This window comes from Achromobacter sp. ACM04, assembly GCF_014851465.1.
In the GTDB taxonomy this organism is placed as follows: domain Bacteria; phylum Pseudomonadota; class Gammaproteobacteria; order Burkholderiales; family Burkholderiaceae_B; genus Achromobacter; species Achromobacter aegrifaciens.
Map to the genome: position 1 here is coordinate 114,051 of NZ_JACUZS010000003.1, position 112,106 is coordinate 226,156.

The 112,106-nt window shown below is 67.1% G+C and carries 99 protein-coding genes (2 of these 99 cut by a window edge); 40 read left to right on the forward strand and 59 right to left on the reverse strand.

Features of this window, described 5'->3' with window-relative positions; genetic code table 11:
- Both glyS and glyQ read right to left on the reverse strand, forming a co-directional pair.
- On the reverse strand, positions 1 to 892 hold the start of the coding sequence (glyS, locus tag IB259_RS16865) for a glycine--tRNA ligase subunit beta (protein WP_054457518.1). The gene continues 1,247 nt to the left of window position 1, outside the view; the window shows 892 of its 2,139 coding nt (coding positions 1-892); it begins with the start codon at positions 890 to 892; its stop codon lies off the left edge, out of view.
- Positions 893 to 1,804 carry a glycine--tRNA ligase subunit alpha gene (glyQ, locus tag IB259_RS16870; protein ID WP_025136700.1) on the reverse strand — a complete coding sequence of 304 codons (912 nt, stop codon included), beginning with the start codon at positions 1,802 to 1,804 and terminating at the stop codon, positions 893 to 895. It lies immediately after the preceding gene.
- A gap of 276 nt (positions 1,805 to 2,080) precedes the next feature.
- Between glyQ and IB259_RS16875 the strand changes: the two genes are divergently transcribed.
- Both IB259_RS16875 and IB259_RS16880 read left to right on the forward strand, forming a co-directional pair.
- Entirely contained in the window at positions 2,081 to 2,848 is a 768-nt protein-coding gene (locus IB259_RS16875) for a crotonase/enoyl-CoA hydratase family protein (protein ID WP_054457517.1), read from the forward strand.
- 159 nt (positions 2,849 to 3,007) lie between these two features.
- Complete coding sequence (locus IB259_RS16880) at positions 3,008 to 4,531, forward strand: fumarate hydratase (RefSeq protein WP_054457515.1); 1,524 nt, start codon at positions 3,008 to 3,010, stop codon at positions 4,529 to 4,531.
- A gap of 452 nt (positions 4,532 to 4,983) precedes the next feature.
- Here IB259_RS16880 and IB259_RS16885 read toward each other — a convergent pair whose 3' ends face one another.
- Genes IB259_RS16885 through IB259_RS16895 form a run of 3 tightly spaced genes read right to left on the reverse strand, consistent with a single transcriptional unit; the run spans position 4,984 to position 7,998 of the window.
- Positions 4,984 to 6,219 carry a CaiB/BaiF CoA-transferase family protein gene (locus IB259_RS16885; RefSeq protein ID WP_192329722.1) on the reverse strand — a complete coding sequence of 412 codons (1,236 nt, stop codon included), beginning with the start codon at positions 6,217 to 6,219 and terminating at the stop codon, positions 4,984 to 4,986.
- On the reverse strand, positions 6,216 to 7,076 hold the full coding sequence (locus IB259_RS16890; protein WP_054457511.1) for a MaoC family dehydratase: 861 nt from the start codon (positions 7,074 to 7,076) through the stop codon (positions 6,216 to 6,218). Before IB259_RS16890 ends, IB259_RS16885 begins: the two co-directional genes overlap by 4 nt.
- Before the next feature lie 7 nt (positions 7,077 to 7,083).
- Positions 7,084 to 7,998, reverse strand: a complete 915-nt coding sequence (locus tag IB259_RS16895) for an SDR family NAD(P)-dependent oxidoreductase (RefSeq protein ID WP_192329724.1) — start codon at positions 7,996 to 7,998, stop codon at positions 7,084 to 7,086.
- 149 nt (positions 7,999 to 8,147) lie between these two features.
- Here IB259_RS16895 and IB259_RS16900 point away from each other — a divergent pair, with 149 nt between their 5' ends.
- On the forward strand, positions 8,148 to 9,047 hold the full coding sequence (locus IB259_RS16900; RefSeq protein WP_192329726.1) for a LysR family transcriptional regulator: 900 nt from the start codon (positions 8,148 to 8,150) through the stop codon (positions 9,045 to 9,047).
- A gap of 128 nt (positions 9,048 to 9,175) precedes the next feature.
- Positions 9,176 to 10,171, forward strand: coding sequence for a tripartite tricarboxylate transporter substrate binding protein (locus IB259_RS16905; RefSeq protein WP_054457501.1), 996 nt, complete (start codon positions 9,176 to 9,178; stop codon positions 10,169 to 10,171).
- On the opposite strand, the gene IB259_RS16910 is transcribed toward IB259_RS16905, so the two are convergent.
- Genes IB259_RS16910 through IB259_RS16930 form a run of 5 tightly spaced genes read right to left on the reverse strand, consistent with a single transcriptional unit; the run spans position 10,168 to position 15,286 of the window.
- Positions 10,168 to 11,130 carry a nitronate monooxygenase family protein gene (locus IB259_RS16910; RefSeq protein WP_125473202.1) on the reverse strand — a complete coding sequence of 321 codons (963 nt, stop codon included), beginning with the start codon at positions 11,128 to 11,130 and terminating at the stop codon, positions 10,168 to 10,170. The genes IB259_RS16905 and IB259_RS16910 overlap by 4 nt on opposite strands.
- A 19-nt stretch (positions 11,131 to 11,149) precedes the next feature.
- A complete protein-coding gene (locus tag IB259_RS16915) occupies positions 11,150 to 12,124 on the reverse strand; it encodes a tripartite tricarboxylate transporter substrate binding protein (protein WP_192329729.1) in 975 nt (324 codons plus the stop codon).
- Positions 12,125 to 12,180: 56 nt separating this feature from the next.
- The gene (locus IB259_RS16920) at positions 12,181 to 13,701 is read right to left on the reverse strand and encodes a class I adenylate-forming enzyme family protein (protein ID WP_192329731.1); all 1,521 of its coding nucleotides are present in this window, start codon (positions 13,699 to 13,701) and stop codon (positions 12,181 to 12,183) included.
- An 11-nt stretch (positions 13,702 to 13,712) separates the two neighbouring features.
- The gene (locus tag IB259_RS16925; protein ID WP_054457495.1) at positions 13,713 to 14,885 is read right to left on the reverse strand and encodes a thiolase; all 1,173 of its coding nucleotides are present in this window, start codon (positions 14,883 to 14,885) and stop codon (positions 13,713 to 13,715) included.
- Complete coding sequence (locus IB259_RS16930) at positions 14,882 to 15,286, reverse strand: Zn-ribbon domain-containing OB-fold protein (protein ID WP_192329733.1); 405 nt, start codon at positions 15,284 to 15,286, stop codon at positions 14,882 to 14,884. Before IB259_RS16930 ends, IB259_RS16925 begins: the two co-directional genes overlap by 4 nt.
- 197 nt (positions 15,287 to 15,483) lie before the next feature.
- Here IB259_RS16930 and IB259_RS16935 point away from each other — a divergent pair, with 197 nt between their 5' ends.
- The 3 genes from IB259_RS16935 to paaG are packed head-to-tail and all read left to right on the forward strand — an operon-like array spanning position 15,484 to position 18,640.
- The gene (locus IB259_RS16935; RefSeq protein WP_192329735.1) at positions 15,484 to 16,674 is read left to right on the forward strand and encodes an acyl-CoA dehydrogenase family protein; all 1,191 of its coding nucleotides are present in this window, start codon (positions 15,484 to 15,486) and stop codon (positions 16,672 to 16,674) included.
- A 35-nt stretch (positions 16,675 to 16,709) separates the two neighbouring features.
- Positions 16,710 to 17,822: an acyl-CoA dehydrogenase family protein gene (locus tag IB259_RS16940; RefSeq protein ID WP_054457490.1), complete on the forward strand. Its 1,113-nt coding sequence runs from the start codon at positions 16,710 to 16,712 to the stop codon at positions 17,820 to 17,822.
- Positions 17,819 to 18,640 (forward strand): 2-(1,2-epoxy-1,2-dihydrophenyl)acetyl-CoA isomerase PaaG, encoded by an 822-nt coding sequence (paaG, locus tag IB259_RS16945; protein ID WP_119451450.1) that lies wholly within the window; start codon positions 17,819 to 17,821, stop codon positions 18,638 to 18,640. The genes IB259_RS16940 and paaG overlap by 4 nt, the downstream gene beginning before the upstream one ends.
- A 16-nt stretch (positions 18,641 to 18,656) precedes the next feature.
- Here paaG and IB259_RS16950 read toward each other — a convergent pair whose 3' ends face one another.
- Complete coding sequence (locus IB259_RS16950) at positions 18,657 to 19,550, reverse strand: LysR family transcriptional regulator (protein ID WP_125473195.1); 894 nt, start codon at positions 19,548 to 19,550, stop codon at positions 18,657 to 18,659.
- A gap of 150 nt (positions 19,551 to 19,700) precedes the next feature.
- On the opposite strand from IB259_RS16950, the gene IB259_RS16955 reads away from it, so the two are divergent.
- From IB259_RS16955 to IB259_RS16970, 4 genes are read left to right on the forward strand one after another with little or no spacing between them, the layout of a single operon-like run.
- Positions 19,701 to 20,531, forward strand: a complete 831-nt coding sequence (locus IB259_RS16955) for a MaoC family dehydratase N-terminal domain-containing protein (RefSeq protein ID WP_054457484.1) — start codon at positions 19,701 to 19,703, stop codon at positions 20,529 to 20,531.
- Complete coding sequence (locus IB259_RS16960; protein ID WP_054457482.1) at positions 20,528 to 21,721, forward strand: CaiB/BaiF CoA-transferase family protein; 1,194 nt, start codon at positions 20,528 to 20,530, stop codon at positions 21,719 to 21,721. Before IB259_RS16955 ends, IB259_RS16960 begins: the two co-directional genes overlap by 4 nt.
- On the forward strand, positions 21,718 to 22,551 hold the full coding sequence (locus IB259_RS16965) for a CoA ester lyase (RefSeq protein ID WP_054457480.1): 834 nt from the start codon (positions 21,718 to 21,720) through the stop codon (positions 22,549 to 22,551). The genes IB259_RS16960 and IB259_RS16965 overlap by 4 nt, the downstream gene beginning before the upstream one ends.
- A 32-nt stretch (positions 22,552 to 22,583) precedes the next feature.
- Complete coding sequence (locus tag IB259_RS16970; RefSeq protein WP_054457478.1) at positions 22,584 to 23,480, forward strand: sugar kinase; 897 nt, start codon at positions 22,584 to 22,586, stop codon at positions 23,478 to 23,480.
- 23 nt (positions 23,481 to 23,503) lie between these two features.
- Here IB259_RS16970 and IB259_RS16975 read toward each other — a convergent pair whose 3' ends face one another.
- The 4 genes from IB259_RS16975 to hda are packed head-to-tail and all read right to left on the reverse strand — an operon-like array spanning position 23,504 to position 26,754.
- Positions 23,504 to 23,989: a 2-amino-4-hydroxy-6-hydroxymethyldihydropteridine diphosphokinase gene (locus IB259_RS16975; protein WP_054457477.1), complete on the reverse strand. Its 486-nt coding sequence runs from the start codon at positions 23,987 to 23,989 to the stop codon at positions 23,504 to 23,506.
- A gap of 3 nt (positions 23,990 to 23,992) precedes the next feature.
- Positions 23,993 to 25,357, reverse strand: a complete 1,365-nt coding sequence (gene pcnB, locus IB259_RS16980; RefSeq protein ID WP_054457475.1) for a polynucleotide adenylyltransferase PcnB — start codon at positions 25,355 to 25,357, stop codon at positions 23,993 to 23,995.
- Positions 25,358 to 26,056, reverse strand: coding sequence for an HAD family phosphatase (locus IB259_RS16985; RefSeq protein WP_013391641.1), 699 nt, complete (start codon positions 26,054 to 26,056; stop codon positions 25,358 to 25,360).
- A complete protein-coding gene (hda, locus tag IB259_RS16990) occupies positions 26,053 to 26,754 on the reverse strand; it encodes a DnaA regulatory inactivator Hda (protein ID WP_054457473.1) in 702 nt (233 codons plus the stop codon). Before hda ends, IB259_RS16985 begins: the two co-directional genes overlap by 4 nt.
- Positions 26,755 to 27,123: 369 nt before the next feature.
- Here hda and purM point away from each other — a divergent pair, with 369 nt between their 5' ends.
- Positions 27,124 to 28,173, forward strand: a complete 1,050-nt coding sequence (gene purM, locus IB259_RS16995; RefSeq protein WP_054457472.1) for a phosphoribosylformylglycinamidine cyclo-ligase — start codon at positions 27,124 to 27,126, stop codon at positions 28,171 to 28,173.
- A gap of 61 nt (positions 28,174 to 28,234) precedes the next feature.
- On the opposite strand, the gene miaA is transcribed toward purM, so the two are convergent.
- Both miaA and mutL read right to left on the reverse strand, forming a co-directional pair.
- Entirely contained in the window at positions 28,235 to 29,203 is a 969-nt protein-coding gene (gene miaA, locus IB259_RS17000; protein ID WP_054457470.1) for a tRNA (adenosine(37)-N6)-dimethylallyltransferase MiaA, read from the reverse strand.
- 2 nt (positions 29,204 to 29,205) lie between these two features.
- Positions 29,206 to 31,170, reverse strand: coding sequence for a DNA mismatch repair endonuclease MutL (mutL, locus tag IB259_RS17005; RefSeq protein WP_192329737.1), 1,965 nt, complete (start codon positions 31,168 to 31,170; stop codon positions 29,206 to 29,208).
- Positions 31,171 to 31,272: 102 nt separating this feature from the next.
- Between mutL and IB259_RS17010 the strand changes: the two genes are divergently transcribed.
- Positions 31,273 to 31,911 carry a VTT domain-containing protein gene (locus IB259_RS17010; RefSeq protein WP_082401223.1) on the forward strand — a complete coding sequence of 213 codons (639 nt, stop codon included), beginning with the start codon at positions 31,273 to 31,275 and terminating at the stop codon, positions 31,909 to 31,911.
- A gap of 97 nt (positions 31,912 to 32,008) precedes the next feature.
- On the opposite strand, the gene IB259_RS17015 is transcribed toward IB259_RS17010, so the two are convergent.
- Positions 32,009 to 33,394 (reverse strand): N-acetylmuramoyl-L-alanine amidase, encoded by a 1,386-nt coding sequence (locus tag IB259_RS17015; protein WP_054457465.1) that lies wholly within the window; start codon positions 33,392 to 33,394, stop codon positions 32,009 to 32,011.
- Complete coding sequence (gene tsaE / locus IB259_RS17020) at positions 33,322 to 33,861, reverse strand: tRNA (adenosine(37)-N6)-threonylcarbamoyltransferase complex ATPase subunit type 1 TsaE (RefSeq protein ID WP_192329739.1); 540 nt, start codon at positions 33,859 to 33,861, stop codon at positions 33,322 to 33,324. Before tsaE ends, IB259_RS17015 begins: the two co-directional genes overlap by 73 nt.
- Positions 33,862 to 34,024: 163 nt before the next feature.
- On the opposite strand from tsaE, the gene fumC reads away from it, so the two are divergent.
- On the forward strand, positions 34,025 to 35,419 hold the full coding sequence (fumC, locus tag IB259_RS17025) for a class II fumarate hydratase (RefSeq protein ID WP_054457461.1): 1,395 nt from the start codon (positions 34,025 to 34,027) through the stop codon (positions 35,417 to 35,419).
- Positions 35,420 to 35,488: 69 nt separating this feature from the next.
- Here fumC and IB259_RS17030 read toward each other — a convergent pair whose 3' ends face one another.
- Positions 35,489 to 36,388 carry an AEC family transporter gene (locus IB259_RS17030; RefSeq protein WP_054457459.1) on the reverse strand — a complete coding sequence of 300 codons (900 nt, stop codon included), beginning with the start codon at positions 36,386 to 36,388 and terminating at the stop codon, positions 35,489 to 35,491.
- A gap of 241 nt (positions 36,389 to 36,629) precedes the next feature.
- Between IB259_RS17030 and IB259_RS17035 the strand changes: the two genes are divergently transcribed.
- Entirely contained in the window at positions 36,630 to 37,622 is a 993-nt protein-coding gene (locus IB259_RS17035) for a tripartite tricarboxylate transporter substrate binding protein BugE (RefSeq protein WP_054457457.1), read from the forward strand.
- 87 nt (positions 37,623 to 37,709) lie between these two features.
- Here IB259_RS17035 and IB259_RS17040 read toward each other — a convergent pair whose 3' ends face one another.
- Entirely contained in the window at positions 37,710 to 38,615 is a 906-nt protein-coding gene (locus IB259_RS17040; protein WP_192329741.1) for a LysR family transcriptional regulator, read from the reverse strand.
- A 125-nt stretch (positions 38,616 to 38,740) separates the two neighbouring features.
- Between IB259_RS17040 and ggt the strand changes: the two genes are divergently transcribed.
- Positions 38,741 to 40,498, forward strand: coding sequence for a gamma-glutamyltransferase (gene ggt, locus IB259_RS17045; RefSeq protein WP_119452125.1), 1,758 nt, complete (start codon positions 38,741 to 38,743; stop codon positions 40,496 to 40,498).
- 12 nt (positions 40,499 to 40,510) lie between these two features.
- Here ggt and IB259_RS17050 read toward each other — a convergent pair whose 3' ends face one another.
- Genes IB259_RS17050 through IB259_RS17060 form a run of 3 tightly spaced genes read right to left on the reverse strand, consistent with a single transcriptional unit; the run spans position 40,511 to position 44,381 of the window.
- Complete coding sequence (locus IB259_RS17050; RefSeq protein WP_054457452.1) at positions 40,511 to 41,638, reverse strand: CaiB/BaiF CoA-transferase family protein; 1,128 nt, start codon at positions 41,636 to 41,638, stop codon at positions 40,511 to 40,513.
- A gap of 11 nt (positions 41,639 to 41,649) precedes the next feature.
- Complete coding sequence (locus IB259_RS17055) at positions 41,650 to 42,633, reverse strand: tripartite tricarboxylate transporter substrate binding protein (protein ID WP_054457449.1); 984 nt, start codon at positions 42,631 to 42,633, stop codon at positions 41,650 to 41,652.
- A 47-nt stretch (positions 42,634 to 42,680) separates the two neighbouring features.
- A complete protein-coding gene (locus tag IB259_RS17060; protein ID WP_192329743.1) occupies positions 42,681 to 44,381 on the reverse strand; it encodes an acyl-CoA dehydrogenase family protein in 1,701 nt (566 codons plus the stop codon).
- Positions 44,382 to 44,506: 125 nt separating this feature from the next.
- Between IB259_RS17060 and IB259_RS17065 the strand changes: the two genes are divergently transcribed.
- Complete coding sequence (locus IB259_RS17065; protein WP_054457446.1) at positions 44,507 to 45,454, forward strand: LysR family transcriptional regulator; 948 nt, start codon at positions 44,507 to 44,509, stop codon at positions 45,452 to 45,454.
- Between the two features lie 3 nt (positions 45,455 to 45,457).
- On the opposite strand, the gene purU is transcribed toward IB259_RS17065, so the two are convergent.
- From purU to IB259_RS17095, 6 genes are all read right to left on the reverse strand, one after another.
- Positions 45,458 to 46,312 carry a formyltetrahydrofolate deformylase gene (gene purU / locus IB259_RS17070; RefSeq protein ID WP_119452128.1) on the reverse strand — a complete coding sequence of 285 codons (855 nt, stop codon included), beginning with the start codon at positions 46,310 to 46,312 and terminating at the stop codon, positions 45,458 to 45,460.
- A 79-nt stretch (positions 46,313 to 46,391) separates the two neighbouring features.
- Complete coding sequence (locus IB259_RS17075) at positions 46,392 to 47,501, reverse strand: NAD(P)/FAD-dependent oxidoreductase (protein ID WP_175159396.1); 1,110 nt, start codon at positions 47,499 to 47,501, stop codon at positions 46,392 to 46,394.
- Positions 47,498 to 48,022, reverse strand: coding sequence for a flavin reductase family protein (locus IB259_RS17080; protein WP_059371570.1), 525 nt, complete (start codon positions 48,020 to 48,022; stop codon positions 47,498 to 47,500). The genes IB259_RS17075 and IB259_RS17080 overlap by 4 nt, the downstream gene beginning before the upstream one ends.
- Positions 48,023 to 48,060: 38 nt before the next feature.
- Positions 48,061 to 48,690 (reverse strand): pyridoxamine 5'-phosphate oxidase, encoded by a 630-nt coding sequence (pdxH, locus tag IB259_RS17085; protein ID WP_054457438.1) that lies wholly within the window; start codon positions 48,688 to 48,690, stop codon positions 48,061 to 48,063.
- Between the two features lie 105 nt (positions 48,691 to 48,795).
- Positions 48,796 to 49,458, reverse strand: a complete 663-nt coding sequence (locus IB259_RS17090; RefSeq protein ID WP_054457436.1) for a gamma-glutamylcyclotransferase — start codon at positions 49,456 to 49,458, stop codon at positions 48,796 to 48,798.
- A gap of 2 nt (positions 49,459 to 49,460) precedes the next feature.
- Complete coding sequence (locus IB259_RS17095; RefSeq protein ID WP_054457615.1) at positions 49,461 to 50,588, reverse strand: MFS transporter; 1,128 nt, start codon at positions 50,586 to 50,588, stop codon at positions 49,461 to 49,463.
- 492 nt (positions 50,589 to 51,080) lie between these two features.
- Here IB259_RS17095 and IB259_RS17100 point away from each other — a divergent pair, with 492 nt between their 5' ends.
- The 4 genes from IB259_RS17100 to IB259_RS17115 all read left to right on the forward strand — a co-directional run bounded on the left by IB259_RS17100 (position 51,081) and on the right by IB259_RS17115 (position 57,302).
- A complete protein-coding gene (locus tag IB259_RS17100; RefSeq protein WP_175181113.1) occupies positions 51,081 to 52,268 on the forward strand; it encodes an efflux RND transporter periplasmic adaptor subunit in 1,188 nt (395 codons plus the stop codon).
- 1 nt (position 52,269) lies between these two features.
- Complete coding sequence (locus IB259_RS17105) at positions 52,270 to 54,228, forward strand: MacB family efflux pump subunit (protein ID WP_054457614.1); 1,959 nt, start codon at positions 52,270 to 52,272, stop codon at positions 54,226 to 54,228.
- 5 nt (positions 54,229 to 54,233) lie between these two features.
- A complete protein-coding gene (locus tag IB259_RS17110) occupies positions 54,234 to 55,673 on the forward strand; it encodes an efflux transporter outer membrane subunit (protein ID WP_175159402.1) in 1,440 nt (479 codons plus the stop codon).
- Positions 55,674 to 56,471: 798 nt separating this feature from the next.
- A complete protein-coding gene (locus tag IB259_RS17115; RefSeq protein ID WP_192329745.1) occupies positions 56,472 to 57,302 on the forward strand; it encodes a ThiF family adenylyltransferase in 831 nt (276 codons plus the stop codon).
- Positions 57,303 to 57,310: 8 nt separating this feature from the next.
- Here IB259_RS17115 and IB259_RS17120 read toward each other — a convergent pair whose 3' ends face one another.
- The 3 genes from IB259_RS17120 to IB259_RS17130 are packed head-to-tail and all read right to left on the reverse strand — an operon-like array spanning position 57,311 to position 59,375.
- On the reverse strand, positions 57,311 to 57,622 hold the full coding sequence (locus tag IB259_RS17120; protein WP_054457428.1) for a non-heme iron oxygenase ferredoxin subunit: 312 nt from the start codon (positions 57,620 to 57,622) through the stop codon (positions 57,311 to 57,313).
- Between the two features lie 17 nt (positions 57,623 to 57,639).
- Positions 57,640 to 58,113: a nuclear transport factor 2 family protein gene (locus IB259_RS17125; protein ID WP_054457426.1), complete on the reverse strand. Its 474-nt coding sequence runs from the start codon at positions 58,111 to 58,113 to the stop codon at positions 57,640 to 57,642.
- 2 nt (positions 58,114 to 58,115) lie between these two features.
- On the reverse strand, positions 58,116 to 59,375 hold the full coding sequence (locus IB259_RS17130; RefSeq protein WP_054457613.1) for an aromatic ring-hydroxylating dioxygenase subunit alpha: 1,260 nt from the start codon (positions 59,373 to 59,375) through the stop codon (positions 58,116 to 58,118).
- 210 nt (positions 59,376 to 59,585) lie between these two features.
- Here IB259_RS17130 and IB259_RS17135 point away from each other — a divergent pair, with 210 nt between their 5' ends.
- The gene (locus IB259_RS17135; RefSeq protein WP_054457424.1) at positions 59,586 to 60,488 is read left to right on the forward strand and encodes a LysR family transcriptional regulator; all 903 of its coding nucleotides are present in this window, start codon (positions 59,586 to 59,588) and stop codon (positions 60,486 to 60,488) included.
- Here the strand turns inward: IB259_RS17135 and IB259_RS17140 are convergent.
- From IB259_RS17140 to uvrA, 3 genes are all read right to left on the reverse strand, one after another.
- On the reverse strand, positions 60,485 to 61,117 hold the full coding sequence (locus IB259_RS17140; RefSeq protein ID WP_192329747.1) for an aminotransferase class IV family protein: 633 nt from the start codon (positions 61,115 to 61,117) through the stop codon (positions 60,485 to 60,487). The two genes, IB259_RS17135 and IB259_RS17140, sit on opposite strands and share 4 nt — an antisense overlap.
- Before the next feature lie 96 nt (positions 61,118 to 61,213).
- A complete protein-coding gene (locus IB259_RS17145) occupies positions 61,214 to 62,350 on the reverse strand; it encodes an aminodeoxychorismate synthase component I (protein ID WP_192329749.1) in 1,137 nt (378 codons plus the stop codon).
- Positions 62,351 to 62,355: 5 nt separating this feature from the next.
- A complete protein-coding gene (gene uvrA, locus IB259_RS17150; RefSeq protein WP_192329751.1) occupies positions 62,356 to 68,115 on the reverse strand; it encodes an excinuclease ABC subunit UvrA in 5,760 nt (1,919 codons plus the stop codon).
- A 242-nt stretch (positions 68,116 to 68,357) separates the two neighbouring features.
- Between uvrA and IB259_RS17155 the strand changes: the two genes are divergently transcribed.
- The 4 genes from IB259_RS17155 (at position 68,358) to IB259_RS31105 (ending at position 71,097) form a co-directional block, all read left to right on the forward strand.
- Entirely contained in the window at positions 68,358 to 69,143 is a 786-nt protein-coding gene (locus IB259_RS17155; protein WP_175213826.1) for an IclR family transcriptional regulator, read from the forward strand.
- 22 nt (positions 69,144 to 69,165) lie between these two features.
- Positions 69,166 to 69,816 carry a bifunctional 4-hydroxy-2-oxoglutarate aldolase/2-dehydro-3-deoxy-phosphogluconate aldolase gene (locus IB259_RS17160; protein ID WP_054457415.1) on the forward strand — a complete coding sequence of 217 codons (651 nt, stop codon included), beginning with the start codon at positions 69,166 to 69,168 and terminating at the stop codon, positions 69,814 to 69,816.
- Positions 69,809 to 70,741: a sugar kinase gene (locus tag IB259_RS17165; RefSeq protein WP_192329753.1), complete on the forward strand. Its 933-nt coding sequence runs from the start codon at positions 69,809 to 69,811 to the stop codon at positions 70,739 to 70,741. The genes IB259_RS17160 and IB259_RS17165 overlap by 8 nt, the downstream gene beginning before the upstream one ends.
- Positions 70,742 to 70,968: 227 nt before the next feature.
- A complete protein-coding gene (locus tag IB259_RS31105) occupies positions 70,969 to 71,097 on the forward strand; it encodes a hypothetical protein (protein WP_255423380.1) in 129 nt (42 codons plus the stop codon).
- A gap of 90 nt (positions 71,098 to 71,187) precedes the next feature.
- Here IB259_RS31105 and IB259_RS17170 read toward each other — a convergent pair whose 3' ends face one another.
- Positions 71,188 to 72,156, reverse strand: a complete 969-nt coding sequence (locus IB259_RS17170) for a LysR family transcriptional regulator (RefSeq protein WP_119449706.1) — start codon at positions 72,154 to 72,156, stop codon at positions 71,188 to 71,190.
- A 224-nt stretch (positions 72,157 to 72,380) separates the two neighbouring features.
- Here IB259_RS17170 and IB259_RS17175 point away from each other — a divergent pair, with 224 nt between their 5' ends.
- Positions 72,381 to 73,316: a glycosyltransferase family A protein gene (locus IB259_RS17175; protein ID WP_054457409.1), complete on the forward strand. Its 936-nt coding sequence runs from the start codon at positions 72,381 to 72,383 to the stop codon at positions 73,314 to 73,316.
- A gap of 44 nt (positions 73,317 to 73,360) precedes the next feature.
- On the opposite strand, the gene IB259_RS17180 is transcribed toward IB259_RS17175, so the two are convergent.
- From IB259_RS17180 to IB259_RS17245, 14 genes are all read right to left on the reverse strand, one after another.
- Positions 73,361 to 74,110, reverse strand: a complete 750-nt coding sequence (locus IB259_RS17180; RefSeq protein WP_054457408.1) for an ABC transporter ATP-binding protein — start codon at positions 74,108 to 74,110, stop codon at positions 73,361 to 73,363.
- Positions 74,110 to 75,903 (reverse strand): ATP-binding cassette domain-containing protein, encoded by a 1,794-nt coding sequence (locus IB259_RS17185; protein ID WP_175159411.1) that lies wholly within the window; start codon positions 75,901 to 75,903, stop codon positions 74,110 to 74,112. The genes IB259_RS17180 and IB259_RS17185 overlap by 1 nt, the downstream gene beginning before the upstream one ends.
- Complete coding sequence (locus IB259_RS17190; RefSeq protein WP_119449705.1) at positions 75,900 to 76,940, reverse strand: branched-chain amino acid ABC transporter permease; 1,041 nt, start codon at positions 76,938 to 76,940, stop codon at positions 75,900 to 75,902. The genes IB259_RS17185 and IB259_RS17190 overlap by 4 nt, the downstream gene beginning before the upstream one ends.
- Positions 76,941 to 77,175: 235 nt before the next feature.
- Entirely contained in the window at positions 77,176 to 78,327 is a 1,152-nt protein-coding gene (locus IB259_RS17195) for an ABC transporter substrate-binding protein (protein ID WP_054457402.1), read from the reverse strand.
- Between the two features lie 190 nt (positions 78,328 to 78,517).
- Entirely contained in the window at positions 78,518 to 79,246 is a 729-nt protein-coding gene (locus tag IB259_RS17200) for an SDR family NAD(P)-dependent oxidoreductase (RefSeq protein ID WP_059371593.1), read from the reverse strand.
- Between the two features lie 50 nt (positions 79,247 to 79,296).
- Entirely contained in the window at positions 79,297 to 80,082 is a 786-nt protein-coding gene (locus tag IB259_RS17205; protein WP_054457398.1) for a cyclase family protein, read from the reverse strand.
- A 43-nt stretch (positions 80,083 to 80,125) separates the two neighbouring features.
- Positions 80,126 to 81,367 carry an SDR family NAD(P)-dependent oxidoreductase gene (locus IB259_RS17210; RefSeq protein ID WP_192329755.1) on the reverse strand — a complete coding sequence of 414 codons (1,242 nt, stop codon included), beginning with the start codon at positions 81,365 to 81,367 and terminating at the stop codon, positions 80,126 to 80,128.
- On the reverse strand, positions 81,364 to 82,530 hold the full coding sequence (locus IB259_RS17215) for a thiolase family protein (protein WP_125472489.1): 1,167 nt from the start codon (positions 82,528 to 82,530) through the stop codon (positions 81,364 to 81,366). Before IB259_RS17215 ends, IB259_RS17210 begins: the two co-directional genes overlap by 4 nt.
- Complete coding sequence (locus IB259_RS17220) at positions 82,527 to 84,161, reverse strand: AMP-binding protein (RefSeq protein WP_192329758.1); 1,635 nt, start codon at positions 84,159 to 84,161, stop codon at positions 82,527 to 82,529. Before IB259_RS17220 ends, IB259_RS17215 begins: the two co-directional genes overlap by 4 nt.
- A 9-nt stretch (positions 84,162 to 84,170) precedes the next feature.
- Entirely contained in the window at positions 84,171 to 84,662 is a 492-nt protein-coding gene (locus IB259_RS17225) for an aromatic-ring-hydroxylating dioxygenase subunit beta (RefSeq protein ID WP_054457391.1), read from the reverse strand.
- Positions 84,659 to 85,978: an aromatic ring-hydroxylating dioxygenase subunit alpha gene (locus IB259_RS17230; RefSeq protein WP_054457389.1), complete on the reverse strand. Its 1,320-nt coding sequence runs from the start codon at positions 85,976 to 85,978 to the stop codon at positions 84,659 to 84,661. Before IB259_RS17230 ends, IB259_RS17225 begins: the two co-directional genes overlap by 4 nt.
- A 23-nt stretch (positions 85,979 to 86,001) precedes the next feature.
- The gene (locus IB259_RS17235) at positions 86,002 to 86,979 is read right to left on the reverse strand and encodes a PDR/VanB family oxidoreductase (RefSeq protein ID WP_054457387.1); all 978 of its coding nucleotides are present in this window, start codon (positions 86,977 to 86,979) and stop codon (positions 86,002 to 86,004) included.
- A 26-nt stretch (positions 86,980 to 87,005) separates the two neighbouring features.
- A complete protein-coding gene (locus IB259_RS17240) occupies positions 87,006 to 88,550 on the reverse strand; it encodes an indolepyruvate oxidoreductase subunit beta family protein (protein ID WP_192329760.1) in 1,545 nt (514 codons plus the stop codon).
- 13 nt (positions 88,551 to 88,563) lie between these two features.
- Entirely contained in the window at positions 88,564 to 90,786 is a 2,223-nt protein-coding gene (locus IB259_RS17245; RefSeq protein WP_175181123.1) for an indolepyruvate ferredoxin oxidoreductase subunit alpha, read from the reverse strand.
- On the opposite strand from IB259_RS17245, the gene IB259_RS17250 reads away from it, so the two are divergent.
- The 7 genes from IB259_RS17250 to IB259_RS17280 all read left to right on the forward strand — a co-directional run bounded on the left by IB259_RS17250 (position 90,767) and on the right by IB259_RS17280 (position 97,382).
- Complete coding sequence (locus tag IB259_RS17250; protein WP_125472485.1) at positions 90,767 to 90,955, forward strand: hypothetical protein; 189 nt, start codon at positions 90,767 to 90,769, stop codon at positions 90,953 to 90,955. The two genes, IB259_RS17245 and IB259_RS17250, sit on opposite strands and share 20 nt — an antisense overlap.
- Before the next feature lie 201 nt (positions 90,956 to 91,156).
- Complete coding sequence (locus tag IB259_RS17255; RefSeq protein ID WP_054457381.1) at positions 91,157 to 91,654, forward strand: MarR family winged helix-turn-helix transcriptional regulator; 498 nt, start codon at positions 91,157 to 91,159, stop codon at positions 91,652 to 91,654.
- 188 nt (positions 91,655 to 91,842) lie between these two features.
- Positions 91,843 to 93,414 (forward strand): ABC transporter substrate-binding protein, encoded by a 1,572-nt coding sequence (locus IB259_RS17260; protein ID WP_054457379.1) that lies wholly within the window; start codon positions 91,843 to 91,845, stop codon positions 93,412 to 93,414.
- Positions 93,415 to 93,498: 84 nt separating this feature from the next.
- Entirely contained in the window at positions 93,499 to 94,488 is a 990-nt protein-coding gene (locus IB259_RS17265; protein ID WP_054457377.1) for an ABC transporter permease, read from the forward strand.
- On the forward strand, positions 94,488 to 95,402 hold the full coding sequence (locus IB259_RS17270) for an ABC transporter permease (RefSeq protein ID WP_054457374.1): 915 nt from the start codon (positions 94,488 to 94,490) through the stop codon (positions 95,400 to 95,402). The genes IB259_RS17265 and IB259_RS17270 overlap by 1 nt, the downstream gene beginning before the upstream one ends.
- A 7-nt stretch (positions 95,403 to 95,409) precedes the next feature.
- Positions 95,410 to 96,390 (forward strand): ABC transporter ATP-binding protein, encoded by a 981-nt coding sequence (locus IB259_RS17275; protein ID WP_054457372.1) that lies wholly within the window; start codon positions 95,410 to 95,412, stop codon positions 96,388 to 96,390.
- Complete coding sequence (locus IB259_RS17280; RefSeq protein WP_192329762.1) at positions 96,387 to 97,382, forward strand: ABC transporter ATP-binding protein; 996 nt, start codon at positions 96,387 to 96,389, stop codon at positions 97,380 to 97,382. The genes IB259_RS17275 and IB259_RS17280 overlap by 4 nt, the downstream gene beginning before the upstream one ends.
- A gap of 58 nt (positions 97,383 to 97,440) precedes the next feature.
- Here the strand turns inward: IB259_RS17280 and IB259_RS17285 are convergent, their stop codons facing one another.
- Together IB259_RS17285 and IB259_RS17290 are read right to left on the reverse strand one after the other, a co-directional pair.
- Positions 97,441 to 97,974, reverse strand: coding sequence for a hypothetical protein (locus IB259_RS17285; RefSeq protein ID WP_054457367.1), 534 nt, complete (start codon positions 97,972 to 97,974; stop codon positions 97,441 to 97,443).
- Positions 97,975 to 98,111: 137 nt separating this feature from the next.
- Complete coding sequence (locus IB259_RS17290) at positions 98,112 to 98,909, reverse strand: helix-turn-helix transcriptional regulator (protein WP_054457365.1); 798 nt, start codon at positions 98,907 to 98,909, stop codon at positions 98,112 to 98,114.
- Positions 98,910 to 99,009: 100 nt separating this feature from the next.
- On the opposite strand from IB259_RS17290, the gene IB259_RS17295 reads away from it, so the two are divergent.
- From IB259_RS17295 to IB259_RS17310, 4 genes are all read left to right on the forward strand, one after another.
- Positions 99,010 to 99,930: a DMT family transporter gene (locus IB259_RS17295; protein WP_119449699.1), complete on the forward strand. Its 921-nt coding sequence runs from the start codon at positions 99,010 to 99,012 to the stop codon at positions 99,928 to 99,930.
- Between the two features lie 106 nt (positions 99,931 to 100,036).
- Positions 100,037 to 101,710 (forward strand): energy-dependent translational throttle protein EttA, encoded by a 1,674-nt coding sequence (gene ettA / locus IB259_RS17300; RefSeq protein WP_054457363.1) that lies wholly within the window; start codon positions 100,037 to 100,039, stop codon positions 101,708 to 101,710.
- Positions 101,711 to 101,834: 124 nt separating this feature from the next.
- Positions 101,835 to 102,368, forward strand: a complete 534-nt coding sequence (locus tag IB259_RS17305) for an isochorismatase family protein (protein WP_119449698.1) — start codon at positions 101,835 to 101,837, stop codon at positions 102,366 to 102,368.
- Between the two features lie 191 nt (positions 102,369 to 102,559).
- Positions 102,560 to 102,784, forward strand: a complete 225-nt coding sequence (locus IB259_RS17310) for a glycine zipper 2TM domain-containing protein (RefSeq protein WP_042796532.1) — start codon at positions 102,560 to 102,562, stop codon at positions 102,782 to 102,784.
- A gap of 84 nt (positions 102,785 to 102,868) precedes the next feature.
- Here IB259_RS17310 and minE read toward each other — a convergent pair whose 3' ends face one another.
- The 4 genes from minE to IB259_RS17330 form a co-directional block, all read right to left on the reverse strand.
- Positions 102,869 to 103,126, reverse strand: coding sequence for a cell division topological specificity factor MinE (gene minE, locus IB259_RS17315; protein ID WP_006217654.1), 258 nt, complete (start codon positions 103,124 to 103,126; stop codon positions 102,869 to 102,871).
- A 3-nt stretch (positions 103,127 to 103,129) separates the two neighbouring features.
- The gene (gene minD, locus IB259_RS17320; protein ID WP_041652327.1) at positions 103,130 to 103,945 is read right to left on the reverse strand and encodes a septum site-determining protein MinD; all 816 of its coding nucleotides are present in this window, start codon (positions 103,943 to 103,945) and stop codon (positions 103,130 to 103,132) included.
- 141 nt (positions 103,946 to 104,086) lie between these two features.
- The gene (gene minC, locus IB259_RS17325) at positions 104,087 to 104,953 is read right to left on the reverse strand and encodes a septum site-determining protein MinC (protein ID WP_054457360.1); all 867 of its coding nucleotides are present in this window, start codon (positions 104,951 to 104,953) and stop codon (positions 104,087 to 104,089) included.
- Positions 104,954 to 105,113: 160 nt separating this feature from the next.
- Entirely contained in the window at positions 105,114 to 106,880 is a 1,767-nt protein-coding gene (locus tag IB259_RS17330; protein WP_054457358.1) for a glutamine--tRNA ligase/YqeY domain fusion protein, read from the reverse strand.
- Between the two features lie 136 nt (positions 106,881 to 107,016).
- Here IB259_RS17330 and IB259_RS17335 point away from each other — a divergent pair, with 136 nt between their 5' ends.
- The gene (locus IB259_RS17335) at positions 107,017 to 108,360 is read left to right on the forward strand and encodes a cytochrome ubiquinol oxidase subunit I (RefSeq protein WP_054457356.1); all 1,344 of its coding nucleotides are present in this window, start codon (positions 107,017 to 107,019) and stop codon (positions 108,358 to 108,360) included.
- A complete protein-coding gene (locus tag IB259_RS17340; RefSeq protein ID WP_059371616.1) occupies positions 108,357 to 109,409 on the forward strand; it encodes a cytochrome d ubiquinol oxidase subunit II in 1,053 nt (350 codons plus the stop codon). The genes IB259_RS17335 and IB259_RS17340 overlap by 4 nt, the downstream gene beginning before the upstream one ends.
- Before the next feature lie 30 nt (positions 109,410 to 109,439).
- Here the strand turns inward: IB259_RS17340 and recQ are convergent, their stop codons facing one another.
- Together recQ and IB259_RS17350 are read right to left on the reverse strand one after the other, a co-directional pair.
- A complete protein-coding gene (gene recQ / locus IB259_RS17345) occupies positions 109,440 to 111,269 on the reverse strand; it encodes a DNA helicase RecQ (RefSeq protein WP_054457350.1) in 1,830 nt (609 codons plus the stop codon).
- Positions 111,270 to 111,363: 94 nt separating this feature from the next.
- Positions 111,364 to 112,106: the 3' portion of a hypothetical protein gene (locus tag IB259_RS17350; protein ID WP_054457347.1), read on the reverse strand. It continues 562 nt past the right edge of the window; 743 of the gene's 1,305 nt are visible here — the last part of the coding sequence; its start codon lies beyond the right edge, outside the window; it ends in the stop codon at positions 111,364 to 111,366.

The following is a 112,106-nucleotide window of genomic DNA, read 5'->3' on the forward strand; positions in this document are numbered from 1 at the left end:
TCAGCCGCATGGTCAGGATCAGGCATTCCTGCGGCACTTGCAGGAACTGCTCTTCGAACTGGCCCACGTAGACGGTTGGGTGTTCGACCAGGGCCGTGACTTCGTCCAGCAGCGCGGCCACTTCGGGATCGTCGCCCAGGGTGGCGTTCAGGCGGCCGGCATGGTCCAGCAACTGGCGCTGGATCTCGTCGCGGCGACCTTCGAACGAGGCCACCACGCGGCCCTTTTCGGCCAGGGTGGCGGCGTAGGCGTCGGCGTCGGCGAAGGACACGGGGCCCGCGCTCATGAAGCGGTGGCCCAGCGTGTCGCGGCCGGCGGCCAGGCCCAGCGCGGACACCGGCACCACGTCGGCGCCGAACAGCGCGACCAGGCCGTGCGCCGGACGCACGAACTTGACGGTGGTGACGCCGTCGGCCAATTGGTAGCGCATGACCTTGGGAATGGGCAGGCCGTTGATGGCGGCGTCGATGCCTTCCTGCAGGCCGGCGGCCAGCTGGGCGCCGGGAGCGGTGCCGCGCGCGACCAGGTAGTCCTGCTTGCCGTCGGATTCACGTTCCAGGGTCGACAGGTCGATATTCTCAAGGCCCTTGGCGGCCAGCTTCTTCTGCAGCGCGGGCGTGGCCTGGCCGTCTTCGGTCAGGCCGATCTTCACCGGCATCAGCTTTTCGGCATAGGGCTGGTCGGGCGCCTGAGCCAGCACGGCGGACAGGTGCACGGCCAGTCGGCGCGGCGTGGAATACGCGGTGGCGGCGCAGCCGGCGGCCAGCAGGCCGTGGCGCTCCAGCGTGGCGCGCACGCCTTCGGCAAAGGCCTGGCCCAGCTTCTGCAGGGCCTTGGGCGGGAGTTCTTCTGTCAGCAGTTCGACCAGCAGCGGGCGGATGTTCGTCGTCATTTATGCAGCCTCCCCGGCGGCCTTGTCGCGGCCCAGCATGGGAAAGCCCAGTCGTTCGCGGGAATCGTAGTAGGCCTGCGCGACGGCGCGCGACAGGTTGCGGATGCGGCCGATGTAGGCGGCGCGCTCGGTGACGCTGATCGCGCCGCGCGCGTCCAGCATGTTGAACGTGTGCGCGGCCTTCAGCGCGGCCTCGTAGGCGGGCAGCGCCAGCGGCACGTCCATCAGGCGCTTGGCCTCGGCTTCGTAGTCATTGAAGTGCGAGAACAGCATCTCGGCCGACGAATGCTCGAAGTTGTAGGTGGACTGTTCCACTTCGTTCTGGTGGAACACGTCGCGATACAGCACGCGGTTGCCGTTGGCGCCTTCGGTCCAGACCAGGTCGTACACGCTTTGCACGTCCTGCAGGTACATGGCCAGGCGTTCCAGGCCGTAGGTGATTTCGCCGGTGGTCGGCGTGCAGTCCAGGCCGCCCACTTGCTGGAAGTAGGTGAACTGGGTGACTTCCATGCCGTTCAGCCAGACTTCCCAGCCCAGGCCCCAGGCGCCGAGGGTGGGGTTCTCCCAGTCGTCCTCTACGAAGCGGATGTCGTGCTGGGTGGGATCGATGCCCAGCGCCTTGAGCGAACCGATGTACAGGTCCAGGATTTCCGGAGGCGCGGGCTTCAACACGACCTGGTACTGATAATAGTGTTGCAGGCGGTTGGGGTTTTCGCCGTAGCGGCCGTCCTTGGGGCGGCGCGAGGGCTGCACGTAGGCGGCGCGCCAGGGCTCCGGGCCGATCGCGCGCAGGAACGTGGCGGTATGCGAGGTGCCGGCGCCGACTTCCATGTCGTAGGGTTGCAGCAGGGCGCAACCCTGCTTGTCCCAGTATTCCTGGAGCGTAAGGATGATTTGCTGAAAGGTGAGCATAGGATTCTTGGAATTCGGCCGCCGGGCAAGGCTTGCCCTGGGCGTGGGAAACCCGACATTTTAACTGGCCTGGGGCGGTCCGGTTCCCGAATGCCGGGCGGACGGTTACATCTGGGCCTTCGGGGCGGTTCGCAGGGGGACAGTGTGCCGCTGGTGGACGCCCCGCGGGCCTGTCGCTGCGCCTGGAAACCAATGATCGTATGATTCCAGGTTGCGTACCAAGTCTTATATAAAACCCGGAACCTGATTCCGAGAATTCCCGGAAGGAGCAGTCCCATGTCAGACCTGATCAAGGTAGAAGTCACCGACGGCATCCAGATCATCACGATCAACCGTCCCGAGGCCAAGAACGCCATCAACCTGGAGACCGCGCAGGCCATGGCCGCGGCGCTGGACCAGTTGGACAGCCGCGACGACATCCGCATCGGCATCCTGACGGGCGGCGGCGGCACGTTCTCGTCGGGCATGGACCTGAAGGCTTTCGCCAAGTCGGGGCAGCGTCCCTACGTGGAAGGCCGCGGCTTCGCGGGCCTGAACGAGCGGCCGCCCAAGAAGCCGCTGATCGCGGCGGTGGAAGGCTATGCGCTGGCCGGCGGCTGCGAAATGGCGCTGGCTTCCGACCTGATCGTGGCCGCCAGCAACGCCAAGTTCGGCCTGCCTGAAGTCAAGCGCGGCCTGGTGGCGGGCGCCGGCGGCATGCTGCGCCTGCCGCGCCGCCTGCCGTACCACATTGCTATGGAAGTGATCCTGACCGGCGAAATGTTGACGGCCGAGCGCGCCCACTCCTTCGGGCTGGTCAACCGCATCACCGAGCCGGGCGCCGCCCTGGCGGGCGCTCTGGAACTGGCCCGCGCCATCGTCGAGAACGGCCCGCTGGCGGTGCAGACCGCCAAGAGCATCGTGGCGCAGTCGGGCGACTGGGACCAGGCCAGCATGTTCGACCAGCAGCGTCCGCTGATTGCGCACATCTTTTCGTCCGCCGACGCCAAGGAAGGCGCGACCGCCTTCGCCGAGAAGCGCAAACCGGTCTGGCAAGGCAAATAGGAAATGCCCCCACGCCGCGCCCCTGCGGGGCTAGCTGCCCCCCGAGGGGGCGCTGTTTGCCTTGGGGCGGCCCGGCGGCAAAAATAGTTCTTTCTCCATCGCGGCGGGCTAGTCACGCCGGCCGCGTTTTCACGTTTTTCATCTAGACCCGATATCGCCATGTCAGTCATCATCAAAGAAGAAGACTTCATCCAGTCGATAGCCGATGGCATCCAGTTCATCAGCTACTACCACCCGGTCGACTACATCCGTCACCTGGCCCGCGCCTACGAGCGCGAGGAAAGCCCCGCCGCGCGCGACGCGATGGCCCAGATCCTGACCAACTCGCGCATGTGCGCCGAGGGCAAGCGTCCGCTGTGCCAGGACACGGGCATCGTCAACGTGTTCCTGAAGGTCGGCATGGGCGTGCGTTTCGAGACCAAGCGCACGCTGCAGGAACTCTGTGACGAAGGCGTGCGCCGCGGCTATCTGAACCCGGACAATCCTTTGCGCGCCTCGGTGCTGGACGATCCGCTGTTTGCGCGCAAGAACACGCGCGACAACACGCCCTGTATCCTGCACGTCGAGCTTGTCCCGGGCGACAAGGTCGACGTGCAAGTCGCTTCGAAGGGCGGCGGTTCGGAAAACAAGTCGAAGTTCGCGATGCTGAATCCGAGCGATTCGCTGGTGGACTGGGTGCTGAAGACGGTGCCGACGATGGGCGCGGGCTGGTGCCCGCCGGGCATGCTGGGCATCGGCGTCGGCGGCACGGCCGAGAAGGCCATGCTGATGGCGAAGCAGTCGTTGATGGAAGACATCGACATGTACGAGCTGCTGGCCCGCGGTCCGCAGAACAAGCTGGAAGAGCTGCGTATCGAGCTGTATGAGAAGGTCAACGCGCTGGGTATCGGCGCGCAGGGCCTGGGCGGTTTGACGACGGTGCTGGACGTCAAGATCAGCACGTTCCCGACGCACGCGGCGTCCAAGCCCGTGGCGATGATCCCGAACTGTGCGGCGACGCGCCACGCGCACTTCGAACTGGACGGCTCGGGCCCCGCTCGCCTGGATCCGCCGTCGCTGTCGGAGTGGCCGGAAGTGCACTGGGCGCCGGACTACAACAAGTCCAAGCAGGTGGACCTGAATACGCTGACCAAGGAAGAAGTGGCCAGCTGGAAGCCGGGCCAGACGCTGCTGCTGTCGGGCAAGATGTTGACGGGCCGCGATGCGGCGCACAAGCGTATCCAGGACATGCTGGCCAAGGGCGAGCCGCTGCCGGTGGATTTCAAGAATCGCGTCATTTACTACGTGGGTCCGGTGGATCCGGTGCGCGACGAAGTGGTTGGCCCGGCGGGCCCCACTACCGCTACGCGCATGGATAAGTTCACGGACATGATGCTGGAGCAGACGGGCCTGATCGCGATGATCGGCAAGTCGGAGCGCGGTCCGGTGGCTATCGAATCCATCAAGAAGCACAACTCGGCTTATCTGATGGCGGTGGGTGGCGCGGCTTACCTGGTGTCGAAGGCTATCCGTGGCGCGAAGGTGCTGGGTTTTGCGGACCTGGGCATGGAAGCCATCTACGAGTTCGACGTGAAGGACATGCCGGTGACTGTGGCGGTTGACGCTCAGGGTACCTCTGTCCATACCACGGGGCCCAAGGAATGGCAGGCCAAGATTGGGAAGATTCCTGTCGCTGTGGCTTGATTCCGTAGGCTGTGAGAAAAACGGCTGCCAGGGGACTGGTGGCCGTTTTTTTTGGCTTTAGTGCCTAGTGCTTCGTAGGCCGCCCGTCGGCGCGGGCGTCTGGGTGGCGAGCGCCCACGATTGCGGTCCGGAGCGTTCGCTCCGGACTGCCCCGTTGTCATCCTCGTCCTCGCCTTCGGCGACTCCTACGGATTCCCTCGGGCGCATCGAGGTTGCTCGCCACCCAGACGCCCGCGCCGACGGGCTACGTTTGTCTTGGCCTGGCGCGCTACTGGAGCCGTGGTCGGGGGAGAGGCTTGATTTGCCCGTCATTATCGGCCGCGCGGGCGGCCGATAATGACATACGTGATTTATTTAATTGCTGTGGTGGCCGCTAGCGCGCATGCGGTGAGTGGCGTGTGGGGCTCATCGTCGTCCTGTGACTGGAGTCTTCGCTGTAGGCGCGGCCCTCGTCAGTTCGTCGTCTTTAATCCCTCGCGAAACACGGCGATCTCTTCTTGCGTCTTCCCCAGCACCTCCCGCAGCACTTCCTCCGTATGTTCCCCCAGCAGCGGCGGCGCGCGACGGTATTCCACCGGCGAGGCCGATAGCCGCAACGGGCTGGCTGTCACCGCCGCCATGCCGCCCGCCGGATGCGGCATATCGCGGCGCAGCTGACGTGCCAGCGCTTGCGGATGTGCCTGGGCCTGGGCGATATCGTTGATCGGTCCGCAGGGCACGCCCACGGCCTCGAGCTTGGCGATCCAGTCGTCGCGCTGGCCCTGGCGCATGATCTCGGTCAGCATGCCGACCAGCAGCTCGCGGTTGGCCAGGCGCATGCGGTTGGTGGCGAAGCGCGGGTCGTCGCCCAGTTCGGGTGCGCCGATGGCGCGGCAGTATGCGCGGTACTGCGATTCATTGCCCGTGGCCACGATCAGGTGGCCGTCGCTGGCGGCGAACACCTGGTAGGGCACGACGTTCTGGTGGGCGTTGCCGGCGCGCTGGGGCGCCACGCCGGAGTTGAAGTAGTTCGAGTTCTGGTTGGCCAGCAGGGCGACGTGGCTGTCCAGCAGGGCGATGTCCAGGTGCTGGCCCAGGCCGCTGTTGTGGCGTTCCTGCAGGGCGGCCAGGATGGCCACGGTGGCGTACATGCCGGTGACGATGTCGGTGACCGCCACGCCGGCTTTTTGCGGACCGCCGCCGGGCAGGTCGTCGCGTTCGCCGGTGATGCTCATCAGGCCGCCCATGCCCTGGATCATGAAGTCGTAGCCGGGGCGTTGCGCGTAGGGGCCGTCCTGGCCGAAGCCTGTGACGGAGCAATAGATCAGGCGCGGGTTGATCTGCTTCAGGCTGTCGTAGTCCAGGCCGTACTTGGCGAGGCCGCCCACCTTGAAGTTCTCGACCAGGATGTCGCTGGCGGCCGCCAGTTCGCGGATCAGCGCGGCGCCTGCGGGCGTGGCCATGTCGGCTTCGACGGAACGCTTGTTGCGGTTGGCGCTGAGGTAGTAGGCGGATTCCTCGGTGTCTTGGCCCGCGCCGTCCTTGAGGAACGGCGGGCCCCAGGCGCGGGTGTCGTCGCCGACGCGCGGGCGTTCGATCTTGATGACGTCGGCGCCCAGGTCGGCGAGGTTCTGCGTGCACCAGGGGCCGGCCAGGATGCGCGACAGGTCCAGTACGCGGATGCCGGTCAATGCGGGCGGGCGGTTCATGGCTTCAGCTCCGCGGTGCCGTGGCTCATGACCACCACGCCGCGTTCCTGCGCGCGGGCCTGGAAGCGGAGCTGGCCGTCGGGCAGGCGCCAGATGTCGCACTGCAGGGTTTCGCCGGGATAGACCGGCGCCGAGAAGCGCGTGTTCAGGCTGACCAGGCGCGAGGCGTCGTAGCCGCAGCAGCTTTTGACGATGGCGTGCGCGACTACGCCGTAGGAGCACAGTCCGTGCAGGATGGGTTTGGGGTAGCCGGCCGCGCGTGCGACCTCGGGGTCTGCGTGCAGCGGATTGCGGTCGGCGTTCAGCCGATACAGCAGGGCGGCGCTGGCGGGGATGCGGATTTCGCAGCTCAGGTCTGGGGCGCCGTCGGGCGCTGCGGGCAGGGCGGCGGGGCTGTCGTCTCCCTGTCCGAAGCCGCCGTCGCCGCGGCAGAAGGTGCTTTGGCGCAGGGTGGCGAGGCAGGCGCCGTCTTCGCCGTGCAAGGTGCGTTCGGTGATGATGATGGCGCCCTTGTCGGCGCCCTTGTCGATCACGTGCGTGTTGCGGCTTCTGCCGGTGACCACGCCCGCCGCCGGCAGGGGCGCATGCATGGTCAGCCGTTGTTCTCCGTGGACCACGCGTACCCAGTCGATGCCGGCGCGCGGATCCTGGACCCAGAAGCCCGGATAGCCCAGCACCACGCTCATGGTGGGGAAGGATTGCAAGCCTTTTTCGTACACGTAGCGCAACTGGCCGGCGTCTTCGGGGTCTTGCCCCAGGCCTATGCCCAGGGCGTACAGCATGGTGTCTTTTTCGTCGTAGCGCTGGCGGACTTCGTCGAAGCGCCAGTTCTTCACGGTTGCGTAGTCCAGGGGCATGGCGGCCTCAGATGGGATCCCAGTCGATGACGTCAGGCGAACGCTCCAACGCGTAGAAGTGCTTGCGCATGGCGGGCACGGCGATCTCGGCGATGCGCTCGGGCGTCCAGCCTTCGCCGTGGTGCACGGTGCGCAGCGGGCGCGGCTGGCTCATCAGCATGATCTCGTTGGCGCGCACCGCGAAGATCTGCGCGGTGACCTCGCTGGCCGCGTCGCTGGCCAGATACACGGCCATGGGCGCGACCTTGCCGGCTTCCATTTTCTTCAGCTTCCCGACGCGGGCTTTTTCTTCGTCGGTTTCGGCGGGAATGGAGCTGGTCATGCGGCTCCATGCGAACGGCGCGATGCAGTTGGAGCGCACGTTGTAGCGCGCCATGTCCAGCGCGATGGATTTCGACAGGGCCACGATGCCCAGCTTGGCCGCCGCGTAGTTGGCCTGGCCAAAGTTTCCGATCAGTCCGGACGTGGAGGTCATGTGCACGAACGCGCCGGACTCCTGTTCGCGAAAGTAGGGCGCCGCCGCGCGACTCATGAAGAAGGAGCCGTTCAGGTGCACGCCCAGCACCTGACTCCATTCCTCTTCGCTCATCTTGTGGAAAACCCGGTCGCGCAGATTGCCGGCATTGTTGACCACGGCATCGATGCGGCCGAAGGCGTCGATTGCCGTCTGCACGCAGCGGCTGGCGCTGTCGTACGCGGCCACGCTGTCGGTGTTGGCGACGGCCTGGCCGCCCGCCGCGACGATCTCCTTGACGACCGCTTGCGCGGGGCCGTCCGCGCCGCCTTCGCCGGTGAGCGATACGCCGATGTCGTTCACCACCACCTTGGCGCCGGCCTGCGCCATGGCCAGTGCAATGCTGCGGCCGATGCCGCCGCCCGCGCCAGTCACGATCACCACTTTTCCGGAAACTATGCCGCTCATTGAAGCTGACTCCTGTGCTGCGGCGCGCGCGCCGTGTGGAAAACAGTTCCGCATCGAACGCTCTGGTTCGAGGGGATGCACCATGGTAGATTCGACGAGGCATGCGAAGAATTCAAAATTAGATATGCCCCCCTTCTGCGTGGTGGAACATGAGACACGATCTGACGGACCTGCGTTTGTTTCTGAACGTGGGGGAAACACTCAATCTGACCCGGGCTGCGGAACGCACCTTCCTGTCCCTGCCGGCGGCAAGCGCGCGGGTGAAGAACATGGAAGAGGCCTTCAAGGCCCGGCTACTGGTGCGCATGGCCACGGGCGTGGCGCTGACGCCGGCGGGCGAGGTGCTGCTCAAGCATGCGAACGCCGTGTTCCGCCAGCTGGAATGCCTGAACGCGGACCTGCAGCCCTATGCCAGCGGCCTGAAGGGACGCCTGCGCCTGCTGGCCAACACCACGGCCACCAATTCGTTCCTGGCCGACGCCTTGTCCACGTTTCTTGCGGAAAACCCTGACGTGGACGTGGAACTGGAAGAAAAAATATCTGGCGATATCGTCATCGCCATACGCGCAGGCCAGGGAGACCTGGGGCTGGTGGCGGGCAATATCGACGTGTCGGGCCTGGACGTCACGCCGCTGTTCCGCGATGAACTCACCGTGGTCACGTCGCTCGACCACCCGCTGGCGGCCACGGAGTCCGCGCATTTCGCCGACTTGGTCGATGCCTACCAGTTCGTCGGCATCCACCCCGATAGCGCCATCCAGACCTTCCTGGAAGATATCGCCAGCGGCCTGGGCAAGCGCATCTGCCAGCGCGTGCACGTGGGCAGCTTCGAAGCCGTGTGCCGCATGGTGGAGGCGGGCGCGGGGATCGCGGTGGTGCCACGCGCCTGCGCCGCGCGCTACAGCCGTCCGGCTGCGCTGCACGTGCTCAAGCTGGATGACCCCTGGGCGTTGCGCGACCGTCTGCTGTGCCGCCAGCGCGGCCGCGACCTGCCCAGTTTCGCGGAATGCTTCATCGAACATGTGCAGCGTGCGGCGCGCGGCCTGTAGCGCGTTCCGAAGAGGGGCTTTTGCAAATATGTAGCGGTGGCTCCGCAGGTTCGGCAAATAATAAAAAAGGCGTCAGGCAGCAGTCCTAGAGCTTGGCCGCCCATAAAACCGAGAACCAGGAGACTGCCGTGACCGATCTACTACGTCGCCGCGCCGTTGCGCGGCTGGGCGCCGCGTGCGCCGCCGCCGCGCTGCCCGCGCTGTTCCCCAAGATGGCCCGCGCCGCCGCCTGGCCGGCGCATGCCGTGAACTTCATCGTGCCGTTTCCTGCGGGCGGCCCCGTGGACACGACCGCGCGCTTCACCACGCAGCCGCTGGGACAGCTGTGGTCGGTGCCCACGGTGGTCGACAACAAGTCGGGCGCTGGCGGCATCGTGGGCGCGCAGTTCGCGGCCAAGTCCGAGCCCGACGGCTACAACTATTTTTTTGCCTCCATCCACCATGCGGTGCTGCCCAGCCTGCGCGGCAATCTGAGCTACGACATTACGCGGGACTTCGTGCCGGTCGGCATGGCGGCGGTGTTTCCCATCGTGCTGGTGGTGAACGCGACGCTGCCCGTGAATTCGGTCAGCGAGCTGATCGCCTATGCCAAGGCCAATCCGGGCAAGCTGTCGTTCAGCTCGTCAGGCACGGGCGGCGGCACGCACCTGGCCGGCGAGTTGTTCAACGCCATGGCCGGCGTGCGCATCCAGCACGTGCCCTACCGCGGCAGCGCGCCCGCCATGCAAGACCTGCTGGGCGGACAGGTGCAGGTGATGTTCGCCGACGGTCCATCCGCCGTGCCGCATCTGAAGGGCGGCAAGGTGCGTGCGCTGGGGGTAGGCAATCCCACGCGTTCCAGCATGCTGCCCGACGTGCCTACCATCGCCGAGTCCGGTCTGCCAGGCTACGAGGCATACTCGTGGAGCGGCGTGATGGCGCCCAAAGGCACCCCGCCCGACATCGTGAAACGCGTGAATGCGGATCTCGTGAAGGTTCTGTCTGACCAGGCCACCGCGCAGGGCATGATCGCCGCAGGCGCCGAGCCCAAGCCCGGCACCCCAGAACAGTTTGGCGAGTTCGTCCGCGATGAAATCGCGAAATGGCGCGACGTCATCAAGACCGCCAACATCAAGCTGGACTAAAGCCGGCGCAGGGCTTCGCGCGCGGCGAGATATTCGGATTCCAGCTGATCCACCAGCATCGCGGCAGGCAGGATTTCCTGCGCCGCGCCCACGCCCTGGCCCGCGCTCCACACATCCTTCCAGGCCTTGGGCCGCGAACTCTTGTCCATGTTCGCGGGCGGGGCTACGCCGTTCCTGGCAAGCTCCAGGGGATCCAGGCCGGCTGCCCGGATGCTGGCCGACAGGTAGTTCGCGGGCACGCCCGAGAAGTAGGGCGTGTAGGTCACGTCTGCCGCCTGCGCCTGCAGCACCATTTCGCGATAGGCGTCGCCGGCCAGCGATTCCTGCGTCGCGATGAAGCGTGTACCCATGTAGGCGAAGTCGCAGCCCAGCACCTGCGCGGCCAGAATGTCCTTGCCGTGGCTGATGCAGCCGGACAGCGCCAGCGGGCCGTCGTAGAAGGCGCGGATCTCGTTGACCAGCGCGAATGGGCTGATCTGCCCTGCATGGCCGCCTGCGCCCGCCGCCACCAGGATCAGACCGTCGACCCCGGCGTCCAGCGCGCGCTTGGCGTGCCGCACATTGGTGACGTCATGGAATACCAGCCCGCCATAGCCGTGCGCGGCGGCCACCACGGCTTCGGGGGCATGCAGCGAGGTGATGATGAGCGGCACGCGGCGCTCGGCGCAGATGGCCAGATCGCCCTGCCAACGCGGATTGCTGGGGTGGACGATCAGGTTGACGCCATAGGGCGCGATTTGCGCGTCGGGTGCGGCCTGGCGCTTCGCGGCCAGGCCGTTCTCGATGCGCGTGAGCCAGTCGTGCAGCTGCTCCTGCGGACGGGCGTTGAGCGACGGAAAGGTGCCGATGATCCCCGCCGCGCATTGCGCCACCACCAGGTCCGGTCCGGAGACCAGGAACATGGGGGCGCCGATGACGGGGAGGCGGGTGTGGGCGTGCAGCGCGAGCGGGGGATTCATCTGGATGCTCCGGTGGTACTCAATTGGCCTGGATGTTGGCGCTTTGGATGACGTCGGACCACAAGGCGTATTCACGGTCGATGCGCGATTGCAGCGCCTTGGAGTCGCCGGTGTTGATGGTGTAGCCGCCATCGGTCATGGCCTGGCGGAAGGCCGGATCGCTGGAGACTTCGTTCAGCGCGCGGGTCAGGCGGGCCGCGACGGCGTCGGGCAGTTTCTTCGGCCCAACCAGCGCGTACCAGCCGACCACTTCGTAGTCCTTCATGCCGGCTTCGACCATGGTGGGCACGTCGGGCAGTTCGGGGTTGCGGGTCTTGGACGTGACCGCCAGGGCGCGCGCTTTGCCGCTCTTGACGAAGGGGATGGCGGTGCTGGTGATGTCGAACATGAAGGTGATCTTGCCGCTGATCACATCGACCATGGCAGGCGAGTTGCCGCGGTAGGGCACGTGCAGCATGGGCGCGCCCGCCTGCTTCTTCAGCAGCTCGGCCGACAGGTGGTTGGACGCGCCGATGCCGGCGGAACCGAACGACACGGCATCTGGATGGGCGCGGGCGTAGGTGACCAATTCGCTGACGTTCTTGGCTGGGATCTGCGGGCCGATCAGCAGAACGTTGGCGTAGTCCACCACCAGCCCGATCAACGAGAAGTCCTTGCGCGGATCGAACAGCGTGCTGCGCTGTACCAGCGGCGACATGGTGAGGGTGGGGCTGGCGGCGAAGCCCAGCATGTAGCCGTCGGGCGCGGCCTTGGCGGTGGCGTCGGAGGCGATCATGCCGCTGGCGCCGGCGCGGTTTTCCACCACCACGGACTGGCCCAGCTTGTCGCCCAGGTACTTGGCGAAGACGCGGGCGGTGGTGTCCACGGGGCCGCCTGGGGCATAGCCCACCAGCAGCCGGATGGGGCGTTCGGGATAGGCGTCGGCCCAGGCGTTTGGGGCCGTGGCCAGCGCCGCCGTGGCGGCGGCCGCGGCGAGCAGGGTCTTGATGTTCACGCTGTAGTCTCCTTGTGGGTAAGTGGCGGGTCGTGCAGCGGAACAGCTAGCCGCGGCTACGCCAGCCTTTCTTTCAGCGGCTGCTTGAGGATCTTGCCGCTGACGGTGGTGGGAATGGTGTCGATGGGGATGATGCGGGCGGGCCGCTTGTACGGCGCCAGCTGTGCGCGCAGATGCAGCATCAGCAGGTTGGTGTCCACGGTGGCGCCGGGCAAGGGCTCGACGAAGGCGATGACTTCTTCGTTCTGGTCAGCGGTGGGGCGCCCGACCACGGCCGACAGGCGCACGCCGGGGAACGCGTTGATGACGGATTCGACTTCCAGCGGATAGACATTGAAGCCGGAGCGGATGATCAAGTCCTTGGAGCGTCCTGCGATGTACAGCGCGCCCTGTTCGTCGACGTAGCCGATGTCGCCGGTGTTGAGCCAGCCGCCGGGCAGCAGCGCCTGCGCGGTTTGTTCGGGACTGCGGTAGTAGCCCAGCATGACGCCCGGGCCGCGGATCAGGATGTCGCCGCGCTCTCCGGGTGCGGGCGCGCCGTTGTCGGGGTTGCCGATCCGCATTTCCACGCCTTCGACCGCATGGCCGGCCGAGCAGTCGCTGCGCGGCGCATCGATGCGGGTGACAAACATGGAGCCCGCGTATTCGGTGATGCCGTAGCCGTGGTGCATGGCGACGCCGAAATAGCGCTCGGCGTCGCGCTTTAGCGTGGGATCCAGCGCGGCGCCGCCCGTGTACAGGTAGCGCAGGGCAGGGGCGCGCAGCTCCGCGCGCGGCGGCGCCACGGCCATCATGCGGCTGAACATGGTGGGCACGCCCTGCAGGATGCTGACGCCGGGATGGGCCAGGGCCTTGAGGGCGTCGGCGGCGTCGAAGCGGCTGCGCAGCACCAGGCTGGCGCCGGCGTGCACCGTGGCCATCAGCACGGTGGCGATGCCGAAGATGTGCGACATGGGCAGTGCGGCGTAGCCGATGTCCTGCGGCGTCAGGCGGCGCGAGGCGGCGGACACGCGGGCGAAATGCAGCAGGCCGCGGTGCGGCACGAGGACGCCCTTGGGCGCGCCCGTGGTGCCGGACGTGTAGATCACCGTGGCCACTTCCGCGGCCGTGTCGCCAGTTTCGGCCTGCGTGGGCGCATCCGCTCTTGCGGTCTGCATGCCTGGGCCCCAGACGTCCGGGTCGGCGTCGGCGGCGCCGGCGTGCTCGGCATGGGCTGCGGCGGCGGGCGAGACGCCGCTGGTGTAGAGCAGCAGTTCGGGCTGCGCGTGAACGCGGATGGCGTCGATCTCGCGCGCGGACAGGCGCGCGTTCACGCCCACCGGCCAGGCGCCCGCCACGCTGCAGGCAAACAACGCGGCGACCATGGCCGCGCAGTTTTCACCGGCGATCAGCACGCGGTGCCCGGGACGTACGCCCTGTTCTTCGAGCCATGCGGCCGCGGCCTGCACGCGCCGCCAGAACTGCGCGTAGCTCAGTTTGCCGCCGCCTTCCTCGTACAGAAAGGTGGCGTCGGGCCGCTGGCCGGCTTGCTGCGCCAGCAATTGATGGATGCGGGTAAGAGGGGCTGCCGGGGACATGGTTGCGTCGCTCAAAGCGTGGCCTGGGTGCCCAGGATGGCGGTGGATTGGCTGGACAGGGTGCCGCCGTTGCCGTGCACCAAGGCCAGATGCGCATCGGCGACCTGGCGCGCGCCGCATTCGCGGCGCAGCTGGCGGACGGCCTCGATCATGATGAAGACGCCGTACATGCCGGGATGCACGCAGCACAGCCCGCCGCCGTTGGTGTTGACCGGCAGCGCGCCGCCAGGGGCGATGGCGCCGCCCGCGATGAAGTCCTTGCTTTCGCCCTTGGCGCAGAAGCCCAGGTCTTCCAGGAACAGCAGGGTGTTGATGGTGAAGGCGTCGTACAGTTCCACCACGTCGATGTCCCGGGGCGCAACGCCTGCCATCTCGAAGGCCCGCTTGCCGGACTCGGCCGCGGCGGTCACGGTCAGGTCTTCCATGGACGAGATCTGGCGGTTCCAGACCGCGGTGGCGTTGCCCAGCACGTAGACCGGCGGACGCGGCAGGTCGCGGGCGCGCTCGGCGCGCACCAGCACGTAGGCGCCGGCGCCGTCGGTGACCAGGCAGCAATCGCGCACGCTCAAGGGATCGGACACCATGCGGGCCGAGAGGATCTGGTCCAGCGTGGCGGGTTCGCGCAATTGCGCTTCGGGATTCAGCTGGGCCCATTGGTTGGCGGCCAGCGCCACCTGCGCCAGGTGCTCGCGACGCGTACCGTATTGATGCATGTGGCGCGCGGCCGCCAGTGCGTAGGAGGACAGGGGACTCAGCGGCTCGTAGGGCGTTTCGTACGGCTGTGGATCGAACTGCTTGCGGACCCGGCCGATCTCGGCGCGGCTCAAGGTGGAAGTGCGCTGCGTGCTGCCATAGCAGACCAGCACCGCGTTGCACTGGCCGGATGCCAGCGCGTGCAGCGCGGGCAGCAGGTGCGCGACGAAACTGGAGCCGCCCAGCATGGTGCTGTCGATGAAGCTGGGGCGGATGCCCAGGTGTTCGATGACCGGCATGGCCCACATGGGCGCGGCCACGCTGGCGGTGCAGATGCCGTCGATGTCGCGCATGGTGAGGCCGGCGTCTGCCACCGCGCGCTGCGCGGCCTGCACCAGGATTTCCATTTCGGTGTAGCCCGCGGCCTGGCCCAGGCCCGCGTGGCCCACGCCGGCCACCGCCACGGCGCCGCGCAGATCGTTCAGCGTCATTGCGCCTCCTGGTTGGGTCGGAAGATCAGGAGGCCGCGGCCGTCCTGCTGCGCCACCTGCGCGCGCACCGCCATGCCGATATGCACGGCGTCCGGCGCCACGCCTTCGACGCGGCTCATCAGCCTGACGCCTTCCTGCAGGTCTATCAGCGCCACGTTGTAGTCGCCGCCCGCCTCGGGCTTGCGGCGCACCACGGTGGTGGAATAGACCTCGCCGCGCCCGTTGGGCTCGGTCCAGGCGAGTTTGTCCGCGCCGCAATGCGGGCAGATCATGCGGGGGTAGAACACGGCGCGGTCGCAGCCCGCGCAATGCTGGATGAGGAAGCGGCCTTGGTCCAGCGCCTGGCGGTATTGCGCCTCGACGCCTTGCGGCGCGACGGCCTGCTGATCGGGAACGGTCATGATGCCTACAGGTTCCAGTGGATGACGCTTGCAAGTGTCGGCACTGGCGGCGGGTTCGGCCATTCTTCATTGCTGAAGCTGGCCTTCTGCCGGCCCGTAGTGGGGCGCCCTATGTCCTGCGCGAAGCCCGTCTTCGGAAGAGGCAGATTGTCCGGCGTGCCCCCCGCGTGGCTAGATATCGGAAAAGGAGCCCGACCATGAATCTGACCTGGACGCCGCAGGAGCGGCTATTCCGCGAAGAAGTGCGCGCCTTCGCCACGGACAAGCTGCCGCAGGACATACGCGACAAGGTGCTGCGCCACCAGCGGCTGGAGCGCGAGGACTACGTGCGCTGGCATAACATCCTGGCCGACCAGGGCTGGGGCGCGCCGAACTGGCCGGTCGAGCATGGCGGCACCGGCTGGAATGCCTTGCAGCGGCTGATCTTCGAGGTCGAATGTTTCAAGGCCGGCGCGCCGCGCCTGTTGCCATTCGGCCTGTCCATGATCGGCCCGGTCCTGATGAAGTACGGCAGCGCCGAGCAGCAGGCGCGCCTCTTGCCTCGCATCATCCGCGTGGAGGACTGGTGGTGCCAGGGCTATTCCGAACCGGGGTCGGGGTCCGATCTGGCCTCGCTCTCGACCCGCGCCGTGCGCGACGGCGACGAATACGTCGTCAACGGCCAGAAGACCTGGACCACCCTGGCTCAGTACGCCGATTGGATGTTCTGCCTGGTCCGCACCGACCCCGAGGCCCGCGCGCAGCGCGGCATCTCCATGCTGCTGCTGGACATGCGTAAGCCGGGCGTGACCGTGCGCCCCATCCGCACGCTGGATGGGGGGCACGACGTGAACGAGGTCTGGCTGGAGAACGTGCGCGTGCCCGTGGCCAACCTGGTGGGCGTGGAGAACCAGGGCTGGACCTATGCCAAGTACCTGCTGGGCCACGAGCGCACCGGCATCGCAGGCCTGGGCCATTGCCACCGCGAACTGGGCGTGCTCAAGCACATGGCGGTGCAGGCGCAGTCCCGGGGCAAGCCCCTGCTGGCCGACAGCCGGTTCCGCGACCGCATCTCGCGCATCGAGGTGGACATCATGGCGCTGGAAATGCTGCTGCTGCGCGTGGCCTCCAGCAACGACGGCACGCCGGGGCCGGAAGCGTCGGTGCTGAAGATCCGCGGCTCCGAGATCCAGCAGGACCTGGCCATGCTGCAGATGGAGGTGGCGGGGCCGGACGCCTGGCCCTATGACCCCGATTGGCTGCAGGCAGACCATGGATACAGCGGTCCTGGGCCGGAACTGGCGGCTGCGGCGGGCGCCGGCTATGCCGACATGCGCAAGACCTCGATCTACGGCGGCACCACCGAAGTGCAGAAGGGCATCATCGCCCGCCTGGTGCTGGGCCTGTAGGCCCGGCCTCGCGCAACCCGACAGGAAGACGACGCATGGATTTCATCTATACCGAAGAACAACGCATGCTGGCCGACAGCCTGCGGCGACTGGTGGACCAGGAATGGACGCACGCGCGCCGCCGGGCCCGGCAGGCGGCGGGCAAGCTGGATGCCGACGCCTGGGCCGCGCTGGCTGAACTGGGCGTTCTGGGCCTGACCATCCCGCAGGATTTCGGCGGCTTCGGCGAAGTGCCCGCCAGCCTGCTGCCCGTGCACGTGGAACTGGGACGCGGATTGGTGTCCGAGCCGGTCATTCCCAGCGCGGTCATGGGCGCGGCGCTGATCGAAGCCTGCGGCGGCGAAGCGCGCGGCTTGTGGCTGCCGGCCATCGCCTCGGGCGACGCCGTGGTCAGCGTGGCGTACCAGGAGCCCGGCCGCCGCTACGACACCGATCCGCGCGATTGCCGCGCCAGCAAGACTGCCGATGGCTGGCGGCTGGACGGCGCCAAGCATCTGGTCTGGCACGGCGCGGCGGCCACCGCGTGGCTGGTCAGCGCGCGCGGCGACGGGGGCGAGACCCTGTTGCTGGCGGTGCCGGCGGATACGGCAGGCGTGAGGATCACCGATACGCCCACGCTGGACGGCGCGCGCTGCGCCCGGCTGGATCTGAACGCGGTCAATCTGGCGCCCGAGGCCTTGCTGGCGCAAGGGACCGCCGCCGACCAGGCGCTGGCGCAGTCCTTGCAATGGGGCACGGCCGCGCTATGCGCGCACGCCGCGGGCGCAATGGAGCGGCTGCTGGAAATCACCGTCGACTACCTGAAGGCGCGCAAGCAGTTCGGCCAACCGCTGGCCTCGTTCCAGGCCTTGCAGCATCGCCTGGCGGAAATGCTGGTGGCCAAGGAACTGGCTTTGTCCATGGCTTATGTGGCGGTGGCGGCGCTGACCGAAACCGACGCTGCGCAGCGCCGCCGCATGATCGCCTCCGCGAAGTTGGAAGCCGCGCGCGCCGGACGCCTGGTGGCGCAACTGGCGGTGCAGCTGCATGGCGGCATGGGCATGACCGACGAGCTGGACGTGGGCGATTACTTCAAACGGCTGACCGTCGTGGACCAGCTGCTGGGCGATACGGCCGAGCAACTGGCGGTGCTGGAGGAACTGGCATGAGCGCAGCGGCGACGACACAGGTCGAAGGCGGCTACACCCAGATCCGCTTCACGCTGGAGCGGGGCGTGGGCGTCATCACACTGAACCGGCCCGACCGGTTGAACAGTTTCACGGAAGTCATGCATGCCGAGCTGGCGCGGGCGCTGGATGCCATGGAGGCGGACAGCGGCCTGCGCGGACTGATCATCACGGGCGCGGGCCGGGGCTTTTGCGCTGGGCAGGACCTGGGCGAGCGCAAGCCGGCTGAGGACGGAGCGCGTCGCGACCTGAGCCTGATTCTTGAGCAGTGCTACCGACCGCTGATCACCCGGCTGCGTAACTTGCCGGTGCCGGTGGTGTGCGTGATAAACGGCGTCGCGGCCGGCGCAGGCGCCAGCCTGGCGCTGGCTTGCGACGTGGTGTTCGCAGTGGAGTCGGCGCGCTTCATTCAGGCCTTCAGCAAGATCGGCCTGCTGCCGGATGCCGGCGGCACCTGGTTCCTGCCGCGTTTGGTGGGCTCTGCGCGGGCCATGGGCGCCGCGCTGTTCGGCGAAGCGCTCAGCGCCAGGCAGGCGGAAGCCTGGGGCCTGATCTGGCGTGTGGTGCCAGACGCCGCGCTGGCGGACACGCTGGCCGAAGTCGCCGATACGCTGGCGGCCGGACCTACGCGCGCCTATGCGGCTACCAAGGCGGCGCTGCACGCGTCCAGCGGCAACACGCTGGCGCAGCAGTTCGATCTGGAATGCCGCTTGCAGCGCGAACTGGGCTACACCGACGACTACCTGGAAGGCATGCGGGCGTTCGCGCAGAAGCGCCCGCCGGCGTTCACCGGCACCTGAGCTTTGCAGACGGCCGTCAGGGCGTCCGCGCCACCTGGATCTGTTCTATGAGTTCGCGCGCGCAACCCGGCAGAGCGTCGATGTCGCGCACCAGCAGCTTGCGTTCGCGCACCACCCAGGGCTCGTCCAATTCGACCACGCGCAGCTTCATGTCGGCGCCATAGCGCCGCGCGGCGGAGTCGGGGATGACGCCGATGCCCACGCCCGCCTGCACCATCCGGCAGATGGAATCGAAGCTGTAGAGCTGGATGCGCTGGGGCAGGCGCTGGCCCACCTGTTCCAGCTGGTCGCGCAGGAAGGCGACCAGGGTGGAACCTTCGTGCATGGTGATGAAGGGGTAGCGCACCGCCTCGGCCAGCTTGATCTTTTCCTGATCCTGCAGCGGGTGGCCATTGGGCACCACCAGCACCAGCTTGTCGGTGCTGAAGTGGATGGTCTGCAATTCGGGCGCATCCACCGGGCCGGCCACGATGCCCAGGTCGGTGGTGCCGTCCAGCACGCCGCGCACGATGTCGCGGGTCAGGCGTTCCTGCAGGTCCACGGTGACGCCAGGGTGGCCGGACAGGAATTGCGCCAGGATGTCCGGCATGAATTCCGTGACCGCCGTGGTGTTGGCGAAGATGCGGATGTGGCCGGCGTCGCCGTCGGCCTGCTCCTGGAAGTCATGTTTCAGGTGGTCCACCTGGCGCATGATGACGCGCGCGTGCTGCAGCAGCTTCTGGCCCGCAGGCGTGATCTCCACTCCGCGGCTGTCGCGGTACAGGAGGCGGGTATTGAGCTGGTTCTCCAGCGCCTTGATGCGCACGCTGACGGCTGCCAGGGACAGGTGCGCCCGCTTGGCAGCCTGGGTCAGGCTGGGGGATTCGGCGATGTGGATGAACAGGCGTAGGTCGGCGAGGTCGAAGTGCATGGGCCATATATTACGGCGCGAGGCGTCGGGCCGGGAGGCAGGGGTGCGATTCAGGCAGCGCAAACCCCGCCTTGAGCAAAAACGAATTCACAAGCGGGACGGCTTGCGGGCATGCTTCAGTCTGTAAAAACCCCAGCAGAGGATATCGGCATGACATCTACAGATCCGGCCGCCTGGATCGGCAGCGGCGAACGCAGGGCGGACGCCATGGATCCGGGCCACGCCGCGCGCATTGCGGCAACCCTGGGCGGTCCGGCGCCGGTCCAGGGCGATGCCTTGCCGCCGCTGTGGCAATGGGCGTTCTTCATTTCCACGGTGGACATGGGCGGGCTGGGGACGGATGGCCATCCGGCGCGCGGCGGCTTTTTGCCGCCGGCCCAGGACCGCAACCGCATGTGGGCGGGCGGCCGGGTCGAGTTCCGCCGGCCGCTGTTGGTCGGCGTGCCCGCGGAGCGCGAATCCACGGTGATCGATGTCAAGGAAAAGGCAGGGCGCACTGGCGCGCTGCTGTTCGTGACCGTGCGCCACGAGTTCCGCCAGGAAGGCGAGGTCGCCATCCATGAGGAGCAGGACATCGTCTATCGGCAGCCGACGCCGCCCAAGCTCACGGGCAGCGAGCCCGCGCCGCAGGCGCAGTGGCGCGATACGGTCGAGCCGTCGCCGGTGCTGCTGTTCCGCTACTCGGCGGTGACCTTCAACGGCCATCGCATCCACTACGACCATCCCTACGTGACGGGCACCGAGGGCTATCCCGGGCTGGTGGTGCACGGCCCGCTCATCGCCACCGAGATGGTTGCCGCCTTCTCCCGCGCCCATCCGCAGGCGCGCCTGACCCATCTGTCGTATCGCGGCCTGCGTCCGCTGATTGCGCCCGCACCCTTCCAGGTGGCCGGCCGCTTGACCGAGCCGGGCGTGGCCCAGCTCTGGGCTGAGCAGGACGGCACGCTGGCCCACCAAGCTGAACTGAGGTTTACAGAATGAGCATAGAGGCCCCCCGTCCCCTGGACGGCATCACCGTCGTCAGCCTGGAGCACGCGATCGCCGCGCCGTTCTGCACCCGCCAGCTCGCGGACATGGGCGCGCGCGTCATCAAGATCGAACGTCCCGGCGGCGGGGACTTCGCCCGCGGCTACGACGAGCGCGTGCGCGGCCTGTCCTCGCATTTCGTCTGGACCAACCGGTCCAAGGAAAGCCTGACGCTGGACCTCAAGCGCGAAGAGGCGGGTGGCGTCATGGAGCGCCTGCTGGAGACGGCCGACGTGCTGGTGCAGAACCTGGCGCCCGGCGCCGCTGCGCGTCTGGGACTGTCTTTTGACGCCCTGCACAAGAAGTATCCGCGCCTGATCGTCTGCGATATCTCGGGCTATGGCGAAGGCGGGCCCTATCAGGACAAGAAGGCCTACGACCTGCTGATCCAGAGCGAAAGCGGTTTCCTGTCCGTGACGGGTACCAGGGACGATCCGGTCAAGGCCGGTTGCTCCATCGCCGACATCGCGGCCGGCATGTACGCCTATTCCGCGATCCTGAACGCATTGCTGCTGCGGCAGAAAACGGGCCTGGGCAGCCGCCTGGACGTCTCCATGCTGGAGAGCATGGTGGAGTGGATGGGGTTTCCCATGTACTACGCCTTCGACGGCGCCACGCCGCCCGTGCGCGCGGGCGCGGCCCACGCCTCCATCTATCCCTACGGGCCGTTCCCGGTGGGCGACGGCGCCACCATCATGCTGGGCCTGCAGAACGAGCGCGAATGGCGCGTGTTCTGCGCCCAGGTGCTGCGCCAGGCGGAACTCGCGGAAGACCCGCGCTTCATCTCCAATTCGCTGCGCACCGCCAACCGCGACGACCTGCGCGCGCTGATCGTGGCCGCCTTCGCCGACCTGTCCATCGAACAGGTGACGCAGCGGCTGGAGGACGCGCAGATCGCCAATGCGCGCGTCAACGACATGGCCGGCGTCTGGGCCCATCCGCAATTGCAGGCCCGAGGCCGCTGGAGCCAGGTGGACAGCCCCGCCGGCGAGCTGCCCGCGCTGCTGCCTCCGGCCAGCAGCAACGCCTTCGCGCCGCGCATGGCCGCGGTGCCCGCGGTGGGCCAAAACACCGATGCGGTGCTAGCATCATTGGGATACGCGCCCGATCAGGTGGCGCAGTTCCATGCATCGGAGGTCGTGTGACGCATCCCGTTGTCCGTAGCGCGCTGTTCGTGCCGGCGTCGCGCCCCGAGCGCATCCCCAAGGCGCTGGCCGCCGGTGCCGACGCCGTCATCGTCGATCTGGAAGACGCGGTGGAGCATCTGGCCAAGGCGGCCGCCCGGGAAGCGCTGTGCGATTTCCTGGGGACGAATCCGCGCGCCCGGCTGTGGGTGCGGATCAACGACGCCTCCACTTCCTGGCACGACGACGATCTCAAGGCCTGCCGCGGCAAGCCCGGGGTGGCCGGCGTGCTGCTGCCCAAGGCCGAGAGCCTGGCGCAGGTGCGCCATGTGGTCCAGGCGGGCCTGCGGGTGATTCCCATCCTGGAAACCGCCCAGGGCATCCTCAACGTTGCGGAAGTCGCCGCCACGCCCGGCGTGGAGCGCCTGGCCTTCGGCAGTCTGGACTACGGCCTGGACCTGGGACTGACGCCCGATACGCCGGGGGCGCAAACCGTGCTGGACCAGGCGCGCGTGCAGGTGCTGCTGCACAGCCGCGCAGCCGGACTGGCGCCCGCGCTGGATGGCGTGTTTCCCGGCATCCAGGACCAGGCCGGGCTGGCGCATGCCGCCGGCCGCGCGCAGCAAATGGGCTTTGGCGGCATGCTGTGCATCCACCCCACGCAAGTGCCGGTGATCCACGCGGCCTTCGTGCCCGCGGCGCAGGAACTGGCCTGGGCGCGCCGCGTCATCGCCACGCATCGCGACACTTCGGCCGGCACCTTCATGCTGGACGGCAAGATGGTCGACGCTCCAGTCATCGCACGCGCGCGACTGGTGCTGGCGCAGGCGGGCGAAACCACCGGCATCTAGGCCGGTTCCGATCACTTCTTTCCGGCAGCTCCATGGGCGAAGCGCTCTTCATCGGACACACTTATATCGACGTCACCGTGCTGGCGGACGAATGGCCTACGGGCGATGAAAAAAGCGTGGCGCGCGACTACGCGGTGTCCTTCGGCGGCAACGCGGTGACGGCCGCGTTCGCCTGCGCGCGGCTGGGCACGCCGCCGGACCTGATCTGCTCGCTGGCATCGGACTGGCTGGGCCACATGTACACGGACATGGCGGCGGCGCACGGGGTGTCGCTGCATGCGCGCAAAGTGAGCCGTTCGTCCCTGTCCTTCATCATGCCCAATCACGGCAAGCGCGCCATCGTGCGTGCGCGCGACGTGGACTACCTGAACGACTTTCCGCGGCTGGACATCGGCGGCTACCGTGCCCTGCACCTGGACGGGCATCAGCCCGACGCCGCCCTGCATTACGCGCAGGCGTGTCGGCAGGCGGGCGTGCTGACCTCGCTGGATGGCGGCGGCGTGCGCGAGAACACCGACGAGCTGCTGCGCCACGTCGACGTGGCGGTCTGCGCGGAGCGCATGTGCGAACAATTGGGGCTTGCGCCGTCAGGCCTGCTGGAACTGCTGAAGGCGCGCGGCTGCCGCATCGGCGCGGTCACCATGGGCGAGCGCGGCATGCTCTGGTACGACGAGACGGGAACGGTGGATGTCCTGCCCGCGCTGGACGTGCCGGCCGCCAGCATTGTCGATACCTCGGGGGCCGGGGACGTGTTCCACGGCGCCTACGTCTGGTCCTATCTGAACCGGCCGGAACTGCCGTGGGCGGAGCACTTCACCTTTGCGCGCGCGGCTTCGGCCCACAAGATCCAGCATCTGGGCAATGAAGCGGGCCTGCCGCAGGTCGAGGACGTGGAGCGCGTGCTGATGGCCTACGCGCCGAAGGAATAGCGGGCGGGCTTGGCCGCCGGCGTTCAGTCCGCGATGCGCGTTATCGGCTGGTCGTGGATCGCGGCGATCCAGTCGCCGATGGGCTTGCCTTGCAGCGCCAGGCCGGGAGCCAGGTCGCGTAGGGGCAGCAGCACGAAGGCGCGCAGGTGCATGCGAGGGTGGGGCAGCGTCAGCCGCTCATGGTCCAGCACGGTGTCGCCGTACAGCAGCAGGTCCAGATCCAGCGTGCGCGGCGCATTCTTGTAGGGGCGCTCGCGGCCGTGCCGGTTTTCCAGCGCCTGCAGCGCATCCAGCAGGGCCAGCGGGGTCAGATGCGTGTCCAGCGCCGCCACTGCGTTGACGAAGTCGGGGCCGGTGGCTTCGACCGGCGCGCTGCGGTAGAACGGCGATGCCGCCACCGCGGCGATGCCGCCGGTTTCCTGCAATTCAGCCAGGACACTGCGCAGCGTGGCTGCGCCGTCGCCCAGATTGGCGCCCAGCGCGACGTAGGCGCGCACAGGAGCGGTCATGACTTAACCCGCTGCGGGCGGCGTGCCGCGCGAGGGCGAACGGCGCGGACGGCGGCGCTTGCGCGGGGCGGAGGGGGCGTCGCCGGCATCGCGCGGTTGGCGGGACACCTCTTCGATCATCTCGCTGCGGGTGACGTCGTCGGCGTTGGCCAGGTCCATCCACCATTGCGCCAGCACGCTGTCGAACTCGCCGGCGGCGGCGCGCAGTTGCAGGAAGTCGCAGGCGGCGCGGAAGCGCGGCTGTTCGATCATGCGGTAGATGGTCTTGCCCATGCGGCGCTCGAAACGTGGCTGCATGAACCAGATCTCGCGCATGTCGGACGAGAAGCGGCGCTGGATGGCGAGCTTTTCGGTCTGTTCGTCCAGCACCGAATCGGCGGCTTGCGACAGGGCGGGGATGGTGTGCTCGCCCTGCGCGCGCAGCTGCTTCCAGCGCGCTTCCACCTGTTGCCACAGCAGCGCGGCGAACAGGAAGCTGGGGCTGATGGTCTTGCCCGAGCGCACGCGCGCGTCGGTGCGTTCCAGCGCAAGCTCCACGAAATGCTCGCCGCCGGGTTGCTCGAGCACCACGTCCAGCAGGGGCAAGAGGCCCTTGTGCAGGCCGTCGGCGCGCAGCTGGCGCAGGCAGTCCATGGCATGGCCGCAGGTCAGCAGCTTGAGCATTTCGTCGAACAGGCGCGAGGCCGGTACGTTCTCGATGAGCTCGGCCATGGTGCTGATGGGCTGGCGCGTGGCCGGGTCGATGGTGCCGTTCAGCTTGGCGGCGAAGCGCACGGCGCGCAGCATGCGGACCGGGTCTTCGCGGTAGCGCTTGGTCGGGTCGCCGATGATGCGGACCTGGCGCTTTTTCAGGTCGGCCACGCCGTTGTGGAAGTCAATGACTTCCTCATTGTGCGGGTCGTAGTAGAGCGCGTTCATGGTGAAGTCGCGGCGCGCCGCGTCTTCTTCGTGCGAACCGAACACGTTGTCGCGCAGGATGCGGCCGTGTTCGTCGGTCTCCTGGTCTTCCGAGGCGGGGGCGCGGAAGGTGGAGGTTTCGATGATTTCCTGGCCGAAGACCACGTGCACCAGCTGGAAGCGGCGGCCGATGATGCGGGCGCGGCGGAACAGCGGACGGATCTGCTCGGGCGTGGCGTTGGTGGCCACGTCGAAGTCCTTGGGCTCCAGGCCCACGATCAGGTCGCGCACGGCGCCGCCGACGATGTAGGCGTCATAGCCGTGCTGGCGCAGCACCTCGCAGACCTTGATCGCGTGGCGCGAGACGTTGCGGCGGTCGATGCCGTGCTTGTCGCGCGCGATGCGCAACGGCCCCCGGGCTGCCGGCGCGAATAGTCGGCCGACGAATTTTTTTATGGTTTCAGTGATCATTTAGGACTTCGAATCTTCCATGTGGTCGAACAAGTCGATCACCTGCCAGCCGCGCTCCTGGGCGATGCCGCGCAGGGTGGGGCTGGGGTTGGCTGCGATCGGACGGGTCACTTTCTCCAGCAGGGGTACATCGTTGACCGAATCGCTATAGAAAAACGATTCCGAAAAATCCGCAAGCCCCAAACCCATGCCGGCCAGCCAGTCGTTGACGCGCACCACCTTGCCTTCCTTGAAACTGGGCGTGCCCAGGATGCGGCCGGTGTAGCGCCCGCGCAGGTATTCCGCGTCGGTGGCCACGAGGTGGGGCACGCCGAAGGCGCGCGCGATGGGAGCGGTGACGAAGCTGTTGGTGGCCGTGACCACCGCGCACAGGTCGCCGGCTTCCAGGTGCGATTGCACCAGGTCGCGCGCGGCGGGCGTCATGGACGGGCGGATCACTTCTTCCATGAAGGCTTCATGCCAGGCCGCCAGGTCGTAAGGCGTGTGCGCGGCCAGCAGGCCGAGCATGAACTCGGCCGCCTGCTCGGCGGTGAGCTCGCCGCGGTTGTAGCGATCCATCAGATCGTCGTTCTGGCGGCGGGCTTCGGCGGGGTCCCCGGCGCGGCCCGTGCGTGCCAGATAGTCGGCCCATTGGTAGTCGCTATCCAGCGGCAACAGGGTGTGATCCAGGTCGAACAGGGCGAGACGTCGGGAGGTCATGTGCGTTGTGAATCAGGATCTGCGAGCATGGCCCGCAGCAGAGGTAGGGTGATGGGACGGCCGGTGGCCAGGGAATAGCGGTCCAGCGCGTCGATCAGCTCCGCCAGCTTGCGGATGTCGCGCTCGTGGTGCGTGAGCATCCAATTGATGATTTCGGGCGCCAGGTGCATGCCGCGGGCAGCCGCCTGGGCCGACAGGGCGGCCAGCTTGTCGGCGTCGGACAGCGGGTCCAGGCGGAAAACCAGGTCCCAGCCCAGGCGCGTGCGCAAGTCCTCGCGCAGCGGCATCGACAGCGGAGCGCGGTCGCCCGCCAGCGCCAGCGCGAAGGCGCGGCCGGTGGCGGCGGATTCGCGCCAGCGGTTGTAGAGCGCGAACAGGGCGGCCTGGCGGCTGTCGTTCATGCGGTGCACGTCGTCGACCGCCACGAACTTGGGCATGGGCGACTTGGAATCGGCTTCGGCCAGGCGGCGCAGCATGTTTTCGCCAGTTTCGGCGTCGATATAGACGGCGTCGGGGCGGGCGGTCAGCGCGCGCAGCAGATGGCTGCGGCCGCAGCCCGCGGCGCCCCAGATGTACAGGGCGCGGCCAGGAAGCAGCGCGCGCACTGCCGCCAGCGCTTCCCCGTTGGGGCCGGCGATATAGTTGTTCAGCGATGGCGCTGGCGCGGGAAGAACGTCAAGCAGCAGCTGGCGGTTCATGGGAGCTTACAGGGTGCCGAAACGAGGCGGGTAGTACGGGTCAATACGGCTACAGGTCAGTACAACGGGTCAAAACGTCGCCGGCCGGGCGCGAAACTCCGGGGTTTGCACCACGGAACCGACAAAATCAATACCGGCCAACCCTACACTTTAAACCACCTGGGGCCAGGGTGTCGCGTCGATGGGCCTGGGCTGGCTTGGGTTTGCGCCGATCCGGCCCCTCTTGCCCGCCCTGGCCGGGCGAGCCGGCGCGGCCGCCGTCCGGACCGCTTTGGCGGCGCCGATCCCTGCTAGTCCCCGCAACATCGTAAAATGCAGGGGCGTTCCACCAAAATCCCAGCAATTGTTACATACCCCACGGCATTTCTCATGACGAATCAACCTACCGCCCCTATGACCTACCGCGATGCCGGTGTCGACATCGACGCAGGCGACGCCCTGGTCGACCGTATCAAACCGCTTGCGGCGCGCACCATGCGTCCCGGGGTGCTGGCCGGTATCGGCGGCTTTGGCGGCCTGTTTGAAGTGCCGAAGTCGTACAAGGAACCCGTGCTGGTCTCGGGCACCGACGGCGTGGGCACCAAGCTGCGCCTGGCGTTTGACTGGAACCGCCACGACACCGTGGGTATCGACCTGGTCGCCATGAGCGTCAACGACATCCTGGTGCAGGGCGCGGAGCCGCTGTTCTTCCTGGACTATTTCGGCTGCGGCAAGCTTTCGGTGGATACGGCGGCGGCCGTGGTGGGCGGCATCGCCAAGGGTTGCGAGCTGTCGGGCTGCGCGCTGATCGGCGGTGAAACCGCCGAAATGCCGGGCATGTATCCGGACGGCGAGTACGACCTGGCCGGCTTCGCGGTGGGAGCGGTGGAAAAGTCCGCCATCATCACCGGCCAGTCGATCAAGACCGGCGACGTGGTGCTGGGCCTGGCTTCCAGCGGCGCGCACTCCAACGGCTATTCGCTGTTGCGCAAGATCCTGGAACGCGCCAACGCCAAGCCCGACGACGATTTCCACGGCCAGCCGATGGTCGACGTGGTCATGGCGCCGACGCGCATCTACGTGAAGCAGGTGCTGGCCGCCCTGGCCAAGCACGGCACCAGCATCAAGGGCCTGGCCCACATCACGGGCGGCGGCTTGCTGGACAACGTGCCGCGCATCCTGCAGCCCGGCCTGTCGGCCAAGCTGCACCGCGCCAACTGGGAAATGCCCAAGCTGTTCCAGTGGCTGCAAGAGCAGGGCCAGGTCGAAGACACCGAGATGTACCGCGTTTTCAACTGCGGCATCGGCATGGTGCTGGTGGTGGATCCGGCGCAGGCCGAAGCCATCGCCGCCACGCTGCGCGAGCAGGGCGAGACCGTCAGCACGCTGGGCGAGATCGTTGAGCAGAAGGAAGGCATGGCGCAGACCTTCGTGGTGTAAGCCACGCTATCTGCAACGAAGAACCGCGCCACGGCGCGGTTTTTTTGTGTCTGGCGCCTGGCTAGGCGCGTCCCGCCAGCGCGACGGCCATCGCGTCTATGGTTTGCGCCACGGCATCCGCCGCCAGGCAGTCGACGATGACGCGCTCGGGCTGCGCGCGCAGCCAGGTGATCTGGCGCTTGGCCAGCTGGCGCGTGGCGGCGATGCCCTGTTCGCGGGCGGTGGCGAGGTCGACCTCGCCGTCCAGGTGCGCCCACATCTGCCGGTAGCCCACGCAACGGACCGAGGGCAAACCGGTATGCAGGTCGCCCCTGGCGCGCAGGGCGCGGACTTCGTCGAGCAGGCCGCGGTCCAGCATGGCGTCGAAGCGTTGCTCGATGCGGGCATGCAGCGCGGCGCGGTCGGAAGGCTCCAGGCTGATGGTGAGGTACTGGTTGCCCGTCGCGTCGCGCGGACGCTGGCTGCGCAGCAGCAGGGCCGACATGGGCTGGCCGGACAGCATGCAGATCTCCAGCGCGCGCTGGATGCGCTGGCTGTCGTTGGGCGCCAGGCGTGCGGCAGTGACGGGATCCAGCTGCGCCAGTTCGGCGTGCAGCGCGGGCCAGCCCTGGACGGCGGCGCGCGCTTCCAGCTCGGCGCGCAGCGCCGGATCGGCCTGCGGCAGATCGTCCAGGCCGTCGCGCAGCGCCTTGTAGTACATCATGGTGCCGCCCGCCAGCAGCGGGATGCGTCCGCGTGCGCGGATCTCGTCTATCAGGCGCAGTGCATCGGCGACGAAGTCGGCTGCGGAGTACGACTGGATGGGGTCGAGGATGTCCAGCAGATGCTGCGGCACCTGCGCCTGTTCCTCGGGCGAGGGCTTGGCCGTGCCGATGTCCATGCCGCGATAGATCGTGGCGGAATCGACGTTGACGATTTCCAGCGGCCAGCGCTCGGCCAGCGCCAGGGTGGAGGCGCTCTTGCCGGCCGCGGTGGGGCCGGCCAGGCAGATGACCAGCGGCGTCGCGTTGGGGGAGGAGGACGGCGACAAGCTTATTGTCCGCGCAGGAAGAGCTTGTCCAGGTCGGACACCGACCACTGGATCCAGGTGGGGCGGCCGTGGTTGCACTGGTCGGCGCGTTCGGTTGCTTCCATCTGGCGCAGCAGGCCGTTCATTTCTTCGATGGTGAGCTTGCGGTTGGCGCGCACGGAACCATGGCAGGCCATGGTGGACAGCAGCTCGTTGCGCTGTTCCGTCAGCAGGCGCGACACGCCCACGGCGCCCAGGTCGCGCAGCACGGCGCGGGCCAGCGTTTCGATGTCGCCGCGGGCCAGGATGGCCGGCACCGAGCGCACGGCGATCGAGGTGGGGCCGGACGGGCGCATTTCGAAGCCGAGTTCGTTCAGCTGCTCTTCGTATTCCTCGACCAGCGCCACGTCCTTTTCCTGGGCATGGAACACCACGGGCACCAGCAGATCCTGGCGCGGCAGGCTGCGCGCGTCCAGGGCTTGCTTGAGCTGTTCGTAGACCACCCGCTCGTGCGCGGCATGCATATCCACCAGCACGATGCCGCGGCGGGTCTGCGCCAGGATGTAGATGCCATGCAGCTGCGCCAGCGCCATGCCCAGCGGATGTTCTTCGTCCGCGGGCAGAGCCGCGACAGGCGCGGGTGCGGGTTCGCGCAGCGGCGCGGTTTTGGCGGCCGAGTCGTCATCCAGCGGGCGGTAGAGCGATTGCCAGTCCGCGGCCGGAATGCCGGCGGGTTCGGCGTGCAGGCGGAACGGCACCTGGGTGTGCGGGCGCTGCGGCGCGGGCGATGGGCGCAAGCCGTAAGACGATGATGATGCGTTGCCGCCGGCGTAGGCGGGCCGGGGCGCGTCCGTCATGGGCCGGGGGCTGCTGGCGGGCGCGTAAGGCGAGGCTTGCGGCGCGGTGTCGGTCGCCGCGGCGGTGGCGGGCCGGGCCACGGTTTCGAACCCGGCGTCGTCCGCGTCGTCGTTTTGCGCCGCGGGGGCTGCGGCGGACGCGCCGCCCGTCTGCGCCAGGGTCTGGCCGACCGCATGGGACACGAAGCGATGCACCGCGCCGCTGTCGCGGAAACGGACCTCATGCTTGGCCGGGTGCACGTTCACGTCCACGGCGGCCGGGTCGATGTCCAGGAACAGCACGTAGGCGGGCTGGCGGTCGCCATGCAGTACGTCCGCGTAGGCGGCGCGCAGGGCGTGGCTGACGGTGCGGTCGCGCACGTAGCGGCCGTTCACGTAGAGATACTGGCGGTCCGCGCGGGCGCGGGCTGCGGTGGGACGGGTGATCATGCCCGCCAGGCTGACCGTGCCGACCGAGTGCGACAGCAGCAGGCCGTGTTCGGCGAATTCCGCGCCCAGCACGTCGCGGATGCGCTGCGGCGGTTCGGCGGGCAGCCATTGGCGCTGCGCGCGGTCGTGATGGAACAGGCGGAAGGCGATCTGCGGATGCGCCAGCGCGATGCGCTCCATGGCGTCGACGCAGTGGCCGAACTCGGTGGCCTCGGAGCGCAGGAATTTGCGGCGGGCCGGCACGGCGTCGAACAACTGGCGCACGTCCACCGTGGTGCCCGGAGGACCCGAGGCGGGGCTGACCTGCATGCTGCCTGCATCGATCTGCCAGGCGTGCTCGCCATCGCGGGTGCGGGAAATGATGGTGACCTGGGCCACGGACGCGATCGAGGCCAGCGCTTCGCCGCGGAACCCCATGGATGCCACAGATTCCAGTTCGTTCAAGGAGCGGATCTTGCTGGTGGCGTGGCGCGCCAGCGCCAGCGGCAGCTCTTCGGGCGGAATGCCGCCGCCGTCGTCGGTCACGGCAATGCGGCGTATGCCGCCGCCTTCCAGGCGCACTTCAATGGCGCGTCCGCCCGCGTCGATGGCGTTTTCGAGGATTTCCTTGAGCACGGATGCCGGCCGCTCGATCACCTCGCCGGCGGCGATCTGACTGATCAGCAGGTCGGGAAGCGCAAGAATGGAGCGGCGTTCGGTCATGTGGCTGGCGTTCAGGTATGGCTATGTGGACGATTTTAGCGTCATGGGCGGGTGGGCTATAGTCGCGGACTGATATCCCATTCCGCTGGCAGGGTTGCTTCAATGCTCGAATTCTTCAATATGGTGCTCCACATCGACAAGACGCTCGGCGTCTGGGTCGCGCAGTATGGCGTGTGGGTGTACCTGGTGCTGTTCCTGATCGTTTTTGCGGAGACGGGGCTGGTCGTGCTGCCCTTTCTGCCGGGGGATTCGCTGCTGTTCATCGCGGGCGCGTTCGGCGCGACCGGACACATCGATCCGTTCCTGATGGGCGGGCTGCTGATCGTCGCCGCCATCACCGGCAATACGGTGAACTACTTCATCGGACGCTATATCGGGCCGCGCGTGTTTTCGATGAACCTGCGCTTTCTGGACCGCGGCGCGTTGATGCGCACGCACGCGTTCTATGAAAAGCACGGCGGCAAGACCATCGTCATGTCGCGCTTCATCCCGGTCGTGCGCACTTTCGCGCCCTTTGTCGCGGGCGTGGCCGACATGCCGCAGTCGCGCTTCCAGCTGTTCAACATCCTGGGCGCGCTGCTGTGGGTGGTGAGCCTGGTGGCCGCGGGCTACTTCTTCGGCAACATCCCGCTGGTGCGCGAACACTTGAATACCATCGTGCTGCTGGGGCTGGCCGCCGCCATCGTGCCGGTGATCGGCGCGGGCCTGTTCAAGCTGATCAAGGCCAAACGCGGCGCGTGAAGCGCCGCAGCGCATGCTGCGGCACACGCGTCACATTGAAAAGGGCGTTGCGCCGTGAAGCGCAACGCCCTTTTTTATGCGGCGGCAGACGTCGCCGTCAGCTCACATCGCCCAGCCGCGCCAGCGGCGGGTTGGCGGTGAAGTAACGCTGGATGCCCGTCATCATGGCCTGCGCCAGCTTGTCCTGATGCGAGGTGCTGCGCAGCAGGGCTTCTTCCTGCGGGTTGCTGATGAAGGCGGTTTCGACCAGCACCGAAGGAATGTCCGGCGCTTTCAGGACCGCGAAGCCGGCCTGTTCGACGCTGTTTTTGTGCAGGCGGTTGATCTTCTTGATTTCGTCCAGGAAGGCGCTGCCCACCTTCAGCGAATCGTTGATCTGCGCGGTGGTGGACAGGTCCAGCAGTACCTTGGCCACCTGGCGGTCGTGGCTGCCAAGGTTGACGCCGCCGATCAGGTCGGCCGCGTTTTCCTTGTCCGCCATCCAGCGCGCCTGGGCGCTGGTGGCGCCGCGCTGCGACAGCGCGAACACCGATGAGCCATTGGCCGAAGGCTTGATCCAGGCGTCCGCGTGGATCGAGATGAACAGATCCGCGTGCACGCGGCGCGCCTTCTGCACGCGCACGTGCAGGGGCACGAAGTAGTCGTCGTCGCGCGTGAGATAGGCGCGCATGTAGGGCTGGCTGTCGATCAGCGCCTTCAGGCGCCGGGCGATGCGCAGCACCACGTCTTTCTCGCGCAGGCCGCTGCTGCCGATGGCGCCCGGGTCCTCGCCGCCGTGGCCGGGATCCAGCGCGATGGTGACCATGCGCTGCTTGCCGCGGCTGGCGGTGGCGGGCGGAGGCTTGGGCGCGGTGGGCAGCGGGGGCGCCGGCTGCTGGCCGCGCACGCGCGGCGGCTCGGGCGGATCGGCGCGGGTCACCGGGTTGCGCTGGATGTCTTCCAGGATGCGCGCCAGCGGGTCGTCCACGTCGGGGCCGGTCTGCTTGTTCAGGATCGCGACCAGCGGATCCTGGGCGATCTTCGGATACAGGTCCAGCACCAGACGGTACTGGTAGTCGGCCACGGGCTTGAGCGTGAACACCTGGGGCGCCACGGGCTGCTTCAGGTCGAACACCAGGCGCACCACGTTGGGGCGGTTTTGCGCCACCCGCAGGCTCTGGATGTAGGGGTCGTCAGGCCGGACCTTGGAAACCAGGTCGTTCAGGGCCGCGCTGATGGTCAGTCCCTCAATGTCCACCACCAGGCGGTGGGGGTTTTCAAGCGTGAACTGCTCAGCCTTGAGCTCGCTGTCGAGCTCCAGCGTGACGCGGGTGTATTCGTCGGCCGGCCAGGTGCGCACAGCCAGGATGGTCGCCGCCTGCGCCAGGCGCGGCAGGACCGGCAGGACGAGCAGGGTGGCGGCGACGCTGATCAGGCGGCGCCGGGTGGCGCCTGCCGAGGGGAGGGCGCCGACTGGGGCGGGGGGACAATCGCGTTCAACCATGTTTGTCCTCGAGCGGTGTACGCGGTCAGGGTGGCGTCGCGTCTGTCGCCTGCATAGGCTAGGGAAATCAGCAGGTCGGGAGGGGGCAAAAGGCCCCCGGCCCGCTCCGGCCATTCGATCAAAACGACTGCGTCGTCACGCAGTAAATCCCGGAATCCTGCGTCCAACCATTCTCGCGTATCACTAAATCTATAAAAATCAAGGTGATAGAAGTATAAGTTAGAAACTTTATAGGATTCAAGCAGCGCGTAGCTGGGACTTTTGATCCGTCCCGTGATGCCGCTTTCCCGCAACAGGGCCCGTGTGAAGGCCGTTTTCCCCGCGCCCAGGTCCCCCTGGAGGTGGATATGTCCCCCAGCCGGACCGGCCTGGCCGCCGGAAACCAGGGGGGCGAGCTGACGTGCCAGCGATTCCGTGGCGGCTTCGTCGGGCAGGTGCAAGGTCAGGCTGCAAAGAGGGGCGGACATGGCGCGGGGCGAGTGGTAAAAACGGTGGAGGGAGCACGGATGTTTGCGCAATTATAGGAATGCGGGTTTCTGCTAACCTATAACTGATTGTCATTCTCAACATTCTCGCGGCTGGCGCGCTGCCGTCAGCCGTAATCGACGTCGCCACGGAGTAGCACGCGCCATGAAGACCCGCATTGAAAAAGACACGTTTGGTCCCATCGAAGTCCCTGAGGATCACCTCTGGGGCGCCCAGACCCAGCGTTCGCTGCATTTTTTCGCGATTTCCACCGAGAAGATGCCGGTCCCCCTGGTCGAAGCGATGGCGCGGCTCAAGCGCGCGGCGGCCAAGGTCAATGCCGATCTGGGCGAACTGGATCCGAAGATCGCCGATGGCATCGTCCGCGCCGCCGATGAAGTGATCGCCGGTAAATGGCCCAACGAGTTCCCGCTGTCGGTCTGGCAGACCGGCTCGGGCACGCAAAGCAACATGAACATGAACGAGGTGCTGGCCAACCGCGCTTCGGAACTGATGGGCGGCGTGCGCGGCGAAGAACGCAAGGTCCACCCCAACGACCACGTCAACCGCGGGCAGTCGTCCAACGATACCTTCCCGACCGCCATGCACGTGGCGGCGGCGGTGCAGGTCGAGCATCATCTGCTGCCCTCGCTGAAGGCGCTGCGCGCCACGCTGGCGGCCAAGAGCGCCGAGTTCTACGACATCGTCAAGATCGGCCGCACCCACCTGCAGGACGCCACGCCGTTGACGCTGGGTCAGGAGCTGTCGGGCTACGTGGCCCAGCTGGACCTGGCCGAGCAGCAGATCCGCGCCACCCTGCCTGGCCTGCACCAGCTGGCCATCGGCGGCACGGCCGTGGGCACGGGCCTGAACGCGCACCCGCAGTTCAGCGCCAAGGTTTCCGCCGAACTGGCGCATGCCACCGGCACTGCCTTCGTGTCGGCGCCCAACAAGTTCCAGGGCCTGGCTTCGCACGAAGCGCTGCTGTTCGCGCACGGCGCGCTGAAGTCGCTGGCAGCCGGCCTGATGAAGATCGCCAACGACGTGCGCTGGCTGTCCAGCGGTCCGCGTTCGGGCCTGGGTGAAATCAGCATTCCCGAGAACGAGCCGGGCAGCTCGATCATGCCGGGCAAGGTCAACCCGACGCAATGCGAAGCCATCACGATGCTGGCGGCGCAGGTGCTGGGCAACGACGTGGCCATCAATATCGGCGGCGCCAGCGGCAACTTCGAACTCAACGTGTTCAAGCCGCTGGTGATTCACAACTTCCTGCAATCGGTGCGCCTGCTGACCGACGGCATGGCCAGCTTCAACGAGCATTGCGCCGCCGGCATCGAACCCAATCGCGAGCGCATCGCCGAACTGGTCGACCGTTCGCTGATGCTGGTGACGGCATTGAATCCGCATATCGGCTACGACAAGGCCGCGCAGATCGCCAAGAAGGCGCACAAGGAAGGCCTGTCGCTGAAGGAGTCGGCGTTGGCGCTGGGCTACGTGACCGAAGCGCAGTTCGCCGAATGGGTGGTGCCGGCTTCCATGACCAACGCGCACAAGTCCTAGTAAGCGGGCCTGTGCGTGCATGAAAAAAGACCGCCGCGGCGGTCTTTTTTCGTTGTCGGGCCTTGCCGCTCAACCTGCGCCGGTGAGCATCAGCCACAGCGGAATCGTCAACGCCGAAAGCAGCGTGCCCAGCGATATCAGCACGGCCACCATGCGGCCGTCGCCGCCCATGCGCATGGCCAGCACATAGGCCGCGGACGCGGTGGGCAGGGCCGCGAACAATAGCAGCATCTGCGATTCCAGCGGCGGCAGCGCCAGCAGATGCGCGATCAGCAGGGCCGCCGCGGGCAGCGCCAGCAGCTTGACCCCGAGCATCCAGGCGATCAGCGCGCCATGGCCCTTGCCGCCTTCCCATGAAAGGCTGGCGCCCACGCACATGATGCCCAGCGCGAGCGCGGCAGCGCCCAGGCGTCCCAGCGCCGTGTCCAGCGGGCCGGGCAGATGCACGCCGGCCAGATTGCAGGCCAGGCCGGCCAGCGTGGAAATGACCAGCGGGTTGCGTGCCAGTTCGCGCAGCAGGTTGCCGCCGCTGTGGCGCGCCAGGCCGTAGACCGCCGCCATGTTGGCCATCGGCACGGCGAACCCGACGATCAGCGCCATGACCGTCTGGCCCTGGGCGCCGCCCAGGCTGGCCGACAAGGCCAGGCCGAGATAGGTGTTGAAGCGGTAGCCGCATTGCGCGGACGAGGCCAGGCTGAGCGGCGACGGCCGCAGCGCCCAGCGCGCCAGCCAGGTCAGCGCGACGCCGGTCGCGATGACGGCTGCGCAGGCCTGCAGCAGCATGGCGGCGTTGCCGGCGGTGATGGGGGTGCGCAGGATGGACTGGAACAGCAGTGCGGGGAGCAGGACGAAGTAAACCAGGCGCTCGGTGCCGGCGAAGAATTCGCGCGAGAAATTCAGTTTGTGACGCAGCGCCCAACCCAGCGCGACCAGCATGAAATCAGGGAAAACCAGAAGGGCAACGGACATGTGAGAGCAGGTATTTGATGCGCGTCAGAAGGGGATCCCGGCGCTATGCGTCTGTAAGCATTTGCTGCTATTCTCCGTCATTCTGGCGGGCGCATGTGCCACAAGCAACCTATAAAAGCAGTGCTCTCCCTGCGCACAGAACTTGCGCCCTCCCGCCGTTCATTGCTGACCTGTCTACAGGCAGGCGCATCACACAACGGTCCGTACACACACGGGCTCGCATATTGGAGGAAACACACCTATGAATAAAGTCCGCTCCCTGGCCGTGGCCATTGCCCTGGCCTCCGGCGTTGCCGGCACCTTTGGCGCCTCCGCCGCCTTCGCTGCCGACAAGTACCCGAGCAAGCCTATCCGCGTGATCGTTCCGTTCGCGCCTGGCGGCTCGACCGACATCATCGCGCGCCTGGTGACGCAGCGCATGAGCCAGGAACTGGGCCAGCCCATGGTTGTGGAAAACAAGGGCGGCGCCGGCGGCGCCATCGGCGCATCCGAAGCCGCGCGCGCCGATGCCGACGGCTACACGCTGTCGATCGCCACCGTGTCGACGATGGCCGTGAACCCCGCTTGCCGCCCCAATGACCTGCCCTACGATCCGATCAAGGACTTCCAGCCGGTCACCAACTTCGCCAACACCGCCAACGTGGTGGCCGTGAACCCGAAGTTCCCCGCCAAGGACTTCAAGGGCTTCCTGGAAGAGCTGAAGAAGAACCCGGGCAAGTACTCCTACGGCAGCTCGGGCACCTGCGGCGTGCTGCACCTGATGGGCGAATCGTTCAAGATGGCCACCGGCACGGACATCGTGCACGTGCCGTACAAGGGTTCGGGCCCGGCCGTGGCTGACGCCGTCGGCGGCCAGATCGAAATCCTGTTCGACAACCTGCCGTCGTCGATGCCGCAGATCCAGGCGGGCAAGCTGCGCGCCATGGCCATCGCGTGGCCGACCCGCATCGATTCGATCAAGGACGTGCCGACCTTCAAGGACGCCGGCTTCCCGGTGCTGAACCAGCCGGTCTGGTACGGTCTGCTGGCGCCCAAGGGCACGCCGATGGAAGTCGTGAACAAGCTGCGCGACGCTGCCGTGGTGGCCCTGAAGGACCCCAAGGTCATCAAGGCGCTGGACGACCAGGGTTCGGCGCCGTCGGGCAACACGCCGGAAGAATTCGCCAAGGAAATCAAAGAGCAGTATGACTGGGCGAAGGACGTCGTGAAGAAGCAGAACATCAAGCTGGATTGACGCCGCGCGGGGCGGGCGCTGCCTGCCCTGTCTGCACGCAATGACGGGCGCCTTCGGGCGCCCGTTTTTTTTTGTGCGCCGGCCGCTTCAGGCCGCGACGTCGAGTCCGGCCTGCAGCGCTTCGCAGGCGGCGCGCAAGCGTTCGATGAAGTCGCGGTGCAGCGCCGACAGCGGATCCTGGTTGCGCACCATGATGCTGATCGGCACGCGCAGCGCGGGGTCCAGCCGGCGCAGGTTCATGCCGGGACGCAGCATCGCCTGCGCGGTGATGGCGTCCACGATGGCGTCGCCGCAGCCTGCGTCCACCAGCGCGCAGGCCACGTAGTGCGTTTGCACCTGGATGGCGACTTGCGGATCCAGGCCCTGCGCGTCCAATGCCATCTGCAGCAGGGCGCCGGAGGCGTCGGCCGCGTCCAGCACGATCAGCGTGTCGCCCGCCATGGCCGTCAGCTCCGCCAGCGGCAGCGGTCCCGTGCCTTCCTTGCGGCTCAGGTGCACCAGCTCCGTGTGGCCCAGCCCCATGCGGGTCAGGCCCGGATAGTCGTTGGTGTCGAAGGTGATGGCCAGGTCCAGTTCGCGCGTCAGCAGCCCCTGTACGAGTTCGGTGCTGTGATGCGTGTGGATGTCGAAGGTGATGCCGGGCTGCGCCTCCCGGCTGTCGCGCACCACGCCGGGCAGCAGCCCCAGGCCCAGCGCTGGCGCGCAGCCCAGTCGCAGGTGGCCGTTGGGATGGTCGCGCAGGCTGGCGGCCAGCCTGCGCACGCTGTTGAGGTCCTGGTTCAGGCGCGCGACTTCGGGCGTGAGGATCTCGGCTTCGCGCGTGGCGACGAGCCGGCCCTTGACGCGCTCGAACAGCTTGAAGCCCAGCTGCGCCTCGGCGTGCGCCAGGAGCTTGCTGGCCGCGGGCTGCGAGATATGCAGCGCGGCCGCGGCCTCGGTCAGGGATCCGGTACGGCGGATCGCTTCGAAAATCTCGATGTGGCGCAAACGCATGGCACGGTGGGGACGGTGGGCGGAAACCGCGATTCTAAGCCGGATGCGGCTGGCGTCGCGACAGCCGCGGGCGCCTTGACTATCATGAACCCCTGCCGGAAAGCCGGCGCACACAGGAGCTTCCCATGCGCGCACCCCGCCACGCCGCCGCCCTCATGCTTGCCGCCGCGCTTGCCGCCATGCCCGCGGCCTGGGCCCGCACGCCGCAGGCCGCCGAGGACCTGAACCCCGAGGCCGCCAGCGGCATACAGACGCGCCAACTGGTGCGTGCGCCGCATTTCATGATGGCATCGGCCAATCCGCTGGCGACGCAGGCGGGCGACGAGATGCTGCGCCGGGGCGGCAGCGCGGTGGACGCCGCCATCGCCGCCCAACTGGTCCTGAACCTGGTGGAGCCGCAATCGTCGGGCATCGGCGGCGGCGCCTTCATGGTGGTGTATTCGGCCAAGAGCGGCCGTATCCAGACCTACGACAGCCGCGAGACCGCGCCCGCCGCGGCCCAGCCGCAACGTTTCCTGGATGCGGACGGCAAGCCGGTGCCATTCGCCCGCGCGGTGAACAGCGGCCTGGCGGTGGGCGTGCCGGGCTTGCTGCGAGGCTTGGAGCTGGCGCACAAGGAGCAGGGCGCGCTGCCCTGGGCCGACTTGTTCCAGCCCGCGATCCGGCTGGCCGAACAAGGTTTTGCCGTGTCGCCGCGCTTGCATAAGCTTTTGGCCGGCAACAAGGAACTGCGCACGCAAGCCGCGGCCGCGGCCTACTTCTACGCGCCGGACGGCGCTCCCTGGCCGGTGGGCCACGTGCTGAAGAACCCGGAATTCGCGCGCACGCTGCGCGCGGTGGCGGAGCAAGGCGCGGACGCGTTCTACCAGGGCGACATCGCCCGGGATATCGTCGCCGCCGTGCGCGGCCACGCCGTACCCGGCGACCTGACCCTGGCCGACCTGGCGGGCTATCGCGCCAAGACGCGCGATCCCGTCTGCGGCGCCTATCGCGGCTACCAGCTGTGCGGCATGGGGCCGCCCAGCAGCGGCCCGATCGCGGTGCTGCAGATGTTGGGCGAACTGGAGCAGTTCCCCCTCGCCCGCTACAAGCCGGGCAGCCTGGAGGCGGTGCATTACTTTTCGGAAGCTGGCCGGCTGGCGTTCGCCGACCGCGATTTCTACGTGGCCGATCCGGACTTCGTGCGGGTGCCGGTGCGCGCCATGCTGGACCCCGCCTACCTGCGCGCGCGCGGCGCGCTGATCCAGCCGGACCGCAGCATGAAGGTGGCGCTGCCCGGCGATCCGGAAGGCAAGCTGCTGTCGCTGGGCAAGGACGACGCGTGGGCGCTGCCCTCGACCAGCCATCTGGTGGCGGTGGACGCCCAGGGCAATGCCTTGAGCATGACGACCACCATCGAAAACGAGTTCGGCAGCAAGATCTTCGTGCGCGGCTTCCTGCTGAACAACGAGATGACGGATTTTTCCTCGTCCTACAAGGATCCCGAGGGCCGCCTCGTCGCCAACCGCATCGAACCGGGCAAGCGCCCGCGCAGCTCGATGGCGCCGATGATCGTGCTGCGCGATGGCAAGCCCTATCTGCTGGTGGGTTCGCCGGGCGGCAGCGCCATCATCAACTATGTGGCCAAGACCATTGTGGGCGTGCTGGACTGGGGCCTGGACATCCAGGCGGCCATCGACCTGCCGAACATGGGCAGCCGCAACAAGGAGACCGAGCTGGAGAAGGGCACCGCGCTGGAGGCGCTGGCGCCAGAGCTTGAGCGCATGGGGCATCCGGTGCGCATCACCGAATTCCCCAGCGGCATCCACGGCATCGTGATCGATGCTGGCGGCCTGCAGGGCGGCGCCGATCCGCGCCGCGAAGGCGTGGCCCAGGGCGGCTGAGGCCGCGCGGGCCTATTCGCCGGCGTCAGCGGGACGCAGCGTCGGCGGCAGCTTGCGCAGCGTGGCTGGCGTGCGCGACAGCTTGATCGGCGAACCCACGCCGCGATAGTCGCCTTGCTCCAGCACCATGCCGCGATGGCGGGTATGCGGATGCGCCAAGGCCTGGTCCACGGTCTGTACGGCGGCGGCGGGGACGCCGCCACGCAGCAGACGGTCGGCCAGCGCAGCGGCGTCGTGGCCCGCCAGCAGCGCGGACAGGTCGTCGCGCAAGGATGAGCGGTTGCGCAGGCGGTCGGCGTTGGTGGCGTAGCGCGCATCGTCCGCCAATCCTGGCGCTTCCAAAGCCTGAGCCAGCTGCGCGAACTGGCGGTTGTTGCCGACCGCGAGAAAGATCGGGCCGCTGGCCGTGGGCAGCGTTTCGTAGGGCGCGATGTTCGGGTGCGCGTTGCCGCTGCGCGCGGGCACCTTGCCGCTGTAGAAGTAATTGGGCGCGTGCGGATGCAGCAGCGACAGGGCGCAGTCGTACAGCGTGATGTCCAGGAACTGTCCCAGGCCGCTGCGGGTACGCTCATTGAGCGCCAGCAGGATGGCCACGGCCGCGTTCAGGCCGGTCACCATGTCCACCACCGGCAGTCCGACCCGGGTGGCTTCGCCGTCCGCATCGCCGTTCACGCTCATCAGGCCGCACATGGCCTGGGCGCAGGCGTCGTAGCCGGGCAGGCCGCCCAGCGGACCGTCCGCGCCGAAGCCGCTGACCCGGCAATGGATCAAAGCGGGGAAGTCGCGGCTCAGCGTGTCGTATCCCAGGCCCCATTTCTCCAGCGTGCCGGGCTTGAAGTTCTCCACCAGCACATCGGCGTCGGCCAGCAGATGGCGCAGCAATTCCTGCCCAGCGGGCTGCGACAGGTCCAGCGTCATGCCGTCCTTGTTGCGGTTCACGCCGATGAAGTAGGACGCCGTATCGCCCAGGAAGGGCGGCCCCCAGCCGCGCGTCTCGTCGCCGCCGGGAGGCTCGATCTTCAGCACGTCGGCGCCGTGGTCGGCCAGGATCTGCGTGCAATAGGGGCCGCCCAGCACGCGCGACAGGTCTATCACTTTGCAGCCGGCGAGCGCGCCGGCGTTGGGCAGGGTTGCAGCCATGTGGGGTCCGTTCAGTCGATGGAAACGTGGGCGCTCTTGATGAGGTCGCGCCATTTGGGCACTTCGGCCGAGATGAAGGTCGCCAGGCCCTGCGGCGTCTGGTCCTGGGCTTCGACGATGCCCTGGCTGCGCAGCGTCTGCGCGACCTCGGGATCGGACAGCGCGGTCTTGAAGGCGCGGTTCAGCGTGTCCACTACGTCAGCCGGCGTGCCCTTGGGCGCGACGATGCCGAAGAAGACGCTGACGTCGTAGCCCTTGAGTCCCTGCTCGGAAAGCGTCGGCAGGTCGGGCAGCGCATCCGAGCGCTGGGCGCTGGCCAGGCCGATGGCGCGCAGCTTGCCCGCCTTGATGTAGGGCAGCGCGGTGAGGATGTCGGTGAACGACATCGACACCTGCCCGCCCAGCAGGTCATTGAGGGCCGGTCCCGTGCCTTTGTAGGGGATGTGCATGATCTGGGTGCCGGCCATATTGTTGAAGAGAATGCCGGCCAGGTGCGACGAGGCGCCGTTGCCCGACGAGGCGTAGCTCAGCTTTTCCGGATTCTTCTTGGCGTAGGCGATCAGTTCCTGCGCATTGTTGGCGGGCACTGACGGGTTCACCACCAGGATGTTGGGCAGGTGGCCGATGCGGATGATGGGCGCGAAGCTGGTCTCGGGGTTGTAGCCCTGCTTCTTGTACAGGCTGACGTTGATCGCCAGCGGCCCCGAGGTGCCGAACAGCAGGGTGTAGCCGTCCGGCTTGGCGGTCGCCACGTACTCGGAGCCGATGTTGCCGCCGGCGCCTGCGCGGTTTTCGACGATGACGTTCTGGTTGAGCGGTTGCCGCAGCTTGTCGGCCAGCCTGCGCGCCAGGGCGTCGGTGGGACCGCCCGGCGGGAAGGGCACGATCAGCGTCACGGGCCGGGCCGAGGGATAGGCGTCCGCGGCCAGCGCGGGTGCGGCGGGGGCGATGGCGGCGGCAGCCGCCAGCAGCAAAGGGGCGAAGGTTCGGTTCATGCTTGTCTCCAGTGGTTGCGCGCCGGCTGTGCCGCCGGCGTCGGTTCTTACAGCGCGTATTGCAGGATGGCGCGGCACGCCGTGCTTTCGTCGGCCGCAATGGCATAGGGATCGCGCGGGCCCAGGCGATGCTGCAGCACCTGGTCGGCCAGCAGCGCGCGGCTTTCCAGGCCGGGTTCGGTGGCTTCCCAGCGCAGGGCGGCCATGGAAACCGCGTGGTACAGCAGCGAAGCCGCCTGGCGCGCCAGCTCGGGGCGGTCGGCCTGCGCGGCGTGTTCGGCCAGGGCATAGGTCTGCTCCAGCGCGCGCGCCTGCATGTCGGCCAGTTCGGGCGGGCAGGGGCGGCCTGCGGCCAGCAGGCCGTCGATATGGCTGCGCAGCGCCGGCAGCGAGTTTTCCCGGGTGATGGCGCGCAGCACGTCCAGCGCCACGATGTTGCTGGTGCCTTCCCAGATGGAGCCCAGGTGGGCGTCGCGCACCAGACGCGGTTCGGTCCATTCCTCGATGTAGCCGCAGCCGCCGCGCACTTCCATGGCGTCGCCGGTCACTTTGCGCGCATCGCGGCAGGCGCGGAACTTGATCAGCGGCGTGAGGATGCGCGCCAGCGCCGGATCGGCCGCGCCCTGGTCCGCGTCGGCCAGCGCACGCGCCGTCTGGAACATCACGCTGCGGGCCTGTTCGGCCCAGACCGTCATCTTGACCAACTGGCGCTGCATCAGCGGCATGTCGATCAGGCGCTTGCCGAAGGCGCGCCGGTGCTGCGAGACATAGACCGCCTCGGTCACGGCGCGGCGCATCAGGCCGGCGGCGCGCATGCCGTTGGACAGGCGCGAATTATTGATCATGTCGGCCATGTGCTTGAAGCCGCGGCCGCGCTCGCCCACCAGCCAGGCCACCGCGCCTTCCAGGCGGATCTCGCCGCTGGCCATCGAGCGCGTGCCCAGCTTGTCCTTCAGGCGCAGGATGCGGTAGTGGTTGTGCGTGCCGTCGGCCAGGTCGCGCGGCAGCAGGAACAGCGATACGCCCTTCAGGCCGGGCTGGGATTCGCTGCGCGCCAGCACCATGGCGTAGCCTGCGTCCGGATTGGAGCAGAACCATTTGTCGCCGTGGATGAGCCAGGTGCCGTCGTCCTGCGCCGTGGCGGTCACTTCGGTGGCGCTGACGTCGGACCCGGCGCCCTGTTCGGTCATGAACATGGCGCCCTGGCGCAGCGCATCGAAATCCTGCGAGGTCACTTCGGGCAGGACTCGCTCGACCAGTTCCGGGTCGCCGAACTTGCGCAGGGTGCGAGCCAGCGAGTCGGTCATGCTGACCGGGCAGCACAGGCCGAACTCCGCCTGCACGAACAGATGGCTGAGCGCGTACTTGGCGGCCGCGGGCATGGGGTCGGGCCAACCCAGGACGCCGCCGCGGTGCGACAGCGCCGCCAGGCCGAATTCGCTGTAGGCCAGGCGCTCCAGTTCGACGTAGGCCGGATGCTTGTCGATGCGGGACTCGTCGGCGCCGGCGCGGCTGCGCACGGACAGCGTGGGCGGGTGCTTGTCGGCGGTGGCGGCCAGTTCGTCCATGACGCCGCCTGCCAGCGCGCCCAGCCGTTCCAGGTGGGGCAGCAGGTGGGCGTGCAGCGCGGGCGGCAGGTAGCGCCGGCTGAGCGCCTCGGCGTAAGGGTCCGCGCTGAACAGGTTTTGTCCGCGCGAATCCGGAACGGGCGTGGCGGCGGTGGGCGCGGTCTTGACGGGGGTATCCATGGCGGCATCCTGCTGAAGACGGGAACGATGCCTGTGATGGTGCTTGCATGGATTAATCTATACAAATACTGCTTGTGTGTAGAACAATCCAAAAAAAGTATGGATTGCAGCCCCAGGGGAGACAAATGGACCTGGATCCGCGCCTGTTGCGCTATTTCATCGCCGTGGCCGAAGAACGCCACTTCAGCCGCGCGGCCACGCGGCTGCACATTTCCCAGCCGCCGCTCAGCTACGCCATCCGCCAACTGGAGGACAACGTCGGCGCGCGCCTGCTGACCCGCACCAGCCGCCACGTCGAGCTGACCGACGCCGGCCAGGTGCTGTACCGGGAAGCCCTGACGTTGCTGCGCCAGGCGGAAGAGGTGCGCACGCTGGTGCAGCGCGTGGACGCGGGCCTGCGCGGCCGGCTGCGCATCGGCTTCGTCGGTTCCATGCTGTACCGCGGCCTGCCGGCGCTGCTCAACGCCATGCGCGCCGAGCTGCCGGACGTGGAACATGTGCTGACCGAATTGAATTCCCATGACCAGATCGAGGCCGTGCGCCGCGGCGAGCAGGATCTGGGCTTCATCCATGCCAATCCGGTGCCGCCAGGCGTGCTGGCGCGCGACTTGATGGCCGAGCCTTTCGTGGTGTGCCTGCCGCAGGCGCATCCCCTGGCCGGCCGGGAATCCCTGCGGTTGGCGGAATTGGCCGCGGACGACTTCGTGTTCTTCGCCCGGGCCGCTTCGCCCAGCTATTACGAGACGGTGCTGTCCATGTGCGTGTCGGCGGGCTTCATGCCCGTGATCCGGCACGAGGTCAGGCACTGGCTGAGCGTGGCGTCGCTGGTGTCGCAGGGGCTGGGCGTGTCCATCGTGCCGGCCTGCCTGTCGCGCAGCGGGCTGGCGGGGACGCGCTTCATTGCCTTCGAGCACGCGGCCCGCTCGGTCAGCCAGATGATCTGGCCCGAGGCTGCGCGTTCGCCGCTGCAGGAAAAGGCGGTGGAAATGGCGGCGCGCCAGTTCCCGCTGGGGGCAGGCGCGCCCGAGGATCCGCCGCCAGGCGAATCCGCCGGACGGCGATCCGCAAGCTGAGGATCAGCGGAAGACGACGGTCTTGTTGCGGTTGAGCAGGATGCGGTGCTCGACGTGGCTGCGCACGGCGCGCGACAGCACCAGGGATTCGATGTCGCTGCCGACCTGGGTCAGGTCCTGGGCGGTCATCGTGTGGTCCACGCGTTCGATGTCCTGGTCGATGATGGGGCCTTCGTCCAGGTCCGAGGTCACGTAGTGGGCGGTGGCGCCGATGATCTTGACGCCGCGCGCATGCGCCTGGTGGTAGGGGCGGGCGCCCTTGAAGCTGGGCAGGAAGCTGTGGTGGATGTTGATGGCGCGGCCGTTCAGCGCGCGGCACATGTCTTCCGACAGGATCTGCATGTAGCGGGCCAGCACCACCAGGTCGATGCCTTCCTGATCGACCAGGGCCAGCACCTGCTTTTCCTGTTCCGCCTTGGTGTCGGCGGTGACCGGCAGGTGGTGGAACGGGATGCCGTAGGACGCCGCCAGGCTGGCGTAGTCGTTGTGGTTCGAGACGATGGCGGCAACTTCGGCGTGCAGATGGCCGCTGTGCACGCGGAACAGCAGGTCGTTCAGGCAGTGGCCCTGCTTGCTGACCATGATCAGCAGGCGTTCCTTGCGGCGGGCGTCATGCAGCTTCAGCTCCATGCCGTATTCCGCCGACATCCCGTCCAGCCGCGCCCGCAGGTCGCTGGCGGCTACGCCCGCCGGGACGTCGAAGTGCACCCGCAGGAAGAAGCGCCCGGTCTCTTCGTCGCCGAACTGCTGCGAATCCAGGATGTTGCAGCCCAATTCGAACAACAGGCCGCTGACGCGGTACACGATGCCCGTGCGGTCGGGGCAGGACAGGGTCAGGATGTAGTCGTTGTGCTGCATGGTTCAGGGAGAGGAGAAAAAGGAGAAGAGGTGACAGTATTTGTTGATGGCGCCACGCGCGGCATGCGCGGCGTGGGGATCATCCGTTCAGACGGGCCAGGGTCTCTTCGGCCAGGGCCAGGCTGGAGGTCAGCCCCGGGGATTCTATGCCGAACAGGTTCACCAGGCCGGGCACGCCATGCGCGGCCGGGCCGGCGATGACGAAATCGGCCGCGGGCTCGTGGGGGCCGGAGATCTTGGGGCGGATGCCGGTGTAGCCGGGCGCTAGCGCGTCATCGGGCAGGGCCGGCCAATAGCTGCGCACGGCCTCGTAGAAGACGTCGGCGCGGGCCGGGTCCAGCGTGTAGTCCTCGGTTTCGACCCATTCGGTGTCGGGGCCGAACTTGGCCTGGCCGCCCAGATCCAGCGTCAGATGCACGCCCAGGCCGGCATGCTGCGGCACAGGGTAGATCAGGCGCGAGAACGGCGCGCGGCCGGACAGCGTGAAATAGCTGCCCTTGCACAGGTAATCCTTGGGGATGCTGGACGCGGGCAGACCGTCGATGCGGCGCGCCAGCGCCGGCGCGTGCAGGCCGGCTGAATTGATCAGCACGTTGCAGCTCAGGGTCATGGCGTCGTCGCCGCCGAATTGCAGCTCGAAGCCGCCTTCGGGGCGGACCCGGCCGGACACCAGCGGCGTGTGGAAGACGCACTGGGCGCCGGCGTTTTCGGCGTCGCCCTGGAACGAGAGCATCAGCGCATGGCTGTCGACGATGCCGGTGGACGGCGAGGACAGCGCCGCGGTGCAGCGCAGCGCGGGCTCCAGGCGCATGGCGTCCTCGCCGGAAATGAACTGCAGGTCGTCCACGCCGTTGGCGCGGGCGCGCTGGGCAATGCCCTCCAGCTGCGCGGCCTGTTCCGTCGTGGTGGCGACGATGAGCTTGCCGAGCCGCTTGTAGGGCACGCCGCGCTCGGCGCAATAGGAGTAAAGCAGGTGCTTGCCGCGCACGCAGAGCCGGGCCTTGAGGCTGCCCGCCGGGTAGTAGATGCCGGCGTGTATGACTTCGGAGTTGCGCGAACTGGTGCCGGTACCGATCGCCTCGGTGGCTTCCGCCACCAGCACCTCGCGTCCGGACTGGGCCAGCGCGCGCGCGATCGCCAGGCCCACCACGCCCGCGCCGATGACGACGCAATCCACATCCACGCTCATGGCGTTTTCCTTTCCGAACGGGCGCCAGCCGGGGTCAGGTCGAAACCGCCGGCATGGAAGACCAGCGGCGGCTCGCCGCTATGGCCGCAGCGCTCCACTTCGCCCACCATGATGACATGGTCGCCCTCGACGTAGCGGCTGCGGTTGTGGCATTCGAACCAGGCGGCGCAGTGGCCGTCCAGCATGGGCGTGCCGCCCGGCGCGTGATGCACCGTGAGGCCTGCGTAGCGGTCCGGCGTCTTGCCGGTGGCGAAGCGGCGCGCCAGCGCGATCTGCTCCGCGCCCAATACGTTGACGACGTAGCGCTCGCACTGCTCGAAGGCGGCCAGCGACGACGAACTGCGCGACAGGCTCCACAGCACCAGTGGCGGGTTCAGCGACACGGAGTTGAAGGAGCTGACCGTCAGGCCGATGGGCGCGCCATCGGGGTCGGCGGTCGTCACGACGGTCACGCCCGTGGCGTAACGGCCCAGCGCGGTGCGGAAAAAGGCGGCGTCAAAATCAGGGGAGGAGGCGGTCATGCAATCGTTAATTGGGGGCGGGCGCGCGGCGCCCGGCATCAAGGCGACAGGCGTTCGATCTTCCAGGCCTGGCCGTCGGCGACATAGCGCAGGCGGTCATGCAGGCGCGAGGGCCGGCCTTGCCAGAATTCGAAGGCGGTGGGCTTCAGGCGGTAGCCGCCCCAGTGCGGCGGGCGCGGCGGCTGTTCGCCGAAACGCTCGCGGAATTCCCGTTCGCGGGCTTCCAGCTCTTCACGGGTGATGGGCTGGCTCTGGCGCGAGGCCCAGGCGCCGATGCGCGAACCGGCGGGGCGGCTGTGGTAGTAGGCGTCCGACTCGTCGCCGGCCACTTTTTCGACCACGCCTTCGATGCGGACCTGGCGCTCCAGCGGCTGCCAGAAGAACAGCAGGCTGGCGCGCGGCTCGGCCTGCAGGTCCAGGCCCTTGCGGGATTCGTAATTGGTGAAGAACGTGAACCCGCGCTCATCGAAGCCCTTGATCAGGACGATGCGCGCGCTGGGCTGGCCGCTGGCGTCCACCGTGGCCAGGGTCATGGCGTTGGGTTCGGGGACCTTGGCGGCCAGGGCCTCGTCGAACCAGCGGGTGAACTGCTCGAACGGGGAGGCGGCGGCCTGGCCTTCGAGCAGCACGTTCTTGTCGTAGCTTTGACGCAGATCAGAGACGGACATGGGGCTAGTAGTTCAGCGTTGATAACAAGGAGTTTATACCGCCTGGGAGGCGGTACCCTCATTGACCCCGCTCAGGGCGCAGGCAAGATTTCCCGAGGCCGGGCCTCAGGCGCCTTCCGGCAGGGTGTGCCCGTCCAGCTCCAGCCGGCGCGCGATGGCGTCCAGGCGGGCGTCATGGATGCCGGCGGCGCGCAGCGCCTGGGCGGTCTGCACCACGTATTCGGTGCAGGGGCCATAGCGTCCGGCGGCGCGGCGCACGATGGCCAGCAGCTCGGGTTCGGGCAGGGCGCGGATGTAGGCCGGATTGTCCCGGTTCATGATGAAGACCAGCGCCCGCACGGTGCCGGTATCGGTGGCGCAGTTGATCCAGCGGGGCAGATAGGCGCCAGTGGACATCTCGCGCTCCCAGAGCGCGGGGAAATAGGTCGGCACCTGGTCGCCCGCCAGGCGGTAGACCACCCCGCGGCAGGAGCCTCCCCGGTCCAGGCCGAATACCAGACCGGGGCATTCCGGGGTGCCGCGGTTGACCCGCGACCACAGGCACAGCGCCCGGTGGTGGCCGCGCAGCGTCGCCAGCCGGCGCTCCACGAAGTCGAAGTCGGGCCGCCAGATCAGGGAGCCGTAGCCGTAGACCCACACGTCTTCGCCCGATTGCCAGTGGCGCAGCGCCTCGTCCAGTGATTCCTGCCGCTCTTGCGCAGTCCAAAGACGAAAGGGCAGGCTGGCGCCGGAATTGCCGGCGGCGGGAGGAGAGGACTGCATGTTCACGGCTACGCTTTGCGTTCAGATTCGATCGGGGGATTGCGGTTGGCCCAGCCTCCGGCCATCAGGGCCACGGAGTACGCCCAGAAGAGGGGGGCAACGCCAATTACCGCACCGAGCGCGCCGAAGGTCAACGGCAGGGACACCTGCGAGCCGTTGATCAGGGCCATCCGCAGGCCCACGGCCTCGGCGGCGCGGCCCGGCGGCGAATGCTGGTGCAGCAGGGAAAGCATACTCGGCTGGCAGCAGCCCAGGGCCAGCCCGAGGATGAAAGACAGCACGATCAGGACGTTAACGTCGGTGAACAGCGGGTAAAGCATGAAATCAATGGCGGCTGTCGCCATCGCTACCCGCACCAGCGTCCAGGATCGCACGCGGCGCTGGATGAAGGGCAATATCAGGCGGATAACGAAAGTAGCCGCCGCGAAGGACGCAAGAATGACGCCAATGGTGGTGGCCGACAGGCCGATGGCGACGCCGAAAATGGGCACGACGAACAAATGGGTGTCCCACGCGCCGGACAAAATCGTGTTGACCATCAGGATGCGGCGCAATGCCGGCACTTCCAGCAATTCAGTAACGCGCCGCTTTTCAGCCTCTTTTTTACCTGACAGCTGCGAATCCACCGCCTTCAATTGGTGACGCAAGACATAAAGGCCGCCCGCCGAAAGCAACGGACCCAAGGTCAGCAGGCCGAAGGCCAGACGCGTGCCCAGATGGTCGATCGCGAGCCCGGCGATCAGCGGGCCCGAGAATCCGGACCCCGCCAGCGCCAGCGACATAAAGGAGAAATTGCGCAGCCGTTGAGCCGGTTCCGCGTGGCCCAGCAGGTCTTGCGTGGCGACCTGATGCAACATGAAGCCGATGCCGATGCAGCAGGAGGCTATCAGCAGGGCGAACTGGGTCTGTGAGATGAAGGGCAGCGCGGTGCCCGAGGCGACCAGGGCCGTGCCGATGACCAGCGGCCGCACAATGCCGACCCGGTCGACCCAGCGGCCGGCGCGCACCGAGAACAGCATGGGCAGCACCGCGAACACCGCGACCAGCGTGCCCACCTTGAAGGTCGACAGCCCCATCTGCAGCGCAGTGAGGGAAACCGTGATCCGTCCCCCAGTGAGCGCCACGTGATTCATCATGGCCAGCAGGCACAAAAGCACCGCCCCGGAAAATTCTGGGGAACTGGGTGACGAAGAGGGGGATCTATGAGAAATGGACACGGATACGGCGTAACTGCGTTCATTCTGGCCATATCGTCGCCCTATGTCGAGGCGCTGCTGTTTTGCAGCGCCGCAAACGTATTTTGGCGCCAATCGCATGATGCCGGCTATCTAGGGGCGAAGTCGCATGCTTATGGCGCAAGATGGCGGCACGTTCGCCGCATCTGCGTGCGAGGGCTTGCGTGGGGGACGGACAAAGCGTTGTATCGTTCATGCAACGGAACAATCACGCGGACCTTGACGTTCCGTTCCGCTTTACTGTTTTTCACCGTTTCGCCACAGATCGTCGATGGTTCGGACGCACTAGACGTTTAGGATGTGCAGGCAGCGTGGGCAAGCCTCCCCTTGTCCGGTCCGCAATTCGCAATACCGGCGCTGGCTCGATTTCCAGCGCCACATCCGACAGGTTCAATGAAAAAGTCTCGCAGCAAGTTCAAGCGCTACGCCCTGATCGCCGTTTTTCTGCTTTTAGCCGGTTTCGGCGTGCGCGCCGCATTCTTTTCCGCGCCGCCGCCGCCCACTTTCGCGGTGGCCGAGGTCACCCGGGCCGACCTTGAAGACAGCGTGCTGGCCAGCGGCACCATCGACGCCATCGAACGCGTCAGCGTCGGCGCCCAGGCTACCGGCCAGCTCAAATCCCTGAAGGTGGCGCTGGGCGACCGCGTCAAAAAGGGCCAGTTGGTCGCCGAGATCGACGACATGACCCAGCAGAACGAGCTGCGCAACGCCGAGGCCGCCTTGCAGACCCGGCGCGCCGAGCGGGCCGCCAAGGTCGCCACGCTGAAGCAGGCCGAGCTGGCCTTCCGCCGTCAGCGGCAGATGCTGGCGGCCGACGCCAGTTCGCGCGAGGCCTACGAGAGCGCCGAGGCTACGCTGGGCGTGACCCGCGCCGAAATCGCCTCGCTGGAGGCGCAGATCGCGCAGGCCGAGATCCAGGTCGACACCGCCCGGGTCAACCTGGGCTATACGCGCATCGTCTCGCCCATCGACGGCATGGTGGTCGCGGTGGTGACCAAGGAAGGCCAGACCGTCAACTCGATCCAGAGCGCGCCCACCATCATCAAGGTGGCCCAGGTGGACACCATGACCATCAAGGCGCAGATCTCGGAAGCCGACGTGACCCGCGTGAAGCCCGGCCTGCCGGTGTACTTCACCATCCTGGGCGAACCCGACGAGCGTTACCGCGCCGCCCTGCGCGCCGTGGAGCCGGCGCCGGATTCCGTGCAGAAGGACGACGCGGCGTCTTCGCTTACCGGATCGACCAGCGGCAGCTCCACCACCGCCGCCGTCTACTACAACGGCCTGTTCGACGTGCCCAATCCGGACGAGAAGCTGCGCATCTCCATGACCGCCCAGGTCTTCATCGTGCTGGGCGAGGCCAAGAACACGGTCGTGGTGCCGGCCTCGGCGCTGGGCAAGCGCGGCGAGGACGGCCGCTACGCCGTGCGCGTGGTCCTGAAGGACAACAAGACCGAAACGCGCCAGGTCAGGATAGGCATGAACAACAACGTCCAGGCGCAGGTGCTGGAAGGGCTGGAGGTGGGCGAGCGCGTCGTGTCGGCGGATGCCGCGCCGGCCGCGGCTGCGCCGGGGGCCTGACATGAGCGGGCCTTTGATATCGCTTACGGGCGTGCGCCGCGAGTTTCCCGCGGGCGAACAGACCATCGCGGTGCTGAAGGACGTCAACCTGGCTATCGAGGCCGGCGAGATGGTGGCGATCGTGGGTGCGTCCGGGTCGGGCAAGTCCACGCTCATGAACATCCTGGGCTGCCTGGATCGCCCCACCCGCGGCGAGTACCGGGTCGACGGGCGCAGCACGGGCGAGCTGGACCCGGACGAACTGGCCGAGCTGCGCCGCGAGCACTTCGGCTTCATCTTCCAGCGCTACCACCTGCTGTCCGATCTGACCGCGCAGGGCAACGTCGAGGTGCCGGCCGTCTACGCCGGCAAGCGGCGCGAGGCGCGCCTGGAACGGGCCGATGAACTGCTCAAGCGGCTGGGATTGGGCGACAGGTCCGGGCACCGGCCCGGCCAACTGTCCGGCGGCCAGCAGCAGCGCGTCAGCATCGCGCGGGCGCTGATGAACGGCGGCGACATCATCCTGGCCGACGAGCCGACCGGCGCGCTGGATACGCACACCGGCCAGGAAGTGCTGCGCATCCTGGAAGAACTGAACGCGGCCGGCCACACCATCATCATCGTCACGCACGATATGAATGTGGCGCGCCACGCCCAGCGCATCATCGAGATCAGCGACGGCGAGATCGTCGCCGACAAGCGCAATCCCGACGCGCCGCGGCGCGAACGCGTCAAGGAAGATGCGCCGGCGCTGGCCGCGCGGCCTGTGTGGCAGGCCTACCTGGACCGTTGCCGCGAGGCTTTGCGCATGGCGTTGCTGGCGATGAATGCGCACCGGCTGCGCACCTCGCTGACGATGCTGGGCATCATCATCGGCATCGCGGCCGTGGTGTCGGTGGTGGCGCTGGGCGAAGGCTCGCGCCGCAAGATCCTGGACGACATCAGCGAGATCGGCACCAACACGGTGGAGATCTTTCCGGGCAAGGACTTCGGCGACGAGAAGGCCGTCAATATCCGCACCCTGGTGCCGGCCGACGCCGACGCCCTGGCGCGCGAATCCTATGTGGACAGCGTTACGCCGGAAGTCTCCACCAGCAACACGCTGCGCTATCGCAACGTGTCGGTGACCGGCGTGATCCAGGGCGTGGGCGAGCAATATTTCCGCGTGCGCGCCATCAAGCTGGCCCAGGGCAAGTTCTTCGACGAGACCAGCGTGCTGCGGCGTGCGCAGGAAGTGGTGATCGATGACGCCACCCGGCGCAAGCTGTTCGGCTCGCATACCGAGCCCATCGGGCAGGTGGTATTCCTGGGGTCGATGCCGGCGCGCGTGATCGGGGTGACGCAAAAGAAGGAAACCGTCTTCGGCAGCAATGATTCGTTGAACGTGTGGGTCCCCTACACCACGGCGCTGTCGCGCGTGCTGGGCCAGCAGCATCTGAAAAGCATCACGGTGCGCGTCAATGACGCCTCGCCGCCCGCCGCGGCGGAGCAGGCCATCGTGCGCGTGCTGACGCGGCGCCACGTGACCAAGGATTTCTTCGTGTTCAACACGGACGCGATCCGCAAGACCATCGAACGCACCACCGCAACCATGACGCTGCTGGTGTCCATGATTGCCCTGATCTCGCTGATGGTCGGCGGCATCGGCGTCATGAACATCATGCTGGTGTCGGTGACCGAGCGCACCCGCGAGATCGGCGTGCGCATGGCGGTGGGGGCGCGGCGCAGCGACATCATGCAGCAGTTCCTGATCGAAGCGGTGCTGGTGTGCCTGATAGGCGGCGCCATCGGCATCGTGCTGTCCCTGGGGCTGGGCGTGCTGGTGTCCAAGGCCACGGGCGGGTCGTTCCAGATGATCTATTCCACGACATCGATGGTGGCGGCGTTCAGCTGCTCGACGCTGATCGGTGTGCTTTTTGGCTATTTGCCGGCGCGCAATGCCGCGCGCCTGGATCCCGTCGAGGCCCTGGCCCGGGAATGAGGAAGATGAAAGCGGTTTCCCTGATCTGCAAACCTGCCGCCCTGGCGCTGCTGCTGGCCCTGGCCGGCTGCGGCAGCCTGCTGCACACCGACTACGAGCCGCCGCTGACGTCCATTCCAGCCGCCTGGACCCATGCGCCCGCAGGCGACTTCCAGGCCGGGCCGCTGGCCGATGGCGGTCAGTGGTGGCGCAATTTCAACGACCCGACGCTCAACGGCCTGGTCGACGCCGCGCTGGCGCGCAACAACAACCTGGCCGCCGCCGCGATCCGCGTGCGCCGGGCGCAGTACCAGGCTGGAATCACCGAGGACAAGCTGCTGCCGCAACTGGGCGGCAACGCCAATGTGACGCGCAACCGCAATCTGTACGGAGATCGCGCGATCTCTCGGACCAACGCGGCGGAGTTGACTGTCAGCTACGAAGTGGACCTGTGGGGCAAGCTGTCCAGCCAGCGCGACGCGGCGCAGTGGGATGCGCTGGCGACCGAGCAGGACCGCCAGAGTGCCGCGCTGTCCCTGGTGGGCACCACGGCCACGCTGTACTGGCAGACCGCCTTCATCAACCAGCGCATCGCCAGCAGCGCCGAGAGCATCGCGTACGCACGCAGGACGCAGGACCTGGTGCGCGCCCAATACGCGGCGGGCGGCGCGTCGGCGCTGGAAATGGCCGAGGCTGAACAGACCGTGGCCAGCCAGGAAGCCGCTCATACGCTGCTGGTGCAGCAACGGGTGGAATACGCCAACGCCCTGACCATCCTGTTCGACGGCCCGCCGGACCGCATGATGGCCGACCCGGCGCGATTGCCGGGCTATCCCTTGCCGCAAGCGCGCGCCGGCGTGCCGGCCGACCTGCTGGGCCGCCGTCCCGACTTGCGCGCCGCCGAGCTGCGCCTGCGCCAGTCCCTGTCCACCGTCGACGCAACCCGCGCCAGCTTCTACCCGCCGTTGACGCTGACCGGCGCCTTGGGAAGTTCGAGCCCCACGTTGTCCGATGTACTGAAGAACCCGGTGGGCTCGCTGGGGGCGGCGCTGACGCTGCCGTTCCTGCAATGGAACCAGATGCAGCTCAACATCAAGATCTCCAAGGCCGACTACGAAGAGCGGGTGGTGAATTTCCGGCAGGCGCTGTACCAGGCGATGGCGGACGTGGAAAACGCGCTGTCCAATCGCACGCAACTGCGCTTGCAGGCAGAGCAGCTGGACGCGTCTCTGCGCGCGGCGCGCGAGGCCGAGCGTCTGTACGAAGTGCGCTACCGGGCGGGGGCGGTGCCGTTGAAGGACTGGCTGGACGCGCAGGAGAAGCGGCGGGTGGCTGAGGTTTCTCGGGATGAGAATATGTTGAATCGGTTGGTGAATCAGGTGACGGTTTATCAGGCGCTCGGGGGGGATGATGTTGTTGGCGGTGGTGCTGCTGAGTCTGCTGCTGGCGCAGCGGCGGGTTCTTAATCCGTCTGGCGCGTCGGTGCGCTGGGGCGCGCGGGGCAACGATTGCGGTCCGGAGCGTTCGCTCCGGACTTGCCTCGGCGGCCCCCCCCTTCGTCATCGTCGTCCAGGCCTTCGGCCTTCCCTTCCGATTCCCTCGGGCTTATCGACGCCCCGCGCATCGCAGGCCCCCGACGCGCCAGGCTCCGCTTTTGAAGCTTGACGTCAGCTGGGGCGATTGGTCTTCGTAGGATTCTCGCCGACGGTGGGGGTTGGGCGATGGTCTTGCGGGGCCCGCCCCAGGCCGGCCGCCCGGGCGGCCTTTTGGGGCTTACGCGGCGTCTTGCGATTGGTGATGCCGCTGTGCGCTGATGATGATCTGCGCTTGAGCAGGAATCGTTGCTGGGCGACGGATTGCATATGAGTGCATGCCTGCACCCGCGCGCAGCGCCATCCGTACAACTGACTGCAACCATATGCCAAAGAAGGCCGCCCGCGCGGCCGTCTTTGGCGTCCCCGCAAGATCTTTCTCTCTTCCTCGTCGGGGAGAAGAACGCCAAGCACACCACCCGTCCCAGCGACCGGCAAGATTCAATCAGCAGAGCCTGGCGCGGCGGCGCCTGGGGTGGCGCGGGGCGTCGATAAGCCCGAGGGAATCCGAAGGAACCGCCGGAGGCGGTGACGAGGATGACGCAGGGGAAGTCCGGAGCGAACGCTCCGGACCGCAATCGTTGCCCCGCGCCACCCCGGGCGCCGCCGTGCCAGGCGTCTCAAGAACCAGCACCCGTCCCCCAACACCCGCCTGCAATAAAATACGCCCTCATGAACACCCCAGAACCCCAAGCCGACCTCGACCGCCGCTTCGGCAGTCTCTCCCGCCTCTACGGCCCCGAAGCCCCGACCCGCCTGCGCAACGCCCATGTGGCAATAGCAGGCCTGGGCGGCGTGGGTTCCTGGACCGTCGAAGCCCTGGCGCGCTGCGGGGTCGGCGCGTTGACGCTCATCGACCTGGACCACATCGCCGAATCCAACGTCAATCGGCAGATCCACGCTTTGACCGAGACGCTGGGCCAATCCAAGGTCGATGCCATGGCCGAGCGCGTGCTGGCGATCAATCCGGAATGCCGGCTGACGCGGGTGGATGACTTCGTTTCGCCCGATAACGTCGCCCAGGTCCTGCCCGGCCCGTATTCGGTCATCATCGACTGCACCGACCAGGCCGCGGCGAAGATCGCGATGATCCTGCATGCGCGCGAAATCGGCGTGCCCATGCTGTTGTGCGGCGGCGCTGGAGGCAAGACCGATCCGCTGGCCCTGCGCGCCGGCGACCTGTCGGCTGCGGTCAACGATGCACTGTTGTCCAAGCTGCGCAACAAGCTGCGCCGCGAACACGGCTTTCCGCGAGCTTCCGATCAGAACGGCAAAGCACTGAAGCGCGTGCCGAAGATGGGCATCCATGCCCTATGGTTCGACCAGCCCGCCATCCTGCCCGACGCCTGGACTCGCCCCACGGAAGGCGAGGACGACATGGGCGCTTCGGGCCAGACCCTGGCGCCGCAAGGCCTGTCCTGCGCCGGCTATGGCTCGGTCGTGACCGTCACGGCCGCCATGGGCATGGCGGCCGCGAACGAGGCGCTGCGCCTCGCGGTCTGACAAAGACGCTACAACGCCACGAACACCACGCCGTCCTCGATCCTGACCGGATAGGCGGCAATGTTCTCGCGCAGCGGCGAACAGAGCGCGCGCCCGTCGCGCACGTCGAAGCGCCCCTGATGCAGCGGACATTCGATCTCATGCCCCTCTAGAAAGCCGTCGCACAGCCGCGCATTGCCGTGCGTACAGAGATTGGCGGTGGCGTAGACCTCGCCGTCCACGCCATACAGCGCGATCTCGCGGCCGCCGGCCTGCACGGCGATGACGTCGTCTTCAGGCACCTCGTCCCGCGCGATGGCCTTGATCCATTGCGTGCTCATTGCTGTCGTGTCCTTTCTCAGATGGGGTAGATAAGCGAATTCGGCACCAGCTCGCTGTCGAAGATGCAGAGCCGCGATTCGAACTTGAGCCCGTCGGGGCCGCGCCGGACCACGTCCAGATAACGGCCCACGTTGAACACCGTGGTCAGTTGGCTGGGCTTGGTGCGGAACACGGCGTAGTTGGCCTCGGACTCGATGCGGTCGCCCTGTACCGACAGCACTCGCGGCGCGCCCACCACGTGGCGCTGGTAGTAGGGATCGTGGAAGATGGTGTCGGTGGCGCCGTAGATGCGGTCCTTCAGCATGCCGCGGCTTTCGAAGGACATGGTTGCCAGCGGATAGCCGCGCTCGTGGTTCTCGCGCGGCAGCACCTTGTACACGCAGTCTTCCAGGAAAAACTCGGGCCACTTTTCCCATTGTTCCGCGTCCAGCGCGGCGGCGTAGTCGTTGTACAGGCAGGTCAGTTGGTAGTAGAGGGGAAAGTCCAGCATCGTCAGGCCTCCATGACCCGACGCCAATACGCGTACATGCCGCGGATCAGCGTTTCCGTGACCATGTGGTCGGTGTTTTCGGCGGTCTTGCCGCCCAGTTCCGCCACGCTGCGGTGCCAGGGCTTCTGTTCGAAGCCGGATTGCGAGAACTCGATGACCTCGCCGTCGTCCGCCGACACGAAGCCCGCCGGGCCGAACAGATTGGCCTGGCGCAGCCGGCGGCGCGTCATCTCGGGCGTGTCGTCGGCGAAACCGAAGTGCGTCCAGACGAAGTCGAAGGCGTCGTGGCCCACCGGCTGGATGTGGCGCGTGGACAGCGAGTTCACCTGCTGCTGGATGATGACGCTGGGAAACAGCGTCATCAGCACGGCGGTGGGGCCGTTCCACCAGGGCTCCGGCACGATGTCGAGAAAGCGGTCGTCGTTCAGCGACATCTGCTCCTTGAAGCTGGACACGCCGCTGGTCACGCTGCCCTTGCCGCCCTGGCCGCGCGTCGAGATCATGGCGGCGTGGCGCAAGTGCCGGTCCATCTTCAGCTCGGAGCGGTTGTCGGCCCGCCACAGGCCGAAGGTGACGAACCAGGTGTGCAGCAGGCCCGGATGATACGGATCCTTGATGTTTTCCTGCATCAGCTTCCAGTTGCCGGGGATGCGCTGGCGGCTGTAGCCGTGGATCACCAGTTCGCGGCCGTCGAAGACGCGGTCGAAATAATGCAGGATGTCCGGCCCCAGATAATCCTCCAGCGGCTCGACGTCGTGGTCGAACGAGGCGAACACCACACCGTTGCGGCAGGCCACGGCCAGCTTGGTCAGGCCGTGCTCTTGCGGGTTGAAGTCGGGCGGCATGCCGCCGTTGACCTTGCCGTCCTGCTTGACGCCGCGGCGGAACGGCACGCCGATCAGATTGCCCTGCAGGTCGTAGTTCCACTGGTGGTACGGACAGACGAATTCGCTGCGGTTGCCCGAACGTTCGCGGCAGAACTGCACGCCGCGGTGGGCGCACACGTTTTCCACCACGCGCACCTGGCCGTCGTTGTCGCGCAGCAAGATGACAGAGCGTTCGCCCACCGCAGTGCGCTTGAAGTCGCCCGGGTTCGGGATCTCGGCTTCCAGGCCCACGTAGCTCCAGTGCGCGCGGTAGAAGAACCGCTCCATTTCGCGCTGATGCAGGGCGGCGTCGGTGTAGACGCCGAAGGGGATGCGGTGGGATCCGTCGTCCTGCCAGCGCGGGGCGAATTGGATGGGCTGCTCGGGGGCGTTCATGATCCGCTCCGGCGACAGGGCGCGGCGGCGGACAGCGTACAGGTACGCATGGCGTGTCTCCTTGGTTCGGCGGACCGCGGGCGCGATCCAGCAGAGCCGGCGCGGCATGGGCGCTGGCGTTTTTTGCATCATCGGGCAGAAGGTGAAATAAATAAATAGAATCTGCTTGATGAGATAAATCACCAGAATCAATATTGGTGGAGGCAGCCCATGAACCTGCAAGACGTGGACCTGAACCTGCTGGTCGTCTTCAACGAACTGCGCAAGCACGGCCGGGTGTCGGCCGTGGCCGAGAGCCTGGGCATCTCGCAGCCGGGCGTCAGCAATGCGCTGGGCCGGTTGCGCAAGCTGTTGGGCGACGAGCTATTCCTGCGGACCTCGCGCGGCATGGTGCCCACGCCCTACGCGCAGGATCTGGCGCAGCCCATCGCCGCCGCGCTGGAGGCGCTGCACAGCACCCTGAACGCGCGCGCCGCGTTCGACCCCGCGCATAGCGGTCGTGCCTTCGTGATCGGCGTGAACGACGTGGGCGAGACCTATTTCCTGCCGCGGCTGATGCGCGCGCTGGACCGCGCCGCGCCCGGCGTCACGGTGCGCACCGTGCGCACCACCTCGATCGACGTGAAGGACGAGATGGAGCGCGGCCGCATCGATCTGGCCATGGGCTTCCTGCCCGATTTGAAGAGCGGCTTCTTCCAGCGGCTGCTGTTCCGCCAGCCCTATGTGTGCATCTTCCGCCGCGACCATCCGCTGGCGCGCACCGGGGTCTCGGCGCGGCAGTTCCGCGCGGCCGAGCACGTGGCCATCGCCTCGGAAGGCACGGGCCACGGCGTGGTCGACCAGGTGATAGGGCAGGCCGGCATCCGGCGGCGCCTGCGCCTGACGGTGCCGCACTTCATTGCGGTGGGGCCGGTGCTGGCCGCCACCGACATGATTGCCGTGGTGCCGCAGCGCTTTGCCGACTGCGCCTGCGGTCCGTTCGGCCTGGCAACCGCGCCCTGTCCGGTGAAGATCCCGGAGTCCGTCATCAATGTGTTCTGGCACGCCCGCAATCACCGCGAGCCCGCCAATCAGTGGCTGCGGCAGGTGGTGGTCGACGAGTTTGCGGATTAAGTGTCGCGCAGCGTTACCGGAAACCAGCCGCGCAGCGCATTGGACAGGCGGATTTCCTCGGCGGCATGCAGGTCGGCCAGGGTCAGGACGCGTTCTTCCACCTTGCCCGTTTCGAGCAGTTCGGCGCGCTGCACGCCGGGCAGGCAGCCGCTGTCCACGGGCGGCGTGTACCAGTCGCCATCCAGGCGCAGATAAACGTTGCTGCGGCTGCCTTCGCAGAGTTCGCCGCGCTCATTCAGGTAGAGCAGATCGAAGATGTGCGGATGCGACGGTAGCCATTCGATGGTCTTGGTGTACCAGGGGCGGTAGGTGGTCTTGTAGCGCAGCAGCGGTTCGGATGAACGCAGCGCTTCGGGCGCCAGCATGGCTTCCTGTGCGGGTTGCAGGGGCGGCAGCGGCGCGGTCTGGATGTTGCGGCTGCCGTCGCGCGCCACCAGCAGGCGCAGCCGGTGCGGCCCCGGCGTGGCCAGGCCCAGCGCGGTGATCATGACGTCGGCTTCGACGGCCCGGCCTCCCCAGCCGTAGCCCAGGGCCTTGCAGGACGCTTCCAGACGCTTGAGGTGGCGCCCCAGCAGTGGCACGCGTCGTTCGGCATCGACCAGGATGGTCTCGATCAGTTCGGGTTGCATGGGACTCTCCTGGCGTAAAGGCGCGCTGCGGCCGCGCTCTATCCTACTACCGATGGCGGCCGGCGCGCAGGGGCGCCGGACATCCGGACTGTGGCCTCAGGCCCGCAAGATCCGGGCCTTCCAATGGCATTCCTGCCATTCCTCGGCCGGGTCGGAATCGTGCACGATGCCGCCGCCCACGCTATAGATGCCGTGGCCGGTGTGGTCCAGCACCAGGGTGCGGATGGCGACGTTCAGCGAGAAGTCGCCGTCCGGCGCCAGCCAGCCGATGCTGCCACAATACAGGCCGCGCGGCGCTGTTTCCATCTGGCGGATGCGGCGCATGGCCGCGACCTTGGGGGCGCCGGTAATGGAGCCGCAGGGAAACAGCGCGCGCAGCACCTCTTCCAGCGAGGCGTGCGGCGCCAGCGCCGACACTGTGGACGTCATGGTCCAGACGGTGGGATAGCGCTCCAGCGAGAACAGCGCGTCGACCCGCACCGAGCCCGGCTCGGCCAGCCGGCCCAGATCGTTGCGCAGCAGGTCCACGATCATCAGGTTTTCGGCGCGGTTTTTTTCGCTGGCCAGCAGCGCCTGGCCCAGCCGTTCGTCCTCGGCCGGATCGGGGTCGCGCGGGGCCGTGCCCTTCATCGGGCGCGTGGTCAGGCGCGGGCCGTCGCGGCGCACGAACAGTTCGGGCGAAAACGACAGCACCGTGCGTTCGCCGTCCTGGATGAACGCGCCGTGCGCCACCGGGTTGCGGGCGGCGATGCGCCGGTACAGGGTGGCCGCGTCGCCCTGGAATTGCAGGTCCAGCGGCTGGGTGTAGTTCACCTGATACAACTCGCCGTCGCCGATCAGGCCGCGGATGGCTTCGATCTGGCGCACGTAGTCGACCTCGGTCATGCGCGGCGCGGGCAGGCTGATGGCGGCTGGCGCGCTGCCTGCATCCGGCGCGTCCCAGAGCGCTTCGTCGTGCTTGCTTTCGAATGCAAGCGCCGTCAGGCGTGGCCTGGCGTCGTCGCGCGGTGGCGTCCAGGGGCCGGCGGGCGGCGCCAATGCGGCTTCGGGCAACAGCCATTCGCCCAGTTCGTAGTCCAGCAACAGGGCGATCCAGCGCCCCTGCCGTCGCTGCGCCTCGATGGCGGCCAGGGCCGGGGCGACCTCGGCGGCGCAGCGCGCCTCGATCCGCGAGCACAAGCCCTCGAATCGCAGCGCGCGGCCCGCCAGCCGGTCTTCAAAGCGACATTCCATGCTTCTTACTGCTGTTGATGTGCCAGGAATTCCTTCAGGACCCGCCCGGTATGGGAATGGTCGCTCAGGGTCATGACGTGTTCGGGCGAGCCTTCGCCCACCAGCTTGCCGCCGCCCGTGCCGCCTTCGGGGCCCAGGTCCAGCAGCCAGTCGGCTTCGGCGATCACGTCCAGGTTGTGCTCGATCACCACCACAGTATTGCCGGCTTCCACCAGCCGGTGCAGCACGTGGATCAGCTTTTCCACATCGGCCATCGACAGGCCGACGGTGGGCTCGTCCAGCACGTACAGCGTATGCGGGATGCGCGAGGCGCGGCCGGTCTTGATCAGACCGTCGGTGAGACGGGCCTTGGACAGCTCGGTCACCAGCTTGATGCGCTGCGCTTCGCCGCCTGACAGCGTGGGCGAGGGCTGCCCCAGCGTCAGGTAGCCCAGACCCACGTCCTGCATCAGCTGCAGGGGACGATGGATCTTGGGATGCGCGGCGAAGTAGCCGATGGCGTCGTCCACTTCCATGGCCAGCAGTTCGCCGGCGTTCTTGCCGCGCATCTGCACGCTGAGGGTGTCGTTGTTGAAGCGCGCGCCGTTGCAGGCGTCGCAAGGCACCTTCACGTCCGGCAGGAAGTTCATCTCGATGGTGCGCATGCCCTGGCCTTCGCAGATCGGGCAGCGGCCGTCGCCGGTGTTGAACGAGAAGCGCGCCGCGGTCCAGCCGCGCATGCGCGATTCCCGGGTGTCGGCGAACTGCTTGCGCACGTCGTCCCAGAAACCCACGTAGGTGGCCGGGCAGGAGCGCGGCGTTTTGCCGATAGGGGTCTGGTCCACTTCCAGCACGCGGTCGATGGCTTCCCAGCCCTTGATGCTGTCGCAGCCGGCCCAGCCCGGCGCCTTGCCTTGCGACACGGCCTGCATCAGGTTGTCCAGCAGCACTTCGCGCGCCAGCGTGGACTTGCCCGAGCCCGACACGCCGGTCACCACGCTCAGGCGGCCGACCGGGATCTTCGCGTCCACGCTGCGCAGGTTGTGCAGCCGCGCACCCTTGATCTCGATCATGGGCGTGTCGGCCTCGACCGGCCGGCGGCCTTGCAGAGGATGCTGCAAGGGCTTGGCCAGGTAGCGGCCAGTGACCGATTCGGGCGCTTCGATCAGGTCCTGCGCGCTGCCCTGGGCCACCACGCGGCCGCCGCGGATGCCCGCGCCCGGACCGATGTCGATGATGTGCGAGGCGCGGCGGATGGTGTCGTCGTCGTGCTCCACCACCACCAGCGTGTTGCCGTTGCCTTCCAGGCGCGCCAGCGCGTCCAGCAGGATGCGGTTGTCGCGCGGATGCAGGCCGATGGTCGGCTCGTCCAGCACGTAGCAGACGCCCTGCAGGTTGGAGCCCAGCTGAGCGGCCAGGCGGATGCGCTGCGCTTCGCCGCCGGACAGCGTCGGCGCGGCCCGGTCCAGCGCCAGGTAGTTCAGGCCCACTTCCTGCATGAAGTTCAGGCGTCCGCGGATTTCCGTGAGAATGTCGCGGGCGATCTCGCCTTCGCGGCCGCGCGCCACCAGTCCGGTGAAGAAGGTATGCGCGTCCGACACCGGCAGCGAGGCGAGTTCGGCGATGGACTTGTCGCGCCAGCGCACGGCGCGGGCCACGCGATTCAGGCGGTCGCCATCGCACTGGGTGCAGACCTTGGCCTCTCCTTCGTACCACGCGTTCCAGGCGGTTTCCTCGCCGGTCTGCTCTTCATCGAAGCCTTGCAGCTGCAGGCCGGTGCCGTAGCAGCCCGTGCACCAGCCATGCTTGGAGTTGTACGAGAACAGGCGCGGATCCGGTTCGGGGAAGCTGGTGCCGCAGGACGGGCAGGCGCGCTTGACCGAGAAGTGCTGCTGCTGGAGGTCGCTGTCCAGCGCCTCGTGCAGCTTGTTCACAGGCCAGACCACGGACATCACGCCCTGGCCGTTTTCCAGCGCGTTCTTGACCGCCGCGCGCAGCTCGGCCTCGTTGGCCGGATCCACGACCACGTCCGCGATCGGCAGTTCGATGGTGTGTTCCTTGTAGCGGTCCAGGCGCGGCCACGGGGCCACGGGAATGAACTCGCCGTCCACGCGCAGGTGCGAGTGGCCCTTGGATCCGGCCCATTTGGCCAGGTCCGTGTAGTAACCCTTGCGGGCCGTGACCAGCGGCGCCAGCAGGCCGATGTGCACGCCCTTGTGCTCGCGCAGCAGCCGCGCCACGATCTGGTCGGTGTTCTGCGGCTCTACCGCCACGTTGCAATCCGGGCAGTATTGCGTGCCCAGCTTGACGTACAAGAGGCGCAGGAAGTGATGGATTTCAGTCATCGTTGCCACGGTGGACTTGCGTCCGCCGCGGCTGGTGCGCTGCTCGATGGCGACCGTGGGCGGGATGCCGAAGATGGCGTCCACGTCCGGCTTGCCGGCCGGCTGCACGATGGCGCGGGCGTAGGCGTTGAGCGATTCCAGGTAGCGGCGCTGCCCTTCGTTGAACAGGATGTCGAAGGCCAGCGTGGACTTGCCCGAACCGGACACGCCGGTGATGACGGTGAACTTGTCGCGCGGGATTTCCACGCTTACGTTCTTCAGGTTGTGTTCGCGCGCATTGCGGATTTCGATCGCCATATTGGCCTGGCGGCGCTCGCGCATCAGGGACTGCAATGGGCGGCCGACGTCCGCGTTGTAGGTTTCGCCGGGCTCGGCGATGCGGGCCGTCAGGCCGGCCTGCTCGACTTCCTGCGCGTCGGCGTCGGTGCTTACCACCACGTCGGCCGGCAGGATGCTGACTTCGTAGTCGCGCAGAGCGGCGCCCGTATGCGACTTGGGGTTGTCCATCAGGTCCTGTGGCGTGCCGGTGCCGATGACCAGGCCGCCGGCGTCGCCGCCTTCGGGGCCCAGGTCGATCAGCCAGTCCGCCGCGCGGATCACGTCCAGGTTGTGCTCGATCACCAGCAGCGTGTGGCCGGCGGCCAGCAACTTGCGGAACGCGCGCATCAGTCGCGCCACATCGTCGAAGTGCAGGCCGGTGGTGGGCTCGTCGAACAGGAACAGGCTGCCCTTCTTGGCGACCTTGGCGGTGGAGATGCCGCTGCGCGCGGCTTCGGCCAGGTGGCCGGCCAGCTTCAGGCGCTGAGCCTCGCCGCCCGACAGGGTGGGCACGGGCTGGCCCAGCCGCACGTATTCCAGGCCCACGTCGGCCAGCGGCGCCAGGCCCGTCTGCACGTCGCGCAGGCCCTTGAAGAAGTCCAGCGCCTCGCTGACCGTCATCTCCAGCACTTCATCGATGGACGCGCTCTTGCCCAGATGCTCGACGCGCACTTCCAGCACTTCCGGGCGGAAACGCTTGCCGTCGCAGTCCGGGCAGCGCAGGTACACGTCCGACAGGAACTGCATTTCCACGTGTTCGAAGCCGGTGCCGCCGCAGGTGGGGCAGCGGCCGTCGCCGCCGTTGAAGCTGAACGTGCCGGCCGTGTAGGCGCGCTCGCGCGCCAGCGGTGCCTGGGCGAACAGCTTGCGGATCGCGTCGAACGCGCCCACGTAGCTGGCCGGGTTGGAGCGCGCGGTCTTGCCGATAGGGGTCTGGTCCACCATGACCACATCGGCGATCTGTTCGGCGCCCAGCAGGCGCTCGAAGGCGCCCGGCGCTTCCGATGGCTTGCCCTTCTGTTTGAGCAGGGCGGGGTAGAGCACGTCCTGCACCAGCGTGGACTTACCCGAGCCGGACACGCCGGTCACGCAGACCAGGCGGCCCAGCGGCAGCTCGACGGAAACGTCTTTCAGGTTGTGCGCGCTGACGCCTTCCAGCAGCAGGCGCGGCGTGTTCGCCGCCACCGGCATGGGGCGCGGCGCTTCCACGCGCTGGCGGCCGCCCAGGTAGTCGCCCGTCAGCGTGCGCGCCGAGCGCAGCTGGGCCGGCGTACCGTCGAAGACGATCTGGCCGCCGCGTTCGCCGGGGCCGGGGCCGATGTCGATGATGCGGTCCGCGGCGACCATGACCTGCGGATCGTGCTCCACCACCACCAGCGTGTTGCCGGCGTTGCGTAGCCGGTGCATGACTTCGACGACGCGGTGCATGTCGCGCGGGTGCAGGCCGATGGAGGGTTCGTCCAGCACGAACAGGGTGTTTACCAGCGAGGTGCCCAGCGCCGTGGTCAGGTTGATGCGCTGCACTTCGCCGCCAGAAAGCGTTCGGCTCTGGCGGTCCAGCGTCAGGTAGCCCAGGCCCACGTCGCACAGGAACTTGAGGCGCGCGCGCACCTCGGTCATGAGCAAGTCGGTGGCGGCGTCCAGCGCGCCTGAGAACGACAGCGTGTCGAAGAAGGTCCGCACCCGTTCGATGGGCAGCAGCATCACGTCATGGATGGACAGGCCGCCCAGGTTGTCGAGCTGCTCGCGGCTCCAGTTGGCGCTCACCGGCATGAAGCGCTTGTAGCGGCCGTCTTCCGGCGGCAGCACGGTGTCGGCTTCTTCCTTGGTGCCCAGGCGCCAGAGCAGCGCGTCGGGCTTGAGGCGCGCGCCATTGCAGGTGGGGCAGGGCGTGTAGCTGCGGTACTTGGACAGCAGCACGCGCACGTGCATCTTGTAGGCCTTGGTTTCCAGCCAGTCGAAGAAGCGCTGCACGCCGTACCACTGGTGCTTCCAGGCGTCGTTGCCGCCCTTCCAGTCGGGAGTGCCATAGAGCACCCAGCGCTTGTGCTCTTCGCTCATCTTTTTCCAGGGCACGCCCAGCGGCACGCCGGCCTTGGGCGCGTATTTCTGAAGTTCGTCCTGGCATTCCTTGTACGACGGCGTGGTCCAGGGCTTGATGGCGCCTTCCAGCAGGGTCTTGTTTTCGTCCGGAATGACCAGGCCGAAATCGATGCCGATCACGCGGCCGAAGCCGCGGCAGGCCTCGCATGCGCCCAGGGGCGAGTTGAACGAGAAGCTGCTGGGCAGGGGATCGGTGTATTCGATGTCGCAGTCGGCGCAATGCAGGCGGTCGCTGTACTTCCAGATGTGGGCGTTGCCGCCCTCGGCGTCCATGACGTACACGGCCAGGTGGCCGGCGCCCATGCGCAGCGCCGTGTCCAGCGCTTCCATGATGCGTTCGCGTTCGGTGCCGGCGAAGCGGAAGCGGTCCTGCACCACGTGCAGGATGCGGCGTGATTCAGTGCTGCCTTTTGCGGCCTTGGCCTTCTTGGAGCCCTTGGCCGGGGCGGCTGTGCGCGGCGCGGCGTTTTCCTCGGCGTGCACGCGGGTGTAGCCCTGCTGCTCCAGGAAGCCGCGCACTTCCTCTTCGGTGAAGTTGGCGGGAACGGCAATGGGAAAAGTCACCACCAGCCGCGGATCGCCGGCGGCGGCGCGTTCGGCCAGCGAGTGGTACACGGAATCCGGCGTGTCGCGCCGCACCACCTTGCCGCACCCGCGGCAATACAGTTTGGCGCCGCGCGCGAACAACAGCTTCAGGTGGTCGTTCAGTTCCGTCATCGTGCCGACCGTGCTGCGCGAGCTGCGCACGGGATTGGTCTGGTCGATGGCGATGGCGGGCAGGATGCCTTCGATGCGGTCCACCTGCGGCTTGTCCATGCGGTCCAGGAACTGGCGCGCATAGGGCGAGAAAGTTTCCACATAACGCCGCTGCCCCTCGGCGTACAGGGTGTCAAAGGCCAGCGAACTTTTGCCGGACCCCGACACGCCGGTCACGACGACCAGTTCGCCGGTGGCGATGGTCAGGTCCAGGTTCTTGAGATTGTTCTGGCGGGCGCCAACGATGCGAATTTGGGAGCTCATGGACGGTATCGTAGCCTGAGGGGAGAGGCCTGCCCGAGCGACAACCCATCGCTGGTTCCGAGCGCGGCGATATGGAATAATTGACTATATTGTGAGTCATGAGTCCAATATGTGGACAAAACAAGAACTCACTAGCTGTACAAATAAACAGTATCGCAGATTCGTCTGAAATTCGCGCTGTCGGCGTTGCACGTTCTGCAGATTCACTGCTAAAGGCATATGGCCATTAGCTGGAGACAAACTTGCTGGAAACCAAGGTCCCGGGCGCCGCGGCGTTCGCCAAATTCATGACGGTGCTGCAGGCGGTGGCGGATGCGCCCCAGCCGCCCACGGCCGCGTCGTTGGCGCGCAGCTGCGGCTATCCCCGGCCCACCGTCTACCGCATCGTCGCGGCGCTGGCCGAACAAGGCATGGTGGCCGAAACCGGCGGCGCCTACCGCCTGGGGCCGCGCCTGATGTCGCTGGCCAGCCGGGCCTGGTCGCAGTTCGACCTGCGCGCGGCGCTGGCGCCCGACCTGCAGGCCTTGCGCGATGAAACCGGCGAAACCGTGCACCTGGCCGTGCCTGCCGGACACGAGATGACCTATATCGACAAGCTGGAAAGCCCCGGTCCGGTGCGCATGGCCTCGCGCGTCGGGGCCAGCGTGGCGCTGCATTCCAGCGCGGTCGGCAAGGCTTACCTGGCGGCGCTGGATCCAGCCTCGCGGGAACGCCTCTTGCGCGAATTGCCGCTGACTGCCCGCATGCCCGGCACCGTGACCAGCCTGCCCGAACTGCGCGCCGTGCTGGACGCGGCCGCCGCCCGCGGCTACGCCACGGACGACGAGGAAAACGAAGCTGGCATCGTCTGCTACGGCGTAGCCTTGTGCGACGCGGCCGGACGGCCCATCGCGGGCGTCAGCGTCAGTACCCTGCTGTTCCGGCGGCGCGAAGACCCGCAAGCCGCCTATATCGAACCCTTGCTGCGGCTGCGCGATGCCGCCGCGGCCAAACTCGCCGTCCTGCCGGTATCGCCCGGCGGCGCCTGACCGTCTGCCCCCAAGGAATGCCATGACCGCAACCGCTGCCCCTCTTGCCTCCAAGCTCTCCACCCTCCTGGCCTCCCGGGTCGTCCCCGTGCTGCGCTACACGGACGCCGCCACCGCCGCCTATGCGGCCGAAGTTGCGGTGGCCGCCGGCTGCACCACGCTGGAACTGACCTGGACCATCCCCGGCGTCACCGACCTGCTGCGGGCGCTGCGCGACAAGCACGGCAGCGCGCTGCTGCTGGGCGTGGGCACGGTGCTGGACGAGCACCAGGCGCGCGAGGCCTTGGTCGCGGGCGCGGACTTCCTCGTGTCGCCGGCGCTGGCCACCGACATCGTCGACCTGGCGCATGCGGCCGACGCGCTCTGCCTGCTGGGCGCCTTTACCCCCACCGAAGTGCTGGCGGCGCGCCGCGCGGGCGTGGACGTGGTGAAGATATTCCCCGCAGACACCGGCGGCCCCAAGCACCTGGCCGCGCTCAAGTCGGTGTATCCGGATACCATTTTCTGCCCCACGGGCGGCGTCACCCAGGACAACATGGGCTCGTACTTCGCCGCCGGCGCCGCCATCGTCGGCATCGGCAGCAACCTCTATGACAAGGCGGCCTTCGCTGCCCGCGACACCGCCGCGCTGGTGGCGCAGATCGTTCGCACCCGGGAGGCCGCCCATGGCTGATTTCGATATCGTCGCGTTGGGCGAGCCGCTGGTCGAACTGAACCAGACGCATCAGGACCAGCGCCAGTATCTGCAGGGCTTTGGCGGCGACACCTCCAACGCCGTCATCGCAGCCGCGCGGCAGGGCGCAAGCTGCGCCTATCTGACGCGTGTCGGCAACGACGCCTTTGGCCAGCAGTTCCTGGACTTGTGGCGCGCCGAAGGCGTGGATACCTCCGGCGTGCAGGTGGATGAGCAGGCCCACACCGGCTTGTACTTCGTGCAGCACGGCCCCGACGGCCATGCCTTCAGTTACCTGCGCCGCGGCTCGGCCGCCAGCCTGATGACGCCGGCCAGCCTGGACTCGGGCCTGATCGAACGCGCCCGCTACCTGCACGTGTCGGGCATCAGCCTGGCGATCAGCACCAGCGCCTGCGACACCGTGTTCGCCGCCATCGAGCGCGCGCACGCGGCCGGCGTCCAGGTCAGCCTGGATTCGAACTTGCGGCTGCGCCTGTGGCCGGTGGACCGCGCCCGCGCCGTGCTGCGCGAAACCATGCGCACGGCCGACCTGTTCCTGCCCAGCATGGACGATATGCAGCATCTCACTGGCAACGACGATCCGGAACGCACGCTGGACTGGATCCGCGATGCCGGCGCCACCGGCGTGGTGGTGCTGAAGCTGGGCAAGGACGGCTCCATCATTGACGACGGCCAGCGCCGCGTACCCGTGGCCGCCTTGCGCGTGGATGCGGTGGACGCGACCGGCGCGGGCGACTGCTTCGCCGGCAGCCTGTTGGCGCGCCGTTGCCTGGGAGACTCCTGGGAAGACGCCGTGCGTTACGCCAATGCCGCGGCGGCCTTGTCCACGCTGGGCTATGGCGCGGTGGATCCGCTGCCGCGCAAGGAACAGGTGCTGGAACGGCTGAAGAGCTTGGCCGGCTGATTGCAGAGGGGGCCTGGACGGGTGCGGGCGCCTATTCAGGCTGACTGGGCGGCGTTCCGTCCCGCATTTGAGTGCTTCAGGCGCGAACGTGGCGGAAACGCCGCATTTTTGCGTCGCTGGCGCCGTCAGGGCATTTCAGGCTAAAATGCCAAGTTACCCGAATTTTCCGCCAGCCCAGTTTCCGGTTGTGCGGGCAACATTTCCGCAAATTCAACAGGAGAATCAACATGGCTGAACGCAAACGCGTGCGTCGCAACACCCTGGAACGTCGTTGCCTGGGCAAGGCTTTCAAGCGCTTGTTCGTCACGTCGCCCAAGGGCGTTTTCAAGATGCTGGAAAAGATCAAGCGCGTCTAAGTGACGCGTCCGGCCGCAGCCCAGGCTCGGCCAGATCAAAAAAACCGCTCGGTGCGCCGAGCGGTTTTTTTTTGTCCTGCGGGGACCAGCCTATTTCTTGTCCTGGGGCGGACCGAGCTTGGGCCGGATGAAGTCCATGAAGGCCCGGGTCTTGGCCGGCTGGATGCTGGACGGATACACCACGTAGATCGAGATCGGATCCACCGACCAGCCTGGCAGCACCCGCTTGAGCGAATTGCGCTTGATGATGGGCTCCAGCGCCAGGCAATGCGGCATGCGCGTGATCGCCAGATCCAGGCCCGCCAGGGTGCCCGCGATGCTCATGTTGTTGGCCGCCAGGTGGCCGCTGACCGGCACGCGTTCGCTGACCGCGCCGCGGCGCAGCGTCCAGTGCGAATGCGCCTCGTCGATGGTGGTGCGCAGGCACTGGTGCTGGGTGAGATCCGCCGGCGTCTTGGGCTCGCCGTAGCGTTCCAGGTAGCGGTCGGAGGCATACAGGTAGTTGTTCAGGGAGACCAGCTCCTGCACGACCGCCCCGCTGTGCATGCCCCGGTTGCCATTCAGATCGGCGGCGCTGGCCGACGCCAGCGGGTAATCCGCATTGCTGCCAAAGCGCAGCACGATGTCGAACGGCGTGCCTTGCGCGTCGGAGGCCGTCATCATGCTCAGGTCGAACTCGCATTCCACTTCCGGATAGCGGTCGGTGAAATCATTGATGGTTTCTGGCAACAGCCAGATCGCCAGGCTGTAGGGCATGGATACCCGGAGGTTGCCGGACGGACCGCCAGACAGGGATTGCAGCTGCTCGTGCGCCAACCTGGCTTCGTCGATCAGGCCCTGGCAGCGCCGCATATAGGCCGCGCCGGCTTCGGTAAGGTCGAGGCGGCGCGTGTTGCGGTTGATCAACCGCAGGCCGATGGCGCGCTCCAACTCGTTGATGCGGCGCGATAAAGTCGAGGTCGGCATGTTCAGCGCGCGCGCCGCCAGGCTGAAGCTCTTGCGCTTGGCAACCTCCACGAACAAGGCGATGTCATTGAGCTGGACGGTCGAAGCTTCCATAGGCATTCCGGTTTTGGCCGCCCGAGTGTACGCCACTACGGAGTGCGTCCCAAGGCAACTACGGCTTCGCGAAGTCCCGCGAATTGCAGTTTTTGTCAGATTTGATTGCAAATTTGAGGCCGATGGGGCCGGTACGCGCGAGCATATCCCCTAAACTTCAGGCGAAAACACCAAAACCAAGACCGCAGCGCTTGCTCGACGCATCGCAAAGGGGCTCAGTGGGCATGACCGACACACCAACTTTATTCACTGTTTTAACGCCCACCTACAATCGGGCGGGCACGCTGCACCGGGTATATGAATCCCTTTCCCGGCAGACTTTCCGGGATTTCGAATGGGTCGTGGTGGACGACGGTTCCACCGACAACACCCACGAATCGATCCTGGACTGGCAGGCGCGCGCCGATTTTCCCATCCGTTATTTCTGGCAGAACAACCGCCACAAGAAAACCGCCTTCAACCGTGGCGTGCGCGAGGCGCGCGGCGAACTCATCGTCGCGCTGGACAGCGACGACGAAATGCCGCCCGATGCCCTGGCCACATTCAAGGAGGCCTGGGACAGCATTCCGCCGGCGCGGCGCGAATCCTACGTGGCCGTGACGGGCCTGTGTGCGCGTCCCGATGGCAGCATCGTCGGCGACCGCTATCCGCAGGACGTGTTCGACAGCACGGCGGTGGATGTCTATTTCCGCTATCGCATCAAAGGCGAGAAATTCGGCTGTATGCGCACCGACATTCTCAGGAAGTACCCCTTCCCCGAGGATGTCGCGGGCTTTGTGCCCGAAAGCCTGGTGTGGTGGGCGATTGCGCGGGCGGGGTATCTCAGCCGCTTCATCAACCGCGTGGTGCGGACTTACCACGACACGCCCGGCGGCCTGAGCCAGGGCGCGGTTTCCGTGGGCAACAATGCCCAAGGCCTGTACCTGCTGGCCTGGGACGTGTTGCAGCATCACCTGGAATTCTTCCGCTACCGGCCGCGCGAATTCATCATGGCCGCGATCCGCTACACGCGCTTTCGGCTGCATCTGAAGCATTCCGGCGTGCCGACGGCGGTGCAAGCCTACAAGCTGACCAATCCCATGGCGAAGTTCATGGTCGCGGCCCTGTGGCCGCTGGGCTATGCCATGTACCGCCGCGACAGACGCCGCGGCGTGGCCTGAAGCCTGCCAAGCTGGCAGGCCCTTGGCAGGCTTCTGCCGGCGTTTCAGGCGGGCGTTGAGGCAGGGGCTCCGTGCCCCAGTCCCAGATACACCTCGACCACGCGCGGGTCTTCCGCCACCTGGGCGGCCGGGCCTTCCAGCGTGACGGCGCCTGTTTCCAGCACATAGGCATAGTCCGCCACCTGCAGCGCGGCGCGGGCGTTCTGTTCGATCAGCAGGATGGACACGCCCATCTCGCGCAAGCGCGTGACGATGCGGAACACTTCGCGCACGATGCGCGGCGCCAGGCCCAGGCTGGGCTCGTCCAGCATCAGGAGCTTGGGCTTGGCCATCAGCGCGCGGCCCACCGCCAGCATCTGGCGTTCGCCGCCGGATAGCGTGCCGGACAGCTGGGCGCGGCGCTCCTTCAAGCGCGGAAACAGTTCATAGACCTCGGCCAGCGTCTGGTCCTGGTCGCGCAGGCCGCTGCGGAAACGGTGGAACGCGCCCAGCATCAGATTGTCTTCCACCGTCATCTCGGCGAACAGCTCGCGCTTCTCAGGCACCAGGTTCATGCCGGCCGCCACCATTTCCTCGATCTCGGCATGCTCCTGGACCTTGCCGCCAAAGACGATCCGGCCGCTGGACGGCAGCACGCCCATGATGGCAGACAGCAAGGTGGTCTTGCCGGCGCCGTTGGGGCCGATCACGGTCACGATCTGGCCTTCGCCTACTTCCAGGCTGACGCCCGAGACGGCCTCGACCTTGTCGTAGGCCACGCGCAGGTCGCGCACTTCCAGCAGTTTCGCGCTCATCATTCCACTCCGCCCAGATAGGCTTCAAGCACCGCGGGGTTGTTCTGGATCTCGGCGGGGAGGCCTTCGGCGATCTTTTCGCCGAAGTCCATGACCACCACGCGGTCCACCAAGCCCATCACGAAGTCCATGTCGTGCTCCACCAGCAGGATGGCCATGCCTTCGGCGCGCAGCTTCTTCAGCAATTCGGCCAGCTCGCATTTTTCCTGGTAGCGCAGGCCGGCGGCGGGCTCGTCCAGCAGCAGGATGCAGGGGTCGGACGCCAGCGCGCGGGCGATTTCCAGGATGCGCTGCTGTCCCAGGGCCAGCGAGCCGGCCTCGTCGTGCAGATGCTTGCCCAGGCCCACGCGCTCGACCTGGCGGGCGGCTTCGGCCAGCAGGCGCGCTTCCTCGGCGCGGTCCAGCCGCCAGGCGGCAGGCAGCACGCCGCGATGGCCGCGCAGATGCGCGCCGATGGCCACGTTCTCCAGCACGCTCATGCGGCCCAGCAGGCGCACGTGCTGGAAGGTGCGCGACAGGCCCAGCCGCGCGATGCGGCGCGCGCCGACGCCGGCCACGGAATGGCCCAGCAGCGTCACCGTGCCGGAAGTCGGCGTGTCCACGCCCGAGATCTGGTTGAACATGGTGCTCTTGCCCGCGCCGTTGGGCCCGATCAGCGCCAGGATTTCGCCGGCGCGGATTTCCAGGTTCATGGCGTTGTTGGCGACCAGGCCGCCGAACTTGCGGGTCACGTCCACGGCCTTGAGCACAACCTCGCCGCGCGGCGGCATGGGCTTGCGCGGCAGCGGCTCGGCGTTCATGTCCAGCTTGCGCTGTTGCTTCTTCACCGGCACGCAGCGCGTCAGCACCGGCCACAGGCCGCTGCGGGCGCGGTGCAGCAGCAGCACCATGCCGAAGCCGAATACGATCACCTCGAAGTTGCCGGTCTGGCCCAGCAGTTTGGGCATCCAGTCCTGCAGCCATTGCTTGAGCACGGTGAAGACGCCCGCGCCGACCAGCGCGCCCCAGACCTGGCCCGCGCCGCCGATGACGGTCATGAAAAGGTACTCGATGCCCATCTGCAGGCCGAAGGGGTTGGGGTTCACGAAGCGCTGCATGTGCGCGTACAGCCAGCCCGAGGCGCAGGCCTGCAGCGCGGCGATGATGAAGATCACCATGCGCGAGCGCGCGGTATCCACGCCCATCGATTCGGCCATCACGCGGCCGCCCTTGAGCGCCCGGATGGCGCGGCCCTCGCGCGAATCCAGCAGGTTCTGCGTGGACCATACGGCCACCAGCAGGAAGGCCCAGATCAGGTAGTAGATGTTGTCGCCCTGGTTCAGCGTCCAGCCGAACAGATTGATGGCGGGAATGTCCGGGATGCCGGTGTGGCCGCCCAGGCCCTCCACCGAGCCGAAGACGAAGTACAGCGACAGGCCCCAGGCGATGGTGCCCAGCGGCAGGAAATGCCCCGACAGCTTCAGCGTGATCGCGCCCAGCAGGTAAGCGATGACCAGCGTGAGCAACAGCCCCGCCAGCAGGGTCAGCCAGGGCGATGCGCCCAGCCATGCCAGCCAGGACGGCAGCGTGTCCGAGCGGGTGGTCAGCAACGCCGTGGTGTAGGCGCCCACGCCCACGAACGCGGCCTGCCCGAAACTCGTCAGTCCGCCGACGCCGGTCAGCAGCACCAGGCCCAGCGCCACCATGGCGTACAGGCCGATGTAGTTCAGCAAGGTGACGTAGAACGGCGGCAGCGCCAGCGGCGCCAGGGCCAGCAGCGCCAGGAATGCGAAGAGGATGTGGCGCGGGTTCATTCGTCTTCTTCCTCGACGTGATGGCTTTTCAGTGAACGCCAGAGCAGCACGGGGATGATCAGCGTGAACACAATGATTTCTTTGTAGGCGCTGGCCCAGAACGAGGAGAAGGCTTCGATCAGGCCGACCAGGATGGCGCCGGCCGCGGCCAGCGGATAGCTCACCAGGCCGCCGATGATGGCGCCCACGAAGCCCTTCAGGCTGACCATGAAGCCGGAGTCGAAGTACATGGTGGTGATGGGCGCAATCAGGATGCCCGACACCGTGCCGATCAGCGCGGCCAGGAAGAACGTGGCCTTGCCGGCGAAGATCGGCGAAATGCCCATCAGCCGCGCGCCCAGCCGGTTGAAGGCGGCTGCGCGCAGGGCCTTGCCGTACATCGAGCGTTCAAAGAACTGGTAGAGCACGACGATGAGCAAGGCCGACACCGCCACCACCCACAACGCCTGGCTGTTGACGTTCAACGGCCCCAGCGCCAGGCTGGCATCGCTGAAGGGCGCCGTGCGCGCGCCTTCCGCGCCGAAGGCCAGCAGCCCCAGGCCCACCAGCGCCAGGTGCACGGCAATGGAGACGATCAGCAGCACCAGCGTCGAGGCCGACGCGATGGGCTGGTAGAACAAGCGGTACAGCTGCGGTCCCATCGGCACCAGCAGCAGCAGCGTCAGCAGCGCCTGCGCCGCCATCGGCAGCTGGGCCAGCGGCAGGTTGTAGAACAGCGCGGCCAGCACCAGCGGATAGGCCACCTTGACCGCCATGCGCCAGACGCCGCGGTTGCGCCCGGGGCGCTTGCGCCGCGCCAGCAGATCGGCGCCGACCTCGGCCAGCGCGAAGGCAAACAGCAGCCACACCAGCAGCACCGGCTTGCCGGCCTGCAACGCGGCCATGGTGAGCGCGCCGAACGCGACGAACTCGCCTTGCGGGATGAACAGCACGCGGGTGACGGTAAAGACCAGCAGGATGGACAAGGCCAGCAGCGCATAGATGGCGCCGTTGGTGATGCCGTCCTGCCCGAGTATCAGGGCAATCTGAGCATTCATGCGAAATTCCGGGTAAGACAGACAAGCAAGCCAGGCACATCACCCCCTATCTGCGCGCCTACGGAAGCAAACTCTGCGCACCCTATCGGGATGCCGCGGAGCCGACTCTGCGCATTCGATCGAGATGCCACGAAGCAGGCTCTGTGCATCCCTAGCGGGATGCCGCGGAGCCGGGCTCTGCCGGTCCGCAGGCATGCCCCCCTGGGGGGGAAGCGCGCAGCGCTTCGGGGGGGGACTATTTCACCAATGTCCAGGCGCCGTCCTTGACGGTGATGAGCTCGCGGCCGCGGTCGTCAAAGCCGCTGTGGTCGGCGGCCGTCATGTTGTAGACGCCTTGCGTGCCAACCAGCTCCTTGGTCTGTTCCAGCGCATCGCGCAGCGCGTTGCGGAACTCCTTGGTGCCCGGCTTGCCGGCCTTTTCCGCCAGCGGCACGGCCTTCTCCAGCAGCAGGCCGGCGTCATAGACGTTGGCGCCGAAGGTGGCGGGCTTCGAGCCGTTGAGCTTTTCGTAGGCGGCGATGTAGTCCGAAGCGACCTTCTTGGACGGGTTGCTGTCCGGCATTTCCGGCAGCACCAGCATCAGGCTGGCGGCCAGCACCGTGCCTTCGACCTTCTTGCCGCCCAGCTTCAGGAAGTCGGGCAGGGCCGCGCCGTGGGTCTGGTAGAACTTGCCCTTGTAGCCCTGGTCGAACAGGGTGGTCTGGGGCAGCACGCTGGCGGCGCCGGGGGCGGCCACCAGCACGGCGTCCGGCTTGGCGGCCAGGATCTTCAGCGCCTGGCCCGTGACCGAGCTGTCAAAGCGCAGGTAGCGTTCGTTGGCGGCGATCTTGATGCCCTTTTCGGCGGCCATGCCCGAGAAGACCTTGTACCAGTTCTCGCCATAGGGATCGTTCAGGCCGATGAAGCCGACAGTCTTGATGCCGGTCTTGGCCATGTGGTCGACCAGCGCGCGCGCAATGATGTCGTCGTTCTGCGTGGTCTTGAAGACCCACTTCTTCTGGTCGTTCATGGGCAGCACGACGGCGGCGGTGCCCACGGGCGCCAGCATCGGCACGCCGGCTTCCGCCGCGAACTGGATCACGCCCATGGCGTTGGGCGAGCCCGACGGGCCGATCAGCGCGTCCACGTTCTGCTCCGAGATCAGCTTCTTGAAGGCCGTCACCGAGTTGGTGGAATCGCTGGCGTCATCCAGCGAGATGTATTCCACGGTCAAGTCGCCGATTTTCTTCGGTAGCAGCGGCACGGTGTTCTTCTGGGGAATCCCCACCAGGGCCGTCGGGCCGGTGGATGAAGTGACGACGCCGACCTTGACTTGGGCCAGGGCGGGCAGGGCGAACAGCGCGGCTACCGCGGCGGCAGCGGCCAGGGGGAGTTTCTTCGACAGCATGGCAAAACCTCCGGATAGGGAGCAGGGTGGGGGTGCGGCTGGAAAACGGAGAAAACGGGTACTTCTGTGCTTGCTTGGTTTGCTTTAATACTTGTTGCTTAAACTTTCTGTGCGCAGGCTCGCACTGTAGACCTGGTCCGCAGTGCTTACCTATCCGTCAAAACCCGAAGCGGGCTCGCGCGACGCGTGTTCAGATGGTGATGGAGCTGACGCTGGCGCCGCCGCAGACGAACAGCGTCTGGCCGGTGACGAAGCTGTTGGCGGGATCCGAGAAGAACATGACGGCGCGCGCCACGTCGTCGGAACGCCCCAGACGCTTGACCGGTATGCCGGCCGCCAGCTGCTTTTCGCGCTCGCTGCCGGGCTCGATCACCTCGTAGAACATGTCGGTCTGGATCGGACCGGGAGCCACCACGTTGACCGTGATGCCATAAGGCGCCAGCTCCAGCGACCAGGTGCGCGCCATGCCCACCATGCCGGCCTTGGTGGCCGAATAGGCAGTGCGGGTCGGCAGGCCCAGTGCGCCGCGCGAGGACATCATCACGATGCGGCCGAACTTGCGCTCCTGCATGCCGGGCAGGGCGGCCTGCACCAGGCTGATGGCCGCGCCCAGGTGGATCTGGGTCAGGCCGTGCAGTTCTTCCTGCGTGACCTGCGGCAGCAGGTTGGGCCAGATGACGCCGGCGTTGTGAATGACGTGGCTGATGGGGAACCTGGCAGCGGCTTCGGCGCCCGCTTGCGCGGTGGCCTCGGCGTCCAGCAGGTCCACCTGCACGTTGTGCAGGCGCGGGTGGCTGAAGTCGGCGGCGCGGCGTGCCATGGAAATCACTTCGTAGCCCGCGTCCAGCATGCTGCGGCAGATTTCGGCGCCGATGCCGGCGCTGCCGCCGGTGACGATGGCGACGTTGGTGTGCGTCATGGGTATCCCCCTGTTGTCGTTGTCGTGAGGCCGGCTCTGGGGCGGCCTGCTCAGGCCTTGGGCGCCAGCGCCAGCACGCGCAGCGGGCTGCCCGAGCCGCTGCGGATCTTGAGCGGCGCCGAGAAGATCACCGCGCCGGTGGGCGGCAGCTGGTCCAGGTTGGTCATGCATTGCAGGCCGTAGCGGTTGTTGCCATGCATGTAGTAGTGGCAAGGATAGGGGGGATCCAGGTGCTGCGCCTGGCCCGCGTCGGTGCCGACCGACTCGGTGCCGAAACCGTGCACGTCGCGCTCCTTGATCAGCCAGGGCACCACTTCAGCGTCCGGGCCGGGCGAGTGCGCGCCGTCTTCCTGCTGGTTCAGGTAATCGGCGGGCTTGGCGCGCTTGGACCAGTCGGTGCGCATCAGCACCCAGGAACGCGCGGGAATGCGGCCATGCTGCTCTTCCCATTTCTTCACGAAGTCGATGGTCAGCAGGAAATCGGGGTTGTCGCGCGACTCGGCCGAGCAGTCGATGACGCAGGCGCTGGCGATGAAGGCTTCCACCGGAATGGTGTCGACGGTGTTGTCGGGCTGGTCCTTGCCCGTGACCCAATGGGCCGGCGCGTCAAAGTGGGTGCCGGTGTGTTCGGAGCACGAGAAGTTGTTCCAGTACCAGGCGGGGCCGCGCTCGTCGTAGCGCGAGATTTCCTCGATGCGGAACGGCCAGGCCTGGCCGAATTCCGGCGGCAGCACGATGGTCGGGAATTCCGGCGTCAGCGTTTCGGTCAGGTCCACCACGCGGATGCGGCCGGACATCAGTTCGGCCATGAATTGGGCAAGAATGTTTTGGCTCATGTGCTGTTCCTCTAGGTTCGTACGTTGTCGGGGCGGCGGGCCGTCAGGCTCCCAGCTCCCGTTCCAGTCCCTTGGGGTTTTCCGCCAGCCGGGCGCGGAATTCCTGCGCGACATCGCCGACGTAGACGTCCTCGATGCCGTCCTTGAGCGCGCGCACGATGGCGGCCGCGATCGCGGCAGGCGCCACGCGCGGGGGCGGCGTGCGCTGCTCCCATTCGTGATCCACCGGCCCGGGGAACACGTTCACCACCCGCACGCCCGCGCCGCGCATCTCGGCGCGCAGGCATTGCGCCAGGGACAGCGCAGCCGCCTTGGACGCCGACCACATGCCGCGCGACGGCAGGTTCATGTGGGCGTAGATGGACAGCACGTTGACCCAGGCCGTGGCGCTGTTCACGCCGTCCGCCGCGCGTCCGCACAGGGCCGGGCCGAAGCTCTGCGCCAGGCGCATCAGCCCCAGCACGTTCACGTCCATGGCGTCGCGCGCCGTGTTCACGTCCTTGCGGTTCAGCAGCCCGCCTTCGCGTTCCAGGTCGGCGGTGTTCACCAGGATCTCGACCTTGCCGCCGATGGAGGCGGCGGCGCGCTCGACTGAATCGGTATCGGTCACGTCCAGCACCACCGCCTGCACCCGCGGGTCTGCCGCCAGGGTCTCATAGGCGGCGTCGCGCTTCCAGGCTTGCGGGTCGCCCAGGAACACGGTCGGGCAGCCGGCGTCCAGCAGGGCGCGCGCCACGGCCTGGCCCACCGCCGACTTGCCGTCGGTGACGAGCGCGCGGCGGAACTTCGGATCGCAAGAGGTTTCGCGCAGGGTCTTGTCGTCTTCCATGTTGGGCGTATTCCTTTCAGGCAGGGCGATCATCACGGCCTGGCCGCTGCGGTCCAGCTTCAGCGCCAGGCGCACGCGGTCGCCGTCGGCGCAGTCCTGGTGCACATGCGCCACCACGGATGGGCCGGCAGTCATGCGCACCGTGCCCACGCGCCAGGGCAGGCGTTCGCGGAAATACAGGTCGTTGCTGTGATGCAGGGTGGTGCTGACCAGCAGCACGCCGCCGGGATCGGCAGGCCGCCAGGGCAGATGCTCGGACAGGCAATGGCCGCAGACTTCGCGGGGCGGATACTGGACCGCGCCGCAATCGGCGCAGGTCTGCAGGTCGAAGCGGCCCTCGGCTGCGGCGGCGGTCAGCCCAAGCGCGCTGCGGCTGCGCCAGCCCGGCGGCAGCGTCGGCTGGCGGGTGCGGGCGATCGGGTTCTTGCGGGGCGGCTTGGCCAAGGGTTCGGTCATGCGTGGCTCCCCAGGATGGCCGCGGCCGTGCACAGCCCGCGGTCGTAATTGATCATGCCGAAGCCGCTCACCATGCCGAGGCGGGCGTCGGCCACCTGCGTGCCGCCGGCCGTGCCGCTCAACTGGCGCAGCGCCTCGACCATGCCCAGATAGCCGCCGGCGGCGCCGGCCTGGCCCACGGACAATTGGCCGCCGTTGGTATTGAAGGGAAAGCTGCCGTCCACGGTGAAGCTGTTGTTGCGCACGAAGTCGGGGGCCGCGCCCTTCGGGCAGAAGCCCAGGTCTTCGATCTGCATCAGGTTGATGACGGGATAGTCGTCGTAGGCCTGCAGGAAATCCATGTCGCCGGGCTGGACGCCGGCCTGGCCGTAGAGTTCGTCCAGGTCCACGGTCCAGCCGCCGCGGGTCTGGATCGGGTCCTCGATCCAGGCGTTGTGGCGTTCGATGGTGGAGAGGATGCGGGCGTAGGGCAGGCTCAGCGCGCGCGCCCGGTCTTCGCTCATGACCAGGAAGCCGTCGGCGCCGGCGCAGGGCATCACGCAATCGAACAGGTGTATCGGGTCGGTGATGACGCGGGCGTCCAGGTACTGGGCGAGCGTCAACGGCTTCTTCATCAGCGCGTGCGGATAGCGCAGGGCATTGTCGCGCTGCGCCACGCAAAGCTTGCCGAAGTCCTCGCGGGTGGCGCCGGTCGCGCGCATGTAGTTGGCGGTCAGCAGCGCGAAGCTGGCGTTGGGGCCGCCTGCGCCATAGGGATAGACCGCGTCCTGCGCGAAGCGCGAGAACTGGCTGACCGTGTTGCGGAACGAGTCCACGTGGTTGGTGTCCCCTGCGATGCAGGCCACGATGCTGGCGTCGCCGGCCTGCACGGCGCGGGCCGCGCGGCGCAAGGCGGCCACGCCGCTGGCGCCGCCCATGGGGATATGGTCCAGCCAGCGCGGGCTCATGCCCAGGTGCTGCACCAGGCCGACGGCGGTGTCGGGCGCCAGGGTGAAGCTGGACACGCAGAGGCCGTCCACCTCGGTCTTGGCGATACCGGCCTGGCGGATCAGCGCGCCCAGCGCCCGTCCCAGCCACCAGTGGGCCGCATGGGTGGAATAGCGTTCATACGGAATCGTGACGGGCAGGGCCGCCACCACGCCGTCATAGCCCAGGCGGTTCATCGCGCGGGCTCCTGGCGCTTCTTCATGTGGCAGGTGTCCACGCAGCGGGCCGTGCCGGGCAGCGTGGGCGCCAGGGCTTTCATTTCGCCGCGCTGGATCTTGTTGGTGGTGGTCAGCGGCAGGCTGTCGACGAAGGCGACGTAGCCGGGGGCCTTGTAATAGGCCAGCTGCTCCAGGCTCCATTGCACGATGCTGCGGGCGGCCTCGGCCATTGCGACGCCCTCGGCCGGCAGGCTTTCGGGCACCACGCAGGCCAGCACTTCGTCGCCGCGCACGGCGTCGGGCACCGCGGCGACCGCCACGGCCTTCACCAGCGGGTGCTGCAGCAGCACGCTTTCGACTTCCACTGCGGAGATGTTCTCGCCGCTGCGGCGGATGACGTTCTTCTTGCGGTCCACGAAGCGCAGCGCGCCGTCGGCGTCGCGGCGCACGATGTCGCCGGTATGGAACCAGCCGTCCTCCCAGGCCTGGGAGGTCGCGTCCTGGTCCTTGAGGTAGCCGGCGAAGAATCCGTAGCGCGGGTCATCGCCGGCGTGGCGCACCAGCAATTCGCCCGGTTCGCCGGCGGCGGCTTCCAAGCCGGAATCAGCGACGATGCGCACCAGCACGTCTTCTTCCTCGCGGCCGAAGCAGCTGCTGCCGATGTGGCGCGGCTCATGGTTGGCGATGATGACGGCGCCCGCGCCAGTTTCGGTCATGGCCCAGGCTTCCAGCAGCGGAAAGCCGAAGCGTTCTTCAAAGGGCTGGTGCAGCTTGCGGTCCACGCCCGCGCCGAAGCCGAAGCGGATGGCGGGCTGCTTATCCCGTGCGGACGGTTCGGCCTTCATCAGGATGGCGGGCATGACGCCCAGGTAGTGCAGCACCGTCGCGCCGGAATCGCGCACGCTGTCCCACCAGGTCTTGGGATGGAAGCGGTCCAGCGGAATCAGGCAGCCGCCGGTCAGGAGCATGGCCATGGCCGAGTACGCCATGGCGTTCATGTGGACCAGGGGCAGCGGCGTCAGCATGCGTTCCTGGCCAGGGCGCAGTTCGCACAAGCCGCCGATGCGCACGTACCAGCCGCCGGCATGCAGGAAATAGCGGTTGGGCAGGATGCAGCCCTTGGGCCGTCCGGTGGTGCCGGAGGTATAGAGCAGGGCGCATTCGGTCAGGATATCGGGCTCGCTGCCCGCTAGCGGCGCCGCAAAGGGCGCGGCGGGCGGCGTGTCGTCCGGTCCCATCACACGCAGTTCGCGGCCGGCGCGTTCTGCCGCGGCCAGCAGGTCGGCATGGCGTTCCGGCAGGGCAACGGCCAAAGCGATCTCGGAATGCCCCGTCAGGTATTCCAGTTCCGCTGCGCGCAGATCGGGGTTGATGGGCACCACCGACACGCCCAGCGCGTTCAGCGCGAACCAGTGCAGGAAGAACGAGGGGCGGTTCTCCAGCAGCAGGCCGGCGCGGTGGCCGTGGCCGTAGCCGGCGCGCGCATAGGCCGCGCGCAGGGCCTCGATGGACTCGGCGGCCTGGGCGTAGCTTAGTTCGCCTGCGGCGATGCCATAGGCCTGGGCCGTTTCCGGCAGGATGCACAGGAAGGGCTGGGCGCCGTAGCGGGCCGCGGTGTCGCGGAATGCCTGATGGACCGTGGTGCTCACAAGCCGCTCCTACATGAACAATTGGATATTGCCGAAGGCCGCGTCGCAGTTGACGAGGTCCACGCGCTTGAGACGGATGCGCAAGACGCCGTCCTGCTCCACCAGGTGGTGGGTGGTCCAGCCTGCATACAGCGTCTGCGCGTCCTGCCGCGTCTCGACGTAATGGAAGGCGGTGCGTACCACGTGGCGGCCTTCGGCGGGGGCGGCATCGGGATGGCCGTGCTCCACCGTGGGCGCCTGCAGCAAGTGGTGGCAGCGGCTCTTGGGCTGTTGCGAAAACGTGCGCTGGCCGGCCAGCCGCTCCACGCGCACGCGCAGCAGCAGCTTGTCTTCGTACATGAGCGAGGCGTGCAGCTTGGGATCGGTCTGGCCATGGGCCAGCGGCATCCAGTAGTAGCCGTCTTCGGTGTACAGGTTCAGCCAGTCCTCGAAGCGCAGCTCGTCCAGCATGCGCGCCTCGGCGTAGACAAAATCGATCAACTCGCGGTCGCTTGCGCTCATACCGACTCCGGTCCGGTCATGTAGCGGCCCCATGCGCGGTACTGGTTGCGCATCTGCCATTCATTGGTGCCATTGGTGGCGACGTTCTTCTGCCCGACCTCGTCGGGCGAGTACAGCCGGCCCACGTTGACCCAGTCCCGCGCCCGCGATTGCAGGCCGTCCTGGGCGCGCTCGTACATTTCCAGGTCGTCGTGCCCGACCACCGAGGTCGGCGCGTTGATGAGGCGGTTGTACATGAGCGTGCGTTCCAGCAGCAGGTCGGGCGCGCCCACCAGGCGGAAGGTCCAGGATTCCACCAGCGTGCGGTCGGCTGCGATGGGCTTGAAGACGCGCAGCGTCTGGATCGGGCCCTTGACCATGATGTTGGGGAAGTACACGGTGTTGTGGCGCACGTCGCCCAGGATCTGCTTGGCGCGTTCCTCGCCGTAGGCCGCGACCATGGAGTCCCAGTAGCCCGGAATGCCCGAGTACGAGGCATGGATGGAGTCCGACACGCCGGTATGGCCGTGGCCGTTCTCCCATACGCGGATGCCCATGTTCTCGAAGAACTCGTAAGGCGAGATGAAGGGGGCGAACAACTCGACGGCCATGGGCTTGGGCGTGCCTTCCGGCGCCTGTTCCCAGACCTTCACGGCGGTGCCTGCGGAGGACTCATGCGCCACCATCGGGTGGCAGGTGTCGGTCTGGTTGTCGACCAGCATCTTCCAGTTGCAGCGGTGCATGTAGCGCAGCACGCCGCCGGCGACTTCCAGCCGGCCCTCGGGCGAGCGGTCGACCATGTTGTCCAGGGTGGACAGCGATTCGCCGAAGAAATCCTCGAAGGACTGGCCCTCGGGGTTCAGGCGGCAGAACACGAAGCCGCGATGGTTCTTCACGTCCTTCACGGCAGCCATGCCCTGGCTGGCTTCGCAGTTTTCCAGGCCGGTGTTCTCGTAGCCCTTTTTCAGCGGGATGGACAGCAGGCTGCCGTCGGTCTTGAAGGTCCAGGCGTGATAGGGGCAACGGAAGAACTTGCCGGTGTTGCCGCAGGCTTCACCCGCCACCATGGTGCCCTTGTGCGGGCAGCGGTTGTGCAGCACCCGCACCGAGCGGTCGCTGTGGCGCACCATCACCACGGGCTGGTTGCCCACTGTGGTGGTGATGTAGTCGCCCGGGTTGGGGACCTGGCTGTCGTGGCCGACGTAGACCCAGGTGTTGGCGTACAGGCGTTCCATCTCCAGCTCGAACAGCTCCTGGTCGATGAACAGATCCTTGTGCACCTCGGTGTCGCGCAGCAGGGCGCGGATGGCGTCGGGGTTGTCGCGGTATTTGGCCATGAGGGCGCTTCCTTGCGTCGGGGCTACAGGTCCAGCACCAGGCGCGCCGATTTCGCGCGCGAGATGCAGATCTGGATGATCTTGCCGCTGGCCTTCTCGGTGTCCGAGAGGTAGTAGTCGCGGTGGTCGGGTTCGCCTTCCAGCACGGTGGCCTGGCAGACGCCGCATTCGCCGCGCTTGCAGTCGTACATCGGATCGCAGCCTTCCTCTTCCATCACGTCGATGATGGTCTTGTCGGCGGGGATGGTCAGCACCCGGCCCGACTGGCGCAGCTCGACCTCGAAGGGCTGGTCGCCGGCCTGCGGTGCAGCGGTGGCGAAAAGTTCGAAATGGATATGGGCGTCGGGCCAGTGGCGTGCGTGCGCGCCCTGGATGACTGCGTCGATCAGGCCCTTGGGGCCGCAGACATACAGGTGCTGGCGCGGCGAGGATGCGTCCAGCAGCGCCTGCAGGTCGAAGCGGCAGGACGGATCGTCGTCCGCGTGCAGGCTCAGGTCGTCGCCGGCCAGGGCCTGCAGTTCGGGCAGGAAGGCCAGCTGGTCCTTGCTGCGGCCGCAGTAATGCAGATGGAAGGCGCGTCCCGCGGCCTTGAGCGCCGCGGCCATGGATGCCACCGGCGTGATGCCGATGCCGCCCGCGATCAGCACGACGGGTTCGTCGCCGGCAGGCGATTCGTGCAGCGGGAAATCATTCTTCGGGCCTTCGACATCGAGCGTGTCGCCCTCGGCCAGCGCATGCATGTGGCGCGATCCGCCCTGGCTGGTTTCCTCCAGGCGCACGCCGAGCCGGTACTCCGCGGGCTGCGCGAACTTGCCGGCTTCCGGCGCCAACTGCACCAGCGAATAGCAGCGCGGCTCGCGCAGGCCCGGCACCGTCACCTTCAGGTGCGCGCCCGGTCCGAAGGCAGGCAGGGGGCCGGCGTCTTCGCGCGCCAGCCGGAACGAGCGGATCAGCGGCGATTCCTGCCGGACTTCCCGGACGATGAGTTTCAGTGTCTGCACGGCGTTTGTCCCTATCTTTGCTTGTCTCAGGCCGCCAGCTTTTCAGCCAGCTGGCGTTCCATGGGGCCGCATTTCTCGTTGGCCAGCGCGGTCTCTCGCAGCGAGCGCAGCGTTTCGGCGGCGTCGGGCCGGCCGGCCAGTTGCTCTGCCGCCGCGATCAGCTGGCGGTACTTGCCGCCGCCGCGCACGTGGGTGTCGCTATAGCCTTTGACCAGGCGGCGGCAATTGACGGTTTCGACGGCCAGCGCGTAGTCGCGCGGGACCAGCCGGGCGATCAGGTCCAGCCATTGCGCGAGGCCGGCGGCCTCGGCCTGATGGCGCAGCGTGCTGCGGCGGAAGCGTCGCATGCCGGCCAGCGTGTACAGCATCAGGAAACCGCCCAGCGTGCCGCTCTGCATGCGACGGCCGTGGCCCAGGCGGCGTTCGACGAAGCCGCCGAACGACTTGGAGTTTTCGAGCCAGCGGCCCAGCCCGGCGGGCAAGGTGCCGCAGATCTCCTCCAGGCGCGGATGCATGAATTCGGTGGTGTAGACCAGCTGGTCCGGGCGCGCGCCCACTTCCTGGCGCACGCGGTCGAAACGCGTGGCGCGGGTCTTCAGGTCGGCGACACGGATCACGTCGTCGTAGGCCATGGCCGTGGCCACGTAGCGCGCGGCGGCACAGGTCAGCGCCCATTGCCGGGCCTCGCCGCCATGGGCGGCGTCCAGGTCGCGGATGGCCTTCATGTGGCGCAGGTATTCGGTGGCGTAGGCCAGATCCTGGAATTCGATCTGGCGGCGCGTGCCCGCGGCCAGCATGGGCTGGGCACAGGCGGGAAAGTCGCGTTTGATCATATCCAGCAGGGCTTGGGCCTTGGCGCTGGCGGCGCGTTCCGGCACGGCGGGCACCGGCCGGGCCAGGTCGATGGGTGCGGGTTGCGCGGGCGCCTGGTCGGCGGATTCGTAGCCCAGCGCGAAGGCGCGCAGGCTGGCTTCCACGCCCAGGCCGGCGCGCCGCACCGTGGCTTCGAAATCGTCGCGCGAGAACGGCAGGGCGCCGCTGCCGGCTACCGCACCGAACAGGCTGGCGCTGATGACGCTGCCGGCGCGGTCGGCCAGGTCTTGCAGGTCGAAGCAGAGGAAGCGCTTGGCCGCGGCGCGGCCCGCTTCCAGCACCTTGTTGGGATCGGCGATGCCGTTGCCGGGCGCGGATTTTTCGCTGACCGCGTAGCTGCGGTGCGACGAAGTGAGCAGCACCGTGCGTTCCGGCGTGACCAGTCCGCGCTGGATGGCGCGCCCGCCTTCCATCAATTCGGCGGCGACCACAAGGTCCACGTCGCCCGGGGTGGGCATCAGCGCCAGCGCGGGCTGGCGGCCGGCGCGTTGCACTTCGGCTTCGGGCAGCAGCTCCACGTAATAGATGGTGGCGCCGGTGCGCTGGGCCACGCCTGGCACCGAGGTGGTCTGGGCCCACCAGCCGGCGTGCTCGGCCATGTCGACGATCCAGTCGGCCAGCACGCCGCCGCCTTGGCCGCCCATGGCCAGGATGGCGATCTTGATCGGATTGGCTTGTTGCATAGCGGCCGGGTTCATGGAACGGGAATCCTCAGAGGGCGTGGTGGGCCAGGCGCGCGGCGCGGCGGCGTTGCAGGAAGCCGATGACGGCGGTGCGCATGCGCGCCATGAAGCGGTCGCGGCCGGTCGGGTTGTGGACGATATCGGCGCGGTAGAAGGACGGGCAGAGCACCGCGGCATGGGCGACTTCGCCGCAGTTGCCGCAGCCTACGCAACTGCTTTCCACGTGCGCCACCGGATCTTCCTTCAAGGGGTCGCCGCTGTCCTTGACCGTCAGCGACGGGCAGCCCGACAGGCGAATGCAGGCATGATCGCCGGTGCAGACGTCAGGGTCCACGCCGAAGCGTTCCTTGACCACGCGCTTGCCTTCCTTGACTGCCTTGTTGAACAGCGGCTTGATGCGGCGCTGCTTGTTCAGCATGCATTCCGATTGCGCGATGATGACCTTGGGGCCTTTGATGTCGGTGGTCAGCGCCTCTTCGATGGTGGCGCGCACCTTGGCCACGTCATAGGTGCGGTCCAGCGTGCGCACCCACTTCACGCCCACGCCGCGCACGGCCTGGTCGATGGGATTGTTGGTGGAGCGGTCCGGGTTTTCGGCGCGCGAGGACAGGATGTCCTGTCCGCCGGTGGCCGAGGCGTAGAAGTTGTCGACGATGACGATGACGCCGTCGTACTTGTTGAAGACCGCGTTGCCGATGCCCGAGGACAGGCCGTTGTGCCAGAAGCCGCCGTCGCCCATGATGGAGATGGGGCGCTTGGCGGCCGGCACGTTGAAGGCCGCCGCGCTGGAGGCGCCCAGGCCGTAGCCCATGGTGGTGGCGCCCAGGTTGAACGGCGGCAGGATCGAGAACAGGTGGCAGCCGATGTCGCAGGAAATATGGTGCTGGCCCAGCGTTTCCTGCGCCAGGGTCAGGGCCGAGAAGATAGGCCTTTCCGGACAGCCCGTACAGAAGCCGGCGGGCCGCGGCGGCACGACCGCTGCCAGGCCTTCGACGTGCTTGTGGAAGGTGATGGGCTGCTCGGCCGGACGCGCCGGCTTGGGCCGCGCCACCTCGGTGATCTGGAGCTGGCGTTCCGCGGCCTGGGCATCGGCCAGGGCGGCGGGATGCGTCTGCAGCGATTCCGGGCGTTGCCGCTTGAGGAATTCGCGCAGGCCGTCGCGCATGACCTGGGTGGTGTATTCGCCCGCCATCGGCAGCACGTCCTTGCCGGACAGCTTGGTGTCGATGCCGGCGCGGCGCAGCACGGCGTGCAGGTTCTGTTCGATGTAGTCCGGCTGGCCTTCTTCCAGCAGCAGCACGGCGCGCTTGCCGCGGCAGAAATCGATGACCTCGTCCTCGATGACGGGGTAGGTCACGTTCATGACGTACAGCGGGATGCGGCTGTTGCCGAAGTTGTCGGCCAGGCCCAGCAGCTGCAAGGCGCGGATCACGCCGTTGTAGAGGCCGCCTTGCAGGATCAGTCCGATATCGTCCTGGTCGCCGTCAAAGTGTTCGTTGAGCTTGTGTTCCTTGATGTAGCGGATGGCGGCGGGCCAGCGCTCCTTGATCTTTTCCTGTTCGTGCAGGAAGGAGGCAGGCGGCAGCACGATGCGGCTGGTGTCGCGCGCCGGGCTTTCCAGCGCCTGCGCCAGCGAGAAGGCGGGGCGCTTGTTTTCCTTGGCGATGAAGCGGCCGTGCACGTGGCAGCCGCGGATGCGCAGTTGCAGCATCACGGGCGTCTTGCTGGCCTCGGACAGCTCGAAGCCGTCTTCCACCGCCTTGACCATGCTTTCCAGGTTGGGACGCGGATCCAGCAGCCAGATCTGCGACTTCATGGCGAACGCGTGCGAGCGTTCCTGCATGATGGACGAGCCTTCGCCGTAGTCTTCGCCCACGATGACCAGCGAACCGCCGGTGACGCCGCCGGAAGCCAGGTTGGCCAGCGCGTCGGATGCGACGTTGGTGCCCACGGTGGACTTCCAGGTGACGGCGCCGCGGATGGGGTACATGACCGAGGCGGCCAGCGTGGCCGCCGCGGTGGCCTCGGAGGCGCTGGCCTCGAAATGCACACCCAGTTCCTGGAGGATGTCGTTGGCGTCGGCCAGCACGTCCATCAAATGCGAGATCGGCGAACCCTGGTAGCCCGCGACGTAGCCCACGCCGGACTGCAGCAAGGCCTTGGTGACCGCAAGAATGCCTTCTCCGCGGAACTCTTCGCCCGCGCCGATGCGCAACTGCTGGACTTCTTTTTTGAAAGACCTTTCAGCCATTCTGGCACTCCTTCGCGGCCCGGCCTGCGGGTCTCAATGGTTGCTGCTGCGCAGCATCGTCACGTCAGGAAATTCTCGTCTTAAAAATACTTTAGGAGTCAACGTTTTAGCTGTCAACAAAAAAGATGAAATTTCATGGAAAACAAAAAATATCACGCTAAAACAATGACGTATATACTCGTTGTTCTCTAGGCCGCAGTGCTGTTCCGGCGCTGCGATGGTGCAAAAACGGGTTGCGATTCCGGGTATACCCTGTGCTGCGCAACAGCATTGCGGCACATCATGGCGCGCGCATGCGCCGGCGTGGTGCAATGCGCATTTCGTCGGGCCGGCGTCGGCCCTGGTTTCCGGTGCGTGGGAGCAAAGCAACATGCGGTTGGACAAGCAGCGGGACACGGACGCGGCGGCGCACAAAGGCCGCTTCGTCGATGGCTATCTGGCCTATCTGCTGGCGCAGGCCAGCCAGCGCATTTCGGCGGAATTCCATCTGCAGGTGAAGGCGGCCGGCCTGTCGGTGACCGAGTGGCGGGTACTGGCCAGCCTGGAGGGCAGTCCCGGTGAAACCATAGGCACGCTGGCGGTGCTGGCGATCACCAAGCAGCCCACCTTGAGCAAGGTGGTGCAGCGCATGGAGGCCGAAGGGCTGGTGGCGCGCACGGGCGTGCGGGCGGACCGGCGGCAGACGCGCGTCTGCATCACCACCAAGGGCACGAATCTGATCGCCGCGCTGTGCGAGCAGGCCTTGCAGCACCAGAAGGCCGTGCTGGCCCCGTTCGGCGAGGAAAAGGCCGCGATGCTGATCGACATGCTGGAGGTGCTGATGACCGAGCACGTGCCGCTGGAATTGTCGGCGCCGGACGAGGAATAGGCGGGGGCGGGGGCGGGCCGCATGCCCAACACTGTTTACTTCGATTATTTTGTTACAAGCTTATGTGTCCCCAATTGGTTCTCCCTCTGTGAAAACCGTCTACGGTACGCATAAACCCTCAATTGACGGAGGTCCTGCGGCTAGGCAATATCGCGCCGGTATTCAGACTACAGTCAGGAGTTGAACCTATGCGCCGCACTTTGATTGCTATCGCGATCGCCGCCGCCGTTGCCGTGCCCACGATCGGGCAGGCCAAGACCTTCCGCTGGGCCGCCCAGGGCGACATCCTCACCTTCGATCCGCACTCGCAGAACGAAGGCATGACGATCGCCGCCAACAGCTACGTCTACGAACCGCTGGTGGACTACGACAAGTCCTTCAAGGTCAACCCGCGCCTGGCGACGGAGTGGGAGCAGGTTTCACCCACGCTGTACCGCTTCAAGCTGCGCCCCGGCGTGAAGTTCCATGACGGCGCCGCCTTCACCGCCGACGACGTGGTGTTCTCGATCCACCGCGCCATGGCGCCCACCTCGAACTACAAGGCCTACACCACCGGCATCAAGGAAGCCCGCAAGATCGACGACCTGACGGTCGAGATCGAGACCTCGGCGCCTAACCCGGTGCTGCTGCGCCAGCTGACCAACGTGTTCATCATGAACAAGGCCTGGTCGGAAAAGAACAACGTCGCCAAGCCGCAGGACTTCGTCAACAAGGAAGAGACCTACGCCGCGCGCAACACCAACGGCACCGGCCCCTACAAGCTGAAGTCGCGCGAAGTGGACGTGCGCACGGTGTTCGAGGAAAACAAGGACTGGTGGAACAAGGGCGGCAAGGTCGGCAACGTGACCGAAGTCGTGTTCACGCCGATCAAGCAGAACGCCACGCGTACCGCGGCGCTGCTGTCGGGTGAAATCGACTTCGTGCTGGATCCGGCGGCCCAGGACCTGGATCGCCTGCGCCAGTCGGCCAAGGTCGTGGAAGGCAACGAATACCGCACCATCTACCTGGGCCTGGACCAGAAGCGTCCGGAACTCCAGTATTCCAACATCAAGGGCAAGAACCCGTTCCAGGACATCCGCGTGCGCGAGGCGCTGTATCGCGCGATCGACGTGGACGCCATCAAGCGCGCCGTGATGCGCGGCCTGTCCGCGCCCACCGGCACGATGATCGCGCCGCAGGTGCACGGCTGGGCCCAGCAGCTGCAGGCGCGCGTGCCCTATGATCCGGAAAAGTCCCGCGCCCTGCTGAAGGAAGCCGGCTACGACGGCACGCTGAACTTCACGCTGGATTGCCCGAACAACCGCTACATCAACGACGAAGCCATCTGTCAGGCGGTGGTCGGCATGTGGGCCAAGGTCGGCGTCAAGGCCACCATGAACGCCATGCCGCGCTCCACCTATTTCCCCAAGGTGCAGTCGTTCGACACCAGCGCCTACCTGTTCGGCTGGGGCGTGCCCACGTTCGACGCCATGTACACGCTGCAGAACCTGATTCGCACCAAGGGCGAGGGCGCGGACGGCATGTACAACCTGGGCAACTACAGCAACAAGGAACTGGACGTCATCATCGACCGGATCAAGACGGAAACCGATCCGGCCAAGCGTGACGCCGACATCATCACCGTGCTGCAAGGGCACGCCAAGGACTTCGGCCACATCCCGCTGCACGACCAGGTCATTCCCTGGGCCATGCGCAAGAACGTCACGGTCATCCACCGTGCCGACAATCGCCTCGTTGCCGATTGGGTCAAGGTTGACTGATCCAGGCTAATCAAACGGCGGGGCCCGTCAGCCTGTTCATGATGAACAGGCCGACGGGCTTTCGCTGTTTCGCCTTTTCCGCCTATGTTTGCTTTCATACTGCGTCGCCTGTTGCAGGCCGTAGCGGTGATGCTCACCGTCGCGCTACTGGCCTTTGTGCTTTTTCAATATGTCGGCGACCCTGTCACCATCATGCTGGGACAGGACGCCACCGATGCCGAACGCATCGAACTGCGTGAGCGCCTGGGGCTGAACGAGCCCGCCATCGTCCAATTCGGCCATTTCGTGGCCAACGCCGTGCAGGGCAATTTCGGCATCTCCCTGCGCCAGAGCGAACCCGTATCTTCCTTGCTGAAATCCCGCCTGCCGGCCACGCTGGAGCTGTCCATGGTGGCGGCCTTGCTGGCGCTGCTGGTGGGCGTGCCGCTGGGCGTGTACACCGCGCTCAAGCGCAACAGCTTGCTGTCCCAGCTGCTGCTGGCCGGGTCGCTGCTGGGCGTGTCGCTGCCCACCTTCCTGATCGGCATCCTGCTGATCCTGGTGTTTTCCGTGCAACTGGGCTGGCTGCCCAGCTACGGGCGGGGCGACACCGTCAGCGTGGGCTGGTGGTCATCGGGGTTGTTCACCGCCACGGGCTGGAAGCATCTCATCCTGCCGTCCATCACTTTGTCGCTGTTCCAGATGACCCTGGTGCTGCGCCTGGTGCGTTCGGAAATGCTGGAGGTGCTGCGTTCGGACTACATCAAGTTTGCCCGCGCCCGCGGCCTGAAGCGTCGCGCCATCCACTTCGGCCACGCGCTGAAGAACACCATGGTGCCGGTCATCACCATCACCGGCCTGCAACTGGGCGGCATCATCGCCTTCGCCATCGTCACGGAAACCGTGTTCCAGTGGCCGGGCATGGGCCTGTTGTTCATCCAGGCGGTGCAATTCGCCGACGTGCCCGTCATGGCGGCCTACCTGTGCCTGATTGCGCTGGTGTTCGTGGTGATCAACCTGATCGTCGATCTTTTGTATTTTGTCGTGGACCCGCGCCTGCGTTCCGGGCTGACCCGCGGCGGGGGGGCTCACTGATGCGCGCCGTACTCAAACGCTGGTGGGACAGCGACATTGCCTGGGCCTGGCGCCGGGCGCCCGTGGCGATCATCGCCACCGTGATGCTGGCGCTCCTGCTGATCGGCTCCTTCGGGGCCGGTTGGGTGGCGCCGCACAACCCGTTCGACCTGACCAAGGTGGAACTGCTGGACGCCTTGCTGCCGCCCGCCTGGGAGGCCAATGGGCTGCCGACCTACCTGCTGGGCACCGACAGCCAGGGCCGCGACCTGTACTCGGCCATCCTGTACGGCACCCGCGTGTCGCTCTTGATCGGCCTGGCCTCGGTGCTGCTGTCGATGCTGATCGGCATCGTGCTGGGGCTGATCTCGGGCTACGCGGGCGGGCGCATCGATGCGTTCATCATGCGCATCGCCGACGTGCAACTGTCGTTCCCCGCCATCCTGATCGCGCTGCTGATCGACGGCGTGGCGCGGGCGGCGGTGCCGCGCGAGCTGCATGAGCTGATCGCGTTCCCGGTGCTGATCGGCGCGATCGCGCTGGCGGGCTGGCCGCAGTATGCGCGCACGGTGCGCGGCTCCACCCTGGTGGAGAAGAACCGCGAATACGTGCAGGCGGCGCGCGTGATCGGCGTGGCCTCGCCGGTCATCATGTTCCGCCACGTGCTGCCCAATGTGCTGGGTCCGGTGCTGGTGCTGGCCACGGTGCACCTGGCCACGGCCATCATCACGGAGGCCACGCTGTCGTTCCTGGGCGTAGGCGTACCGCCGACCGCGCCGTCGCTCGGTACGCTGATCCGCATCGGCAACGACTTCCTGTTTTCAGGGGAGTGGTGGATCACCATCTTCCCGGGTGCGGCGCTGGTGCTGCTGGTGCTGTCGGTCAACTTGCTTGGCGACTGGCTGCGCGATGCGCTCAACCCGCGTCTGAATTGAGGTTTACATGAGCGCATTACTAGAAGTCCGCAACCTGCGCGTGGAATTCCCCACGCGCCGCGGCACGCTGCGCGCGCTGGACGACGTGTCCTTTTCCATCCAGGCTGGCGAAGTCCTGGGCGTAGTGGGCGAATCCGGCGCAGGCAAGTCCCTGACCGGCGCATCCATCATTGGCCTCTTGGAACCGCCGGGACGTATCGCCGCGGGCGAGATCCTGCTGGCGGGCCGCCGCATCGACAACCTGCCCGACGAGCAGATGCGCCGCGTGCGCGGCCGCGAGATCGGGGCCGTGTTCCAGGACCCGCTGACCTCGTTGAACCCGCTATACACGGTGGGCCGGCAATTGGCGGAAACCATCGTGACGCACCTGGACCTGAGCTGGTCCCAGGCGCGCGAACGGGCGGTGGAGCTGCTGGCGTCGACCGGCATTCCGGCCGCGCGCGAGCGCATCGACCACTATCCTCACCAGTTCTCCGGCGGCATGCGCCAGCGCGTGGTGATTGCGCTGGCCCTGGCGGCCGAACCCAAGCTGGTGGTGGCGGACGAGCCCACGACCGCGCTGGACGTGTCGATCCAGGCGCAGATCATCGAACTGCTCAAGCGCCTGTGCCGCGAAAACGGCACGGCGGTGATGCTGATCACGCACGACATGGGTGTGATCGCCGAAACCGCCGACCGCGTTGCGGTGATGTACGCGGGCCGCGTGGCCGAGATCGGCCCGGTGGCCGACGTGATCCACAAGCCCCGCCATCCCTACACGAAGGGACTGATGGGATCGATTCCATCGCTGGAAGGACACTCCGAACGGCTGGTGCAGATCGACGGCAGCATGCCGCGCCTGAACGCCATTCCGCCGGGCTGCGCCTTCAATCCGCGCTGCGGCCAGCGCCTGCCGCGTTGCGGCGTCGAGCGCCCGGAGCTGATGGCGGCCGGGACGTCCCGCGCGGCCTGTTGGCTGCACGACAACAACGATAAGGTGGCCGCATGACGACGCCCTTGGTGGAAGTAAAGGACGCCGCGCGCTGGTTCGATGTGTCACCGCCGTGGCTGGAACGCAAGCTCGCGGGCAAGCCGCGCGTGATGCTGCGCGCCGTGGACGGGGTGTCGTTCGAGATCGCGCGCGGCGAAACGCTGGCGCTGGTGGGCGAATCGGGCTGCGGCAAATCGACCGTGGCGCGCATGCTGGTGGGGTTGTATGGCCTGACCCGCGGCGATATCCGTTTCGACGGCCAGCCGTTGTCGCGCATGTCCGAGCCAGGCGGCCGCGCCTTGCGCAAGCGCCTGCAGATGATCTTCCAGGATCCCTATGCCAGCCTGAATCCGCGCTGGCGCGTGGGCCGCATCATCGCCGAACCCATGCTGACCCACACCACGATGACGCCTGACGAGCGCAGCGCGCGCGTGGGCGAACTGCTCAAGCAGGTGGGCCTGGACCCGGCCGACCAGGTCCGCTATCCACACCAGTTTTCCGGCGGCCAGCGCCAGCGCATTTCGATCGCGCGGGCGTTGGCGGTGAATCCGGAATTCCTGGTGTGCGACGAGCCGACCTCGGCGCTGGATGTGTCGGTGCAGGCGCAGGTGCTGAACCTGATGAAGGATCTGCAGCGCAACCTGGGGCTGACCTATCTGTTCATTTCCCACAACCTGGCGGTGGTGCACCATGTGGCCGACCGGGTGGGGGTGATGTACCTGGGCCGCATGGTGGAGGTGGCGCCGCGCGACGAGCTGTTCGCGCGGCCTCGCCATCCGTACACGCGCATGCTGCTGGAGGCCATTCCCGACATCAACGGCGCGGGCAAGCCGCGCACCGCGGTGGCGGGCGAGGTGCCCAATCCGCTGAATCCGCCGTCGGGCTGCACCTTTCATCCGCGCTGTCCGCATGCGAACGAGCGTTGCAAGTCAGAGGCGCCAGTGGCAATGGCCGCGGGAGTGTCGGTGGTGGCCTGCCACGCGGTGCAGGAAGGGCGGATCTCGGTCTGATCCGCGGACGGCGCGGTTGCGCGGCCATGCCGGTCGCAACCCGCCGCCCGGCCGCGCTTCAGTGGCGGTGGTTGTGGTCGTGAGGATGATCGTGGCCGTGGCCATCCGCATCATCCTCATCGTCCTCATCCGCTTCGTCCTCGTCGTCCTCCGCGTCCGGGTCCTCCGGTACGGGTTCTTCCGTCAGGGCAAACGGCAGCACGTCTTCCAGATTGTCGGACCATGCGGACTCTTCGCCGTCGTGGTCCAGCTTGATGAAGCGCTCGCCTTCGTTCAGCGAGATCTCGATGGCCCAGAGGTAGAGACAGTCGTAGGTGTCGTCGTCGGACTGGGGCAGGCCGCCGCGATTGCCCAGCAGGCGGGCGCCGGCGCCGCCCAGCTGCACGTGGGTCTGGTCTTCGTCGGGCTTGGCGTTTTCGTCCATGGGCACGCCATAGGTCACCCATTCGGTGCCATCATCGCCCAGCACCACTTCGGCCAGCACGGGCTTGCCCAGATAGGCGCTCAAGGCGTCGGCGGTCTTGGCCAGCATGTCCAGCTCGGCGGTGCTGAAATGGGTCAAGGAGGCGGGGGGAGTGGCGGAGGCAGACATGAAGGGATTCCTGGGCGCGATGAAGCCGCGACGGCACGGCAAGATTCGGGCCCGCTGGCAGGCCCTGGCTACAGCCGTATTGTCTCGCGATCGGCCGCGCCTTGCATCAGGCGCTTGGATGACGCGGTTTTCCGGGGTCAGGGCGCGGGTGCGCCGCCCTGGCTGCGCCTGCGCGCGTTGTCGGGCGATTGACCTGTAAGCCGCTGGAACATGGCGATGAAGGCCGACGGCGTGCTGTAACCAAGCTCGCGCGCCACAGATTGGACCGGCCGGCCCGCGTCCAGCATGCCCAGGGCGCTGACCACGCGCAGCCGCAGACGCCATTCATTGAACGACATGCCCAGGCGCTGCTGGCAGTGGCGCAGCAGCGTGCGTTCGGTGATGCCGGCCGTGGCGGCCCAGTGCGCGGCGCCGCGCTTATCGCCTGGACTGTGCTGCAGCGCCGACAGGATGGGTGCCAGCAACGGGTCGGAGGTGGAGGGCAGGTAGCTGGCGTAAGCCCGAGCCTGGCGGACCTGGTCGATGACGATCTGCGCCATGCGCCGGTCTTCCGGCGTATCCGGATAGCTGATGCCGCGCTGCTCGAAGTCGCCCAGGATCGCGCGCATGACCGGGCTGATCTCGAGCGTGCACGGTTCCGTGGGCAGGCCGGCGCAGGCCGCGGCGGGGATGTCGATGCAGGCGTAGTGCACTTCGCCTTCGTTCTGGCAGCAATGCTCGACATGCGGCGGTATCCAGATGGCGTACTGCGGCGGCGACAGGTAGGTGACGCCGCGTATGCCGATTTCCATGATGCCGGAGATGGCGAAGTTCAGTTCCGCCCAGGGCGAGCTGTGGCGCTTCATGCCGGAACGCGGCGTGAAATGCAGGATGCGGCAAGCCAGCGGGTAGGGCAGGTGGCTGGCCAGCGTGGGCGCGGAATCGATGGCGGACATGTCGGAACTTCGTCTGGTTTTGTCTGTTTTTCATTATATACATCAGGTCAGACAGATCCTACACTGGCCCTGTCTCCTCTACGCCTGTGCATTGCCCCTCATGACCCGCGCTTCCTCTCCGCATGTTCCCGCCCGTTATCTGCTTTATCCATTGCTGGCAGCCTTGATCTGGTCGGTCAACATGATCGTCACCAAGATGGCGGCCAGCGCCATCGCGCCGGCCGCCATCGGCTTCTACCGCTGGGCCCTGGCCGGTGTGGTGCTGACGCCGTTCGTGCTGCCGGGCGTCTGGGCGCAGCGCCGCCAGATCCTGCCCCACCTGCCCAAACTGGCGGTGCTGGGCGGCTTGGGCATGGCCCTGTACCAGGGCCTGGCCTATGTGGCGGCCGCCAGCACCACGGCGACCAATATGGGCATCATCACGGCGATGATTCCGCTGATGACCATCGCGGTGGTGGCGCTGCTGCTGCGCGAACTGCCCTCGGTCATGGCCATGCTGGGCGGGCTGCTGTCGCTGGCGGGCCTGGCGCTGCTGATCGGCGAGGGCGATCCCGCCCGCCTGCTTGAAGTGGGCGCCAACCGCGGCGATCTGCTGATGGGCGTGGGCGCGCTGGCCTATGCGCTGTACGGCGTGCTGCTGCGCCGCTGGGCATTGCCGGTGGGACCGTGGCAGTCGCTGTATGTGCAGGTCGCTTTCGGCGTGCTGTTCCAGCTGCCCGCTTTCCTGATGGCGCCGCCTTCACCGCTCAACGGCGACAACCTGCCCCTGGTGCTGTATGCGGCGGTATTCCCGTCGTTGTTCGCGCCCTTCTTGTGGATGCAGGGCGTCAAGCACCTGGGCCCCAACCGCGCCAGCATTTTCCTCAACCTCATGCCGGTGGCCACGGTGGCGATCGCGGCCGTGTTCCTGGACGAAAAGCCCCATCTGTTCCACATCGTCGGCGGGGCGATGGCGCTGGCTGGCGTGATGCTGGCGCAAATGCGCGCCGGCGGCCGGGCGACGCGGCCCAAGGCCGCCTGAAGGGCCGGGTACGCCGCAAGGGCCGGCCATTTGGCGGCGGACATACGCGGGTCAGGGTTCCGGCCTACAATCGACGGTTCATCAGCTATATCTCCTATACGAGCCCATGGCCCAATACGTCTACACCATGAACCGCGTCGGCAAGATCGTGCCGCCCAAGCGGCAGATCCTGCGCGACATTTCGCTTTCGTTTTTTCCTGGCGCCAAGATCGGCGTGCTGGGCCTGAACGGCTCGGGCAAGTCGACGCTGCTGAAGATCATGGCCGGCGTCGATAAGGAAATCGAAGGCGAAGCCATCCCCATGCCGGGCCTGAACATCGGCTACCTGCCGCAGGAACCGCAGCTCAACCCCGAGCACACGGTGCGCCAGTCGGTGGAAGAGGGCCTGGGCGCCGTCGTCTCGGCCAAGAAGCGCCTGGACGAGGTCTATGCCGCCTACGCCGAGCCGGATGCGGATTTCGACGCGCTGGCCGCCGAGCAGGCCGAGCTTGAGGCCATCATCGCCGCCGCCGCCTCCAGCGGCGCCGACGACATCGAACACCAGATGGAAATCGCTGCCGACGCGCTGCGCCTGCCGCCCTGGGACGCCATCGTCGGCAAGCTGTCCGGCGGTGAAAAGCGCCGCGTGGCGCTGTGCCGCCTGTTGCTGTCCAAACCCGACATGCTGCTGCTGGACGAACCCACCAACCACCTGGACGCCGAAAGCGTGGAGTGGCTGGAGCAGTTCCTGCACAAGTTCCCCGGCACCGTGGTGGGCGTGACCCACGATCGCTACTTCCTGGACAACGCGGCCGAATGGATCCTGGAACTGGACCGCGGTTATGGCATTCCCTGGAAGGGCAACTACAGCTCGTGGCTGGAGCAGAAGGAAGATCGCCTGAAGCAGGAAGAGGCGTCGGAGTCCGCCCGCCAGAAGACCATCAAGAAGGAACTGGAGTGGGTGCGCCAGAACCCGAAGGGCCGCCAGGCCAAGGCCAAGGCGCGTCTGGCCCGCTTCGAGGAACTGTCGTCCTACGAATACCAGAAGCGCAATGAAACCCAGGAAATCTTCATTCCTGTGGGCGAGCGCCTGGGCAACGAGGTCATCGAATTCAACAACGTCAGCAAGGCCTATGGCGACCGCCTGCTGATCGACAACCTCAGCTTCAAGGTGCCGCCCGGCGCCATCGTCGGCATCATCGGCGCCAACGGCGCCGGTAAGTCCACGCTGTTCCGCATGATCGCGGGCCGCGAGCAGCCGGATTCGGGCGAGGTCAACATCGGCCAGACCGTCAAGCTGGCCTATGTCGACCAGTCGCGCGATGCGCTGGAAGACAAGAAGACCGTGTTCGACGCGGTGGCCGACGGCGCCGACCTGCTCACGGTGGGCAAGTTCGAAATGTCGTCGCGCGCCTATCTGGGCCGCTTCAACTTCAAGGGCGGCGACCAGAACAAGGTCGTGGGCCAGCTGTCCGGCGGTGAACGCGGCCGCCTGCACATGGCCAAGACCCTGATCGCCGGCGGCAACGTGCTGCTGCTGGACGAACCGTCCAACGACCTCGACGTCGAAACCCTGCGCGCGCTGGAAGACGCATTGCTGGAGTTCCCCGGCAGCGTCATGGTCATCAGCCACGATCGCTGGTTCCTGGACCGGATCGCCACGCACATCCTGGCCTTCGAAGGCGACTCGCAAGTCGTGTTCTTCGATGGCAACTACCAGGAATATGAAGCCGACAAGAAGCGCCGCCTGGGCGAAGAGGGCGCCAAGCCCAAGCGCCTGCGCTACAAGGCCCTGAAGTAATCGGCGCCTGAAAACGATCCCGGCCTCGCGCCGGGATTTTTTTTGCCGGAGGTATGCTAAGGGCTGTTCAAGGCTTCGTTCTGCGTGAGCCTGCCTTGAGGACATCTTCCAGGAGCACCGCGCAATGTTGTTGTCCGCTACCGATTCCACCCTGCTGATCGTCGACATGCAGGGGCGCCTGATGCCCGTCATCCATGACAACGAGGCGGTGCTTCACGCCGCGCACAAGCTCGCGCAGGCTGCGCGACTGCTGGACGTGCCGGTGGTGGCTACCGAGCACCACGCCAAGATGCTGGGGACCACCGTGGAGCCGCTGCGCGAGCAAGTCCAGAGCGCCTTCCAGAAAATGCACTTCTCTTCGGCGCTGGAGCCGGGCTTCGAGGCCTGGTTGCCGGCCGCGCGCAAGACCATCCTGGTGGCGGGCTGCGAGGCGCACATCTGCGTGCTGCAAACCGTGATCGGCTTGATTGACCTGGGCTACCACGCGGTGCTGGTGGCGGATGCGGCGGGCTCGCGCAAGCCGGCCGATCATCACGCGGCGTTGCGCCGCGCGCGTGCGCATGGCGCTGAAATCGTCACGTCCGAGATGGCGATATTCGAGTGGATGCGCACTTGTGAACACCCGCGCTTCCGCGAGGTGTTACGTCTGGTCAAATAGCGGCCGCGCGCTGCAACAATGTCCCTGGGGCGCGCAAAGATTAACTCGCCCTTTGACACAATTCATGGGCAAACTTCACAGCCAGGGCAAGAATATTTTGCGATCCTGAAGGTTCCAGGCCCTTATGGGCGCCGCGCGCTCGCATCCAGTTTCATGCGCGGCTCCCGGGTACGAGAATAGGAACCACAAATATGAAAATCGCATCTCTCTCCAAAATCTGTGTCGCGCTGGCGATGACCGCCGCCATGGCTGGGTGCTCTTCGTGGGACGGCATGAGCCATCGCCAGAAGAGCGCCGTCGGCGGCGCTGCGCTGGGCGGCGTGGCAGGCGCTGTGATCACCAACGGCGGCATCCTCGGAACGGTGGGCGGAGCGGCGATCGGCGGCGTCATCGGCGATCAGGTCGGCAAGCGCTAAGCGTCCGTCGCCCCAAAGCAAATGCCCGGCATCGCCGGGCATTTTTTTTGATTGTGATGCGCGCCAGGGGCGCGCACAGCCGCATCAGGTCTCGTTCTGCGGCATTTCGATCTTGACCTCCAGGACCTCCAGCGTGTCCTGGCGTTCCAGGTGCACCTTGATGTCCTCGGGGTTGATCTTCACGTATTTCGAAATGACGGCGATAAGCTCCTGCTGCAACTGCGGCAGGTAATCGGGCGAGTCGCCGCGGCCCCGCTCGTGGGCCAGGATGATCTGCAACCGTTCCTTGGCGACGGATGCGGAGGTCTTCTTTTGACCAAGCAGAAACGACAGGAAGGACATTGCTTACTTGCCTCCGAACAGGCGTTTCAGGAAACCGGGCTTTTCATAGTCGGTAAAGCGCAGGGCCTTGTCTTCGCCAAGGTAACGGGCCACGACGTCCTTGTAGGCTTCGGAAACGTCGGTGTCTCTGAGGTGGATGGCCGGCAGGCCCTGGTTCGACGCTTGCAGCACCGCTTCGGATTCGGGGATCACGCCGATCAGCTTGATGCGCAGAATGTCCTCGATGTCGCCCAGCGACAGCATTTCGCCGTCGACCACGCGCTTGGGGCTGTAGCGCGTCAGCAGCAGGTATTCCTTGACCGGTTCATCGCCTTCCACGGCGCGCTTGGACTTGGCGGCGAGGATGCCCAGGATGCGGTCGGAGTCGCGCACCGACGAGACTTCCGGGTTGGTCACGACCAGCGCGTCGTCGGCGAAATAGGCGGCCATCAGCGCGCCCGTTTCGATGCCGGCGGGCGAGTCGCAGACGATGTAGTCAAAGCCCATGCCCTTGAGGTCATTGATGACCTTTTCCACGCCTTCCTGCGTCAGCGCGTCTTTGTCGCGCGTCTGCGAGGCGGGCAGGATGAACAGGTTTTCGAGCTGCTTGTCCTTGATGAGAGCCTGGTTGAGCGTGGCTTCGCCCTGGATCACGTTGACGAAGTCGTACACGACGCGACGTTCGCAGCCCATGATCAGGTCGAGGTTGCGCAGGCCGACATCGAAGTCGATGACAGCGGTCTTGTGGCCCCGCATCGCGAGTCCCGCAGAAAAACTGGCGCTGGTCGTGGTTTTGCCCACGCCGCCTTTGCCGGAAGTCACCACAACAATGCGTGTCATGACGATCAAACCCTTATGTTCGAATAAATCGCGTTATCGTAAAGCAAAAAGCCCTTGTAAGGCTTCTTACAGGATGTGTTGAAATTTGCGCGGGTGTCTGCGCGTGCGCATTGGCCGCCGCTGGCGGCCAGATTCCGGATATCAAGCCTTGAGGGCTTCGATGCGCAGCGTGTCGCCGTCCAGGCGGACCAGCGCGGGCTGGTTCTGCAGCGTGCGGTCCAGCTTGTCCTCGACCACGCGGTACACGCCGGCCACGGCCAGCAGCTCGGCGTCCAGGTGGGTCGTGAAAATGCGCGCGGAGGTATCGCCGCGTGCGCCGGCCATGGCCTTGCCGCGCAACGGGCCGTAGACGTGGATGTTGCCGTCGGCAATGACTTCGGCGCCCTGGCTCACCATGCCGATCACCACCAGGTCCGTGTGGCGCGCGTAGACGCGCTGGCCGGAACGCAGCGGCTTGGTAATGACCAGCGCCGATGACGAGTGCGGCGCGGCGGGCGTGGGACTGGAGGCCGAGGTGGTGTTGCTGGCTGCGCGCGCGGGCAGCGGTTCGCCCGCGGGTTTGTCGGCGGGCGCTTCCGGTTCGGCGGCTGCTTCGGTGGGGGCTGCCGCGGTTTCGATCGCGGCGGCCGGCACCGAAGGCACCGGCGTGGAGACGTCGTTGGGCGGCGCGGTGTCGATCACTGGCGCGGGCCGGGCCGCGGGCGTGGACAGTTCAACCGGAGTGAGGCCCGCCGCGCGCGCGGATTCCAGATTGGCGCCTTCGGCGACCACGCCGATGGGAGGCAGGTTATGGCCGCGCAATGCCGCCACCAGGGCGGTCCAATCGATTTTTTCCTCGACGCGGCTGGCGTCGACGACCACGGGTTCGTTTTCGAAGAAGCTGCCGGCATCGGCCATGCGCTTGGCCAGGGCGGCGTTCAGGCGTTCGGGGTCGGCGCTGTGCAGGACCACCCGGATGGCATAGAGGGTGGCGCTTTTGAAGTCCAGGGCTAGGGATTCAGTGTTCATCTTGATTGTGGCTGGCGGTCTTGGGGCCGGGAAACGGCGGGCTCGACCGGCTGCGGGGTTCGGGGGATGATAACCCGCCCAGGGGCCGCATGCGCAGGGGGCGGACCCAAAGAAAAAGGCGCCTTTCGGCGCCTATTTCCGGCAATGCGCGCGCGGCGCGTCAGCCTTGCGCCCAGGAGTCGCGCAGGGTCACGATGCGGTTGAGCACCGGCGCTTCGGGGCTGGATTCCTTCAGGTCGGCCGTGAAGTAGCCCAGGCGTTCGAACTGCCAGGTGGCGCCCGGCGTGGCGACGGTGCCCGGCTCCAGCCAGGCCGTGACGGTCAGCTTGGAGTTCGGGTTCAGGCAGGCCAGGAAATCCTTGTCGCCGCCGTCCGGACGCGCATCGGCGAACAGGCGGTCGTACAGGTGGATCTGGGCGGGCACCGCATGGGCCGCGCTGACCCAGGTGATGTTGCCCTTGACCTTGACGCTGTCGGCGCCCGGCGTGCCGCTCTTGGTTTCCGGCAGGTATTCGGCCTGGACCTCGATGACCTCGCCGGCTTCGTTCTTGGTGAAGCCGGTGCAGCGCACCACGTAGCCGTATTTCAGGCGCACGGTATTGCCCGGGAACAGGCGGAAGTACTTCTTGGGCGCTTCTTCGCGGAAGTCGTCGCGTTCGATCCAGAGTTCGCGCGACAGCGGGAACTCGCGCACGCCGGCTTCGGGATCGTGCGGGTTGCGCGGCGCGGTGCAGATCTCGGTCTGGCCTTCCGGGTAGTTGGTGATGACCAGCTTGAGCGGGTCCAGCACGGCCACCGAGCGCGGGGCGACCGGGTCCAGGTCGTCGCGCACTGCCTGCTCCAGCAGGCTGTAGTCGATGCGCGAGTCGGACTTGGACACGGCGGTGCGGTCGCAGAACAGGCGGATCGAGGAGGGCGTGTAGCCGCGCCGGCGCAGGCCGAAGATGGTCGGCATGCGGGGATCGTCCCAGCCGTCCACGTGGCCTTCGCGCACCAGTTGCAGCAGCTTGCGCTTGCTGGTGACGACGTAGCTCACGTTCAGGCGTGCGAATTCGTACTGGTGGGGCAGCGGCTGCGCCAGCTTGCCGAGTTCGGCCAGGCGCGCCAGGATCCAATCGTAGAACGGACGCTGGTCTTCGAATTCCAGCGTGCAGACGCTATGCGTGATGCCTTCCAGCGCGTCTTCGACCGGGTGCGCCCAGCTGTACATCGGGTAGATGCACCACTGGTCGCCGGTGCGGTGATGGTGGGCGTGGCGCACGCGGTACATGACCGGGTCGCGCAGGTTGATGTTGGGCGAAGCCATGTTGATCTTCGCGCGCAGCACCAGGCTGCCGTCCGGATGCTTGCCGTCGCGCATTTCGCGCAGCAGCGTCAGCGACTCGGCGGCCGGGCGGTTGCGCCAGGGCGAGTCGGTGCCGGGTTCGGTCAGCGTGCCGCGGTTGGCGCGGATCTCTTCGGGGCTTTGCTCGTCGACGTAGGCGTGGCCGGCCTCGACCAAGGCCTCGGCGAACTCGTACATGTAGCCGAAGTAGTCGCTGGCGAAGTACAGGTTGTCATTGCCGTCGGCCTTCCAGTCGAAGCCCAGCCAGTGCACGGCCTCGATGATGGCGTCGACGTATTCCTGGTCTTCCTTTTCCGGATTGGTGTCGTCAAAGCGCAGATGGCAGACGCCGCCGAAATCGCGGGCCAGCCCGAAGTTCACGCAGATGCTCTTGGCGTGGCCGAGGTGCAGGTAGCCGTTGGGCTCCGGCGGGAAGCGCGTGCGGATGCGGGCCGAATCCAGTCCGCCTTGTTGTTGCAAGGCCGCCGGGCCAGGCTTGCCCGCCCAACGCTTGCCTGCGAAGCGCTGGGCTTCGAGGTCGTCTTGAACGATGTTGAGCAGGAAATTTGATGCGGCAGGGGTCGGCGTCGTGGCGGAGGTCATTCTTGAAAGAATAGGAAAAAGCAGCGACAAAGAGTCAATTTTGCCACGTTCCGCAGGCGGGGCCTTTTTGCTGCCGGTGCAACCGGTTTCAAACTGTCCCCACAGTCATGTAACTGGCTCTACACTACGGGCCATCATGGACATATCCACGTTATCCCTGGCCCGCACGCAGTTCGTGGCCAGCCTGAGCTTTCTGGCGTTTTTCCTGGCCTTCTCCCTGGCGCTCGCCTGGGTACTGCTGTTCTTCAAGATCAGGGCGCGCTGGTCCGGCCAGGGCGGCTGGACCGCCGCGTACCGCTTCTGGGTGCGGATATTCGCCCTGGCCTTCGTGCTGACGCTGGCGGCCAGCGTGCCGGTGCTGATCCAGCTGGGCAGCCTGTGGGCCGGCCTGATGGACAAGATCGGCAACGTGGCAGGCCCCTTGCTTGGCTACGCCATTCTCTCGGTCTTCATCCTCAAATCCTGTTTCCTGGGCGTCATGCTGTTCGGCCAACGCCGTGTGTCGGACGGCGCCCACACGCTGGCCGTGCTGATGGTGGCGGTGGGGCAGCTGGTGGCGGTGTTCTGGGTGCTCGCGCTGCAATCCTGGATGCAGACGCCGGACGGCGCGCTGCTGGTCGATGGACGCTATCAGGTCTATGACTGGATGGCCGTGGTGCTGAATCCCTCCGTGGGCTGGCGCATGGCGGTGGTGATGGTGGGCGCGGCGCTGGCCGCCGCGTTCCTGATGATGGGCGTGACGGCGCTGCAGGCCCTGCGGCGTCCGCTGGGCGACGGCGAGCGCAACGCGTTCAAGACCGCGCTGGTGGTCGCCGTGGTGGGGGCTTTCATGCAGTTGCCGGTCGCGACCGGCGCCGGGCAGATGATTGCCAAGCTGCAGCCCGCCAAGGCCGCCGCCGCCGCGGGCTATTGGGAAAGCGGCGCAGAGCCGCAACTGGTGCTGTTCGCCTGGCCCGATGCGCGCGCCCATACCAACGTGGCCGACGTGACCCTGCGCAACATGGGTGGGATGTGGCTGCACCGCAACCAGGACGGCACCTACCGCGGCCTGGACAAGTATTCGGGCATGCTGCCGCCGGTGGCGCTGACCTTCTGGTCGTTGCGCGTGGCGGCAGGGCTGGGCTTGCTGATGCTGGCCGTGGCCTGCGTGACCTTCCTGTGGACGTTCCGGCGCGGGCTGGACCCGTCCACGCTGCCGCCGTGGTGGCAGCGGGTGCTGTGCGGCATGATGTTCTCCGGCGCCATCGCCGTCGTGGCCGGGTGGTGGGTATCCATCCTGGGCTTGCAGCCGTTCGCGGTGAACGGCACCGTCACGCAGTCCGAGGTGCTGGGCATCGTGGCGTCCAGCACCGTGCTGTACGGGTTGATCGGCTATGGCGTGCTGTACCTGTTGCTGCTTGCGGCGTTCGTCGGCATGCTGTTCCACGCGGCGCGCTATGGCGTCGTGCCCGTGCGCAAACTGGCTGGAGGTACGCCATGATCGCCATGCTGGCCGCCTCCCAGGGCCTCAACCCCGACGATCCCTCTTTCTGGATGCCGCTGGCCTTCATGGCGCTACTGTTCGTGGTGATTGCCGCGGGCATGGTGCTGGACGGTTTCGACCTGGGCGTGGGCATCCTGCTGCAACTGGCGCCGGAACACGAGCGCGGCCGCATGATGAGCCTGCTGAGCCCGTGGCGCGACGCCAATGAGTTCTGGCTGCTGCTGGGCATGGGCCTGTTCGCGGCGGCGTTCCCGTTCGCCTGGGGCGCGGTGCTGGGCAAGCTCTACGGACCGCTCACCTGCATGGTGCTGGGCGTGGTGCTGCGCAGCGTCTCGTTCGAGTTCCGCATCCGCGCGCGCAACGAAATGAAGCCGCGCTGGATCTTCGGCTTCTGGGCGGGGTCGCTGATCACCGCTTTCGGCCAGGGCATGCTGCTGGGCCGCATCGCCACCGGCTACCAGTCCGATGCCGGCTACGGCTGGTTCTCCATGTTCGTCGGCCTGTGCGCGGTGGCGGCCTATGTGCTGCTGGGCGCGTCCTGGCTGGTCATGCGGGTGGACGGCGATCTGCAGCGCCGCGCCGCCAACTGGGCCCGCCACGCCATCCGCTGGACGGCGGTGGGCATGGTGGCCATCGCGGTCACGCTGGGTCTGGCCAACGCGGGTATCTTCTACAAATGGAGCAACATCGCCCACCTGAGCCTGGCGGCGACGGTCTGGGTGCTGATGCTGGCGGGTTTCGTCGCAGCCGAAATGCTGCTGGCGCGGTTGCCGGGCAAGGCCGACCGTTTCAGCTGGCTGCCGTTCGTGCTGTGCGTGGCGCTGTTCCTGCTGATGCTCAGCGGCCTGGCCTACAGCCTGTTCCCCTACCTGATCCTGGACGACATGACGCTGTGGGACGGCGCGGGCGCGCTGGGTTCGATGCGCCTGGTGCTGGCCGGGGCGGTGGTGGGCATACCGGTGGTGCTGGTGTTCAACATCCTGGCGTACCGCTCGGTGTTCGGCAAGGAACGCGCCCCGGTGCCGCTGCTGCCGCCGCCGGGGTGATCCGGCCGGGAAGTCCGGCCGGAGCCGTCGTCACAAGACCGGCTTCGCTACCCGCTGCAGGATTTCTTCGCCGTAGGCTTCCAGCTTGCGGGCGCCCACGCCGCTGATGTGGCTCAGCTCGTCCATGGATTCGGGCTGGGCCAGGGCGATTTCGCGCAGGGTCGCGTCGTGGAAGATGACGTAGGCCGGCACCCCGTGGCTCTTGGCGACTTCGCCGCGCCAGGCGCGCAGGGCCTCGAATACAGGTTGCAGTTCGGCCGGCAGGTCGATGGCTGCCGCCTTGGGGCGGCCGCTGCCGCTCTTGCCCGAGCGCGGTTTCTTTTCGGACTCCCGGCGCAGCATCAATTGGCGTTCGCCCTTGAGCACGGCGCGGCTGCCTTCGGTCAGGGCCAGCGTGCCGTAGCCTTCGTGGTCCACCGTCAGCAGGCCTTGCGCCAGCAATTGGCGCAGCACGCCGCGCCAGGCGGTGTCGCTCAGGTCCGCGCCCACGCCGAATACGCTCAGCGTTTCGTGGCCGTGCTGCTTGGTGCGGTCGGTGACCTTGCCGCGCAGGATGTCGATGATGTGGCCGGCGCCATAGCGCTGGCCGCGTTCCTTCCACAGGCGGTAGACGGCGGACAGCACCTTCTGCGCCGCGACCGTGCCGTCCCAGGCCTGCGGCGGTTCCAGGCAGACGTCGCAATTGCCGCAGGCCGTGATCTGCTGGCCGAAGTAGGCCAGCAGACGCACGCGCCGGCATTCCACCGTTTCGCACAGCCCCAGCATGGCGTCCAGCTGCTGGCCCAGGCGGCGGCGGTAGGACTCTTCGCCCGGCGATTCGTCGATCATGCGGCGCTGCTGCACCACGTCCTGCAGGCCATAGGCCAGCCAGGCCGTGGCAGGCAGGCCGTCGCGGCCGGCACGGCCGGTTTCCTGGTAATAGCCTTCCACGGACTTGGGCAGGTCGATGTGCGCCACGAAGCGCACGTCGGGCTTGTCGATGCCCATGCCGAAGGCGATGGTGGCCACCATGACCACGGCGTCCTCGCGCAGGAAGCGCGCCTGGTTGGCGGCGCGCACCTGCGCGCTGAGGCCGGCGTGATAGGGCATGGCGTCGATGCCCTGGTTGCACAGGAACTCCGCGGTCTCTTCCACGCGGGCGCGCGACAGGCAATAGACCACGCCCGATTCGCCTTCATGATCGGTCTGGATCATTTCCAGCAATTGCTTGCGCACCTCATTCTTTTCGATGATGCGGTAGCGGATGTTGGGGCGGTCGAAGCTGGAAACGAAGTGGCGCGCATCGTCCAGCGACAGGCGCTGGGCGATTTCGCGGCGGGTGTCGGCGGTGGCGGTCGCGGTGAGCGCGATGCGCGGCACGTCGGGCCAGCGCTCGTGCAGCATCGACAGGCCCAGGTATTCAGGGCGGAAGTCGTGGCCCCACTGGGACACGCAGTGGGCCTCGTCGATGGCGAACAGCGCGATGCGGCCGCGTTCCAGCAATTGCAGGCAGCGGTCGGTCAGCAGGCGTTCGGGCGCCACGTACAGCAGGTCCAGCTCGCCGGCCAGGAAGGCCTGCTCGACGTCGCGGGCCACCCGCCACTCCTGCGTGGAGTTGAGGAAGGCCGCGCGCACGCCCAGTTCGGTCAGGGCGTCGACCTGGTCCTGCATCAGCGCGATCAGGGGCGACACGACGATGCCGGTGCCTTCGCGGACCAGGGACGGAATCTGGTAACAGAGCGACTTGCCGCCGCCCGTGGGCATGAGGACCAGCGCGTCGCCGCCGTCGATCACCTGTTCGACAATGGCTTGCTGGTCGCCGCGGAAGGATTCGTAACCGAAAACGCGCTGCAACACGCCGAGGGCGCGCGCGTCAGACATGGGGGTAGGCCGGGAGCATCATGGCAGGGATTTTAAGCCGCAATTCCGCCGGACCTTTTCCGGCAGGGAGATTTCTGTCCTGACCGCGGTCTGCCTACCAGCTCAGCCAGGTGCCGCGCATGAAGGTATCGACGGGCATGCTGAGGTTGGCGCGCCATTCGTAGTTGCCGGAAATGATGTCGCGGTCCGCGCCCACGGCCAGCTTGACCTTGGGCGCGACGAACATGCTGTGCGACAGGCCCACGCGCTGTTCGGCCAGCTCGGAGCCTTCCCGCAGCCCCGAATAGGTGCCGCTGAGCACGCCCCAGCCGGTGATGGGGACGCCGGCGGAAAGCGTGTTACGGGTGTGCGCCGCCGAAACCCCGCCGCCCGAGTAGCTGGACAGGTCGCCGTAGCCCGCGCCGACCTGCTCGTTGGAATAGCCCAGGTTGACGGCGTCGGCCACGGCCACGTTGTAGTCGAAGCGATAACGCCACGCGCTGGCCGCGTCGAAGGTGCTTTGCGTGGCCCCGGCGCGGAAGGTTCCATAGTCGCCCGCGGCGTAGGTGGTACCCATGCCGCGCGTCGTCAGCGACGGCGCGCTTTGCATCTGGCCCTCCACGGTCAGCGCCGGCGTAAGGCCGTAGCGCACGCTGCCGCTGCCTACCGGGTCGCCGTAGTCCACGGCCCCGGAACTGGCGGCCGGGTCCATGCGGTTCAAGCGGCCCAGCGACGAGGAATAGCCGAAGCTGCCTTCCGGGGCCGTGGCGCCGGATCCGGCCCAGTTCGAGATCTGCAGCCCGCCCACCGGCGCGCCGCTGCCCCAGGCGGGCGCCCTGGCGTCGATGTTGCCGACGG

Excerpts from the sequence above, each read along its gene's own strand:
- glyQ (WP_025136700.1), bottom strand. The coding sequence starts at position 1,804 with ATGCTCACCTTTCAGCAAATCATCCTTACGCTCCAGGAATACTGGGAC.
- IB259_RS16875 (WP_054457517.1), top strand. The coding sequence starts at position 2,081 with ATGTCAGACCTGATCAAGGTAGAAGTCACCGACGGCATCCAGATCATC.
- IB259_RS16880 (WP_054457515.1), top strand. The coding sequence starts at position 3,008 with ATGTCAGTCATCATCAAAGAAGAAGACTTCATCCAGTCGATAGCCGAT.
- IB259_RS16885 (WP_192329722.1), bottom strand. The coding sequence starts at position 6,219 with ATGAACCGCCCGCCCGCATTGACCGGCATCCGCGTACTGGACCTGTCG.
- IB259_RS16890 (WP_054457511.1), bottom strand. The coding sequence starts at position 7,076 with ATGCCCCTGGACTACGCAACCGTGAAGAACTGGCGCTTCGACGAAGTC.
- IB259_RS16895 (WP_192329724.1), bottom strand. The coding sequence starts at position 7,998 with ATGAGCGGCATAGTTTCCGGAAAAGTGGTGATCGTGACTGGCGCGGGC.
- IB259_RS16900 (WP_192329726.1), top strand. The coding sequence starts at position 8,148 with ATGAGACACGATCTGACGGACCTGCGTTTGTTTCTGAACGTGGGGGAA.
- IB259_RS16910 (WP_125473202.1), bottom strand. The coding sequence starts at position 11,130 with ATGAATCCCCCGCTCGCGCTGCACGCCCACACCCGCCTCCCCGTCATC.
- IB259_RS16920 (WP_192329731.1), bottom strand. The coding sequence starts at position 13,701 with ATGTCCCCGGCAGCCCCTCTTACCCGCATCCATCAATTGCTGGCGCAG.
- IB259_RS16925 (WP_054457495.1), bottom strand. The coding sequence starts at position 14,885 with ATGACGCTGAACGATCTGCGCGGCGCCGTGGCGGTGGCCGGCGTGGGC.
- IB259_RS16930 (WP_192329733.1), bottom strand. The coding sequence starts at position 15,286 with ATGACCGTTCCCGATCAGCAGGCCGTCGCGCCGCAAGGCGTCGAGGCG.
- IB259_RS16935 (WP_192329735.1), top strand. The coding sequence starts at position 15,484 with ATGAATCTGACCTGGACGCCGCAGGAGCGGCTATTCCGCGAAGAAGTG.
- IB259_RS16940 (WP_054457490.1), top strand. The coding sequence starts at position 16,710 with ATGGATTTCATCTATACCGAAGAACAACGCATGCTGGCCGACAGCCTG.
- paaG (WP_119451450.1), top strand. The coding sequence starts at position 17,819 with ATGAGCGCAGCGGCGACGACACAGGTCGAAGGCGGCTACACCCAGATC.
- IB259_RS16950 (WP_125473195.1), bottom strand. The coding sequence starts at position 19,550 with ATGCACTTCGACCTCGCCGACCTACGCCTGTTCATCCACATCGCCGAA.
- IB259_RS16955 (WP_054457484.1), top strand. The coding sequence starts at position 19,701 with ATGACATCTACAGATCCGGCCGCCTGGATCGGCAGCGGCGAACGCAGG.
- IB259_RS16960 (WP_054457482.1), top strand. The coding sequence starts at position 20,528 with ATGAGCATAGAGGCCCCCCGTCCCCTGGACGGCATCACCGTCGTCAGC.
- IB259_RS16970 (WP_054457478.1), top strand. The coding sequence starts at position 22,584 with ATGGGCGAAGCGCTCTTCATCGGACACACTTATATCGACGTCACCGTG.
- IB259_RS16975 (WP_054457477.1), bottom strand. The coding sequence starts at position 23,989 with ATGACCGCTCCTGTGCGCGCCTACGTCGCGCTGGGCGCCAATCTGGGC.
- pcnB (WP_054457475.1), bottom strand. The coding sequence starts at position 25,357 with ATGATCACTGAAACCATAAAAAAATTCGTCGGCCGACTATTCGCGCCG.
- IB259_RS16985 (WP_013391641.1), bottom strand. The coding sequence starts at position 26,056 with ATGACCTCCCGACGTCTCGCCCTGTTCGACCTGGATCACACCCTGTTG.
- hda (WP_054457473.1), bottom strand. The coding sequence starts at position 26,754 with ATGAACCGCCAGCTGCTGCTTGACGTTCTTCCCGCGCCAGCGCCATCG.
- purM (WP_054457472.1), top strand. The coding sequence starts at position 27,124 with ATGACGAATCAACCTACCGCCCCTATGACCTACCGCGATGCCGGTGTC.
- mutL (WP_192329737.1), bottom strand. The coding sequence starts at position 31,170 with ATGACCGAACGCCGCTCCATTCTTGCGCTTCCCGACCTGCTGATCAGT.
- IB259_RS17010 (WP_082401223.1), top strand. The coding sequence starts at position 31,273 with ATGCTCGAATTCTTCAATATGGTGCTCCACATCGACAAGACGCTCGGC.
- IB259_RS17015 (WP_054457465.1), bottom strand. The coding sequence starts at position 33,394 with ATGGTTGAACGCGATTGTCCCCCCGCCCCAGTCGGCGCCCTCCCCTCG.
- tsaE (WP_192329739.1), bottom strand. The coding sequence starts at position 33,861 with ATGTCCGCCCCTCTTTGCAGCCTGACCTTGCACCTGCCCGACGAAGCC.
- fumC (WP_054457461.1), top strand. The coding sequence starts at position 34,025 with ATGAAGACCCGCATTGAAAAAGACACGTTTGGTCCCATCGAAGTCCCT.
- IB259_RS17030 (WP_054457459.1), bottom strand. The coding sequence starts at position 36,388 with ATGTCCGTTGCCCTTCTGGTTTTCCCTGATTTCATGCTGGTCGCGCTG.
- IB259_RS17035 (WP_054457457.1), top strand. The coding sequence starts at position 36,630 with ATGAATAAAGTCCGCTCCCTGGCCGTGGCCATTGCCCTGGCCTCCGGC.
- IB259_RS17040 (WP_192329741.1), bottom strand. The coding sequence starts at position 38,615 with ATGCGTTTGCGCCACATCGAGATTTTCGAAGCGATCCGCCGTACCGGA.
- ggt (WP_119452125.1), top strand. The coding sequence starts at position 38,741 with ATGCGCGCACCCCGCCACGCCGCCGCCCTCATGCTTGCCGCCGCGCTT.
- IB259_RS17050 (WP_054457452.1), bottom strand. The coding sequence starts at position 41,638 with ATGGCTGCAACCCTGCCCAACGCCGGCGCGCTCGCCGGCTGCAAAGTG.
- IB259_RS17055 (WP_054457449.1), bottom strand. The coding sequence starts at position 42,633 with ATGAACCGAACCTTCGCCCCTTTGCTGCTGGCGGCTGCCGCCGCCATC.
- IB259_RS17060 (WP_192329743.1), bottom strand. The coding sequence starts at position 44,381 with ATGGATACCCCCGTCAAGACCGCGCCCACCGCCGCCACGCCCGTTCCG.
- IB259_RS17065 (WP_054457446.1), top strand. The coding sequence starts at position 44,507 with ATGGACCTGGATCCGCGCCTGTTGCGCTATTTCATCGCCGTGGCCGAA.
- purU (WP_119452128.1), bottom strand. The coding sequence starts at position 46,312 with ATGCAGCACAACGACTACATCCTGACCCTGTCCTGCCCCGACCGCACG.
- IB259_RS17075 (WP_175159396.1), bottom strand. The coding sequence starts at position 47,501 with ATGAGCGTGGATGTGGATTGCGTCGTCATCGGCGCGGGCGTGGTGGGC.
- IB259_RS17080 (WP_059371570.1), bottom strand. The coding sequence starts at position 48,022 with ATGACCGCCTCCTCCCCTGATTTTGACGCCGCCTTTTTCCGCACCGCG.
- pdxH (WP_054457438.1), bottom strand. The coding sequence starts at position 48,690 with ATGTCCGTCTCTGATCTGCGTCAAAGCTACGACAAGAACGTGCTGCTC.
- IB259_RS17095 (WP_054457615.1), bottom strand. The coding sequence starts at position 50,588 with ATGATGAATCACGTGGCGCTCACTGGGGGACGGATCACGGTTTCCCTC.
- IB259_RS17100 (WP_175181113.1), top strand. The coding sequence starts at position 51,081 with ATGAAAAAGTCTCGCAGCAAGTTCAAGCGCTACGCCCTGATCGCCGTT.
- IB259_RS17105 (WP_054457614.1), top strand. The coding sequence starts at position 52,270 with ATGAGCGGGCCTTTGATATCGCTTACGGGCGTGCGCCGCGAGTTTCCC.
- IB259_RS17110 (WP_175159402.1), top strand. The coding sequence starts at position 54,234 with ATGAAAGCGGTTTCCCTGATCTGCAAACCTGCCGCCCTGGCGCTGCTG.
- IB259_RS17115 (WP_192329745.1), top strand. The coding sequence starts at position 56,472 with ATGAACACCCCAGAACCCCAAGCCGACCTCGACCGCCGCTTCGGCAGT.
- IB259_RS17120 (WP_054457428.1), bottom strand. The coding sequence starts at position 57,622 with ATGAGCACGCAATGGATCAAGGCCATCGCGCGGGACGAGGTGCCTGAA.
- IB259_RS17125 (WP_054457426.1), bottom strand. The coding sequence starts at position 58,113 with ATGCTGGACTTTCCCCTCTACTACCAACTGACCTGCCTGTACAACGAC.
- IB259_RS17130 (WP_054457613.1), bottom strand. The coding sequence starts at position 59,375 with ATGAACGCCCCCGAGCAGCCCATCCAATTCGCCCCGCGCTGGCAGGAC.
- IB259_RS17135 (WP_054457424.1), top strand. The coding sequence starts at position 59,586 with ATGAACCTGCAAGACGTGGACCTGAACCTGCTGGTCGTCTTCAACGAA.
- IB259_RS17140 (WP_192329747.1), bottom strand. The coding sequence starts at position 61,117 with ATGCAACCCGAACTGATCGAGACCATCCTGGTCGATGCCGAACGACGC.
- IB259_RS17145 (WP_192329749.1), bottom strand. The coding sequence starts at position 62,350 with ATGGAATGTCGCTTTGAAGACCGGCTGGCGGGCCGCGCGCTGCGATTC.
- uvrA (WP_192329751.1), bottom strand. The coding sequence starts at position 68,115 with ATGAGCTCCCAAATTCGCATCGTTGGCGCCCGCCAGAACAATCTCAAG.
- IB259_RS17160 (WP_054457415.1), top strand. The coding sequence starts at position 69,166 with ATGACCGCAACCGCTGCCCCTCTTGCCTCCAAGCTCTCCACCCTCCTG.
- IB259_RS17165 (WP_192329753.1), top strand. The coding sequence starts at position 69,809 with ATGGCTGATTTCGATATCGTCGCGTTGGGCGAGCCGCTGGTCGAACTG.
- IB259_RS31105 (WP_255423380.1), top strand. The coding sequence starts at position 70,969 with ATGGCTGAACGCAAACGCGTGCGTCGCAACACCCTGGAACGTCGTTGC.
- IB259_RS17170 (WP_119449706.1), bottom strand. The coding sequence starts at position 72,156 with ATGGAAGCTTCGACCGTCCAGCTCAATGACATCGCCTTGTTCGTGGAG.
- IB259_RS17175 (WP_054457409.1), top strand. The coding sequence starts at position 72,381 with ATGACCGACACACCAACTTTATTCACTGTTTTAACGCCCACCTACAAT.
- IB259_RS17180 (WP_054457408.1), bottom strand. The coding sequence starts at position 74,110 with ATGAGCGCGAAACTGCTGGAAGTGCGCGACCTGCGCGTGGCCTACGAC.
- IB259_RS17185 (WP_175159411.1), bottom strand. The coding sequence starts at position 75,903 with ATGAACCCGCGCCACATCCTCTTCGCATTCCTGGCGCTGCTGGCCCTG.
- IB259_RS17190 (WP_119449705.1), bottom strand. The coding sequence starts at position 76,940 with ATGAATGCTCAGATTGCCCTGATACTCGGGCAGGACGGCATCACCAAC.
- IB259_RS17195 (WP_054457402.1), bottom strand. The coding sequence starts at position 78,327 with ATGCTGTCGAAGAAACTCCCCCTGGCCGCTGCCGCCGCGGTAGCCGCG.
- IB259_RS17200 (WP_059371593.1), bottom strand. The coding sequence starts at position 79,246 with ATGACGCACACCAACGTCGCCATCGTCACCGGCGGCAGCGCCGGCATC.
- IB259_RS17205 (WP_054457398.1), bottom strand. The coding sequence starts at position 80,082 with ATGAGCCAAAACATTCTTGCCCAATTCATGGCCGAACTGATGTCCGGC.
- IB259_RS17210 (WP_192329755.1), bottom strand. The coding sequence starts at position 81,367 with ATGACCGAACCCTTGGCCAAGCCGCCCCGCAAGAACCCGATCGCCCGC.
- IB259_RS17215 (WP_125472489.1), bottom strand. The coding sequence starts at position 82,530 with ATGAACCGCCTGGGCTATGACGGCGTGGTGGCGGCCCTGCCCGTCACG.
- IB259_RS17225 (WP_054457391.1), bottom strand. The coding sequence starts at position 84,662 with ATGAGCGCAAGCGACCGCGAGTTGATCGATTTTGTCTACGCCGAGGCG.
- IB259_RS17230 (WP_054457389.1), bottom strand. The coding sequence starts at position 85,978 with ATGGCCAAATACCGCGACAACCCCGACGCCATCCGCGCCCTGCTGCGC.
- IB259_RS17240 (WP_192329760.1), bottom strand. The coding sequence starts at position 88,550 with ATGAACCCGGCCGCTATGCAACAAGCCAATCCGATCAAGATCGCCATC.
- IB259_RS17245 (WP_175181123.1), bottom strand. The coding sequence starts at position 90,786 with ATGGCTGAAAGGTCTTTCAAAAAAGAAGTCCAGCAGTTGCGCATCGGC.
- IB259_RS17255 (WP_054457381.1), top strand. The coding sequence starts at position 91,157 with ATGCGGTTGGACAAGCAGCGGGACACGGACGCGGCGGCGCACAAAGGC.
- IB259_RS17260 (WP_054457379.1), top strand. The coding sequence starts at position 91,843 with ATGCGCCGCACTTTGATTGCTATCGCGATCGCCGCCGCCGTTGCCGTG.
- IB259_RS17265 (WP_054457377.1), top strand. The coding sequence starts at position 93,499 with ATGTTTGCTTTCATACTGCGTCGCCTGTTGCAGGCCGTAGCGGTGATG.
- IB259_RS17270 (WP_054457374.1), top strand. The coding sequence starts at position 94,488 with ATGCGCGCCGTACTCAAACGCTGGTGGGACAGCGACATTGCCTGGGCC.
- IB259_RS17275 (WP_054457372.1), top strand. The coding sequence starts at position 95,410 with ATGAGCGCATTACTAGAAGTCCGCAACCTGCGCGTGGAATTCCCCACG.
- IB259_RS17280 (WP_192329762.1), top strand. The coding sequence starts at position 96,387 with ATGACGACGCCCTTGGTGGAAGTAAAGGACGCCGCGCGCTGGTTCGAT.
- IB259_RS17285 (WP_054457367.1), bottom strand. The coding sequence starts at position 97,974 with ATGTCTGCCTCCGCCACTCCCCCCGCCTCCTTGACCCATTTCAGCACC.
- IB259_RS17290 (WP_054457365.1), bottom strand. The coding sequence starts at position 98,909 with ATGTCCGCCATCGATTCCGCGCCCACGCTGGCCAGCCACCTGCCCTAC.
- IB259_RS17295 (WP_119449699.1), top strand. The coding sequence starts at position 99,010 with ATGACCCGCGCTTCCTCTCCGCATGTTCCCGCCCGTTATCTGCTTTAT.
- ettA (WP_054457363.1), top strand. The coding sequence starts at position 100,037 with ATGGCCCAATACGTCTACACCATGAACCGCGTCGGCAAGATCGTGCCG.
- IB259_RS17305 (WP_119449698.1), top strand. The coding sequence starts at position 101,835 with ATGTTGTTGTCCGCTACCGATTCCACCCTGCTGATCGTCGACATGCAG.
- IB259_RS17310 (WP_042796532.1), top strand. The coding sequence starts at position 102,560 with ATGAAAATCGCATCTCTCTCCAAAATCTGTGTCGCGCTGGCGATGACC.
- minE (WP_006217654.1), bottom strand. The coding sequence starts at position 103,126 with ATGTCCTTCCTGTCGTTTCTGCTTGGTCAAAAGAAGACCTCCGCATCC.
- minD (WP_041652327.1), bottom strand. The coding sequence starts at position 103,945 with ATGACACGCATTGTTGTGGTGACTTCCGGCAAAGGCGGCGTGGGCAAA.
- minC (WP_054457360.1), bottom strand. The coding sequence starts at position 104,953 with ATGAACACTGAATCCCTAGCCCTGGACTTCAAAAGCGCCACCCTCTAT.
- IB259_RS17330 (WP_054457358.1), bottom strand. The coding sequence starts at position 106,880 with ATGACCTCCGCCACGACGCCGACCCCTGCCGCATCAAATTTCCTGCTC.
- IB259_RS17335 (WP_054457356.1), top strand. The coding sequence starts at position 107,017 with ATGGACATATCCACGTTATCCCTGGCCCGCACGCAGTTCGTGGCCAGC.
- IB259_RS17340 (WP_059371616.1), top strand. The coding sequence starts at position 108,357 with ATGATCGCCATGCTGGCCGCCTCCCAGGGCCTCAACCCCGACGATCCC.
- recQ (WP_054457350.1), bottom strand. The coding sequence starts at position 111,269 with ATGTCTGACGCGCGCGCCCTCGGCGTGTTGCAGCGCGTTTTCGGTTAC.